The organism is Aquipuribacter nitratireducens, from assembly GCF_037860835.1.
Taxonomy (GTDB): domain Bacteria; phylum Actinomycetota; class Actinomycetes; order Actinomycetales; family JBBAYJ01; genus Aquipuribacter; species Aquipuribacter nitratireducens.
The window spans coordinates 173015-288357 of record NZ_JBBEOG010000005.1 but is presented as its reverse complement, the minus strand read 5'-3'; the positions used below and the strand labels follow the sequence as shown (position 1 = coordinate 288357).

Annotated in this window: 102 protein-coding genes, 5 tRNA genes, 1 other RNA gene and 3 pseudogenes (2 of these 111 running past the window's edge); 54 read left to right on the top strand and 57 right to left on the bottom strand. The window is 74.8% G+C overall.

Annotation, left to right across the window (positions count from 1 at the left end):
* The 4 genes from WAB14_RS11995 to acs form a co-directional block, all read left to right on the top strand.
* Positions 1-1239, top strand: the 3' portion of a protein-coding gene (locus WAB14_RS11995) for a sodium/solute symporter (RefSeq protein ID WP_340270061.1). Its footprint begins 372 nt before the window's first position; only the last 1239 of its 1611 coding nucleotides appear in the window; its start codon lies beyond the left edge, outside the window; its stop codon occupies positions 1237-1239.
* A 93-nt stretch (positions 1240-1332) separates the two neighbouring features.
* Positions 1333-1698, top strand: a complete 366-nt coding sequence (locus WAB14_RS11990) for a DUF485 domain-containing protein (RefSeq protein WP_340270059.1) — start codon at positions 1333-1335, stop codon at positions 1696-1698.
* Between the two features lie 11 nt (positions 1699-1709).
* Complete coding sequence (locus tag WAB14_RS11985; protein WP_340270122.1) at positions 1710-3314, top strand: solute symporter family protein; 1605 nt, start codon at positions 1710-1712, stop codon at positions 3312-3314.
* A gap of 99 nt (positions 3315-3413) precedes the next feature.
* Positions 3414-5393, top strand: a complete 1980-nt coding sequence (gene acs, locus WAB14_RS11980; protein WP_340270057.1) for an acetate--CoA ligase — start codon at positions 3414-3416, stop codon at positions 5391-5393.
* A 287-nt stretch (positions 5394-5680) separates the two neighbouring features.
* Here the strand turns inward: acs and WAB14_RS11975 are convergent, their stop codons facing one another.
* Positions 5681-6595 carry a type IV toxin-antitoxin system AbiEi family antitoxin domain-containing protein gene (locus tag WAB14_RS11975; RefSeq protein ID WP_340270056.1) on the bottom strand — a complete coding sequence of 305 codons (915 nt, stop codon included), beginning with the start codon at positions 6593-6595 and terminating at the stop codon, positions 5681-5683.
* A 386-nt stretch (positions 6596-6981) separates the two neighbouring features.
* Between WAB14_RS11975 and WAB14_RS11970 the strand changes: the two genes are divergently transcribed.
* The 5 genes from WAB14_RS11970 (at position 6982) to WAB14_RS11950 (ending at position 12677) form a co-directional block, all read left to right on the top strand.
* Complete coding sequence (locus tag WAB14_RS11970) at positions 6982-8388, top strand: dihydrolipoyl dehydrogenase family protein (RefSeq protein WP_340270055.1); 1407 nt, start codon at positions 6982-6984, stop codon at positions 8386-8388.
* Between the two features lie 129 nt (positions 8389-8517).
* Entirely contained in the window at positions 8518-9666 is a 1149-nt protein-coding gene (locus WAB14_RS11965) for a baeRF2 domain-containing protein (RefSeq protein WP_340270054.1), read from the top strand.
* Between the two features lie 163 nt (positions 9667-9829).
* Positions 9830-11239, top strand: coding sequence for a Na+/H+ antiporter NhaA (gene nhaA, locus WAB14_RS11960; protein ID WP_340270052.1), 1410 nt, complete (start codon positions 9830-9832; stop codon positions 11237-11239).
* 10 nt (positions 11240-11249) lie between these two features.
* Complete coding sequence (locus tag WAB14_RS11955) at positions 11250-11717, top strand: phage holin family protein (RefSeq protein ID WP_340270050.1); 468 nt, start codon at positions 11250-11252, stop codon at positions 11715-11717.
* Between the two features lie 21 nt (positions 11718-11738).
* Positions 11739-12677 (top strand): alpha/beta fold hydrolase, encoded by a 939-nt coding sequence (locus tag WAB14_RS11950; RefSeq protein WP_340270048.1) that lies wholly within the window; start codon positions 11739-11741, stop codon positions 12675-12677.
* 13 nt (positions 12678-12690) lie between these two features.
* Here WAB14_RS11950 and WAB14_RS11945 read toward each other — a convergent pair whose 3' ends face one another.
* Genes WAB14_RS11945 through nth form a run of 3 tightly spaced genes read right to left on the bottom strand, consistent with a single transcriptional unit; the run spans position 12691 to position 15346 of the window.
* The gene (locus tag WAB14_RS11945) at positions 12691-13905 is read right to left on the bottom strand and encodes a MarP family serine protease (protein WP_340270047.1); all 1215 of its coding nucleotides are present in this window, start codon (positions 13903-13905) and stop codon (positions 12691-12693) included.
* Positions 13902-14621: an NUDIX hydrolase gene (locus tag WAB14_RS11940; protein ID WP_340270046.1), complete on the bottom strand. Its 720-nt coding sequence runs from the start codon at positions 14619-14621 to the stop codon at positions 13902-13904. Before WAB14_RS11940 ends, WAB14_RS11945 begins: the two co-directional genes overlap by 4 nt.
* Positions 14618-15346: an endonuclease III gene (gene nth / locus WAB14_RS11935; RefSeq protein WP_340270120.1), complete on the bottom strand. Its 729-nt coding sequence runs from the start codon at positions 15344-15346 to the stop codon at positions 14618-14620. The genes WAB14_RS11940 and nth overlap by 4 nt, the downstream gene beginning before the upstream one ends.
* Positions 15347-15579: 233 nt before the next feature.
* Here nth and WAB14_RS11930 point away from each other — a divergent pair, with 233 nt between their 5' ends.
* A complete protein-coding gene (locus tag WAB14_RS11930; protein WP_340270045.1) occupies positions 15580-16068 on the top strand; it encodes a hypothetical protein in 489 nt (162 codons plus the stop codon).
* 138 nt (positions 16069-16206) lie between these two features.
* Positions 16207-16881 (top strand): Crp/Fnr family transcriptional regulator, encoded by a 675-nt coding sequence (locus WAB14_RS11925; protein ID WP_340270043.1) that lies wholly within the window; start codon positions 16207-16209, stop codon positions 16879-16881.
* 16 nt (positions 16882-16897) lie between these two features.
* Here WAB14_RS11925 and WAB14_RS11920 read toward each other — a convergent pair whose 3' ends face one another.
* From WAB14_RS11920 to WAB14_RS11900, 5 genes are all read right to left on the bottom strand, one after another.
* The gene (locus tag WAB14_RS11920) at positions 16898-17458 is read right to left on the bottom strand and encodes an NUDIX hydrolase (protein WP_340270041.1); all 561 of its coding nucleotides are present in this window, start codon (positions 17456-17458) and stop codon (positions 16898-16900) included.
* Positions 17455-18249, bottom strand: coding sequence for an MBL fold metallo-hydrolase (locus tag WAB14_RS11915; RefSeq protein WP_340270039.1), 795 nt, complete (start codon positions 18247-18249; stop codon positions 17455-17457). Before WAB14_RS11915 ends, WAB14_RS11920 begins: the two co-directional genes overlap by 4 nt.
* Positions 18246-19013: an NUDIX domain-containing protein gene (locus tag WAB14_RS11910; RefSeq protein WP_340270037.1), complete on the bottom strand. Its 768-nt coding sequence runs from the start codon at positions 19011-19013 to the stop codon at positions 18246-18248. Before WAB14_RS11910 ends, WAB14_RS11915 begins: the two co-directional genes overlap by 4 nt.
* A 15-nt stretch (positions 19014-19028) precedes the next feature.
* A complete protein-coding gene (locus WAB14_RS11905) occupies positions 19029-19571 on the bottom strand; it encodes a RidA family protein (protein WP_377003018.1) in 543 nt (180 codons plus the stop codon).
* Positions 19572-19856: 285 nt separating this feature from the next.
* The gene (locus tag WAB14_RS11900; protein ID WP_340270035.1) at positions 19857-20015 is read right to left on the bottom strand and encodes a Sp36 family protein; all 159 of its coding nucleotides are present in this window, start codon (positions 20013-20015) and stop codon (positions 19857-19859) included.
* Positions 20016-20122: 107 nt separating this feature from the next.
* Between WAB14_RS11900 and bagA the strand changes: the two genes are divergently transcribed.
* Both bagA and bagB read left to right on the top strand, forming a co-directional pair.
* Complete coding sequence (gene bagA, locus WAB14_RS11895) at positions 20123-21184, top strand: ATPase BagA (RefSeq protein WP_340270033.1); 1062 nt, start codon at positions 20123-20125, stop codon at positions 21182-21184.
* Positions 21118-22368, top strand: a complete 1251-nt coding sequence (gene bagB, locus WAB14_RS11890) for an ArsA family ATPase (protein WP_340270031.1) — start codon at positions 21118-21120, stop codon at positions 22366-22368. Before bagA ends, bagB begins: the two co-directional genes overlap by 67 nt.
* Here bagB and WAB14_RS11885 read toward each other — a convergent pair.
* Entirely contained in the window at positions 22355-22657 is a 303-nt protein-coding gene (locus tag WAB14_RS11885) for a WhiB family transcriptional regulator (RefSeq protein ID WP_340270030.1), read from the bottom strand. The genes bagB and WAB14_RS11885 overlap by 14 nt on opposite strands.
* A gap of 252 nt (positions 22658-22909) precedes the next feature.
* Between WAB14_RS11885 and WAB14_RS11880 the strand changes: the two genes are divergently transcribed.
* Both WAB14_RS11880 and WAB14_RS11875 read left to right on the top strand, forming a co-directional pair.
* Complete coding sequence (locus WAB14_RS11880; protein WP_340270029.1) at positions 22910-25495, top strand: penicillin-binding protein; 2586 nt, start codon at positions 22910-22912, stop codon at positions 25493-25495.
* A 63-nt stretch (positions 25496-25558) separates the two neighbouring features.
* A tRNA-Pro gene (locus WAB14_RS11875) sits at positions 25559-25632 on the top strand.
* Positions 25633-25707: 75 nt separating this feature from the next.
* Here WAB14_RS11875 and cuyB read toward each other — a convergent pair.
* The 5 genes from cuyB to WAB14_RS11850 all read right to left on the bottom strand — a co-directional run bounded on the left by cuyB (position 25708) and on the right by WAB14_RS11850 (position 31108).
* A complete protein-coding gene (cuyB, locus tag WAB14_RS11870) occupies positions 25708-26424 on the bottom strand; it encodes a cysteate racemase (protein ID WP_340270028.1) in 717 nt (238 codons plus the stop codon).
* Entirely contained in the window at positions 26421-27707 is a 1287-nt protein-coding gene (locus WAB14_RS11865; protein WP_340270027.1) for a carboxylate--amine ligase, read from the bottom strand. The genes cuyB and WAB14_RS11865 overlap by 4 nt, the downstream gene beginning before the upstream one ends.
* 58 nt (positions 27708-27765) lie before the next feature.
* Positions 27766-28710, bottom strand: coding sequence for a metallophosphoesterase (locus WAB14_RS11860; protein WP_340270025.1), 945 nt, complete (start codon positions 28708-28710; stop codon positions 27766-27768).
* A gap of 2 nt (positions 28711-28712) precedes the next feature.
* Positions 28713-29738: an aspartate-semialdehyde dehydrogenase gene (locus tag WAB14_RS11855; RefSeq protein ID WP_377003020.1), complete on the bottom strand. Its 1026-nt coding sequence runs from the start codon at positions 29736-29738 to the stop codon at positions 28713-28715.
* 92 nt (positions 29739-29830) lie between these two features.
* Positions 29831-31108: an aspartate kinase gene (locus tag WAB14_RS11850; protein WP_340270021.1), complete on the bottom strand. Its 1278-nt coding sequence runs from the start codon at positions 31106-31108 to the stop codon at positions 29831-29833.
* A gap of 137 nt (positions 31109-31245) precedes the next feature.
* Between WAB14_RS11850 and WAB14_RS11845 the strand changes: the two genes are divergently transcribed.
* Together WAB14_RS11845 and WAB14_RS11840 are read left to right on the top strand one after the other, a co-directional pair.
* Entirely contained in the window at positions 31246-32208 is a 963-nt protein-coding gene (locus tag WAB14_RS11845) for an ABC transporter ATP-binding protein (protein WP_340270019.1), read from the top strand.
* A complete protein-coding gene (locus WAB14_RS11840) occupies positions 32205-33308 on the top strand; it encodes an ABC transporter permease (protein ID WP_340270018.1) in 1104 nt (367 codons plus the stop codon). Before WAB14_RS11845 ends, WAB14_RS11840 begins: the two co-directional genes overlap by 4 nt.
* A 182-nt stretch (positions 33309-33490) precedes the next feature.
* Here the strand turns inward: WAB14_RS11840 and WAB14_RS11835 are convergent, their stop codons facing one another.
* The 3 genes from WAB14_RS11835 to WAB14_RS11825 form a co-directional block, all read right to left on the bottom strand.
* Positions 33491-34075, bottom strand: coding sequence for a DUF5063 domain-containing protein (locus WAB14_RS11835; RefSeq protein WP_340270016.1), 585 nt, complete (start codon positions 34073-34075; stop codon positions 33491-33493).
* Positions 34068-34667 (bottom strand): recombination mediator RecR, encoded by a 600-nt coding sequence (recR, locus tag WAB14_RS11830; protein ID WP_340270014.1) that lies wholly within the window; start codon positions 34665-34667, stop codon positions 34068-34070. Before recR ends, WAB14_RS11835 begins: the two co-directional genes overlap by 8 nt.
* A 72-nt stretch (positions 34668-34739) precedes the next feature.
* Positions 34740-36980, bottom strand: a complete 2241-nt coding sequence (locus tag WAB14_RS11825) for a DNA polymerase III subunit gamma and tau (RefSeq protein ID WP_340270013.1) — start codon at positions 36978-36980, stop codon at positions 34740-34742.
* 99 nt (positions 36981-37079) lie between these two features.
* Here WAB14_RS11825 and WAB14_RS11820 point away from each other — a divergent pair, with 99 nt between their 5' ends.
* The gene (locus tag WAB14_RS11820; RefSeq protein ID WP_340270011.1) at positions 37080-37487 is read left to right on the top strand and encodes a pyridoxamine 5'-phosphate oxidase family protein; all 408 of its coding nucleotides are present in this window, start codon (positions 37080-37082) and stop codon (positions 37485-37487) included.
* Between the two features lie 40 nt (positions 37488-37527).
* Here the strand turns inward: WAB14_RS11820 and WAB14_RS11815 are convergent.
* A tRNA-Ser gene (locus WAB14_RS11815) sits at positions 37528-37612 on the bottom strand.
* A 62-nt stretch (positions 37613-37674) separates the two neighbouring features.
* On the opposite strand from WAB14_RS11815, the gene ffs reads away from it, so the two are divergent.
* From ffs to WAB14_RS11800, 3 genes are all read left to right on the top strand, one after another.
* Positions 37675-37771: signal recognition particle sRNA small type (gene ffs / locus WAB14_RS11810), an RNA gene on the top strand.
* Positions 37772-37875: 104 nt separating this feature from the next.
* Positions 37876-38175, top strand: coding sequence for a type II toxin-antitoxin system VapB family antitoxin (locus tag WAB14_RS11805; protein WP_340270010.1), 300 nt, complete (start codon positions 37876-37878; stop codon positions 38173-38175).
* A gap of 8 nt (positions 38176-38183) precedes the next feature.
* The gene (locus WAB14_RS11800) at positions 38184-38930 is read left to right on the top strand and encodes a LytR C-terminal domain-containing protein (RefSeq protein WP_340270008.1); all 747 of its coding nucleotides are present in this window, start codon (positions 38184-38186) and stop codon (positions 38928-38930) included.
* 3 nt (positions 38931-38933) lie between these two features.
* Here WAB14_RS11800 and WAB14_RS11795 read toward each other — a convergent pair whose 3' ends face one another.
* The 3 genes from WAB14_RS11795 to WAB14_RS11785 all read right to left on the bottom strand — a co-directional run bounded on the left by WAB14_RS11795 (position 38934) and on the right by WAB14_RS11785 (position 44785).
* Complete coding sequence (locus WAB14_RS11795) at positions 38934-39401, bottom strand: Lrp/AsnC family transcriptional regulator (protein ID WP_340270006.1); 468 nt, start codon at positions 39399-39401, stop codon at positions 38934-38936.
* 44 nt (positions 39402-39445) lie between these two features.
* Positions 39446-43027 (bottom strand): indolepyruvate ferredoxin oxidoreductase family protein, encoded by a 3582-nt coding sequence (locus WAB14_RS11790; protein ID WP_340270005.1) that lies wholly within the window; start codon positions 43025-43027, stop codon positions 39446-39448.
* 135 nt (positions 43028-43162) lie between these two features.
* Complete coding sequence (locus tag WAB14_RS11785) at positions 43163-44785, bottom strand: RecQ family ATP-dependent DNA helicase (RefSeq protein WP_340270003.1); 1623 nt, start codon at positions 44783-44785, stop codon at positions 43163-43165.
* A 37-nt stretch (positions 44786-44822) separates the two neighbouring features.
* Here WAB14_RS11785 and WAB14_RS11780 point away from each other — a divergent pair, with 37 nt between their 5' ends.
* The gene (locus WAB14_RS11780; RefSeq protein WP_340270002.1) at positions 44823-45755 is read left to right on the top strand and encodes a glycosyltransferase family 2 protein; all 933 of its coding nucleotides are present in this window, start codon (positions 44823-44825) and stop codon (positions 45753-45755) included.
* Here the strand turns inward: WAB14_RS11780 and WAB14_RS11775 are convergent.
* On the bottom strand, positions 45748-47589 hold the full coding sequence (locus tag WAB14_RS11775) for an ATP-dependent metallopeptidase FtsH/Yme1/Tma family protein (RefSeq protein ID WP_340270000.1): 1842 nt from the start codon (positions 47587-47589) through the stop codon (positions 45748-45750). The two genes, WAB14_RS11780 and WAB14_RS11775, sit on opposite strands and share 8 nt — an antisense overlap.
* 95 nt (positions 47590-47684) lie before the next feature.
* Between WAB14_RS11775 and WAB14_RS11770 the strand changes: the two genes are divergently transcribed.
* Entirely contained in the window at positions 47685-48491 is an 807-nt protein-coding gene (locus WAB14_RS11770; RefSeq protein WP_340269999.1) for a glucose 1-dehydrogenase, read from the top strand.
* 10 nt (positions 48492-48501) lie between these two features.
* On the opposite strand, the gene WAB14_RS11765 is transcribed toward WAB14_RS11770, so the two are convergent.
* On the bottom strand, positions 48502-48777 hold the full coding sequence (locus WAB14_RS11765) for a DUF2277 domain-containing protein (protein WP_340269998.1): 276 nt from the start codon (positions 48775-48777) through the stop codon (positions 48502-48504).
* Positions 48778-48831: 54 nt separating this feature from the next.
* Between WAB14_RS11765 and WAB14_RS11760 the strand changes: the two genes are divergently transcribed.
* Positions 48832-49380 (top strand): 2'-5' RNA ligase family protein, encoded by a 549-nt coding sequence (locus WAB14_RS11760; protein ID WP_340269997.1) that lies wholly within the window; start codon positions 48832-48834, stop codon positions 49378-49380.
* A 4-nt stretch (positions 49381-49384) separates the two neighbouring features.
* Here the strand turns inward: WAB14_RS11760 and WAB14_RS11755 are convergent, their stop codons facing one another.
* Both WAB14_RS11755 and WAB14_RS11750 read right to left on the bottom strand, forming a co-directional pair.
* Positions 49385-50119 carry a Type 1 glutamine amidotransferase-like domain-containing protein gene (locus WAB14_RS11755; protein WP_340269996.1) on the bottom strand — a complete coding sequence of 245 codons (735 nt, stop codon included), beginning with the start codon at positions 50117-50119 and terminating at the stop codon, positions 49385-49387.
* Complete coding sequence (locus tag WAB14_RS11750) at positions 50116-51825, bottom strand: helicase HerA-like domain-containing protein (RefSeq protein ID WP_340269995.1); 1710 nt, start codon at positions 51823-51825, stop codon at positions 50116-50118. The genes WAB14_RS11755 and WAB14_RS11750 overlap by 4 nt, the downstream gene beginning before the upstream one ends.
* Before the next feature lie 92 nt (positions 51826-51917).
* Here WAB14_RS11750 and WAB14_RS11745 point away from each other — a divergent pair, with 92 nt between their 5' ends.
* The 4 genes and pseudogenes from WAB14_RS11745 (at position 51918) to WAB14_RS18255 (ending at position 54577) form a co-directional block, all read left to right on the top strand.
* Complete coding sequence (locus WAB14_RS11745; RefSeq protein WP_340269993.1) at positions 51918-52472, top strand: TetR family transcriptional regulator; 555 nt, start codon at positions 51918-51920, stop codon at positions 52470-52472.
* Between the two features lie 66 nt (positions 52473-52538).
* Positions 52539-52997: a hypothetical protein gene (locus WAB14_RS11740; RefSeq protein ID WP_340269991.1), complete on the top strand. Its 459-nt coding sequence runs from the start codon at positions 52539-52541 to the stop codon at positions 52995-52997.
* Positions 52998-53135: 138 nt separating this feature from the next.
* Positions 53136-54311 (top strand): annotated as a pseudogene (locus tag WAB14_RS11735) (PP2C family protein-serine/threonine phosphatase); the annotation flags it as partial.
* Positions 54293-54577: a SpoIIE family protein phosphatase gene (locus WAB14_RS18255; protein WP_377003022.1), complete on the top strand. Its 285-nt coding sequence runs from the start codon at positions 54293-54295 to the stop codon at positions 54575-54577. The pseudogene WAB14_RS11735 and the gene WAB14_RS18255, both read left to right, overlap by 19 nt.
* 90 nt (positions 54578-54667) lie before the next feature.
* On the opposite strand, the gene WAB14_RS11730 is transcribed toward WAB14_RS18255, so the two are convergent.
* From WAB14_RS11730 to WAB14_RS11715, 4 genes are all read right to left on the bottom strand, one after another.
* On the bottom strand, positions 54668-55150 hold the full coding sequence (locus WAB14_RS11730) for a hypothetical protein (protein ID WP_340269987.1): 483 nt from the start codon (positions 55148-55150) through the stop codon (positions 54668-54670).
* Positions 55151-55381: 231 nt separating this feature from the next.
* Positions 55382-55471, bottom strand: a tRNA-Ser gene (locus WAB14_RS11725).
* 305 nt (positions 55472-55776) lie between these two features.
* Positions 55777-56211: a nucleoside deaminase gene (locus tag WAB14_RS11720; protein ID WP_340269985.1), complete on the bottom strand. Its 435-nt coding sequence runs from the start codon at positions 56209-56211 to the stop codon at positions 55777-55779.
* 26 nt (positions 56212-56237) lie between these two features.
* Complete coding sequence (locus tag WAB14_RS11715) at positions 56238-56792, bottom strand: tRNA adenosine deaminase-associated protein (protein WP_340269983.1); 555 nt, start codon at positions 56790-56792, stop codon at positions 56238-56240.
* An 84-nt stretch (positions 56793-56876) separates the two neighbouring features.
* Here WAB14_RS11715 and upp point away from each other — a divergent pair, with 84 nt between their 5' ends.
* From upp to WAB14_RS11690, 5 genes are all read left to right on the top strand, one after another.
* Entirely contained in the window at positions 56877-57512 is a 636-nt protein-coding gene (gene upp, locus WAB14_RS11710; RefSeq protein ID WP_340269981.1) for a uracil phosphoribosyltransferase, read from the top strand.
* A gap of 120 nt (positions 57513-57632) precedes the next feature.
* Positions 57633-57827: a hypothetical protein gene (locus WAB14_RS11705; protein WP_340269979.1), complete on the top strand. Its 195-nt coding sequence runs from the start codon at positions 57633-57635 to the stop codon at positions 57825-57827.
* Between the two features lie 5 nt (positions 57828-57832).
* Positions 57833-58849, top strand: coding sequence for a PH domain-containing protein (locus WAB14_RS11700; protein ID WP_340269977.1), 1017 nt, complete (start codon positions 57833-57835; stop codon positions 58847-58849).
* Positions 58846-60312 (top strand): bifunctional adenosylcobinamide kinase/adenosylcobinamide-phosphate guanylyltransferase, encoded by a 1467-nt coding sequence (locus WAB14_RS11695; RefSeq protein ID WP_340269975.1) that lies wholly within the window; start codon positions 58846-58848, stop codon positions 60310-60312. The genes WAB14_RS11700 and WAB14_RS11695 overlap by 4 nt, the downstream gene beginning before the upstream one ends.
* Before the next feature lie 101 nt (positions 60313-60413).
* Positions 60414-60851 carry an OsmC family peroxiredoxin gene (locus tag WAB14_RS11690; RefSeq protein WP_340269973.1) on the top strand — a complete coding sequence of 146 codons (438 nt, stop codon included), beginning with the start codon at positions 60414-60416 and terminating at the stop codon, positions 60849-60851.
* 26 nt (positions 60852-60877) lie between these two features.
* Here the strand turns inward: WAB14_RS11690 and WAB14_RS11685 are convergent, their stop codons facing one another.
* Positions 60878-62644 (bottom strand): lytic transglycosylase domain-containing protein, encoded by a 1767-nt coding sequence (locus WAB14_RS11685; protein ID WP_340269971.1) that lies wholly within the window; start codon positions 62642-62644, stop codon positions 60878-60880.
* A gap of 157 nt (positions 62645-62801) precedes the next feature.
* Complete coding sequence (locus WAB14_RS11680) at positions 62802-64019, bottom strand: serine/threonine-protein kinase (protein ID WP_340269969.1); 1218 nt, start codon at positions 64017-64019, stop codon at positions 62802-62804.
* 97 nt (positions 64020-64116) lie between these two features.
* On the opposite strand from WAB14_RS11680, the gene WAB14_RS11675 reads away from it, so the two are divergent.
* Both WAB14_RS11675 and WAB14_RS11670 read left to right on the top strand, forming a co-directional pair.
* Positions 64117-64824, top strand: a complete 708-nt coding sequence (locus WAB14_RS11675) for a trimeric intracellular cation channel family protein (protein WP_340269967.1) — start codon at positions 64117-64119, stop codon at positions 64822-64824.
* A gap of 127 nt (positions 64825-64951) precedes the next feature.
* A complete protein-coding gene (locus WAB14_RS11670) occupies positions 64952-67138 on the top strand; it encodes an EAL domain-containing protein (protein WP_340269966.1) in 2187 nt (728 codons plus the stop codon).
* A 16-nt stretch (positions 67139-67154) separates the two neighbouring features.
* Here WAB14_RS11670 and WAB14_RS11665 read toward each other — a convergent pair whose 3' ends face one another.
* Positions 67155-67979: a hypothetical protein gene (locus WAB14_RS11665; RefSeq protein ID WP_340269965.1), complete on the bottom strand. Its 825-nt coding sequence runs from the start codon at positions 67977-67979 to the stop codon at positions 67155-67157.
* A 73-nt stretch (positions 67980-68052) separates the two neighbouring features.
* Positions 68053-68397 (bottom strand): bifunctional 3-phenylpropionate/cinnamic acid dioxygenase ferredoxin subunit, encoded by a 345-nt coding sequence (locus tag WAB14_RS11660; RefSeq protein ID WP_340269963.1) that lies wholly within the window; start codon positions 68395-68397, stop codon positions 68053-68055.
* A 156-nt stretch (positions 68398-68553) separates the two neighbouring features.
* Between WAB14_RS11660 and WAB14_RS11655 the strand changes: the two genes are divergently transcribed.
* The 10 genes from WAB14_RS11655 (at position 68554) to WAB14_RS11610 (ending at position 80327) form a co-directional block, all read left to right on the top strand.
* Complete coding sequence (locus WAB14_RS11655; RefSeq protein ID WP_340269961.1) at positions 68554-70458, top strand: PA domain-containing protein; 1905 nt, start codon at positions 68554-68556, stop codon at positions 70456-70458.
* A gap of 119 nt (positions 70459-70577) precedes the next feature.
* Complete coding sequence (locus WAB14_RS11650) at positions 70578-71324, top strand: hypothetical protein (protein ID WP_340269960.1); 747 nt, start codon at positions 70578-70580, stop codon at positions 71322-71324.
* 36 nt (positions 71325-71360) lie between these two features.
* Positions 71361-72356, top strand: coding sequence for a TIGR03560 family F420-dependent LLM class oxidoreductase (locus WAB14_RS11645; RefSeq protein WP_340270118.1), 996 nt, complete (start codon positions 71361-71363; stop codon positions 72354-72356).
* A 64-nt stretch (positions 72357-72420) separates the two neighbouring features.
* Positions 72421-73272, top strand: coding sequence for a glucose 1-dehydrogenase (locus WAB14_RS11640; RefSeq protein WP_340269959.1), 852 nt, complete (start codon positions 72421-72423; stop codon positions 73270-73272).
* An 81-nt stretch (positions 73273-73353) separates the two neighbouring features.
* Positions 73354-74991, top strand: a complete 1638-nt coding sequence (locus WAB14_RS11635; RefSeq protein WP_340269958.1) for a SpoIIE family protein phosphatase — start codon at positions 73354-73356, stop codon at positions 74989-74991.
* A 103-nt stretch (positions 74992-75094) separates the two neighbouring features.
* Complete coding sequence (locus WAB14_RS11630; RefSeq protein WP_340269957.1) at positions 75095-77221, top strand: ATP-binding SpoIIE family protein phosphatase; 2127 nt, start codon at positions 75095-75097, stop codon at positions 77219-77221.
* Between the two features lie 100 nt (positions 77222-77321).
* Complete coding sequence (locus tag WAB14_RS11625; RefSeq protein WP_340269956.1) at positions 77322-78230, top strand: mechanosensitive ion channel family protein; 909 nt, start codon at positions 77322-77324, stop codon at positions 78228-78230.
* Positions 78231-78256: 26 nt separating this feature from the next.
* Entirely contained in the window at positions 78257-79135 is an 879-nt protein-coding gene (locus WAB14_RS11620) for a potassium channel family protein (RefSeq protein ID WP_340269955.1), read from the top strand.
* Between the two features lie 69 nt (positions 79136-79204).
* Entirely contained in the window at positions 79205-79960 is a 756-nt protein-coding gene (locus tag WAB14_RS11615) for a carboxymuconolactone decarboxylase family protein (protein WP_340269953.1), read from the top strand.
* A 1-nt stretch (position 79961) separates the two neighbouring features.
* The gene (locus WAB14_RS11610; RefSeq protein WP_340269951.1) at positions 79962-80327 is read left to right on the top strand and encodes a DUF2200 domain-containing protein; all 366 of its coding nucleotides are present in this window, start codon (positions 79962-79964) and stop codon (positions 80325-80327) included.
* Here WAB14_RS11610 and WAB14_RS11605 read toward each other — a convergent pair.
* The gene (locus WAB14_RS11605; RefSeq protein ID WP_340269949.1) at positions 80299-80955 is read right to left on the bottom strand and encodes an O-methyltransferase; all 657 of its coding nucleotides are present in this window, start codon (positions 80953-80955) and stop codon (positions 80299-80301) included. The two genes, WAB14_RS11610 and WAB14_RS11605, sit on opposite strands and share 29 nt — an antisense overlap.
* A gap of 152 nt (positions 80956-81107) precedes the next feature.
* Between WAB14_RS11605 and WAB14_RS11600 the strand changes: the two genes are divergently transcribed.
* Complete coding sequence (locus tag WAB14_RS11600; protein ID WP_340269947.1) at positions 81108-81434, top strand: hypothetical protein; 327 nt, start codon at positions 81108-81110, stop codon at positions 81432-81434.
* 190 nt (positions 81435-81624) lie between these two features.
* On the opposite strand, the gene WAB14_RS11595 is transcribed toward WAB14_RS11600, so the two are convergent.
* Positions 81625-81697, bottom strand: a tRNA-Arg gene (locus WAB14_RS11595).
* A 107-nt stretch (positions 81698-81804) separates the two neighbouring features.
* On the opposite strand from WAB14_RS11595, the gene WAB14_RS11590 reads away from it, so the two are divergent.
* Positions 81805-82149 (top strand): DUF8129 domain-containing protein, encoded by a 345-nt coding sequence (locus WAB14_RS11590; RefSeq protein ID WP_340269944.1) that lies wholly within the window; start codon positions 81805-81807, stop codon positions 82147-82149.
* 79 nt (positions 82150-82228) lie between these two features.
* On the opposite strand, the gene WAB14_RS11585 is transcribed toward WAB14_RS11590, so the two are convergent.
* On the bottom strand, positions 82229-83023 hold the full coding sequence (locus WAB14_RS11585; RefSeq protein WP_340269942.1) for an IclR family transcriptional regulator domain-containing protein: 795 nt from the start codon (positions 83021-83023) through the stop codon (positions 82229-82231).
* A gap of 47 nt (positions 83024-83070) precedes the next feature.
* Here WAB14_RS11585 and WAB14_RS11580 point away from each other — a divergent pair, with 47 nt between their 5' ends.
* A complete protein-coding gene (locus WAB14_RS11580; RefSeq protein WP_340269940.1) occupies positions 83071-83466 on the top strand; it encodes a phage holin family protein in 396 nt (131 codons plus the stop codon).
* A gap of 2 nt (positions 83467-83468) precedes the next feature.
* Here the strand turns inward: WAB14_RS11580 and WAB14_RS11575 are convergent, their stop codons facing one another.
* The 7 genes from WAB14_RS11575 to WAB14_RS11545 all read right to left on the bottom strand — a co-directional run bounded on the left by WAB14_RS11575 (position 83469) and on the right by WAB14_RS11545 (position 91231).
* The gene (locus WAB14_RS11575; RefSeq protein ID WP_340269939.1) at positions 83469-84236 is read right to left on the bottom strand and encodes a CoA-transferase subunit beta; all 768 of its coding nucleotides are present in this window, start codon (positions 84234-84236) and stop codon (positions 83469-83471) included.
* Positions 84233-85045, bottom strand: coding sequence for a CoA transferase subunit A (locus WAB14_RS11570; RefSeq protein ID WP_340269937.1), 813 nt, complete (start codon positions 85043-85045; stop codon positions 84233-84235). The genes WAB14_RS11575 and WAB14_RS11570 overlap by 4 nt, the downstream gene beginning before the upstream one ends.
* A gap of 1 nt (position 85046) precedes the next feature.
* The gene (locus WAB14_RS11565) at positions 85047-86831 is read right to left on the bottom strand and encodes an FAD-dependent oxidoreductase (protein ID WP_340269935.1); all 1785 of its coding nucleotides are present in this window, start codon (positions 86829-86831) and stop codon (positions 85047-85049) included.
* A complete protein-coding gene (locus tag WAB14_RS11560; protein WP_340269933.1) occupies positions 86828-87757 on the bottom strand; it encodes a dioxygenase family protein in 930 nt (309 codons plus the stop codon). Before WAB14_RS11560 ends, WAB14_RS11565 begins: the two co-directional genes overlap by 4 nt.
* Positions 87754-88860, bottom strand: coding sequence for a maleylacetate reductase (locus WAB14_RS11555; protein ID WP_340269932.1), 1107 nt, complete (start codon positions 88858-88860; stop codon positions 87754-87756). Before WAB14_RS11555 ends, WAB14_RS11560 begins: the two co-directional genes overlap by 4 nt.
* 161 nt (positions 88861-89021) lie before the next feature.
* Positions 89022-90548, bottom strand: a complete 1527-nt coding sequence (gene cls / locus WAB14_RS11550) for a cardiolipin synthase (RefSeq protein WP_340270116.1) — start codon at positions 90546-90548, stop codon at positions 89022-89024.
* Positions 90548-91231, bottom strand: coding sequence for a haloacid dehalogenase type II (locus tag WAB14_RS11545; RefSeq protein WP_340269930.1), 684 nt, complete (start codon positions 91229-91231; stop codon positions 90548-90550). Before WAB14_RS11545 ends, cls begins: the two co-directional genes overlap by 1 nt.
* A 180-nt stretch (positions 91232-91411) precedes the next feature.
* On the opposite strand from WAB14_RS11545, the gene WAB14_RS11540 reads away from it, so the two are divergent.
* The 3 genes from WAB14_RS11540 (at position 91412) to WAB14_RS11530 (ending at position 96100) form a co-directional block, all read left to right on the top strand.
* On the top strand, positions 91412-93286 hold the full coding sequence (locus tag WAB14_RS11540; RefSeq protein ID WP_340269928.1) for a phosphoenolpyruvate carboxykinase (GTP): 1875 nt from the start codon (positions 91412-91414) through the stop codon (positions 93284-93286).
* Between the two features lie 181 nt (positions 93287-93467).
* A complete protein-coding gene (locus WAB14_RS11535) occupies positions 93468-95456 on the top strand; it encodes a penicillin-binding transpeptidase domain-containing protein (RefSeq protein ID WP_340269926.1) in 1989 nt (662 codons plus the stop codon).
* Positions 95453-96100, top strand: coding sequence for an NUDIX hydrolase N-terminal domain-containing protein (locus WAB14_RS11530; RefSeq protein WP_340269924.1), 648 nt, complete (start codon positions 95453-95455; stop codon positions 96098-96100). The genes WAB14_RS11535 and WAB14_RS11530 overlap by 4 nt, the downstream gene beginning before the upstream one ends.
* A gap of 56 nt (positions 96101-96156) precedes the next feature.
* Here the strand turns inward: WAB14_RS11530 and WAB14_RS11525 are convergent.
* The 4 genes from WAB14_RS11525 to WAB14_RS11510 all read right to left on the bottom strand — a co-directional run bounded on the left by WAB14_RS11525 (position 96157) and on the right by WAB14_RS11510 (position 101685).
* A tRNA-Ser gene (locus tag WAB14_RS11525) sits at positions 96157-96245 on the bottom strand.
* Positions 96246-96517: 272 nt separating this feature from the next.
* The gene (locus WAB14_RS11520; protein WP_340269923.1) at positions 96518-97993 is read right to left on the bottom strand and encodes an LCP family protein; all 1476 of its coding nucleotides are present in this window, start codon (positions 97991-97993) and stop codon (positions 96518-96520) included.
* Between the two features lie 151 nt (positions 97994-98144).
* Positions 98145-100442 carry a PxKF domain-containing protein gene (locus WAB14_RS11515; RefSeq protein WP_340269921.1) on the bottom strand — a complete coding sequence of 766 codons (2298 nt, stop codon included), beginning with the start codon at positions 100440-100442 and terminating at the stop codon, positions 98145-98147.
* Between the two features lie 112 nt (positions 100443-100554).
* Positions 100555-101685: a diguanylate cyclase domain-containing protein gene (locus WAB14_RS11510; protein ID WP_340269919.1), complete on the bottom strand. Its 1131-nt coding sequence runs from the start codon at positions 101683-101685 to the stop codon at positions 100555-100557.
* 194 nt (positions 101686-101879) lie between these two features.
* Between WAB14_RS11510 and WAB14_RS11505 the strand changes: the two genes are divergently transcribed.
* Positions 101880-103181, top strand: a complete 1302-nt coding sequence (locus WAB14_RS11505; protein ID WP_340269917.1) for an ABC transporter substrate-binding protein — start codon at positions 101880-101882, stop codon at positions 103179-103181.
* On the opposite strand, the gene WAB14_RS11500 is transcribed toward WAB14_RS11505, so the two are convergent.
* Positions 103157-103852, bottom strand: coding sequence for a response regulator (locus WAB14_RS11500; protein WP_340269915.1), 696 nt, complete (start codon positions 103850-103852; stop codon positions 103157-103159). The two genes, WAB14_RS11505 and WAB14_RS11500, sit on opposite strands and share 25 nt — an antisense overlap.
* Complete coding sequence (locus WAB14_RS11495) at positions 103849-104994, bottom strand: sensor histidine kinase (protein WP_340269913.1); 1146 nt, start codon at positions 104992-104994, stop codon at positions 103849-103851. The genes WAB14_RS11500 and WAB14_RS11495 overlap by 4 nt, the downstream gene beginning before the upstream one ends.
* A 157-nt stretch (positions 104995-105151) precedes the next feature.
* On the opposite strand from WAB14_RS11495, the gene WAB14_RS11490 reads away from it, so the two are divergent.
* Together WAB14_RS11490 and WAB14_RS11485 are read left to right on the top strand one after the other, a co-directional pair.
* Entirely contained in the window at positions 105152-105595 is a 444-nt protein-coding gene (locus WAB14_RS11490; protein WP_340269911.1) for a DUF6326 family protein, read from the top strand.
* 14 nt (positions 105596-105609) lie between these two features.
* Entirely contained in the window at positions 105610-106377 is a 768-nt protein-coding gene (locus WAB14_RS11485) for a glycoside hydrolase family 16 protein (protein WP_340269909.1), read from the top strand.
* On the opposite strand, the gene WAB14_RS11480 is transcribed toward WAB14_RS11485, so the two are convergent.
* The 7 genes and pseudogenes from WAB14_RS11480 to WAB14_RS11450 all read right to left on the bottom strand — a co-directional run.
* Complete coding sequence (locus tag WAB14_RS11480; protein ID WP_340269908.1) at positions 106378-106572, bottom strand: cold-shock protein; 195 nt, start codon at positions 106570-106572, stop codon at positions 106378-106380.
* 157 nt (positions 106573-106729) lie between these two features.
* Positions 106730-107329, bottom strand: a pseudogene (locus WAB14_RS11475) (cold shock domain-containing protein); the annotation flags it as partial.
* Between the two features lie 270 nt (positions 107330-107599).
* Positions 107600-108346 (bottom strand): respiratory nitrate reductase subunit gamma, encoded by a 747-nt coding sequence (gene narI / locus WAB14_RS11470; RefSeq protein ID WP_340269906.1) that lies wholly within the window; start codon positions 108344-108346, stop codon positions 107600-107602.
* Complete coding sequence (gene narJ, locus WAB14_RS11465; protein ID WP_340269905.1) at positions 108343-108972, bottom strand: nitrate reductase molybdenum cofactor assembly chaperone; 630 nt, start codon at positions 108970-108972, stop codon at positions 108343-108345. Before narJ ends, narI begins: the two co-directional genes overlap by 4 nt.
* Positions 108969-110651 carry a nitrate reductase subunit beta gene (gene narH, locus WAB14_RS11460; RefSeq protein ID WP_340269903.1) on the bottom strand — a complete coding sequence of 561 codons (1683 nt, stop codon included), beginning with the start codon at positions 110649-110651 and terminating at the stop codon, positions 108969-108971. The genes narJ and narH overlap by 4 nt, the downstream gene beginning before the upstream one ends.
* Positions 110651-113957: pseudogene (locus WAB14_RS11455) on the bottom strand (nitrate reductase subunit alpha). The gene narH and the pseudogene WAB14_RS11455 overlap by 1 nt, the downstream one beginning before the upstream one ends.
* A 720-nt stretch (positions 113958-114677) precedes the next feature.
* On the bottom strand, positions 114678-115343 hold the 3' end of the coding sequence (locus WAB14_RS11450; protein WP_340269901.1) for an MFS transporter. 774 nt of this gene lie beyond the right edge of the window; the window shows 666 of its 1440 coding nt (coding positions 775-1440); its start codon lies off the right edge, out of view; it ends in the stop codon at positions 114678-114680.

Here is a 115343-nt window from a genome sequence, read left to right as displayed (position 1 = left end):
TCCGCGCTCGTCGTCGTGGTCGTCGGCTGGCTCTACCTGCTGCCGCAGTTCACCGCCGCCGGTCTCGTGTGGTCGACGGCCACGGGTCTGCCGCGGGAGGTGGGGACGCTCGTCGTCGCGGCCGTCGTCGCAGGCGCGGTCGCGGGCGGCGGCATGCGGTCGATCACGATCGTCCAGGCGGTCCAGTACTGGCTCAAGCTCACCGCGATCGCCGTCCCCGCGTGCGTCCTGCTCGCGCTGTGGGGCCGCCAGGGCGCCCCGGTGCCGCCGGTGCCGGCCGGGTGGGGTGTGCCGAGCGCCGCGCCCGCCGACCTCTACGGCACGTACTCGCTGCTGCTCGCGCTCCTGCTCGGCACCATGGGGCTGCCCCACGTCCTCACCCGCTTCTACACGAACCCCGACGGCACCGACGCACGCCGCACGACGCGCACGGTCATCGGGCTGCTCGGCCTCTTCTACGTGTGGCCGCCGGTCTACGCGCTGCTCGCGTGGCTGTGGGCGCCGGGGCTGGCGGCCCCTGGGCGGGCCGAGACCGTCGTCGTCGACCTGCCGGCGCTCGCGCTGCCGGGTGCTGCCGGGGTCGTCCTCAGCGCCGTCGCCCTCGGGGGCGCCTTCGCCGCGTTCCTCTCCACCGCGAGCGGCCTCACCGTCGCCGTGTCCGGTGTCCTCGCCCGGGACCTGGTGCCGGGGCGGCTCGCCGGCCGCCTGACCGGTCAGGGCAGCGGCGACCCCGCCGCCGGACGCGCCGGGGTCGCCCGGTTCCGGCTCGCGACGCTCGGGGCGCTCGTCGTCCCCGTCGGGGTCGCGCTCGTCGGCGTCGACGTGCCCCTCGCCGCGACGGTCGGGCTCGCGTTCGCCCTCGCGGCCTCGACGTTCGCCCCGCTCCTGCTCCTCGGGATCTGGTGGGACGGGCTGCGCACCGGCCCCGCGCTGCTCGGCATGGGCGCCGGGGGCGCCGCCGCGGCGCTCGCGGCGGTGCTCACGCTGACCGGGGTGAGCGCCCGCGCGCCGGTGTGGCTCGGGGAGGCGCTCGCCCAGCCGGCGGCGTGGACGGTCCCCCTCGCCGCGGCCGTCATGGTCGCGGGCTCCCTCGCCGTCCGCGCCCGCGAACGGCGCCGGGACGCGCCGGCGGAGGAGCGGCCGGGTCTCGCGCCGGCGCTGCTCCACCGCCCCGAGCGAGCCGGGTCGAACGGGTCCGGCGGGGCCGCTCGTCGCGGGGCACCTACCGCTCGTCGCTGAGCCGCCCCGCAGGTCTCCACGCGGTCGGGCGGCGCCCCCCACCCTGGCGCCCGACCGGTCGCACAGCCGCGACCCACGGCACGAGGAGGTCCCGTGAGCACCACGCACGAGCCCCGGCGGCACACCGCCGCCCCCGAGGACGACGTCCTCACGACGTGGCAGGAGGTGCAGGCGAACCCCGAGTTCCAGGCCCTCCGCCGCGCCTTCCGCCGCTTCGTCTTCCCCATGACCGTCGCGTTCCTCGTCTGGTACTTCACGTACGTTCTGCTCGCGGCGTACGCGACGGAGTTCTTCGCGACGCCGGTGTTCGGCAACGTCAACGTCGGGATCCTCTTCGGCCTCGGCCAGTTCGCCTCGACCGCGCTCATCACCGCCGCGTACGTGCGCTGGGCCAACCGCAACTTCGACGCCAAGGCCGAGCACCTCGCCGGCACCGTGCGGCTGGAGGAGCACCGGTGAGCGCCGTGCCCATGGGCGCCGCCGCGGCCACGCAGGTCGGCAGCCCGCTCGTCAACATCGCGATCTTCGTCCTCTTCGTCGCGGTCACCCTCGTGGTGGTCTTCCGGGCCTCGAAGAACACGAAGACGGCGGCCGACTACTACGCCGCCGGCCGCTCGTTCACCGGCACCCAGAACGGCACGGCGATCGCCGGCGACTACCTGTCGGCGGCGAGCTTCCTCGGCATCGCCGGGGCCATCGCCGTCAACGGGTACGACGGCTTCCTCTACTCGATCGGCTTCCTCGTCGCGTGGCTCGTCGCGCTCCTGCTCGTCGCGGAGCTGCTGCGCAACACCGGCAAGTTCACGATGGCCGACGTCCTGTCGTTCCGGCTGCGCCAGCGCCCGGTCCGCATGGCGGCGGCGACCGCGACCCTCGCCGTCAGCTTCTTCTACCTGCTCGCGCAGATGGCGGGCGCGGGTGGGCTGGTCGCGCTCCTGCTCAACGTGGAGTCGCAGGCCGGGCAGTCGCTCGTCATCGCCGTCGTCGGCGCGCTCATGATCGTCTACGTGCTGGTCGGCGGCATGAAGGGCACCACGTGGGTGCAGATCATCAAGGCGACGCTGCTCATCGCCGGCGCCGGGCTCATGACGGTCTGGGTGCTCGCGCTCGCCGGCTTCAACCTGTCGGCGCTGCTCGGCACCGCGGTCGAGGCGGCGGGCAACCCCGACCTCCTCGGGCCCATGCAGCAGTACGGCGCGAGCAACCTCACGAAGCTCAACTTCATCTCGCTCGCCCTCGCGCTCGTGCTCGGCACGGCCGGGTTGCCGCACGTCCTGATGCGCTTCTACACGGTGCCGACGGCGAAGGAGGCCCGCCGCAGCGTCGTGTGGGCCATCACGCTGATCGGGCTGTTCTACCTGTTCACGCTCGTCCTCGGCTTCGGCGCCATGGCGTACGTCGGTCAGGACCGGATCCTCGCCGCCCCCGGCGGCGTGAACTCCGCGGCGCCGCTGCTGGCGTACGAGCTCGGCGGCACGCTGCTGCTCGGTGTCATCGCGGCGGTCGCGTTCGCGACGATCCTCGCGGTCGTCGCCGGCCTCACGATCACCGCCGCCGCGAGCTTCGCACACGACATCTACGCGAGCGTCATCAAGAACGGCGAGGGCAACCCGGACGCGGAGGTGCGGATCGCCCGCTGGACGGTCGTCGTGATCGGCGTCATCTCGATCCTCGGCGGCATCGCCGCGAACGGGCAGAACATCGCGTTCCTCGTGGCGCTGGCGTTCGCCGTGGCGGCGAGCGCGAACCTCCCGACGATCCTGTACTCGCTGTTCTGGCCGCGCTTCAACACCCGCGGGGCGCTGTTCAGCATGTGGGGCGGCCTCATCTCCTGCATCGTCCTCATCAGCCTGTCGCCGACGGTGTCGGGGGCGGAGACGTCGATGATCCCCGGCGCGGACTTCGACATCTTCCCGCTCGCGAACCCGGGCATCGTCTCCATCCCGCTCGCGTTCTTCCTCGGGTGGCTCGGCACCGTCACCGGCCGGCCCTCGCCCGAGCACGACGCGAAGCAGGCCGAGATGGAGGTCCGCTCGCTCACGGGGGCCGGGGCCGAGAAGGCCGTCGCCCACTGAGCCCGCGCGCGGCGGCCGGTGGCGACCCCGCCGGCCGTCGCGCTCGCCCTGCCCAGCCTCACTACCGTTGCCCCCGACCGCCGCGCGAAGGAGCAGAGCATGTCGACCACGTCCACGAAGACCCTCGAGAACCTCTCGGTCGAGAGCCGTCGCTTCCCGCCGCCCGAGGACTTCGCCGCGCAGGCCGTCGCGACGGCCGAGCTGTACGAGGAGGCGGCCGCCGACCGCCTCGCGTTCTGGGCGAAGCAGGCGCGCGAGCGCCTGTCGTGGGAGACCGACTTCACCGAGACCCTCGACTGGTCGGACCCGCCGTTCGCCAAGTGGTTCGTCGGGGGGCGGCTCAACGCGGCGTACAACTGCGTCGACCGCCACGTCGAGGCCGGCAACGGCGACCGGGTCGCCATCCACTGGGAGGGCGAGCCCGGCGACACCCGCACGCTCACGTACGCCGACCTGCAACGGGAGGTGTCGAAGGCTGCCAACGCGTTCGCCGCCCTCGGCGTCGGTCAGGGCGACCGCGTCGCGGTGTACCTGCCGATGATCCCCGAGGCGGCGATCACGATGCTCGCGTGCGCCCGGCTCGGGGCCGCGCACTCCGTCGTCTTCGGCGGCTTCAGCGCCGACGCGCTGCGCAGCCGCATCGAGGACGCGGAGGCGACGCTGGTCGTGACCGCTGACGGCGGCTACCGCCGCGGGGCGCCGTCGGCGCTCAAGCCGGCCGTCGACGCCGCCCTCGAGGCCGGCGGCGCGAGCGTGAAGGACGTCGTCGTCGTCCGCCGGACCGAGCAGGACGTCGAGTGGACCGAGGGCCGCGACCACTGGTGGCACGACGTCGTCGACAGCGCGTCCGAGGAGCACACGGCGGAGGCGTTCGACAGCGAGAACCCGCTCTACATCCTCTACACGTCCGGGACGACGGGGAAGCCGAAGGGCATCCTCCACACGACCGGCGGCTACCTCACTCAGGTCGCCTACACCCACGCCACCGTCTTCGACCTGCGCCCGGAGACCGACGTCTACTGGTGCGCCGCCGACGTCGGCTGGGTGACCGGGCACTCCTACGTCGTCTACGGCCCGCTCGCCAACGGGGCGACGCAGGTGATGTACGAGGGCACGCCCGACACCCCGCACAAGGGGCGCTGGTGGGAGATCTGCGCGAAGTACGGCGTCACGATCCTCTACGCCGCGCCCACCGCGATCCGGACCTTCATGAAGTGGGGCGAGGAGATCCCCGGCGAGCACGACCTGTCGTCCATCCGCCTGCTCGGGTCGGTCGGCGAGCCCATCAACCCCGAGGCGTGGGTCTGGTACCGCCGCGTCATCGGCGGCGACACCGCCCCCATCGTCGACACGTGGTGGCAGACCGAGACGGGCGGGATGATGATCAGCCCGCTGCCGGGCGTCACGACGCTCAAGCCGGGGTCCGCGCAGGTGCCGCTGCCGGGCATCAGCGCCGCGGTCGTCGACGACGAGGGCAACCCGGTCGGTCCGGGCGGCGGCGGGTACCTCGTGCTCACGGAGCCGTGGCCGTCCATGCTGCGGACGATCTGGGGCGACGACCAGCGCTTCAAGGACACGTACTGGTCGCGCTTCCCCGGCCGCTACTTCGCCGGCGACGGCGCGAAGCTCGACGAGGACGGCGACGTGTGGCTGCTCGGCCGCGTCGACGACGTCATGAACGTGTCCGGGCACCGGCTGTCGACGACGGAGATCGAGTCGGCGCTCGTGTCGCACCCGGCGGTGGCCGAGGCCGCGGTGGTCGGCGCGACGGACGACATGACTGGCCAGGCGCCGGTCGCGTTCGTCATCCTCCGCGGCAACGCGGACGCCGTTCTCGGCGACACCGACCCGCAGGAGGCGCTGCGGGCGCACGTGGCCAAGGAGATCGGGGCGATCGCGAAACCCAAGCGGGTGCTCGTCGTCCAGGAGCTGCCGAAGACCCGCTCCGGCAAGATCATGCGGCGGCTGCTGCGGGACGTCGCGGAGAACCGGGAGCTCGGCGACGTCACGACGCTGACGGACGCCGGGGTCATGGGTCTCATCCAGGACGGTCTCAAGGGCGCCAAGTCGGAGGACTGACGGGCGGCGCGGGTGGGGCCTCGGCGCCCCACCTGCGCCCGCGGGTCCGGAACCGGACCGTGGGCGCAGTCACACCCCCACCCGCACCCCAACGTCCGGAAACCGGACCCCCGGGCCGCGCCACACCCCCCACCCGCACCCCAACGTCCGGAAACCGGACCCCCGGGCCGCGCCACACCCCCCACCCGCACCCCAACGTCCGGAAACCGGACCCCCGGCCCGCGCCACACCCCCCACCCGCACCCCAACGTCCGGAAACCGGACGCCGCGACGCCGGCCGCGAGGGTTCACTCAGAGGGCGGCGCGGATGGCGTCCGGGCCGTCGAGGGGTCCAGGGTGTCGAGCCAGGTGAAGCGCAGGACCCGGTGCCCGAGCGCGACGAGCCGGTTCGCGCGCACCCTGTCCCGGTGCAGCGCGTCGGGGTCCCGGTGCACGGCGGCGCCGTCCGCCTCGATGATCAGCAGGCTCCCGTCGCGGCGGCGGAAGGCCATGTCGACCCGGGCGACGAAGGAGCCGTCGCGGATCTCGAGCTGGACGAAGTCCGGCTCCAGCCCGGCTTCGACACACCGGAGCCGCACCCTGCTCTCGAGAGCTGACTCGGCGCGCCCGTCGGCCATGACGAACAGGTCGACCACGTGGCCGCCACCGTGCCGGCCGGCCACCCGTCCGGCGAGGGCCTCCGCGTCGGCAGCGGACAGGAGGCGCTTGCGCAGGGCCTCGTCCAGCAACGAGATCGCGTCGAGGCGGTCGACGCTGAGCGCGACGTCGAGCACACTTCGGGCCGGCGTCGTCACCGGCAGGCGCCCCCAGCGGCTGATGTCGGAGGGCTGCAGCGGCCACTCGTGAGGCACCAGGTCCGGCGCCGGCCGCATGCCGCGGCCGGGCGGGACGACGACCTCGATCGGCCGGACCGGCACGGTGGTCAGCCCCCAGGCCCGCGCGGCTGTGGCGCCGGCCACCACGACGTCGGCGACGGTCAGCGCGACGGCGTTCGCCCGGGCGTACGGGTCGCGGAGCGCCACGTCACTGTCGATGAGGACCACCCCACGGCGGATCGGTCGCCACTCCCCGATGCGGAGCTTGCCGCGGAGCTGGCCGCGGGTGATGCCGGCGTCGCGGACCTGGGCGACTGTGACGACGCCACCTTGACGTCGCGCCAGCGCGTCGAGATCGCACGGCACTGTCGTCGTCGGGATCGTCATGGCCCGAGCCTGCCGCCACCGCGGGTGGCCGGTGTCGCGTCATCCACAGGCCCGGCAGTCGTCCACAACCCGCGACGACACCCCTCCCCACCACCACAACGTCCGGAAGCCGGACACCCGGGCCACCCGACACCCCTCCCCACCACCACAACGTCCGGAAGCCGGACACCCGGGCCACCCGACACCCCTCCCCACCACCACAACGTCCGGAAGCCGGACACCCGGGCCACCCGACACCCCTCCCCACCACCACAACGTCCGGAAACCGGAAACCCGGGCCACCCGACACCCCTCCCCACCACCACGACGTCCGGAAACCGGACGCCCGGGCCACCCGACACCCCCTCCGGGATGCGGCGCGGCGCACGACGACCCACGCTCACGCCATGAGCGACGACGACCGGTCCGACGAGTCCTACGACGTCGTCGTCGTGGGGGCCGGGCCCGCGGGTACGACCGCCGCGGTCCGTGCCGCGGAGCTGGGGGCGCGCACCGCCGTCGTCGAGGCCCGGCGCACCGGTGGGACCTGCGTCAACACCGGGTGCGTCCCCACACGGGTGCTCGCGAAGACCGCCCGGTTCCTCCGGGAGATCCGCGACGCGGACGCGTACGGCATCGACGTCGACGACGTCACGATCAGCTGGCCGCGGACCGTCGCGAAGGTGCGGGCGGTCGTCGACCAGGTCCACGACGCCAAGGGGGACCAGGAGCGACTGCGGCGGTCGGGGGTCGACGTCCTCCTCGAGGGCCGCGCCTCCTTCGTCGACCCCCACACGCTCAAGCTCGCCGACTCCGGACGTCGCATCCGGGCCGACCACGTCGTCCTCTGCGTCGGCGGGCGATCCCGCCGGCTGCCCGTGCCCGGCGCGGAGCTCGCCCGCGTACCGGAGGAGGTGCTCGACCTGCCCGACGTGCCCGGCCGCGTCGCGATCATCGGTGCCGGCAACACCGGCGCCCAGCTCGTCACGGTCTTCAGCGCCTTCGGCTCCCGGGTCACGCTGCTCGACACCGCCCCGCGGATCCTCGCGCCGATGGACGAGGCGATCGCAGAAGTCGTGGCCACGTCCTTCGTCGCCGACGGGGTCGACGTCCGGACGGGGATCACCACCGTCACGGGCCTCGAACGCGTCGCGGGCGACGGGATCCGCCTCACCTGGGAGGACGGTGACGGCCAGGCCCAGCGGGTGGACGTCGACGTCGTCGTCATGGCGACGGGCTGGCCCGCCGCGACGGACGGCCTGGGACTCGAGGCAGCGGGCGTCGAGACCGACGGTCCCGCGATCCGGGTCGACGAGTACCTCCGCACGACCGCCGACCACGTCTACGCCGCGGGCGACGCCAACCAGCAGGCGATGCTCGTGCAGGCCGCGCACGTCGAGGCCGACGCCGCCGCGTGCAACGCCGTGCTCGGCCCGGCTCGACGCGCTCCGCACCACCTGCTGCCGAGCGGGGGCTTCACCGATCCCGACTACGCCGGCGTCGGCCTCACCGAGGCGCAGGCCCGGGAGCGGGACCCGGAGGTCGTCGTCGCGACCGTGCCGTACTCCTCGCTCGAGCGGGCGATCATCGACGGGCGCGAGGAGGGCGTCCTCAAGCTCGTCGCCGACCGCCGTCGTGAGGTGCTCCTCGGCGCCCACGCCGCCGGGGAGGCGGCCGTCGAGGTCATCCAGTCCGTGACCACCGCCATGGCCGCCGGAGCGGACGTCGAGACCCTCACGCGCGTCGAGTTCGCGTACCCCACGTACAGCGCGGTCGTGGGGGAGGCGGCGCGCGCCCTGCTCGGGCGGCGCTGAGCCGGCACCGACCCGCCGGCACCGACCCGCCGGCACCGACGCCGACGTGCCGCGCGTCGTTTCGTCACGGTGCGTCCGGGTACCGCGGAAGGGACACCTACCCACCCGACGCGCCGGAGGAGAACGACCGTGCACCTGGGCTGGCTCAGCGAGACCGTCACGAGCGGAGGGGCGGTGGCAGCGGTCCACGTCGACGTCACCCGCACCGACCCGCAGGGGGAGCACACGACGCAGCTGCACTGGCAGGCGGTGCGCGACCAGCTCGGGGAGCAGGGCGCACCGGACCCTGTCGTCGACGCCGTCGAGCAGCGCGTCACGACCCCGACCGGCGAGGGCGGCGAGCTCGGTCGCCACCTCGTGCTCGACGCCGACCACCCCGACGAGCCGCTGCTCGACCTGCTCGTCGAGCACCGACCGACCGGGGACGCGGCGAGCTTCGGCCCGGTGCCGTCGCTGGTCCCGCTCCTGCGGGCCCTCGACAGCGCCGTCCCGTACCTCCTCGTCGAGGCCGACCGGGCCGGCGCGGACGTCACCGTCGTCGACTTCCTCGGGCGGCACGTGCGCTCCCATGGGGTCGAGGGCGGTCACGAGCTGCTCCACAAGGTCCGCAGCGGCGGCTGGTCGCACCGGCGGATGCAGTCCCGGGTCGAGGACTCGTGGGAGCGCAACGCGGACGCCGTCGTCGCCCACGTCCGCCGGCTCGTCGACGCGCACCACCCGGAGGTGGTCCTGCTGACGGGCGACCCGACCGCGTGCGGTCTCGTCCGCGACGGCCTCGCGGGTACCCCGGTCGCGGACCGGCTGCAGTGGCTGCGGGCGGGCGGACGCGCGGACGGCGTCGACCGGGACGCGCTCGACACGGAGGTCGCCGACGCGCTGCGAAAGGTCCGCCTGGAGCGGATGGGCGACGTCGTCGCCCGCTTCGAGGCGGCCCGCGGTCAGGACTCCCTCGCGTCCACGGGTCTGCCGGGGGTGGTCGGCGCGGTCCAGCGAGCGGCCGTCGACACGCTCCTCGTCGCCGTCGACGCCCTCGACGAGACGACCCTCTTCACCGATCGCAAGAACCCGACGCTCGTCGGCACGAGCGAGTCGGAGGTGCGCGACCTCGGCGGGCAGGACGTCGTCGAGGCGGCAGCCGTCGACGTCCTCGTCCGCGCGTGCGCCGCCCAGGACGCCTCCCTCGAGCTGGTCGACGGCGTCGAGGGCGCCCTCGAGGACGGGGTCGGTGCGCTCCTGCGCTTCGACGTCCGCCCCGCGACGCCCACCGAGGGGGCGTAGCAGCCCGACCGGGACGCACGGTCGCGGCGGGCGGCGCCGGCCGGGGACCCGCTAGCCTGGGACGCAGGTGAGCCGGGAAGCCTGGTCGGCACCGCCCGCGAGGGCGGTCATGGTGTCCTCCGTGGCACCGTCCGAGCGACGTCGAGCCCCTGGAGGTCAGCCCGTGCCGAACGGTCCTGCCCACGACCACGACCAGCCGCCCGCCCACGGCGACCGGAGCCACGAGTCGCACACACCGCGGCTCGTCCTGTTCCGGGCGGGCGAGGGCCGGGACCGGGTGGTCATCGCCGACGCGCTCCGCACGGAGACCGTCGGTGGTGCCGTGCTCCTCGTCGCCGCCGTCGTCGCGGTCGTGTGGGCGAACCTGCCCGTCCGGCAGGTCTACGAGGACCTCCGTGAGTTCGTCCCGTACGCGGGCTCCCTCGTCGTCGGGCCGCTGGAGTTCGGGCTCGACCTCTCCCTCGCGAAGTGGGCCGCCGACGGCCTTCTCGCGATCTTCTTCTTCATCGTCGGCCTCGAGCTGAAGCGCGAGTTCCTCGCGGGGTCGCTGCGCAGGCCGTCACAGGCCGCGGTCCCCATGATCGCCGCAGTCGGCGGCATGGCCGTCCCCGCGCTCTTCTACACCCTCGTCGCGGCGAGGGCCGGCTCCGACGCCCTCGTCGGGTGGGCCATCCCCGCCGCCACCGACATCGCGTTCGCGCTCGCGGTCCTCGCCGTGATCGGCTCGAACCTGCCGGGCGCCCTGCGCGCGTTCCTCCTCACGCTCGCGGTGGTCGACGACCTCCTCGCGATCATCATCATCGCGGTCTTCTACACGTCCGAGCTGCGCATCGAGTACCTCGCCGGGGCGCTCGTCCCGATCCTCGTCTTCGCGCTGCTCGTCCAGCGCCGCATCACGGCGTGGTACCTCCTCATCCCGCTCGCGCTCATCGCGTGGCTGTTCGTCCACGAGTCGGGCGTCCACGCCACGATCGCGGGCGTCCTCCTCGGCTTCACCGTGCCGGTGCTGCGTCCGGAGCAGGACGGCGACTGCCTCGCCTCCCACCTCGAGCACGTGTGGCGGCCCGTGTCCGCCGGCCTGGCGATCCCCCTGTACGCCTTCTTCGCCGCAGGCGTGAACTTCACGGAGGAAGGGCTCGGCCAGGTCTTCGCCGACCCGGTCGCCCAGGGCGTCGTCGTCGGCCTCGTGCTCGGCAAGGTCGTCGGTGTCTTCGGCACGACGTGGCTGCTCGCGAAGTTCACCCGCGCCGAGCTCGACCGCGACCTCGCGTGGCCGGACGTCCTCGGCGTCGCGCTGCTCGCCGGGATCGGCTTCACGGTCTCCCTCCTCATCGGTGAGCTCGCGTTCGGCGCCGAGTCGGAGACAGGCCAGCACGTGACGGCGGGTGTCCTCTTCGGCTCCCTCATCAGCGCGATCCTCGCGTCGCTCGTCCTCGCCCGTCGCAACCGCGGGTACAAGCGGATCGCGGAGCGCGACGACGCCGTGCCGCCGGCGCGCGAGCAGGTGCGTGAGGGCGAGGAGAAGGCACGCGAGAAGATTCACGAAGAGGCCGAGCGCGTCGACCCGCGCTAGCGTGCTGGACGTGCCAGCCACAGCCAGCGACCGATCCATCGGGCAGCTCGTCAGTGACGCGCTGGAGGACGTCCGCGCGATCGTCCGGCACGAGAGGGACCTCGCGAAGGCGGAGATCACCGCCGCCGCGAAGAAGGGCGGGGTCGGCGCGGCCCTGCTCGTGGTGGCGGCGTCCCTGCTGGGGCTGTCCCTCATCTACCTCCTCATCGCCGCGGCCGAGGGGCTTCACGCCGCGGGCATGACCCGGTGGGGCGCGTACCTCGTCGTCGGCGGCTCGCTCGTCGTGCTCGCCGTCGTCCTCGCTCTCGTGGGCCTCGCGATGCTCAAGCGGGTGCGCGGGCCCGAGCGCGCCGTCGAGCAGGGCAAGGGCACCGTCGACGACGTGAAGGACGCCCTCCACGGCCACGAGGACAGCCCGCCGGTCGAGGCGGTGCCGCCCGTGGGCGCCGCGGGGACCCGGGCGAACGCCACCCGCTGAGCCCACCGGCGGACCACGCCCATGGTCCGGCGGCGACCGCTGTTCCCGGCGCACCTCAGCGACGCCGCCGTCGTCGGGGTCCCGGGTCCGTGGGAGCACCGCTTCGTCGGGGCGCACGGCGCCCGCTTCCACGTCGCGGTCCTCGAGCCGGCGCCGGACCCTGCCCGGACCCCGGGGGAGCACGCGCCGCTCGTGCTGCTGCTGCACGGCGGTCTCCAGAACTGGTTCGCGTGGCGTCACGTCGTGCCGGTGCTCGCGGCGGCCGGGTGGCGGGTCGTCGCGGCCGACCTCCGCGGGCACGGCGCGAGCGACGCGACGCCCCGGGGCTACCACCAGGCCGGGCTCGCCGACGACGTCGACGCGCTAGTCCGCTCCCTCGGACACGACCGGGCCGCCGTCGTGGGCCACGACCTCGGCGGCTGGGTGGGGTGGACCCTCGCCCACCGGCACACCGACCGCGTGGCCGGGCTCGCCCTCGTGGCGACGCCGCCGCCCTCCCCCGGCGTCCTCCTCGGTCGCGGTGTCACGAGGCGCTGGCCGGCGCTGCTCGCGGCCGCGCAGGTCCCGGGGCTGCCCGAGCGGCGGCTGCTGCACCACGACGGCGTGCGCCGGTTCCTCGACGCGGGCCGCGCAGGCCGCACCCCCGAGGCGGACGTCGCGTACTACGTCTCGTGCGTGCGCGTGCCGTCGGTGGCGCACACCGTGCTGGAGCCGGCGCGCTGGCTCGCCCGCGCGTCAGTGCGCCCGGACGGCGCACGATGGTGGCGCGCCGTGCGCACTCGGCCCCCGGTGCCCCTCCTCACGGTCGCGGGCGAACGTGACGGTCTGCTCGGCCCGCCGAGCCGGGACGCCGACGTCGTCGTGCCGGGCGTCGGACACCTGCTGCCGGAGGAGGCTCCCGCCGAGGTGTGCGACGCGCTCCTCGCGTGGCTGCCGACGGTGCTGCCGACCGGCGTCTGACGGCCCGGCGCACTCAGCCGGCGACGCACCCGCCGGTGTCGACCTGCTCGCTCGACCCGGCACCGTCGAGCACGGGCCCCGCCTCGGCGAGCGTCACCGCGTAGCCCGTGCCGGCGTCCTGCAGGCTGCGCGCGAACACCACCCCGACGACGGCCCCGGTGGGGTCGAGCACGGGGCCGCCGCTGTTGCCCGGACGCACCTGCGCCGCGAGGGAGTACACCTCGCGCTCGACGCCCGGCTCCCCGTAGATGTCCTCGCCCACGGCGGTCACGACGTCGCGCACCCGTCCTGCACCGATGACGTACGGGCCGTTGAGGGGGAAGCCGGCGACGACGGCGTCGTCGCCGCGGCCGAGCGGCTCACCGACCGGCAGGGGACGCGCCTGCAGGCCCGGGACGGCGAGGACGGCGAGGTCGCGCTCGGGGTCGAACGCGACGACGCTCGCGGGCAGCGCCTCCCCGGTGCCACCGACCTGGACGCGCGGCTCGTCGACGCCCGCGACGACGTGGGCGTTCGTCACGACGCGCTCGCTCGCCCACACGAAACCCGATCCCTCCTGCCCGCGCCGGCACTCGTCGGCGATGCCGGTGATCCGCACCACCCCCGCGGCCGCCCTGGCGACCCCGGGGTCCTGGAGGACCGCGGCGTCCGGCGGGTCCACCGGCAGGAGCGGCTCGACGACCTCACCGGCGAAGACGCGCGGGAACAGCTCGCCGCTGACCTCGTCGTAGTACGCCTCGATCGCCCCGCCGACGCGGTCCGGCACCAGCGCCTCGACGGCCGTGTCGAGGGCGGAGACGACGCGCGACCCGGCGACGGCGCCGGACAGCGTGGGGAACGGGCTCACCCGCACGGCCCCGGCCACCAGCCACACGACCGCGGACGCCGCGACGACGGCCGCGACGAGCCCGGTCGCGGCGTCGACGGCCCGGGCGGGCCGCCACGTCACGGCCCCGCGGAGCAGGCCGGCGAGCGAGGCGAGCAACACCTGGCCGACCACCCCGAGGAGGACCGCGCCCCCGAGCAGGACGAGCGAACGCGTCGCACCGGGGGGCAGGCCGGGCAGCAGGCCGGGCAGGAACCAGGCCCCCAGGAGGACACCGCCGACGAACCCGACGAGCGAGCCGAGCCCCACCACGAGCCCCTGCCGGAACCCGGCCCCCGCGTACCCGACGAGCAGGACGACGAGGAGGACGTCGAGGACGACGGACGGGCTGATGCCGCTCACGGGCCGCCCTCCGGCTCGTCGAGCTGCCCGGAGTCGTCGAGCGGGGAGCCCTCGTGGTCGACGACGGGCGTCGTGTCCCACGGGACGGCGAGACCGGCGAGGTCGAGCAGCCACGACAGCAGCCCGGCGGTGAAGCCCCACACGAAAAGCCCGCCGACGACGAAGCCCGGGCCCTCGCCGCGCCCGGCCGGGTAGCGGACCCCGACGCGGGTGCCCGGGTCGACGAGGTCGGCGACCGGCACGCGCCGCACCGAGGCGACCTCCGCGAGGTCGACGGCGCGCACGGGGCCGGGGTCGTGCCACCAGCCGACGACGGTGACGACCTCGTGGTTCGAGGGCGGCGCCCACAGCGGCGGCAGCGTGCCGAGCACCGTGACGGACGCCGCCTGCACACCCACCTCCTCGTGGGCCTCCCGCAGCGCGGTCGCGACGTCGTCGGCGTCCTCGGGGTCGCGGCGGCCGCCGGGGAAGGCGACCTGGCCGGCGTGGCTGCGCAGCGTGTCCGCGCGACGGGTGAGGAGGACGTCGGGCCCGTCCGGCCCCTCGCCGAGGAGCACGAGGACCGCGGCGCGACGCACCGGCAGCCGTCCCGCGACCGGGGCGGGCGGTCGCGACCGCCAGCCCTCGGGCAGCCGCTGACCCGCCGCCACGGCCCGCCGCCACGGCACGAGCCAGTCCGGCTCGGCTCGCGGCGTGCCCGAGGTCTCGGCGCTCACGCCCGCCCCTGGGTCCGGACCAGCGTGGCGGCCACCGCCGGGTCGGTCTCCCCCTCGCCGTACGACGGGCACCACCGCGCGACGGGGCACGCCCCGCACGCGGGACGCCGGGCGTGGCACGTGCGGCGCCCGTGGAAGATCAGCCGGTGCGACAGCATCGTCCAGTCCCGCCGCGGGAACAGGGCACCGAGCTCGTGCTCGGCCTTGACCGGGTCCTCCGTCGTGATCCAGCCGAGCCGGCGACCCACCCGACCGACGTGGGTGTCGACGGTGATGCCGGGCACGCCGTAGGCGTTGCCGAGGACGACGTTCGCCGTCTTGCGGCCCACCCCGGGAAGGCGGACGAGGTCGTCGAGGCGTCGGGGCACCTCACCCCCGTGGTCGGCGACGAGCGCGGCGGCCAGCCGCAGCAGGGAGTCGGACTTCGCGCGGAAGAAGCCGGTCGGGCGGACCACCTCCTCCAGCTCGGTGCGGTCCGCGGCCGCGAGCGCGGCGGCGTCCGGCCAGCGCGCGAACAGCGCGGGCGTGACGGCGTTGACCCGGCGGTCCGTGCTCTGCGCGGACAGCACCGTGGCGACGAGCAGCTGCAGCGGTGAGGTGAAGTCGAGCTCGCACCGGGCGTCCGGGTAGTGCGCGGCGAGGAGGCGGTGGACCTTGCGCGCCCGGCGCACGAGGGCGAGGTCGGGGGCGCCGGCGGCGCGGGCACCCGCGCGCGGAGCGCTCACCTCCGAGGCCGTCTCGGGTGCGGACGGGGTCGCGGGCGGCACCGCACCAGGGTAGGTGCTGCCGCTGGTCGCCCTCCCGGGTGACGGTCCGGTCGGGAACTCACGTCGACGTGCCCGGGGGCCGACGACAACGGGGCACGGCAGCAGGGGCGGCACGAGCCGCACGTGTGCCGCACGACGGAAGGACCTCCATGCGCATCCCCCGGCAGGCGACCCCTGGCGACCGCTCCGCTGTGCCCGGTTCCCCTGGCACGAGCGGGTCGGGCGTCGACGCGCTGCGGGCGCGCCTGGAGGGTCTCGTCGGGGACGTCCGTGCGGTCGAGTACTGGCAGCGCCTCGTGCAGGCCCGCACCGACCTCGTCGTGGCCGGCCTCCTCTACGGCGCACCCGTGCCCACGACCGCCGAGCGGCTCGTCGGCGGCGCCGTCTCCCACGACGCGACCCCGCCCGGTGGCGAGGTCGTGGGGCTCGACCGCGTCCTCGCGGACCTCGCGCCGCTGGACTGCTCGGAGGACGGCCCCGGCGCGCACCTCGAGAGGCTCCGGCGCACCGCGGCGCGCCTCGCCGAGCGCCGTCACCACCTCGTCGCGGAGGTCGACGCCGTCTCGCTCGCCCTGCGCGACGCCGCGGAGCTCGTCGCCGAGCGTGCCGGACGTGCCGCCGGCGCGAGCGACGAGCGCGCCGACCGCAGGGTGCCCGCGATCGCCACCGGCGACGCCTGAGCGGTCCCGCCCCCCCGGATCTGCCGCGCCGCACCGTGCGGTGCGGCGTCACGACGCCGTGTCGGGCATGATCCGTGACGTGGCGCGACCGCGCCCGCACGGACGGCGTGACGACGACGCGACCCACGGGAGGCGGACATGGCCGAGGAGGTCCTGCGAAGGGCACCGCTGCTCGCCGCCCTCGACGAGGACTCCGCACGGGCCCTCGTCGCGCGCATGCGCCCCGTCGAGCTCGCGCGGGGCGAGCGCCTCTTCCACGAGGGCGACCCCGGTGACGCCCTCTACGTCATCGAGACCGGCAAGATCAAGCTGGGCCGGCGGGCGGCCGACGGGCGCGAGAACCTCCTCGCGATCCTCGGCCCCGGCGAGATGTTCGGCGAGCTCTCCCTCTTCGACCCGGGGCCGCGCGTCGCGACGGCCGTGGCGGTCTCCGCGGGGCGGGTGCACTCGCTGACCCGCGACGACTTCGTCCCGCTCCTGGACCAGCCCCGGGTCGCGCTGTCGCTGCTCGCCGCGCTCGGGCGCCGGCTGCGCCGCACGAACGAGGCGCTCGCCGACCTCGTCTTCTCCGACGTCCCCGGTCGCGTGGCCAAGGCGCTCCTCGACCTCGCCCGCCGGTTCGGCCGCCAGACCGACGACGGGGTCCTCGTCGCCCACGACCTCACCCAGGAGGAGCTCGCCCAGCTCGTCGGGGCGAGCCGGGAGACGGTGAACAAGGCGCTCGCGGACTTCGCCGGCCGGGGCTGGCTGCGGCTGGAGGCTCGCGCGGTCACGATCCTCGACGTCGAGCGGCTGCGCCGCCGGGCGCGCTGAGCGAGCCTGGGCGCCGTCACAGCCCCGCGAGCCACCAGAGCAGGGCGACGAGGCTGAGACCCTCCGGTACCTGTCCCGTCGCGACGAGCTCCCGGGCCCCCGCACGGGACCACCACCGGACCTCGTCGGCCTCGGCCGGGTCGTGCGCGCCGCGGCGCTCGACCGGCACCGCCGTGCACACCTCGAAGCGGTGGTCGCCCACCCCGCCGATGGGGTGGAAGCCGCTGACGTGCCGGACGTCGTCGACGAGCCAGCCGGTCTCCTCGAGGGTCTCGCGGGCCGCGGCGGCCTCGACGCCCTCGCCGGGCTCGAGCCGCCCCGCGGGCACCTCCCACCCGTCCCGGCCCGTGACGACCCGGTGCCGGTGGAGCAGGAGGACCTCCGGATCACCGGCCGCTCCCTGCTCCCGGACGACGAGGCAGCCGACCGCCGGCACGGGCTGACGCAGCGCGTGGTGCTCGTAGCGGTGCCCGTCGGGGTGCTCGACGTCGACCAGGTGCAGCGACACCCACTCGCTGTCGTAGAGACTGCGCTCGCCGTGGACCCGCCACCGGCTGGTGCGGGGTGCCTCGGTCATGCGGTCGCGGGGCGGGCGAGGTGGACGAGCGTCGCCCGGACGGTGCGTCCGGCCGCGTGGACGAGGACCGGGTCGGTGACCTCCGGGTAGACGCGGGCGACCACCGCGTCGACGAGCGCGTCACCGTCGAGGTCGTCGTCGAGGTCGTCACCCAGCGCGGTGAGGGCGGTGCGCACCTGCTCGACGCGGGCGTGCCGGTGCGCGAGCAGGTCCCCGAGGGCGCGGACCAGGTCCGGCAGGACGGGTCCGTGACCGGGCAGCCCCCGCCAGCTGCCGTCGCCCCCGACGCGCGCCCGCAGCGCCGCGAGCGACGTGAGGTAGTCCGTGAGGTCGCCGTCGGGGTGGGCGACGACCGAGGTGCCCCGTCCGAGGACCGTGTCGCCGGTCAGCACCGCCCGGCGGCGCGGCAGGACGAGGGCGACGGAGTCGTCGGTGTGACCGGGCACGGCGAGGAGCTCGACCGGCTCGTCGGTGGCGGCCCCGAGCCGGTCGGCGTCGGGGGCCGACCCGAGGGCCGGGTCGGCGGCGAGCACCGTCCCCCCGGCCGCGGCGAGGGCGTCGCGCAGCAGCGGGTGCCCGAGCGCCTCGGCGTGGTCGGGGTGGCGGTGGGTGAGCAGCACTCCCGCGAGCGCGTCACCGGCGGCCGCGAGCACGGCCGCGACGTGGGCGTCGTCGGCGGGCCCCGGGTCGACGACGAGGACCCGCTCGGCCCCCAGCAGACACGTGTTCGTGCCCTCGAGCGTCATGGGGCCGGGGTTGTCCGCACGCACGAGACGCGGCTCGCCCGTCACGACAGCGCCCCCGCGTGCCGCGGCAGCAGCAGGGCGACGTCCGGCCGGCCGTCCTCCCCCGGCGGGCCGTCGTGCCAGGCGGCGCGGGGCACGACCGGCACGAGCGTGCCGGCGTCGACGAGCCGGTCGGCGACCTCGGTGGCCGCGACCGTCCCGGACGGGTGTGGACCGGTGGCGGCGGACCCGAGGGCGGAGAGGACGGCACGGGTGGGCGGCAGGGCGGCTCGTGCGCCGTCGCGGACGTCCTCGAGCAGCGTCGGGGGCGAGGCCCACCCGAGCTCGTGCACCTCGTCCGGGGTCGCCGGCGCCGCTGCGTCGTCCGGCCCGTCGGGCGCCTCGACGACCGTCACGAGGAAGGTCGTGTCGAAACGACGGGGCTCGTGCTCGGGCGTCACCCACCGTGCGAAGGGCCGCAGCGTGCGCGGGTCCGGCGCGACGCCCGTCTCCTCCGCGCACTCGCGGGCGGCCGTCCGCGCGAGCACGGTGAAGCGGTCGGGAGGTGCTGGGTCGTCGGGGCGGCGACGCCGGTCGGTGTCCTCGACCGCACCGCCGGGGAACGCGAGCAGGCCCGGCCACGTGCGCAGCCGACGCCCGCGGGTGAGCCACAGCACCTCGACCCCGCCGGCCGGCCCGTCCCGCAGGACGCAGACGCTCGCGGCGGGGACCGGCTCCGGTCCCGCGGGGCTGCCGGACTCCAGCCAGCGCCGGGCGTGCTCGTCACCGGCGCGCGGCAGCCGCAGCGCCGTGGCCTCGGGCTCGCTCATGCGCCGGCGCCCGGGTCAGCCGACCTGGACGACGACCTCCACCTCGACCGGCGCGCCGAGGGGCAGGGCCGAGACGCCCACCGCGGAGCGGGCGTGGCGGCCGGAGTCGCCGAAGACCTGGCCGAGGAGCTCCGAGGCGCCGTTGACCACGACGGGCTGGGCGGTGAAGCCCGGCGCGCTCGCGACGAAGCCCGTCACCTTCACGACGCGCACCACCGAGTCGAGGTCGACGACCGACGCGACGGCGGCGAGGGCGTTGAGCGCGCAGCGTCGCGCCAGCGCGGCGGCCTCCTCCGGCGTGACGTCGACGGCCTCGTCGCCGACCACGCCCGTCTTCGGCAGCGCACCGTCGACCATCGGCAGCTGGCCGGAGGTGTAGACGAGGTCGCCGCTGCGCACGGCCGGGACGTACGCGGCCAGCGGCGCGGGTGTCGCCGGCAGCTCGAGACCGAGCTGGGCGAGGCGCTCGGTCGGGGTGCCGCTGAGCTCGACCGGCGCCTCCTCCGAGGGCTCTTCGTCGTGGGCCGCATCGACGGGCGTCGCGTCGTCGTGCGCCACGTCGTCGTGGGCCGCGTCGTCGTGGGCCGACGCACCGTCGGCGTCCGCGCCGTCCGGCTCGGAGTACGGCAGGTCGTCGACCGGCTGCCCGGGCGGGGCGTCGAGGTCACCCCCGCCGTCGGGGGACACCGCAGCGGGCGCGTCGGCGGCGTAGTCCTCCTGCGGCTGGGTCGCCGTCGCCTCGGCCGGCTCGTCCGTCCGCACGGGCGTGTGCTCGTCGCGGGACTCGTGCTCCGTCGTCACCGGGTCTCCAAGGGGTCGGGATGGGCAGGAAGGGACACGCGCTCAGGCCGAGCGCGGACGCTTGAGGTAGGCGACGAGGCCCTGGCCGCCGGGTCCCTCTATGACGTTCACCAGCTCCCAGCCGTCCTCGCCCCACTGGTCGAGGATCTGCTTGGTGGCGTGGACGATCAGCGGCACCGTCGCGTACTCCCACTTCTGCATGTGGCGCAGCGTACAAGTGCCCAGGTCCCGGGGTGGCATGCGCGCGATCACGAGGCCGCGCGGCCCCCGGGCGTGCCGGTCGCCCCGCGCGTCCCTACCGTTGTCCCGTGCCCGACCTCCTCGCCGCCCGGGTGCGACTGCACGTGGTGACCGGCAAGGGGGGCACCGGCAAGACGACGGTCGCGGCCGCCCTCGGCGTCGCCCTCGCCCGACGCGGTCGACGCGTCCTGCTCGTCGAGGTCGAGGAGCGGCAGGGGATCGCGCGCGTGTTCGACACCGCGCCGCTCGGCTACGAGGCGAGGTCGCTCGTCCGCGTCCCCGGGGGCGAGCTCCTCGGTCTGTCCGTCGAGGCCAAGGCCGCGCTGCTGGAGTACCTCGAGGTCTTCTACCGGCTGGGGCGGGCGGGGCGGGCGCTCGACAGGATCGGGGCGGTCGACTTCGCGACGACGATCGCGCCGGGTCTGCGCGACGTGCTCCTCACCGGGAAGGTGTACGACGCCGTGCGCCTCAAGCGCGGCCGCCGCCGCGGCGACGGGCCCTACGCCTACGACCACGTCGTCGTCGACGCCCCGCCCACCGGCCGGATCGGCCGCTTCCTCAACGTCAACGCCGACGTCGCCGAGCTCGCGCGCATGGGGCCGGTCCACAGCCAGGCCGCCGCGATGACCGAGGTGTTCCGCGCGTCCGCCACCGCGGTCCACCTCGTGACGCTCCTGGAGGACATGCCCGTGCAGGAGACCGTCGACGCCGCGACCGAGCTGCGCGGCCTCGGCCTTCCCCTCGGCGGCCTCCTCGTCAACCAGGTGCGCCCCACCCTCGTCGACGCCGACCGGCTCGCTGACGTCGCGGCCGGTCACGTCGACGTCGCGGCGCTCCGCACGGGGCTCCAGGAGGCCGGCGTGCCCGGGCGCCGCCCGAAGGTGCGCGCCGAGGCACTCGCGCAGCAGGCGGTCGAGCACGCCCAGCGGGTCCAGCGCGAGGCGAGCCTGCGTGGCCGGCTCCACGAGGTCGGCCTACCCGTCGTCGAGCTGCCCCAGCTGCACGGGGGTCGCGACGGGCTCCACCACGGCGGGGTCCACGAGCTCGCCGACGCCCTCACGGCGTGGGCGACGACACCCGCGCCGCCGACCACCTCGGGTGCGCCGCAGGCCACGGCGGGCCGGGCGTGAGCGGGGCGACGGCGACGGCGAGGACCGGGACCCGGCTCGACGTCGACGCCCTGCTCGACGACCGCTCCGTCCGGGTCGTCGTGTGCACCGGGTCGGGCGGGGTGGGGAAGACGACGTGCGCCGCGGCGCTCGCGCTGCGGGCCGCGGAGCGCGGCCGGCACGCCGTGGTCCTCACGATCGACCCCGCCCGGCGGCTCGCGCAGTCCATGGGGCTCACCGAGCTCGACAACACCCCGCGACCCGTCGAGGGCGTCGACACGACGGCCGGCGGGACCCTCGACGCGATGATGCTCGACATGAAGCGGACCTTCGACGAGGTCGTCGAAGCGCACGCGAGCCCGGACAAGGCCGCCCAGATCCTCGCCAACCCCTTCTACCAGTCGCTGTCGAGCTCCTTCTCCGGCACGCAGGAGTACATGGCGATGGAGAAGCTCGGGCAGCTGCGGGCCCGCACCGAGCCGGACGGCTCCCCGACGTGGGACCTCATCGTCGTCGACACGCCCCCGAGCCGGTCCGCGCTCGACTTCCTCGACGCGCCCGAGCGGCTCGGGTCGTTCCTCGACGGCCGCCTCCTGCGTCTGCTGCTCGCTCCGGCGAAGGCGGGAGGGCGGGCCTACGTCCGCGTGTTCTCCGCCTTCGCGGGCGGGGTGACCGGGCTCATGAACCGGCTGCTCGGCGCCCAGATCCTCGCCGACCTGCAGACCCTGCTCGGCGCCTTCGACTCGATGTTCGGGGGCTTCCGCGAACGGGCGGAGGCGACGTACTCGCTCCTGCAGGGCCGGGGCACCGCCTTCGTCGTCGTCGCGGCACCGGAGGAGGACGCCGTCCGCGAGGCGTGCTTCTTCGTCGACCGGCTGCAGGCGGAGTCGATGCCGCTCGCGGGCGTCGTCGTCAACCGGACGACGACGACGGCGGACGACTCGCTCGACGCCGACACCGCGCTCGCGGCGGCGGAGCGGGCGAGCGGCGCGGTCCGGGAGGCGCTGCTCGTGCACGCGCGTCGCTCGCGCCGGGCGGTCGCCGAACGGGAGGTGGCGGCGCGGCTCGCGCACCTGCACCCGCCCGTGCCGACGGTCGTCGTGCCCGCCCGCCCGCTCGACGTCACGACGCTCGACGCCCTCCGCGAGGTCGGGGCGGACCTGTCGACGGGCCAGCCGGTGGCTCGGCGCCTCAGCTCGCCGTGACGTGCCGGCGGCCGGCCTCGTGCCGGCGCTGCGCGTGCATGAGCACGGCCCGCCACGACGTGACCTCCGGGTGGTCGCGCAGCAGCTGACGCCGCTCGCGCTCCGTGGCGCCGCCCCACACGCCGAACTCGGTCCGCGTGTCGAGGGCGTGCGCGAGGCACTCGCTGCGCACGGGGCACGCCCGGCACACCTGCTTGGCCTGCTGCTGCGCCGCGCCCTGCACGAACAGCGCGTCCGGGTCCTCGGCGCGGCAGGCGCCCTGACTCGGCCACTCCTCGATCCACGTCATGCGGACCTCCCTCCCGTCCCGCCGGAGTCCCTTGCCCGCGGGGCGTCTCGCCTGGTTCGCCGCCTTCCGACGACGTGATCGACGGTAGGGAGCGGGGGCCTGCGCCCGGAACGTCCCAACGGCCACACCTGCCTCCCCCGATGGACGACCCGGGGTCGACCGAACGGGGGATGGTGCGGCCGCCGGTGGCTCCCGGCGTGGCCGCTGCTCGGTGCGGCCGGGCACGTGGTGTCGGCACGTACCCTGGTGGACATGAGGGGTCGAGACACACGTGTGATACGCGCTGCCGCCGGGGGGCACCGGCCGCGCGTCGCGGCACGGACGGGCGTGCTCCTGCGCCTGCGCCGCGACGACGCCGGCAACGCCGCGACGACCCTCGTCCGCGTGACGACCCTGCTCGCCGGCTTCCTCGCCGTCGCCGTCGTCGCGGGTGTCCTGTCCGCCGGTCTCGTGCTCCCCGCGGCCGGGGCCGCGGGCTACCTCACGCGCTCCGGCGTCGACTACTACGAGGAGCTCCCCACCGACCTCGACATCCCGCCGCTGTCGCAGACCTCGGCGATGTTCGACGCCGACGACCGGCTCATCGCCCGCTTCTACAGCGAGAACCGCGTGAGCACGTCGCTGGCACGGATGGGCGAGTGGGCCCCCAAGGCGATCATCGCGGTCGAGGACGAGCGCTTCTACGAGCACGGCGGCCTCGACACCCGCGGCACGATCCGCGCCCTGGCGAACAACGTCCTCGGCGGCTCCCAGCAGGGCGCCTCGACCCTCACGCAGCAGTACGTCAAGCAGGTGCAGCTCGAGGCCGCCGTCTACTCCGGCGACCCGGAGCAGCTCGAGGCGGTCCAGGCGCAGATCGCGGCGAGCGGGCCGGTCGGCTACGGCCGCAAGCTCCGGGAGGCCAAGCTCGCGATCTCGCTCGAGGAGCAGCTGACGAAGGACGAGATCCTCGAGCGATACCTCAACATCGCGAACTTCGGCAACGCGACGTACGGCATCCAGGCCGCCGCCCAGCGCTACTTCTCCGTCAACGCGAGCGACCTCACGCTCGCCCAGGCGGCGCTGCTCGCGGGCGTCGTGCAGTCCCCGTCGCGCTGGGACCCGCTCGACAACCCCGAGGCCGCGATCAGCCGCCGCAACACCGTCCTGTTCCGCATGCTCGACACCGGCGCCATCACCGAGGAGCAGTACGCGGAGGCGAGCGCGTCGGAGCTGCAGCTCGCCCCCCGCGAGCCGCGGCGTGGCTGCATCACCGCCGGCAACCTCGCGTACTTCTGCGACTACGTCATCCGGATCTTCCTGTCCGACCCGCGCTACGGCGAGACGGTCGAGGAGCGCGAGAACCTCCTCAACCGCGGTGGTCTGCGGATCATGACGACGATCGACCGCGAGGTGCAGGACCTCGCGTGGCAGGCGGTCCGTACCCAGGTGACGGAGACCGACCGCGCCGGTGTCGCGCTCAGCGTCGTGCAGCCCGGCAGCGGCAAGATCCTCGCGATGGCGCAGAACCGCCAGTACGGCGGCGACGGCACCGACCCCGCGTTCACGTTCACCAACTACAACGTCGACCAGCGCTACGGCGGCGGCGTCGGCTTCCAGCCGGGGTCGAACATGAAGCCGATCGTGCTCGCGACGTGGCTCGAGCAGGGCCGGACGCTCAACGAGCGCGTCCCCGCGCCGCAGCGGCGCGAGTTCCGCTTCCGCGACTTCACGCAGTGCGGCAGCCCTGTCCGACGCGACAACCAGACGTTCCCCATCAACAACTCCGGCGGGACGGCGTCGTCGCTCAGCATCGCGGAGGCGACCTTCCGCTCCTCCAACACCGCCTACGTGGAGATCACGAGCCAGCTCGACCTCTGCGACATCCAGGAGATGGCGACGCGGGTCGGGCTGACCCCGGCGACCGACCCCGACGGTCAGGTCGAGATGCAGCCGGTCATGGCGCTCGGCGTCAGCTCGGTGTCGCCGCTCTCGGTCGCCGAGGCGTACGCGACGTTCGCCGCCGAGGGCGTCCACTGCAACAGCTACGCGATCCGCGGCATCACCGACCGGGAGGGCAACAACCTGTCGATCCCGCAGGCGGACTGCCAGCAGGTCGTCGATGCCGACGTCGCACGCGGCGTCAACGAGGCGCTGCAGGAGACCCTCGTCGAGGGCACGGCGCGGCGCTCGGAGTTCACCGGCACCGCCGCGGGCAAGACCGGGACGACGTCGGGTTCGGTCGCGGTGTGGTTCACGGGGTACACGCCCGAGGTCGCGGCGTCGGTGTGGGTCGGTGACCCGGGCGTCGACGGACGGCCCCAGTCGCTGGAGTCGTTCCCCGTCAACGGCCGCCGGATCCCCGAGATCTTCGGCTCGACGCTGTCCCTGCCGACGTGGGACCGGTTCATGATCCCCGCGTCGCAGCAGTTCGGCTGGGGCGACGAGGAGTTCACCGACCCCGACGACGACATCGTCTTCGGCCCGCAGTTCGCCGTGCCGTCCGTGCGGGGCGACTCGGTCGACGCCGCCCGGCAGGAGCTCGAGCGCCTCGGCCTGCGGGTGTCGGTGTCGGGGTCCCGCCAGTTCTCCGACTCCGTGCCCGAGGGCCGGGTCGTCGGCCAGTCCCCCGGCTCCGGGGCGCTGCTGCGCCGCGGCGACTCGGTGACGCTCGTGCTGTCCGCCGGCGAGGAGCCGCCGCCCCCGCCGCCGCCGGCTCCCGAGCCGGAGCCGACGCCGACACCGACGCCCACCCCGCAGCCCTCCCCGCCGAGCGGCGGCAACGGCGGCGGCGGCAACGGCGGCGGTGGCAACGGCGGCGGTGGCAACGGCGGCGGCGGTGGCGGTGACGACGACTGAGGCCGTCAGCCACCGGTCGGCGTCACGGGTGCCCGCTCGCCTCGGCTACACTCGGGCACCGCACGGGCTGTAGCGCAGCTTGGTAGCGCACCTCGTTCGGGACGAGGGGGTCGTGGGTTCAAATCCCGCCAGCCCGACGTGCGTGAGAGGCCGGTTCCCTCCGGGGAGCCGGCCTCTCGGCGTCTCCCGGGCACGGCTGCCGGGGTCTGCCGTCAGGGTGCGGCGACCGGGGCGCCGGCGAGGCGGATCGTCGCGCGGGCGAGCGCCTCGACGGAGTCGACGACGGTCGCCACGGTGAGCGCCGTCGTGCTCGCCGCGACGACGGAGAGCTCCGTGCACCCGAGGACGACGCACTGGGCGCCCCGGGCGGCGAGCCGGTCGGCGACGGCCGCGAGCGCGGCGACGTCGACCTCCCGGCCCGCCTTCACCTGCTCGTAGATGACGCGCATGACGACGGCCTGGTCGGCCGGGTCGGGGACGACCGCCTCCGCGCCCACGCGGGCCAGCTCGTCGTGGTACGTCCGCGCGGCGAGCGTGCCGTCGGTGGCGAGGACACCGACCCGGTCGAGCCCCGGGACGGTCCCGACCGCCTCTGCGACAGTGGCCCGGACGATGCCGACGACCTCGACCCCGGCCTCCGCCTGCACGACCGGCAGGAACGGCTCCGCCGTGTTGCACGGCAGCACGACCGCCTCCGCACCGAGCTGGACGAGCTCGCGCGCGCACGCCGCCATGACCGGCCCCGGGTCGGCGTCGCTACGACCGAGGAGGAACGCGGTCCGGTCGGGGATCGAGGCCCGCTGGTGGACGACGAGGTCGACGTGCTCCTGGTCGGTCGCGGCGTCGGTGAGCCGGACGACCCGGTCGAGGAAGTAGGCGGTCGCGAGGGGGCCCACCCCGCCGACGACGCCGACGAGGCGGCGCGTCACGCGCGCGGCCCGACCGGGGTGGCCGCGCGGGACCGGGCGACGGCGAGCGGGTAGTGCCGGGCGAACTTGCGGTACTGGTTGACGTGGCTGGCGACGAGGTAGGCGGTACGGCGGGGGTCGTGCTCCGCGGCGTACCACAGCGGGTTGTGCACGCGCCCGCCCCGGTAGGCGGCCTTCACCCGGGCACGGGTCGCCTCGTCGAGGTAGCGCAGCAGCAGGTGCTTGGGCAGGACCGTGAACAGGTGCCCCGGTTCCGCGTGAGCGGGGAAGCCGGGCGGGAAGGGGTCCTCGTCGAGCACGTGCTCGCGGACGTACGGTCCGACGGGGTCGAGCTGCCCGGCGGCGACGTAGAAGTTGCTCCGCCCGAGGCGCGGGTTGAGCTCGAAGAAGAGGGTGCGGCCGGTCCGGGGGTCCGCCTTGAGGTCGAAGTTCGCCCAGCCCGTCCACCCGACGTGCTCGAGGAGGCGCGTCGCGTCGGCCACCACCGCCTCGTCGTGGTCGGTGAGGATGGCAGCGGGGTTGCCGATCGCGCTGGGGGCGTGCTCCTCCAGCAGGACCTGGCCGTAGGAGGAGTAGCGGACCCGGCCGGAGCGGTCCGACCAGCACGTGAGGATCCGCATCCCGGCGTCGTCGCCGGCCACGAGCTCCTGCACGAGGAAGGCGTCGGTGTACCCGGCGCGACGGACGCGCGCGAGCAGCTCGAGCAGCTGCGGGCGGTCCGCGACCTCGAACCCCTTGCTCTTGCCCGTGAAGCGCACGGCGGCGTACGCGACCGTGCTCGCGGCCTTCGCGAAGACGGGGAAGGTGAGAGCCGAGGTGTCGACGAGGGCGTCGACGTCGGCGGCCGTCGCGGCCGCCGGCAGCGTGGCGAGGTCGACGACCACGGTCGCCGGGTGGGCGACGCCGAGCTCGTCGCACAGGGCGCTGAACCTCGCCTTGTCCGTCATGCGGCGCAGCAGCGGCTCCTCGACGTACGGCAGGACGGCCGTCGCGGGCAGGCGGTCCCGCAGCGCCACGAGCCGGCTTACGAGCCGGTCGGCGCTCGCGAGCACGAGGGTGGGCCGGTCGGGCGCGACCGCCCGGTGGACGGCGGCGACGAGGACGTCCGGGTCCTCCAGCTCGGGGACCGCGACGTGGTGCATGACCGTGGAGCGGGCCATGAGGCCGCTCGCGGCGGCCGAGACGACGGTCGCCTTCACCCCGTGGTTCTCGTGGAAGTGCCGCGCGAGCGAGTACGCGCCGATGTCCCCCCCGAGCACGACGGCGGCGAAGCGGGGGCTCACGGCGCCCACGGTACCGGCGCCGCGAGGACGAGCAGGTCCCCGCGCGCGCACCCGGCGCTCACGCGCGAGGGACGAGCGTGAGCAGCGACGCCTCGGGGCGGCACGCCAGGCGGACCGGTGCGAACGGGCTGGTGCCGAGCCCGGCGCTGACGTTCACCCAGGCGCTCGGCGGCGACCCGAACCGGTCCGGCGGCAGCGTCGGGGAGGCCCACGTGAACACGCCCTTCGCGTAGCGGCGGGGCAGGTCGCAGTTGGTGACGAGGGCCCCCACGCCCGGCACGCACACCTGCCCCCCGTGCGTGTGCCCCGCGAGCACGAGGTCGGCGCCGTCCTCCGCCATGGCGTCGAGGACGCGTGTGTACGGCGCGTGCGCGACGCCGAGCCGGAGCCCGTCGGCGTGGCGGCCGGCTTCCGGGGGCGGCATCCGGTCCCGGCGCAGGTGCGGGTCGTCGACGCCGACGAGGCGGACGGTCCGCCCGTCGACGACGAGCGAGCCTCGGGCGTTGTCGAGGTCGAGCCACCCGGCGCTCGTGAGGCTGCCGACGAGGTCGTCGGTCGGCAGCGGCGGCGGGGACGGCAGGGTCGAGGACGGCCCCGCGAAGTAGCGGAGCGGGTTGCGCCACTGCGGCGCGTGGTAGTCGTTGGACCCGAGCACGAACGCTCCCGGGCGCTCGAGGAGCCCGTCGAGGGCGTCGAGCACGGCGGGGACGGCGTCGACGTGCGCGAGCATGTCCCCGGTCACGACCGTGATGTCCGGCTCCAGCGCCGCGAGCCCCTGCACCCAGCGACGCTCGGCGAGGCGCCCGGGCGTCAGGTGGAGGTCGGAGAGGTGGAGCAGTCGCAGCGGCCGCTCCCCCGGGCGCAGCACCGGGACCTCGCTGCGCCGCAGGACGAAGCTGCGGGCCTCCGCCAGCGACCACGCGAGCGTGCACGCGCCCACCGCCATGAGGCCGCCGAGGAGCCGGCCGGCCCCCCGGGTGGTGCCGCGGCCCCCTGTCGGCACGCTCAGCCCCCGGTGAGCTCGGCCGCCACGAGCTCGGCGATCTCCGCCGTGTTGAGCGCGGCGCCCTTGCGGAGGTTGTCGCCGCTGACGAAGAGGTCGAGCGTGTCGGGGAAGTCGAGCGCCTGCCGGATGCGTCCCACGTACGTCGGGTCCTCGCCGACGACGTCGGCGGGCGTCGGGTACACGCCCTTCTCCGGCTCGTCGAGCACGACGACCGTCGGCTGCGCGGCGAGCTCCGCGCGCGCCTCGTCCGCGGTGAGCGTCGAGGCGAACGTCGCGTGCACCGCGAGGGAGTGGGTCGTGACGACGGGCACGCGCACGCACGTCGCCGACACCTTGAGGTCCGGGATGCCGAGGATCTTCCGCGACTCGTTGCGGACCTTCAGCTCCTCACTCGTCCAGCCGTCGTCCTTCAGGCTCCCCGCGAAGGGCACGACGTTCATCGCGAGCGGCGCCCCGAACGGGAACCGGTCCTCGGCGCCGTCGTCGAGGGCGGCGGCGACCGCGCGGCGGACGTCCCCCGCGCTGCTGCCGAGGGTCTCGTCGGCGGCGACCACCCCGAGCTCGGCGCGCAGCCGGTCGATGCCCGGCCGGCCCGCGCCGGAGGCGGCCTGGTAGCTCGCGACGACGAGCTGGGTGAGGCGCCAGCGGCGGTGCAGGGCACCGAGCGCGGCCATCATCGTGAGCGTCGTGCAGTTGGGGTTCGCGATGATCCCCTTGGGGCGTTCGCGGACCGCCTCCGGGTTGACCTCGGGCACGACGAGCGGCACGTCGGGGTCCATGCGGAAGGCGCCGGAGTTGTCGACCGCGACGGCGCCGCGGGCGGCCGCGACGGGCGCCCAGTCGGCACTCACCTCGTCGGGCACGTCGAACATCGCGACGTCGACGCCGTCGAACACGCCGGGCGACAGCGCCTTGACCTCGACGTCCTCGCCCCGGACCTGCAGGACCTTGCCGGCGGAGCGCGCGGAGGCGACGAGGCGGATCTCGCCCCACACGTCGGGCCGGCTGCTGAGGATGTCGAGCATGACGGCGCCGACGGCGCCGGTGGCCCCGACGACGGCGAGGGTGGGCTTGCGGATGCTGCGACCCGCGCTGGTCGTGGTGGTCGTGGTCACCGTCACCGCCCCGTCCCGCCGTACACGACGGCCTCGACCTGGTCGGCGTCGAGCTCGAACGCCGTGTGGACCGCGCGGACGGCCGTGTCGACCTTGTCCGCGTGCGTGACGACCGAGATGCGGATCTCGGAGGTGGAGATGACGTCGATGTTGACGCCCGCCTCCGCGAGCGCGCCGAAGAACGTCGCGCTGACGCCGGGGTGGCTCCGCATGCCGGCACCGACGAGCGAGACCTTGCCGATCTGGTCGTCGTACTGCAGGCGGGCGAAGCCGATCGTCGACTGCGCGACCTGCAGGACGTTCATCGCCATCGCGCCGTCCGTCTTGGGCAGGGTGAAGGAGACGTCCGTCAGACCCGTCTGCGCCTGGGAGACGTTCTGGACGATCATGTCGATGTTGACCCCGGCACGGGCGACCTCGTTGAAGATGGCGGCCGCCTTGCCGGGCACGTCGGGCACCCCGACGACGGTGATCTTGGCCTCGCTGCGGTCGTGCGCGACGCCGGCGATGATGGCCTGTTCCATGTCGGCCTCCGGGAGGTCGTCGATGCTGCCGGCGACGGTCGTGCCGGGGCGGTCGGAGAAGGACGAGCGGACGTGGACGGGGATGCCGTAGCGGCGGGCGTACTCGACGCAGCGCAGGTGGAGGATCTTCGCGCCGCTCGCGGCGAGCTCGAGCATCTCCTCGTACGTCACGGCGCCGAGGCGCCGGGCGGAGTGGACGATGCGCGGGTCGGCGGTGAACACGCCGTCGACGTCGGTGTAGATCTCGCAGACGTCGGCGTCGAGCGCGGCGGCGAGGGCGACGGCGGTGGTGTCGGAGCCACCGCGGCCGAGCGTCGTGATGTCCTTCGTGTCCTGGCTGACGCCCTGGAACCCGGCGACGATCGCGATCGCGCCCTCGTCCATCGCCGTGCGGATGCGTCCGGGCGTGACGTCGATGATGCGGGCCCTGCCGTGGCTGGAGTCGGTGATGACGCCGGCCTGGCTGCCGGTGAAGCTGCGCGCCTCGTGGCCGAGGTTGGCGATCGCCATGGCGAGCACCGCCATGCTGATCCGCTCGCCGGCCGTGAGGAGCATGTCGAGCTCCCGGCCGGGCGGGGTGGGGGTGATCTGCTCGGCGAGGTCGAGGAGCTCGTCGGTCGTGTCGCCCATCGCGGACACCACGACGCAGACCTGGTTGCCCGCCTGCACGGTCCGCACGATGCGCTGCGCGACCCGCTTGACGGCGGCGGCGTCGCTCACGCTGGAGCCGCCGTACTTCTGGACGACCACACCCACGTCCTGCTCCACCTCCTCGCCGCGGCTCCACCGGCGGGAGCCCGGCGGAGTCTACCGAGCGGGTCGGGGCAGGGCCGCGGGAGTGAGACCGCACCGGATCCACGCAGTGCACCCCCGGGCTCGGGCATCCTGAGCCGGTGACGGGCCGCGAGGCGGGCGAGGGGATCGAGGTCGTCTCCGTCGCGCGAGCCTTCGGTCGAGTCCGAGCGGTCACCGACATGACGTTCTCGGCGCCGGCCGGACGGGTCACGGCCCTCGTCGGTCCCAACGGCTCGGGCAAGACGACGCTCATGCTCATGGTGGCGGGGCTGCTGGAGCCGGACGCCGGGAGCGTGCGGGTGGGGGGCTTCGACCCGACGCGCGAGGCGGCGGCGGTCCGGGCCCGGCTCGGCTGGATGCCCGACGTCTTCGGGGCGTGGGACGCGCTCACCGTGACCGAGCACCTCGCCGTCTTCGCCGACGCCTACCGTCTGCCACGCGACGTGGCCGCCGCCCGCGTGCCGGAGCTGCTCGCCACCGTCCGCCTCGAGCCCCTCGCCGACGCGCCGGCGCGCGTCCTGTCCCGGGGCCAGAAGCAGCGGCTCGGCCTCGCGCGGGCGCTCGTCCACGACCCCTCCGTGCTCGTGCTCGACGAGCCGGCCTCGGGGCTCGACCCCGGGTCGCGCATCGAGCTGCGGCACGTGCTGCGTGGCCTGGCCGACGAGGGCTGCTGCGTGCTCGTGTCCTCCCACGTGCTGAGCGAGCTCGACGACCTCGCCGACGACGCCGTCTTCGTGCTCGGCGGGCGGACCGTCGCGGCGGACCCGGCGGCCGCTGGAGGTCGGTCCGGCGCGGGCGCCGCGCGGCTCGGGTGGCGGCTGCGCGCGCTCGACCAGGCGGCGCTGCTGGCGGCGCTCGCGGACCGGGGCCTGCTGGCGGCACCCGCCCCGGGCGGCGCGGTCGAGGTCGTGCTCGCCGGCGAGCGCGAGGCCGCCGCCCTGCTCCGGGACCTCGTGGGAGCCGGTGTGCCGCTCACCCACTTCGCGCCCACGGCGGGCCGCATCGAGCAGGCGTACCTCGGGCTCACCGCCTCCCCGGCCGGGCAGGGGGCGGAGCGGTGACGACGACGACCGCCGATCCCGGCTCTCGGCCGCGACCGACCAGCGGCACGCCCACGTGGCGGCTCAGCGGCACCGGGGTGCGGACCGTCGCGTGGCTCGAGCTGCGCCGGCTCATGCGCGCCCGGCGCTGGCTCGTCGCGTGGCTCGCGTGGACGCTCGTCGTGACGGGCCTGTGCGGGCTCGTCGTCCTCGCCGCGACGCGTCTCGGGGCCGAGCTCGGGCCGGAGACGGGCACCATCGTGTTCGGGGTCACCGTCCTCATCGTCCTGTCGTTCGGGCTGCTCGTGGCGCCGGGTCTCGCGGCGACGAGCATCAACGGCGACAGCCGCGACGGCACCCTCGCCACGCTGCAGGCGACGCTGCTGAGCCCGGCGGAGATCGCCGTCGGCAAGCTCCTCGCGGCGTGGTGCGGCACCCTCGCCCTCGTCGCGGGTGCGCTGCCGTCGCTCGGCGTCGCCTTCGCGCTCGGGGGCACCTCGGTGCCGCGGCTGCTCGTCGTCGTCCTGCTCGTCGCGGTGTCCCTCGCCGTGGTGACCGCGCTCGGCCTGGGGCTGTCCGCGCTCCTCGCGAAGCCGGTCGCGAGCATCGTCGTCGCCTACGTCGTCGTGTTCTGCCTCGCCGTCGTGTCGCCGCTCCTCGTGCCGTTGACCGCCTCGATCGCCGTGTCCGACGTCACCGTCACCTACCGCGAGCCGAGGACCTTCGACCCCGAGTCGGGGCGTCCTCTGGACTGCCGCGAGCGGACCGTCACCGTCGAGCGAGCGCGCACCGACGCCGTCTGGTGGCTGCTCGTCCCGAGCCCCTACGTCGTCGTCGCCGACGCCGCCCCGCGCCAGGCCTCACCCGGTGACGCCGACGCCGACATCCTCCGCGGTCTCGGCGACGTGTCCCGGGAGGCCCGGCTCGGCCCGCGTGCCGTCGAGGACTGGTGCAGCGACGTCGACGAGGTCGCGCGCGCGGCGGAACGCGACGACCTGTCGCCGGTGTGGCCGTTCGGGCTGGCCTTCTACCTGCTCGTCGTCGCGGGCGCGACGGCGGTCGCGGTCCGCCGGCTCCGGACGCCCGTGCGGCGGCTGCCGCCGGGGCAGCGGATCGCCTGACCCGCCCGCCCCTCGCGCCACGCTCCCCGCGCTACAACCCCTGTCCCGCAGGGAACATGGACGCCGAACCGCCCGATCCGCAGCTACAACCCCTGTCCCGCAGGGAACGTGGACGCCGAACCGCCCGATCCGCAGCTACAACCCCTGTCCCGCAGGGAACGTGGACGCCGACGTGGAGCGGGTCAGCGGGCGTGGAGGGCGTCGAACTCCGCCTCGGCGGCGACGTCGGGGTCGACGTCGAGCCGGTCGTGCGCCATCAGGGACACGAGCGCGCGCTGGGCGGCGGCGCCGCGCTGTCCCCACGTCGCGAGGTACGCGTACTGCCACCACCACAGGGCCTCGTCGACCCGACCGCCCTCCAGGTGGCGGAGTCCGTGCGCGACGTCGGAGGCGACGCACGCGATGTCGTCGGCGATGCTGCCGAGCGCCACCTCGTCGAGCGCCTGCGGATCGATGGTCTCCGTGTACTCGTCGTGCTCACCGAGCGCCGACACGAGGCCCAGCCGGAGAGGGTCCATGTCGTCGTCGGGGCCGGCGTCCGGCTCGAAGCGGTCGGCGGGCACGACGTCCCGCTGGGCACCGAGCCGCGCCCCCGTCGCGAGGATGCGTGACAGCGCGAGGTGGAGCAGGGAGATCGAGGCCTCGTCGCCGTCGCCCGCGGCGACGTGCGTCACGGTCTCGAGGAACGCGCGGCTCTCCGCGGCCATCTCGACCGCGAGCGGCGCGTCGACCGACTCGCGGCCCCGCTCCTTCGTCGTGTCAGACATCGATGAGTCTCCGTCCTTCGAACGCCCGCCCGAGCGTCACCTCGTCCGCGTACTCCAGGTCGCCCCCCACGGGGAGACCACTGGCCAGCCTCGTCACCCGCAACCCCATCGGCCGCACGAGGCGGGCGAGGTACGTGGCGGTCGCCTCGCCCTCGAGGTTCGGATCGGTGGCGAGGATGAGCTCCGTGACCTCACCCGAGGCCAGTCTGCCCATGAGCTGACGGATGCGCAGGTCGTCGGGACCCACCCCGTCGATGGGGCTGATGGCGCCGCCCAGCACGTGGTAGGTGCCGCGGAACTCACGCGTCCGCTCGATCGCCACGACGTCCCTCGGCTCCTCGACGACGCAGATGACGCTGCCGTCGCGACGCGGGTCGCGGCACACCCGGCACCGCTCCTCCTCCGCGACGTTGCCGCACACGTCGCAGAACCGCACGCGGGCCTTGACCTGGGTGAGGGCGTCGGCGAGGCGCTGCACGTCGTCCGCGTCCGCCTGGAGGAGGTGGAAGGCGATCCGCTGCGCCGACTTCGGCCCGACCCCGGGCAGGCGGCCCAGCTCCTCTATCAGGTCGGCGACCACTCCCTCGTACACGTGGCGAGCCTAGGCGCTGGTCGCGCCGAACGGGGACGTGGCCGACGCCGGATCGGGCGCGCCGCAGCCGGGTCAGCCGGACGAGGGCCGCTCCTCGATGACCCGGGCGCCGAGCAGCCGCGTCAGCACCTCGGCCCCGCCGCCCTGGTCGGCGTCGGCGTCGTCGCGCGACACCGCGTCGTCGTCCGGCGGCGGCTCCGGCGGCAGCGGTTCGAGCCGCGCGCGACCGCGCGGCGGTGACGTCGGCACCGCCTCGGCGTCCGGTCCCGGCCCGTCCGGCTGAGGAGGGGCCGGTCGCGGCGGCGCGGACGCGCGTGCGGCCGGCCCGGTGACGACCGGCCAGCCGTCGGGCCCCAGCGCCGGCCCGGACGTCGCCGGAGGCGCTGCCTCCGGCGCACGATCGCCCACCGTCCCGTGCACGGGCTCGCCGCTGCCACCCTGCTCGGGCTCGGACTCGGGCTCGGGCTCGGTGGCGGCGGACGGACCCGCGGGACCCCCGCCCTGCGCCGCCGCGCGGCCGCCGGTGACCCCCACCACGGTCCGCTCCACGCCCAGCGTGTCGAGCAACGCCTCCTTCACGCAGTCGGAGTGACCGCGCTGGTTGAAGGCGTCGGCGAGACCCTGGGTGGGGAACCCGAGGGTGAGCCGCGCGCCGTCGAGGGCGAGGACCTGCGCGTTCTCGCTCACGAGGGTCCACGTGAGGCGACGGATCGTCCGCAGCCGGTCGACCACCTGGTCCCAGGTGCGCCGAACGACCTCGACCGTGACACCGCCCGTGTCGCCGTGCGCAGGCGTCGGAGCGGCCGGCGCGGCGGCCGCGGCCGGCGCGGCCGGCGCGGCGGGGGACGGCGTCGGAGCGGGCGCTGCGGACGAGGGCGGCGCAGACGCGCCCGCTGCGGGCCGTCGGGGAGCCCCCGGCTCGTCACGCGGCTCCGGACGCGGCTCCGGACGCGGCTCCGGACGCGGCCCGGCGGGCGACCCGGACACGTCGGGCGCGCCGGCCGGGGACGGGGCGACGACCGGAGGCTCCTCGCGTGCGGGAGCGGCCGCGACAGCCGGCGTGGTCGCGGCCGGCGGCGCCGACACCGCTGGTCGGCCTGCCGGTACCGCCCCCCCGTCGACGAGGGCGTGCAGCTGGCGCTCGAGGCGCTCGACGCGCGTGCGGACCCCGCCGTCGCCGTCCGCGCCGACGACGAGCAGGCGCGCGACGAGCAGCTCCAGCAGCAGGCGCGGCGACGTGGCGCCCGCCATCTCCCCGAGGGAGGCGGCGACCACGTCGGCGGCCCGCGACAGCTCGGCGTGGCCGAAGCGGGACGCCTGGTGACGCAGCCGCTCGAACGCGTCGGCCGGGACCTCGGGCAGGACGTCGGCCGCACCGTCACCGACCCGGGACACGATGACGAGGGTCCGCAGCCGCTCGAGGAGGTCGTTGGTGTACCGGCGCGGGTCGTGGCCGGCCTCGACCGCCCGGTGCACCGCCGCGTAGGCGGCCGCCCCGTCGACGGCGGCGAGCGCGTCGACGAGGTCGTCGAGCAGCGACTCCGGCACGTACCCGAGCAGGGCCGTCGCGAGGTCGAGGTCGAGGCCGTCGCCGCTGGCGCCGGCGATGAGCTGGTCGAGCACCGACATCGAGTCACGCACCGACCCCGCGCCCGCGCGGACGACGAGCGACAGCGCAGCGGCGTCGACCGTGACCCCCTCGCGACGGCACACGTCCTCGAGGTGCTCGACGAGGCGCGCGGGCGGCACGAGCCGGAACGGGTAGTGGTGCGTCCGCGAGCGGATGGTGCCGAGCACCTTCTCCGGCTCGGTGGTCGCGAAGACGAAGACGACGTGCTCCGGCGGCTCCTCGACGACCTTGAGCAGGGCGTTGAAGCCCTCCGACGTGATCTGGTGCGCCTCGTCGATGATGACGACCTTGTAGTGGTCGCGCACGGGCGCGAAGGTGACGCGGTCCCGCAGGTCGCGGGCGTCGTCGATGCCGCGGTGGCTCGCGGCGTCGATCTCGATGACGTCGAGGCTGCCCGGCCCGCCGTTCGCGAGGTCGACGCACGACGGGCACTGCCCGCACGGGGTCGCCGTCGGCCCCTCGGCGCAGTTGAGCGACCGCGCGAGCACGCGGGCGCTCGTCGTCTTGCCGCAGCCACGCGGCCCCGAGAAGAGGTACGCGTGGTTGACCCGGCCCCGCGACAGCGCGGTGGTGAGCGGCGTGACGACGTGGTCCTGCCCCACGACCTGATCGAACGTGTCCGGCCGGTACCGGCGGTACAGGGCGAGGAGCGGAGCCTTCTCGACCGCGCCACCGTCTGCCATGCGCCCACACTACGGCGGGGCGGGGACACGTCGGGCCGGCCCTGTGGACCGGGACCTCGGTCCCTGGTCGGCCGCCGTCACCTCATGGAACGTGGGTCCATGACCGACACCCAGAACGCCATGGAGGAGCTGCCCGAGGAGCGCTGCTGGGCGCTGCTGGACGCCGCGGAGGTCGGCCGGCTCGCGGTCGTCGTCGACTCGGCACCGGACATCTTCCCGGTCAACCACGTCGTCGTGGGCCGGAGCGTCGTGTGGCGGACGGCGGCCGGGACGAAGCTCTTCGCCGCGGAGGGCGACGAGGTCGCCTACGAGGTCGACGGCACCGACGACGAGGGCCGCGCGTGGAGCGTCGTCGCCAAGGGCGTCGCGCAGGAGGTCGACGACGAGGTCGTTGCCGAGGCCGCGACCCGCGCCCTCCACCCGTGGCTGGACTCCGAGAAACAGCACGTGCTCGCCGTCGTCCGCCCCTCGGTCACGGGGCGACGCTTCCGGGTGGCCGCCTCGTGAACGACGAGGCCCCCGGTGCGCTGCACCGGGGGCCGTCACGCGGAGGATGGGGGATTTGAACCCCCGAGGGCGTTAACCCAACACGCTTTCCAAGCGTGCGCCATAGGCCGCTAGGCGAATCCTCCGCCGCACAGGGTACTAGCGCTCGGGGCCGGCTCCGGACCGCGCGGCGGTTGCTACCCTCGACGTCGACCCCCCGTGCGGCGGCACCCTGCTGAACCCCCCCAGGGCCGGAAGGCAGCAAGGGTACGTGGGCTCTGCCGGGTGCGCGGGGGGTCCTCTGCTGCCACGGCACGGCCATCTGCCACCCATCTGCCACCCGATTCGTGACCACCCCGTGACGTGCGCCGACGCGTGGTCGCGGCCCGTGACGTCGTATCCTCGCCGCGTGATCTTCAAGCGGGTCGGCAGCCTCCGGCCGTACCCGGACCACGGGCGCTACTCGGCGAAGGACTGGGCGGACATCCCGCCGCGGCCCGTCCGCCTCGAGGAGCTCGTGACGACGAAGCGCACCCTCGACCTCGAGCAGCTGCTCGACGAGGACTCGACGTTCTTCGGCGACCTGTTCCCGCACGTCGTCCAGTGGCAGGGGGAGCTGTACCTCGAGGACGGCCTCCACCGTGCCGTCCGGGCGGCGCTGGGGCAGCGCCCGGTGGTGCACGCACGAGTTCTGGTGCACGAGGGGTAGGTCGCTCGATGGCATGGGGGCGCCGCCGGGACGAACCGGCGGAGCAGCAGGGCTGGGACGACCCGATGTGGGTGCCGCAGCCGGTGGAGCAGTGGGTGACGCCCGAGGTCGTGGCCGAGCGCCTGCGACGCCGGCGCGGTCGCTGGCGGGCCCTGCGGCACGGCGTCGTGCTGCTGCTCGTCATCACGGTCGTCGGCGGGACCGGCGTCATCGCCGCCGGTGCCGTCCTCGGCCGCTGGGCGCTCCCGTTCGCCCCCGAGCCGCAGGCCGCTCCCTCGGTCGCCCCGACCGGCGCCCCGTGCGAGCCGGCGGCCGTGCAGCCGGCGAACGTCCAGGGCACGAGCGTGACGGTCCTCAACGGCACCGACCGGACCGGCCTGGCCGGGGGCACCGCCGACGAGCTCGAGGCGCGCGGCTTCACGATCGCGGAGATCGGCAACGCCCCGCGCGAGGTCGAGGCGGCGGTCGTCCGCTACTCGCCGGTCGCGGAGCCGGCGGCCCTCGTCGTCGCGGCGAACCTCCAGGGCGCCGTCCTCGAGCCCGACGAGCGGGTCGACGTCGTCACCGTCGTGCTCGGCGAGACGTGGGCGGGGCTGGCCGCGCCCGACGTCGCCGCCGAGGCGGCCGCCACGCCGCAGCCGTCGCGGGTGCGGTGCGCGGACGGCAGCCAGGGCGTGCCCGTGCTGCCGGGCGCGAGCCCCGCACCCGGCGACGGGGCGGTCAGCCCCGCGCCGAGCCCGGCGCCGTCCGGCTGAGCCCTACAGCGCGGTGATCGCCGACTTCTCCCGCTGCTCGAGGACGAGCGCGGTGTGCTCGGCGACGACGTTGTCGAACGACGCGATGTCGTGGAGCACCCGCTCCCCCAGGCTCGTGACGTCCTTGGCCGACAGGTGGACGAGCACGTCGTAGGTGCCGGTCGTCAGCGACACCCCGACGGTCTCGTCCAGCTGCCACACGGCGTCGAGGAACGCCGCGACGACCTCGCGGCTCTTCGGCTGCAGGCGCACGCTCACGACGGCGCGGACGGTTCGCCCGACGGCCCGGTGGTCGACGACGGCGTGGTAGCCGCGGATGACCCCGGCCTCCTCGAGCCGGCGCACTCGTGCGAGCATCGTCGAGGGGGCGACGCCGGCCGTCTCGGCGAGCGCACGGTTCGTCTGGCGGGCGTCGCGCTGGAGCTCGGCGAGGATGAGCCGGTCCAGGTCGTCGAGCAGCGGCGTCTGCACGAGCGGGACCGTAGCCCGTGCGACACCTCCGGCGCGGCGGATGGTCAGGCTCCGGGGTACGACGCCATCGCGGCGGCGACCGCCTCCCGGTACTCCCCGACCCGGCGCAGCTTGAGGTCCTCGTAGCCGCGGATGCCGTCGGGCAGCCGCGCGATCTCGACCGCGTGGGCGTGGGAGGTCGCGTCGAGCCCGCGGACGAGCGCGACGACGGTGCCGACGAACTCCCGGACGAGCGACCGCTCGGTCCGTCGCATCTCCGTCGCGCCGAACGGGTCGAGGCGGGTGCCGCGCAGCCGCTTGCCCGCGGCGAGGGCCTGGAACCCCGGCCGGGTCCGCTCGTCGAAGCGGAGCTTCCGCTCGACCCCGAGCGCCTTGAGCATCGGCGGGTGGAGGAGGTACGTCCGAGGACCCGTGCCCGCCTCCTCCGCCGCGGCGTCGGCCTCGGGCAGGAGCATGAGCCGGGCGACCTCGTACTCGTCCTTGTACGCCATCAGCTTGTGCAGCGAGCGCGCGACGGTCTCCGTCAGCTGCTCGTGCGCGGCGGCGGGGACGGCTGTCGCGTCGAGGGCGTGCTCCGCCGCGGCGACCCGCTCGACGGTGTCGAGGAAGCGGCCCGCGTAGCGGGCGTCCTGGTAGCCGACGAGGTCGGCGGCGAGCATCGCGACCGTCCCCGCGACCTCGCTCGTGAGGCCGGCGGCGTCGACGCGGGCCCGCAGCGACGCCGGGAGCTCCGGCACCGTCAGCAGCTCCCCGGCGGTCGTGAGCCGGCTCCGTGCCTCCGCCTCGGTGCCCGCGGGGTCCGCGACCCACGCCCGACCCCACGCGAACGCGGCGAGGTTCCGCTCGACGGCGACGCCGTTGAGCTCGAGCGCGCGCTGGAGCAGGGCGACGTCGACCGGGACGGCGCCGGCCTGGACGGCCATGCCGAGCACGAGGACGTTGGCGTACGCCGCGTCGCCGAGCAGCGCCCGGGACAGCCACGACGCGTCGGCGGCGAGCACCTCGCGAGACCCCGCGCGCAGGCGGGCCTCGACGTCGGCCTCGGCGGGGTACGGGATGGCCGGGTCGGACACCATGCGCCCGGTCGGCGTCCGGGTCGTCGACAGGACGACGCGGGTGTGCGCCGGGTCGCACGCGGCGAGGACGGGGTCCGAGGCGCCCACGAGCCCGTCGAGCGCCAGCAGCACGGAGGTCTGGCCGGCGCCGATGAGGTTCGTCGACGCGCCCTCGCCGCGGGTGAGGACCACGTCGCTGATGACCGGGCCGGCCTTCTGCGACAGACCGGTCTGGTCGAGACCGTGCACGCCCCAGCCGTCGAGCATCGCGGCGGTGCCGAGCACCTGGGCGGTCGTGACGACGCCTGTGCCGCCGATGCCGGCCAGCCGGACGCGCACGACGTCGCTCGCCTCGGGGGTGGCCGGCGCGGGCAGGGCGTGGTCCGGCCCGCCGCGCGTGTCCGGCCGGGGTGCGGGCTCCGCGCCCTCGGACACGTCGACCTCCATGAACGCCGGGCAGTCGCCCTTGACGCACGAGAAGTCGAGGTTGCAGCTGTCCTGGTCGATACGCGTCCGGCGGCCCAGCGGGGTGTCGAGCGGCTGCACGGACAGGCAGTTCGACACCTGCCCGCAGTCGCCGCAGCCCTCGCAGATGCGCGGGTTGATGGCGACGCGCGTCGGCGGGGTCTCGACGGTGCCGCGCTTGCGGCCGCGTCGCAGCTCCGCCGCGCACGGCTGGTGGTGGACGAGGACGGTGACACCGTCGACGGCCGCGAGCTCCTCCTGCACGGCGACGATGTCGTCGCGGTCGCGGACCTCGACCTCGCGCGGGAGGCCGGTGCGGTCGTAGGAGCGCGCGTCCGGCGACGTGACGACGACCCGCTTCACGCCGAGCTGCAGGAGCGTCGTGACGAGCTGCGGGACCCCGACCGCGAACGTCGCGTCCTGCCCTCCCGTCATCGCGACCGTGTCGTTGTAGAGGATCTTGAAGGTGATGCGGCTGCCGGCACCCACCGCGGCCTGCACGGCGAGCTGGCCGGAGTGGAAGTACGTGCCGTCGCCGAAGTTCTGCACGACGTGCTCGGTCTCGACGAACGGGGACATGCCGATCCAGTGGGCACCCTCGTTGCCCATCGCGGTGATGCCGAACGTGTCGCCGACGAGGCCGGGGTCCATGAGCAGGCTCATGCCGTGGCAGCCGGTGCCGGCGCCGACGAGGGTGCCGTCGGGGACCTTGGTGCCCCAGTTGTGGGGGCAGCCGGAGCAGAAGAACGGCGTCCGCTGCGTCGACAGCGGCAGCAGCTGCCCGACCTCGATGCGCTCGCGGGGCGGCGGCGCGAGGCGGTCGGCGAGGCGCTGGGAGAGCCGCGTACGCAGGGCGTCGACCATGGCGTCGGCGTCCATGAGGCCGTACTCGTGGATGAGCTCGGCGCCGTTCTCGTCCTTCTTGCCGACGACGCGGGGCCGGTGCGCGGTGTCGTAGAGGGTCTCCTTGATGAGCCCCTCGAGGGTCGGGTTCTTCTCCTCGACGACGACGATCTCCTCGAGGCCGTCGGCGAAGCGGCGCACCATGTCGCGGTCGAACGGGACGGGCATCCGCAGCTGCAGCAGGCGGATGCCGGCGCCGCGGACGTCGTCGTCGGAGTGCAGGCCGAGCCGGCGCAGCGCCTCCCGGACCTCGTAGTACGTGTAGCCGGTCGACACGATCCCGAGCCACGCGTCGGACGGGTCGACGCTGATCCGGTTGAGGCCGTTGAGGACGCCGTAGCGGTAGGCGAGGTCGGCGCGGACGGTGCGGAACTCCTTCTCCACCGCGATCATCCGGGCGGAGCCGAGGAACACTGCGGACGGGTGCCGCTCGACGGCGTCCCAGCCCTCCGGCATGACGGGGTCCGCGTCGAGGGCCGGGAGGTCGACGGTGCCGACCGCGTCGGCGACCGGCGTCACGACCTTCATCGCCGCCCACAGGCCGCACGCCCGGCTGATCGCGACGGCGTGGAGGCCGAGCTCGAGGCACTCCGCCGGGGTGCCGGGGTAGAGGATCGGCATGTGGAGGTCGACGAGCGCGGCGTCGGAGCTCGACGGCATCGTGCTCGACTTCGCCGCCGGGTCGTCGCCGACGAGCGCGACGACACCGCTGTGCTGCGAGGTGCCCGCGAAGACGCCGTGACGGATGGCGTCGGTCGCACGGTCGAGCCCCGGTGCCTTGCCGTACCAGATGCCGACGACGCCGTCGTATCGCGCGTCCGGTCGAGAGGCGGCGAGCTGGGACCCCATGACGGCGGAGGCACCGAGCTCCTCGTTGACCGCGGGCTTGTGGACGACGGGCAGGTCGGCGTCGGCGCCGCCGGAGTGCGCGCGGAGCATGCGGGCGACCTCGAGGTCGTAGCCGCCGAGCGGCGAGCCGGGGTACCCGGAGAGGAAGGCGGCCGTGCGGAGGCCGGCGGCGCGGTCGCGTCGCAGCTGCTCGACGGGCAGGCGGGCGAGCGCCTGGATGCTGCTCATGAGCACCCGACCGGACTCCTGCGTGTAGCGGTGCTCGAGCCGGTAGTCCTCGGCGGCGGGCACGACCGGCCGGGGCGGGTCGACCCGGGCGCCCGCGGTCTCGCGGGTGTCGGCGGTGTCCGTCATGGCGACCTCCTCGTCACGTGGCGAGCAGGGTCGCACTCCTTCGGTGTGCCGAACAAACACCGCACCGGAGTGTGCGGCTGCACACCCTCCTATGCACCGGTCGTTCGGCATTCGGCGCGACAGTGCGCCGGACGTTCAGGCGCTCCGCAGCGGGCTCTCATCGCCCTCGAGCAGGGCGGTCGCGAGCGTCGTGAAGCCGTGCTCGGGGAACAGCACGGTGATCCGGTCGGGCTCGACGACCTGGACGGTGCCGACGCCGAACGTCTCGTGCTCCAGGTCCTGCCCGATGTGCCACGCCCCGTCGGTGACGTCCTCGCTGCGCCCGGCGTCGCACGAGTCGCACCTCCCGCACGGTTCCCGGTGCTCCTCCCCCAGCAGCCCGAGCAGCACCCGGCGCCGGCAGTCGAGGGTGTCGGCGTACGAGCGGACGAGGTCCGCACGGGACAGCTCTGTCGTGCGCCGCCGCTCCCGAGCCGCGTCGACGTCGTCGAGGACCGCGGCGACCGCGCGGTCCGCGACCCAGCGCAGCGTGCCGTCGGGCTGCTCGTCCACCGCCCCGACGTCGGCGAGCGCGCCCACGGCCCGCGCGACGGTCCGCTGCGCGAGGTCCGCGGCCTCGGCCAGGCCGGTACGGTCGACGGGCTCACCGGCCGCGAGCGCGCGGGCGACCGCCCGGAGCGTGCTCCGACGCGGGCCGCCGCCGGCGCCTAGGTGCCGCGCGACGGCGAAGTCCTCCTGCCGGTGGACGAGGACCGCGGTCGACGCCTCGCCGTCCCGCCCCGCCCGGCCGACCTCCTGGTAGTACGCGTCGAGCGACGGCGGCGGGCCTGCGTGGACGACGGCGCGGACGTCGGGTCGGTCGATGCCCATGCCGAACGCGCTGGTGGCGACCACGGTGTCGAGGTCGCCGGCGACGAACGCGTCCTGCACCGCCGCCCGCTCACGGGCGCGGAGGCCCGCGTGGTAGCCGCGGACGTCCGGTCGGACGTCGCGGAGCCGGTCCACGAGGCGCTCGACGTCGGGCCGGGTCTGGGCGTACACGAGAGCGGCTCCGTCGACGGCGGCGACGGCCTCGACGACGGCGTCGTCCGCGCTCCGCTCGTCGGCGACCTCCCGGCCGCCGAGCCAGATCTCCGGCCGGTCGACGTCGCCCACCACGACGGCGGCGCCCTCGATGCCGAGCGCCGCGACGACCTCGTCGCGCACGTGCGGCGAGGCGGTCGCCGTCATCGCCAGGGTGCGGGGGCTGCCGACCCGCTCACGGGCTGCGGCGACCGCGAGGTAGTCGGGTCGGAAGTCGTGACCCCACTCGCTCACGCAGTGCGCCTCGTCGACGACGAGCAGCCCGACGCTCGCGTCGCGCAGGGCGTCGACCACCTCGTCGCGGCCGAGCTGCTCGGGGGCGAGGAGGAGGACGTCGAGGTCCCCGGTGGCGGCGGCCTCGAGCGCCCGGCACCGCTGAACGGCGGTGCGCGCGGAGCTGACGGCGTCGGCGCGGTTGCCCGTCGCGCGCAGGGCGTCGAGCTGGTCCCGCTGCAGCGACAGGGTCGGGCTCACGACGAGGGTGAGCCCGTCGACGAGGCGGCCGGCGACGTCGTAGACGGCGGTCTTGCCGAGCCCCGACCGCGCGACGAGGAGGGCGTCGCCGTCGCGGAGGGCGTCGAGCGCCTCCTCCTGCTCGGGACGGAGGTCGGCGTCCCCGAGGACGGCCCGGACGGCGTCGCGGCGGGCGACGCCCTGGCGCAGCGGTGGGGTCACCGCATCGGCATACCCGCTCCGCGCCCTGGGTATGTCCGTGCCCGTGACCCACCGCCCGAGCACCACGCCTGCACCCCGGGTCGGCGTGGTGTGCATCACGTGGAACCGGCGGGAGGAGGCCCTGGCCGCCACCGCCCGGCTGCTCGCCCTGCCCGATCGCCCGCCCGTGGTCGTCGTCGACAACGGTTCGGACGACGGCACCGTCTCCGCCCTCCGGGCCGCCCACGGCGACGACCCGCGGCTCACGGTCGTCGCGCTCGACCACAACGCCGGCGCCGTGGCCCGCACGAGGGGGGTCGAGCGGCTCACCACGCCCTACGTCGCCTTCTGCGACGACGACACCTGGTGGGAGCCGGGCTCGCTGGCGTGCGCGGCGGACGTGCTCGACTCCCACCCGGGGGTCGCCGTCGTCAACGCCCGGATCGTCGTCGAGCCGGCCGGGACGGAGGACCCGGTCGTCGCCGAGCTTCGCGAGTCCCCCGTGGCGGGGGCACCGGGGCTGCCTGGCCCCGCCCTCGGGTCGTTCCTCGCGGGGGCCTCGGTCGTGCGACGGGACGCGTACCTCGCCGCCGGCGGGTTCAGCGAGCGCCTGTGGCTCGGCGGGGAGGAGGAGCTCCTGGCCGCCGACCTCGCGGCCGCGGGCTGGGAGCTGTGCTTCGTCGAGGACCTCGTGGTGCACCACCGCGCGTCGACGGCGCGCGACCCGCACACCCGACGTCGCGTCGGGCTGCGGAACACGCTGTGGTTCACGTGGCTGCGACGCCCGCTGCCCGCCGTCGCGCGGCGGACGGTCGCGCTCGCACGCACGGTGCCGCGGGACCGGGTGACGGCGGGCGCGGTCCTCGACGCTGTCCGCGGCCTGCCGTGGGTCGTGCGGGAGCGCCGTGTCCTGCCCCCGTCCGTCGAGGCGCGGTTCGAGGCGCTGGAGGTGTCCCAGGCCGGGTCCCGCGCGCGCCGCTACGTCAGCTGACGGCGCGGGCCTCCTCACGGGAGGCGCGCGGCGCGGGCACCACGGCGGCGCGAGACGGGCCGGCCACCCGCGACTCGATGCGCCGGAGGTCGGTGAGGGTGAGGTCCTCGTGCTCGAGCAGCGCCTCGGCGACCGCCTCGAGGAGCGCGCGGTTGCCGGAGAGCAGGCCGTAGGCGTCCTGGTGGGCCTCGCGGAGGAGCTCCTCGGCGACCTCCCGGACCCGGGTCGCGACCTCGCCGCCCATCCGGACGGTGTCGTCGTCGACGAGCAGGTAGCCGTGGCGGCTCATGCCGTACTTCGTCACCATCGCGAGCGCCCGCCGGCTCGCGGCGTCGAGGTCGCCGTGCGCGCCCTGCGTGTACTCCCCGTCGAGCAGCAGCTCCTCGGCGGCGCGACCCGCGAGGCTCACCCGCAGGTCGGCGAGCGCCTTCGCGCGCAGGAGGAACACGTCGTCGTTGCCGCTCATCCACGTGACCCCGCCCGCGGGGCCGCGCGGGACGATCGACACCTGGACGGGGTCGTCGGCGTCGTCGAGCAGCAGCGCGGCGACGGTGTGCCCGGCCTCGTGCCAGGCCGTGACCCGGCGGTCGAAGTCGGTGACGAGCGCGGACGTGCGCGCCCGGCCGAGCGCGACCGTCGCGATCGCGGCGTCGACGCACGCGCCGTCGACGACGTCGCGGCCACGGCGCGCGGCCTCCATGCACGCCTCGTTGACCACCTGCGCCAGCTCGGCACCGCTCATGCCGGGGGTGCGGCGGGCGACGGAGACGAGGTCGACGTCGGCGGCGAACGGCTTCCCGGCGGTGTGGACCCGCAGCACGGCTGTCCGTCCCGCACGGTCCGGCGCCGGCACCTGGATCTGCCGGTCGAGCCGACCCGGGCGGGTGAGGGCGGGATCGAGGACGTCGGCGCGGTTGGTGGCGGCGAGCACGATGATGCGGTGGTCGGCGTCGAAGCCGTCCATCTCGTTGAGCATCGAGATGAGCGTGTTCTCGCGTTCGGTGTCGGCGCCGGAGTGGCCCGGGCCGCCGTCGCCGCGGGTGCGACCGATGGCGTCGATCTCGTCGATGAAGATGATGGCGCCCTCCGCGCCGCGCGCCTTGTCGAACAGGTCCCTCACCCGCCGCGCACCGACACCGGCGAACGTCTCGACGAAGTCGGACCCGGCGAGCGGGAAGAACGGGACCCCCGCCTCCCCGGCGACGGCCCGGGCGAGCAGCGTCTTCCCGGTGCCGGGCGGACCGACGAGCAGCGCCCCGCGCGGCGGCGTGGCCCCCACCCGGGTGAACCGCTCGCCGTCGCGGAGGAAGTCGACGAGCTCACGCATCTCGACCACGGCCTCGTCGCAGCCGGCGACGTCGGCGAAGCGCGTGGCAGGCACCTCGTCGACGGCGCTGCCCCGCCCCCGCCGCATGGCCCCGAGCCCGCTGCCGAGCCACCCACGGCGGACGGCCACGACGAGCAGCACGACGAGGGCGACGACGACGAGGACCGGCAGGACCTGCAGGAACGTGTCGTTCGACCGCGTGATCGGCGTGGTCCGCACCTCGACGCCCCCGTCGACGAGCTGCCCGGTGAGCGCGGCCGCGTACGCGGCCGGGTACGACGCGGTGAGCTCCGTGCCGTCGGTGAGGACGAGGGTGACCGTCGCCGCCGCCTCCCCCAGGTGTGCGCTGGCGACGTCGCCGGCGTCGACGGCGGCGAGGACCTCGGACAGCGGGACGCGGTCGGCGGCCGGCTCGCGCTGCGAGAGGGTCGCGGCGGTCGCGACGCCGACGCTCAGCAGGACCGCCGCACCGGCGGCGAGGAGACGGTGACGGGTGCGCGGCGACATGCGTGGTGCATCGGGTGACGGACGGTCACGCTTGAGCCGGTCGGGCCGCCCGCGCGGAGTAGCGGCCGCGCGCCCGCGGCGGCAGTCTCGCCCGCATGAGCGACGGCGTGCTGGCGGGCTACCGGACCCTCGTCACGGGGGCGAGCAGCGGGATCGGGCAGGGCACGGCGATCGCGTTCGGCCGGTCGGGCGCGAAGGTCGCGGTCAACTACCGCTCCGACCGTGACGGCGCCGAGGAGGCGGTCCGCGCGGTCGAGGAGGCCGGCGGCGAGGCGTACGCGGTCGAGGCCGACGTCAGCGACGCCGACGCGGTCACCGCCATGGTCGAGGAGGTGTGCGAGCGCTTCGGCGGCATCGACGTCCTCGTGGCGAACGCCGGTATGCAGAAGGACGCGGCGACCCTCGAGATGTCCGTCGAGGACTGGCGCCGGGTGCTCGACGTCAACCTCACCGGCCAGTTCCTCTGCGCCCAGGCCGCCGCCCGCCGGATGGTCGCGCAGGGCCCCGGCGCCGGCCCGGCCCGCTCCGCCGGGTCGATCATCACGATGTCGAGCGTCCACGACGTCATCCCGTGGGCCGGACACGTGAACTACGCCGCCTCCAAGGGCGGGGTCGACATGCTGATGCGGACGATGGCGCAGGAGCTCGCACCGAGGGGCGTGCGGGTGAACTCGATCTCGCCCGGGGCCATCAAGACGGCCATCAACGAGGAGGCGTGGTCGACGCCCGAGGCGGAGCAGGAGCTGCTGCAGCTCATCCCCTACGGCCGGGTCGGTGTCGTCGACGACGTCGCCGCCGCGGCGGTGTGGCTCGCGAGCGACGCGTCCGACTACGTCACCGGCACCGTGCTGTACGTGGACGGCGGCATGACGACGTACCCGTCCTTCCGCGAGGGCGGCTGAGGCGCTGCGCTCAGGGGGTGAGCCCGAGCCTCGCCCGCACCTCCGGGCGGCGCAGCGGGGGCACGGTCGCCGGCGGCTGCCGCCGCTCGGGCAGCGCCGCGAGCAGGTCGCGCGTCACGGCGGCGACCTGAGCCACCGCCGCCTCGTACGCGGCCGCCGCGCGAGCGTCGACGGGCGGGCGCGTCAGCCCGCTCACCTTCCGCACGTACTGCCGCGCCGCCGCGGCCACCTCGTCGTCGGTCGCGGGCGGCTCGAGGCCCCGCAGCTCGGTGATGTTCCGGCACACGACGGCCATGCTGCTGCGTGGGCGGCGCCGGGTCGAGGGGGCGAGGATCGGATCGTGGTCCAGTCGGTCGAGCTCCTGCCGTCGCCCACCGTCGAGGCGTGGGTGCGCGACCAGTGGCGCGCGCTCGTCGAGGCCGGGCTGTCGAGCCTCGCGAACCACCAGGGCGAGACCAACCGCCCGCACGTCACGCTCGCCGTCGCGCAGTCGGTCGACGCCGACGCCGAGGCACGTCTCGACGACGCCCTCGCCCTCTGGCCGCAGGCCGTCGTGCGGCTCGGCGGGCTCGTCGTCTTCGGGCCGCAGGGCCGGGACGGGCGCTGCGTCCTCGCCCGGCTCGTCGTGCCGTCCCAGTCCCTGCTCGCGCTGCAGGAGCGCGTCGCGGCCGCGTGGCGGCACGCGGAGGGCGTGCCGTGGACGACCCGGACGGGGGCGTGGACACCGCACGTCACCCTCGCGATGCGCCTCACGCCGGAGCAGGTCGGCCAGGCTGTCGCCGTGGTCGGCCGGTGGCGGCCCCTCGACGAGCCCGGCCCCCCGACCGGGGTGCGGCGCTGGGACGGGGACGCCCGGCGGGAGTGGTGGCTCGCACGGTCGCCCGGGTAGTCGCTCAGGCGCGCAGCCCGTGGACCTCGACGGACGTCCCGACGAGGTGCTCCTGCCGGCCGTGGTCGAGCAGCAGCCAGGCGGCGGCGCGTCCGACGACGTCCCACCGGGACGGCCCCCCGACGAGGGCGGTGTCCTCGTCGATGCCGACGACGACGGCGCCGGGGTCGCGCTGGTGGCCGACGACGGAGCCGAGCAGCCGCGCCCCGAAACGGTCGAAGTGCGGCACGACCGCGAGGCCAGGCAGGACCCCGAGTCCCTCGACGTGGCCGGACAGGGGGTGGCGGACGTCGGGCACGCTGCCACAGAGCGCCATCGCGCCGGCGCTGCAGCCGGCGAGGGCCGCGCCCGCGCGCCACTCCCGCTCGATCGCCGCCCAGACGGCGGTGCCGCGGAGGGTCTCGGCGAGGAACTTCGGGTTGCCCCCGGACAGGTACACGAGGCCCGCGCCCTCGACGAGCGCGGCGAGACCCGGGTCGTCGGCGCTCACCCGGTCGACGACGGGAACCACGACCTGCTCGACGCCGAGCCGCTCGGCCGCGCGCCGTCCCAGCTCGTGCCAGCGGGCCAGGGACCGCTGCCCCTCGGGGGCCGCGGCCGTCGCGAGCTGCACGTAGCGCGGCGCGCGCCCGTCGAGCAGCCGCGCCTCCACCTCGTGCATCGCGGGCAGGTACTCCCCGGACCCGACGAGGGCGACGGGCCCTGGAGCGCCCGGACCGCCCCAGGGCGCCCCGCTCACCGTCGTCGCCGCCGGGCCGTGCCGAGGACCGTCCGCATGATCTCCCGGCCGAGGACGGTCCCGGCGGAACGGAGGAAGCTCCGCACGGCCGGGGAGCCCATGACGTCGCCCAGCGGCCCACCCGGGTCCGGCGCCGGCGGGGTCGGTCGCCGGCGCGCCGGACGCGTCGGCGTCCGCGCCGGCTCCCGGTCGGGGACGTCGTCCCAGCCCTGCCCGGGTCCGGGCAGGTCGACCGACGGTTGGGGGGTCGGTTCCGGTTGCGGCTCCAGCGGCGTCGCGGCGGGCTCCGCGGCGGCGAGGCGACCGGTGAGCCGCTCGTAGGCGGACTCCCGGTCGACGGCCGTGCCGTACTCCGCCTGCAGCGGGGAGGCGGCGATGGTGGCGGCGACGACGTCGTCGGGGGCGGGCGACATCGAGCCCTCGGGCGCCCGGAGCATCGTCCACGCGACCGGCGTCGGTGCGCCGCGCTCGGACAGCACCGTGACGACGGCCTCACCCGTCCCGAGCGTCGTGAGGAGCTCCTCGAGGTCGTAGTCGCTGCGCGGGAACGTCGACACCGTCGCACGAAGGGCCTTCGCGTCGTCCGGGGTGTAGGCGCGCAGCCCGTGCTGCACCCGGTTGCCGAGTTGCGCGAGCACGTCACCCGGCACGTCCTTCGGGGTCTGCGTGACGAAGACGATCCCGACACCCTTCGAGCGGATGAGGCGCACCGTCTGCACGACCTGCGTGAGGAAGGCCTTCGGCGCGTCGGTGAACAGCAGGTGCGCCTCGTCGAAGAAGAACACGAGCTTCGGCTCGTCGAGGTCGCCGACCTCCGGCAGCTCCTGGAACAGCTCGGCGAGCAGCCACAGGAGGAACGTGCTGAACAGCGCCGGCCGGTCCTGCACGGCCGCGAGCTCCAGGCACGTGACGACGCCACGGCCGTCGTCGCCCGTCCGCATGAGGTCGGCGACGTCGAGCTCGGGCTCGCCGAAGAACGCCTCCGCCCCGGCGGCCGCGAACGTCACGAGCTCGCGCAGGATGACGCCCGCGGTCGCCGGGCTGAGCCCACCGAGCCCCTCGAGGTCCGCCTTCCCCTCGTCGGAGACGAGGTGCTGGACGACGGCCCGCAGGTCGGCGAGGTCGAGCAGCGGCAGCCCGGCGGTGTCGGCGTAGTGGAAGACGAGAGCGAGGCTCGAGGTCTGCGTCTCGTTGAGGTCGAGGACCTTCGCGAGCAGCTGCGGGCCGAAGCTCGTCACGGTGGCGCGGACCGGCACTCCGGCGCCGATCCCGCCGAGGGCGAGGAACTCGGTCGGTCGGCCGCGGGGCTGCCAGTCCTGCCCGAGGGCCTCGGTGCGGGCCGTGAGCCGGTCGCTGCTCGTGCCCGGCACGGCGATGCCGGACAGGTCGCCCTTGATGTCGGCGAGGAACACCGGCACGCCGTGGTCGCTCAGCTGCTCGGCCATGACCTGCAGCGTCTTCGTCTTGCCGGTGCCCGTGGCGCCCGCGACGAGGCCGTGACGGTTGAGGGTCGCGAGCGGCAGCCGGACGGCGGCCTCGGGTCGGGGCGCGGGGGGCGCGCCCGGCTGCCCGCCGGGCACGAGGAGGGCACCGAGCTCGATCGCCGGGCCGGCAGTGGCGTACCCGGCGCGGACGAGCTCGACGTGCGGGTCCGGGTCGGTCGTGGAGGCGTCGGTGGAGGCGTCGGGTGCGGCGGCGTCGCTCACTCGCTGATGGTGCCCCACTCACCGCGCCGACGGCACGGCTCGAGGCCCCGTCACGTCGTCCTGAGCCGCACCGCTGCGCCTAGCATCAGCCGGTGGGACACCGGCTTACACGCGAGGACGTCGTCGACGCCGCCGTGCGCGCCGCGGTCTCCGGCGGGCTCAGCAGCCTGTCCTTCCGAACGGTCGCCGCGGAAGCCGGCACGAGCGACCGCATGGTCGTCTACTACCTGCCCGACAAGGCGACCCTGCTGACGGCGGTGCTCACCCACGTCGGGGAGCGGCTCCGAGGCGTCCTCGCGGCGTCCCTGCCCGAGGACGCCGGACGGGGTCTGCGGCCGCACGACGTCCTGCGCGCCTCCCGGCCGGTCTTCACCGACCCCGCGAACGGTCCCGTGCTGCGGCTCTTCCTCGAGGCGGTCGGGCTCGGCGCCGCCCGCGTCGCGCCCTTCGACGTCGTGGTCCCGCAGCTGCTCGCGGGGTGGGTGGCGTGGCTGGAGCCGCACATGGGCCCGACCGCGGCGCCGGGCAGCGCGGCCGCGACGGTCGCCACCGTCGACGGGCTCCTCATCGTGTCCGCGCTGCTGGGGGAGGACGCCGGACGCGCGGCGTGGGACGCCGTCCTCGACGGGGCGACGACACGACGCTGATCCCTTGCCGCCGCACGGGCTCGCCCCTATTTTGTAGTGGCCACTACACAATGCGGGAGAGAACAAATGCGGACGTACGGGGCACACAGGGCGTGGCTGCTCGTCTCGGCGGTGCTGATCGGCGGCTTCGGCCCCGTCTTCGCCCTGGGCGCGACCGAGTCGACCGCCGCGGCGGCGCGGTGGACCCTCGACCTGCTCGACTGGCCCGTCGACGGCGCCGCGAGCTACGACGCCGCGACGACCCGTTTCCTCTCGGCGCTCACCGGCGGGTTCCTCCTCGGCTGGGGCGTCATGGTGCTGTGCCTGCGCCAGTGGGTGTTCGACGTCGCGCCCGAGGGCGTCCGTCGCTCGCTCGTCGTGGGCGCCTCGTCGTGGTTCGTGCTCGACAGCGCCGGCTCCCTCGCAGCCGGCGCTGCGAGCAACGTGCTGTTCAACGTCGCCGTCCTCCTGCTCGTGGTCGGTCCCATGTGGCTGCCCGCGAGGGACGGCGCGCACCTGCCGACGCCGAGCACCACCCGATCGTGATCGACCGCCACGTCTCGGCGACGGGGTTCCCGCCCGACCACGAGTTCGACGTGATCGTCCGGTCGTCGATGCGGGAGAACGCGACGTAGCAGACGTCGTCGGCCTGCACGGCGGGCGCCGCGGACCGTACCGTGGGGCATGGCGTGGGACCGCCGGGTCGCGTGGGCAGCGCTGTGGATCACGGCTCTGCTCGTCCTCACCGTCCTCACGATCACCACCGACGCCGTGCTCGTGTCCTCGCTCGGGATCGTCGTCGTGGTCGCGGGTCTGGTGAGTCCACCCCGGGTGGTGCTCGCCACGGCGGTCGTCGCCGTGGCGTGCGCGGTGCTGCTCGTGCTGGCAGGGGCGGTTCCCGGGCAGGGGTGGTGGCGCGTCGGGAACGTCGCGATCGGCTCGGGGCTTGGGATCGCGGCAGCGGGCTCCCGGCACCTCATGCTCCGCCGCATCCGCCGCCTGCAGGAGCGGGACGCCGCCCTCCTGGCGGCGCTCCCCGACGCGGTGCTCCTCGTGGACGACGGCGGTCGCGTCAGCTACGCCAACGACGCGAGCCAGGCACTGCTCGCCCCCGGCGGCGGACTCGTCGGGCACCTGCTGCACGACGTCGTCGTCCACGACGGCACGACCGGCGGCCCCTGCGACGGCCACTGCGCCCTCACCGGCTCGGCGGAGCGGACCGAGGCCCGGGCCCGGCTCGGCGACCGTCTCACCGTCGCCGACGGCCGCACCGTCGTCGTCGACTGGGAGGTGGAGCCGCTCGACGACGCGGTCTCGGGCGGAGCCGTCGTCGTGCTCCGGGACGCCGAGGAGCGGCTCGCACAGGAACGGCGCGTCGGTGAGCTCGCCGCCGCACGGCAGGAGTCGGCGCTCCGGCAGCACTACCTCGACGTCCTGGGGCGCGCCCTGCGGCCACCCCCACCGACGGTGCCGGGCCTCGAGATCGCCGTCGCGTACCGCGCGGCGGAGGACGGCGCCCCGACCGGGGGCGACCTCCACGAGGGTCTCGTCCTCGCCGACGGGCGTCTGTTCCTCCTCGTCGTCGACGCCGCCGGGCACGGCGTCGGCTCCACGCGGGCGGCGCTGCAGGTCGCGCACGCGGCCCGGACGCTCGTCGGGCGTGGCGTCGCGCTCGTCGACCTCGCCCGGGCGGTCGACGACGCCGCACCCGAGGAGGCCGGGCAGTCACCGCCGACCGCGTCCTTCGTCGCGGCGACCGTCGACCCGGTGACCGGCGACGTCGAGGTGGCCGGTGCCGGGCACCCGCCGGCGCTCGTCCTCCGCGGCGACGGCCGTACCGAGTGGCTGGAGTCCGACGGGCGTCCCGTCGGGTACCCGTTCGCCGGGACGGAGTCCGTCGCCCGGACCGGCCGGAGCGCGGTGACACGCTGCTGCTCTACACCGACGGCCTCATCGAGGGCACGGGTGACCTGGAGGCCGGTCTCGCCGCACTCGGCTCGCACGCCCGGACCCTCCGCTCCCGCACGACGGAGGTGCTCGCGGAGCGACTCGTCGAGCTGCTCCGCGCGGACGCCCGCCACCTCGACGACACCCTCGTCCTCGCCGCGCGCCGCGTGGGGGACTGACCGGCGGCTCGGACGTCAGGATCCGTGAGAGGTCACCTGTGTGCACGACACGCCGGCGTGTCGTCGTACCGGTGACCTCTCACGGCGCGATCAGTCGCCGTCGGCGGGGCGATCCGGTGGCAGGCGGGTCCGGAGTGCCTCGCGTCGGTAGTGCTCGAGCAGCGCGACGACACGCCACGCCGGTATGCCGGCCACCCAGGCGGGGACGTCCACGGTCTCCCGCTTCCAGGCCCCGACCTCCTGCCAGTACTCCTGGTCCGGTGTGGTCGGCAGGAGGTACGTCGTCGCCGCGGGGAGCCCTACCGCATCGTGGAGGCGGAACGAGGCGACGTCGACCCACGCGAGCCGACGGCCCCGTCCCCACCGCACGCCCTCCGCGTCGAGGCGCAGCCGACCCGGGACGAGCCCGAGCCAGGCACTCGCGAGCAGTGCCGCACCGGCGCCCGCGAGACACGCGAGCGCGAGCGCCCGCTCACCGACGACGTCGAAGTGGAGAGCGGCGCTGCCGGAGATCACCGCGATGTACACCAGCCGCACGCCGCGCCCCCGCCACCACGAGAGCCGCCACACCACCGGGAGCGGCTCCGGCGGGGGCGGTCCGCGGAAGGTCGACCGCGCCGTCGACGCGGCGCCTCGCCCCGTCGCCCGCGAGCTCCCCGTCACACGCGGAGCTTGTCGCACCCGGGCCGTGCTGCGCCGGGGATCGCAGTCGCCCCCACCCAGGCGGCGGACACCGCGTCACAGCGACGCCGCGAGACATGGACGCCGGGCCCCGTAGGACCCGGCGTCGGCCGGCTGGCCGGCTGGCGGTGACGGTGGGATTTGAACCCACGGAGGAGTTGCCCCCTCACACGCTTTCGAGGCGTGCTCCTTAGGCCGCTCGGACACGTCACCGCCGACGAGGGTACCGGGCGCCGTGCAGTGCCTCGACCCTCCCCGAGCTCCGACGTCTCGACATCACCACACGACGAGACGTCCGTCGAAGCGAGGGACCGCGTTCCTCGTACCGGAGGACGTGTACCGGTCGCTGATCGAGACCGCCTGCCTGCAGGCGTCGCCCGCCAACGCCGACCACCTCCGGAGGAGCATCTCCGACTACCGCGCCGGGCGGGCCGCCCATCCGCTTCACACCGGACGGTTGGCGGGACCACACGCCCTGGGTGGGCGACCGCAAGACGCTGCTTACGCCTGGTCCCGGCTCACCGTCGGGACGCGAAGAACCCTCGCAGCAGCTCCCCCGACTCCGCCGCCCGCACGCCGCCGACGACCTCCACCCGGTGCAGCGACAGCGGGTCCCTGGCGAGGTCCCACACCGACCCGCACGCGCCCGCCTTGTCGTCCCAGGCAGCGAAGACCACCCGCGCGACGCGCGCCGCCACCAGCGCCCCCGTGCACATGACGCACGGTTCGAGCGTCACGACGACGGTCGCCCCGCCGAGGCGCCAGCCGTCACCGAGGGCCCCGGCGGCCGATCGGAGCGCCTCGACCTCGGCGTGCGCGGTGGCGTCGCCGAGCTCCTCCCGCCGGTTACGACCGGATCCGACGACGTCGCCGGACGGGCCGAGCACGACCGCGCCCACCGGCACGTCGCCGTGCCCGACGCACTCCCGTGCGAGCGCGAGGGCCCGCTCCATCGCCTCGTCGAGGCCGGGACCCAGGTTCAGCGCAGCGTCTCCAGCAGGTCGAGGAACCCGACCCGCTCCCCGATCTCCGTGAGCGCCCGGGCGGGGTCGTCGGCGTCGTCCTCGACGACCTGCTTGAGGGCCTCGCCACCGATGCCCATGTCCTCGAGCACCGACAGGTCACCCGCCCACGGCACCTCGGTGACCTTGGGCGCGTCCTCCTCCGAGACGGGCGCGGCGGGCTCGTCCTCGTCGTAGCCGCCGCCGAAGCCGTCGTCGTCGGGCACGAGGCCCGCGGCGCGCAGCGAGCCGGCGTCGGACCACACGTCCGGGTCCGCGAACACCCCGGAGAACGTCGAGGCCCGCGCCGCCGGCAGGTCGGAGACGAAGACGCGCGCGTCGTCGTCCCCGTCGACGCGCACGAGGGCGAACCACTCGTCCTCGCGTTCCAGCACGACGAGACCCGTTCCGCCGTCCACCTGCTCCCGCACCGTGTCGACGAGCTCCTCGAGCGAGTCGACCTCCATCAGGTCGGCGTCACGAGAGGACCACGACCGGCCACCGGGCACGAGGAGAGCGGTGAAGTACGACACCCGATCATCCTGGCACTGCCCCTGTGCACCGGGGCAAGTACGTGACGTCACCAACTCGCGGGTCGGGGTCGGTAGCGTTCGGCCATGCGCGTCCACGTCGCCGACCACCCCCTCGTCGCCCACAAGCTGTCGACGCTGCGGGACGAGCAGACGGACTCCCCCACGTTCCGTCGCCTCGTCGAGGAGCTCGTCACCCTCCTCGCGTACGAGGCGACCCGCGACGTCGCCATCGCGCCGGTCGAGGTGACGACCCCGCTCACGACCACGACGGGGGTGCGGCTCGCGAGCCCGAAGCCGATCGTCGTGCCGATCCTGCGAGCGGGCCTCGGGATGCTCGACGGCATGGTGCGGCTGCTGCCGACGGCCGAGGTGGGCTTCCTCGGCATGCTTCGGGACGAGGAGACCCTGCAGCCGCGGACGTACGCCAACCGGCTGCCCGACGACCTGTCCGGACGGCAGTGCTTCGTCCTCGACCCGATGCTCGCGACCGGCGGCACGCTGGCCATGGCCGTCGACTACCTCCACCACAAGGGCGCGCGCACCGTGACCGCGATCTGCCTCCTCGCCGCACCCGAGGGCCTCGAGGCCCTCGAGGCGCACACGGGCGACGACGTCGACCTCACGGTCGTGCTCGCCGGGCTCGACGACCGGCTCGACGAGCGCGGGTTCATCGTCCCCGGGCTCGGGGACGCGGGCGACCGCCTCTACGGCGTCGTCTGACCGCCGTCAGCCGGACGCCCTGCGCGGCGTGGCGGGTGGACTCGGGCCCACGGACGTGAGGATGCTGGGCCCTGCGGCACGGCCGACCGGTCGCCGTGCCCGGACGAAGGGAGGCTCCGCATGCTGAGGCGCGTCCTCAAGTGGGCCTTCTGGATCTTCCTCGTCTTCCTGGTCTACGCGATCTTCAACAGCCCGGCCCAGGCCGCGGCGATCGTCGTCAACGCCTTCGAGGGCATCGGCGCCGCCGGCGGTGCGGTCTTCGCGTTCTTCGACGAGGTCCTCCGGCAGAGCTCCGGCGCCCCCGCCGGCACCTGAGGCGCGTGGCGTTCGGACGCCGCCGACGCGACCGGGACGGTCCGCTCGAGCGGCACACCGGCCCCGATACCGTCATGCAGTCGGGCAGCCCGACCGTGCGCCTGCCCCGGGTGCGCGCCCCGCGGGTCCCCGAGCTCGCACCTCCCCCGGACGGCGCCGACGTCTCCGAGGAGTGGCCGGGCCGGGCCCCGGGCCCGTTCACCCCGCCGCCGGTGCCCCGCGAGTTCGACCTCGTCCGCCGCCGGCTCGGCACGGGACTCGTACCGGGTGAGAAGGTGCTCGTCGCGCAGCACCGGCACCCGGTCGTCCTGCTCGAACCCGTGCTCACGAGCATCGCCGTGCTGCTGCTCATCGGGTGGCTGAGCCCCTACCTGGGCTCTCTCGACGTCGCCCGGGGGGCCCTGCTCGTCGGCTGGCTCGTGCTCGTCGCGCGGGCCGCCTGGCTGTTCGCCGAGTGGGGCCGCGACTGGTTCGTCGTCACCGACCGCCGCCTGCTCCGCCTCCACGGGATCGTCACGACGGAGCGGGACATGATGCCCCTGCAGAAGGTGACGGACATGGCCTTCGAGCGGCCCCTCGTCGGCCGCATCATCGGCTACGGCACCTTCGTGCTCGAGTCGGCCGGACGCGACCAGGCCCTCCGCGAGATCCGCTTCGTCCGGGAGCCGGAGCGCACGTACGAGACGATCTGCGTCCAGATCTTCACCCGACCCGCCCGCCACTACGGACCGGGCGGCGGTCAGGGGTACGGCGCGCAGGGGTACGGGACCCAGGCGTACGGCGGGTCCGGCGAACCGGAGAGGGAGGAGCCGCGCTCGCGCCCGGTGCGCGAGGCGGAGCCCGCGACGGCGCGACGCGGCGACAGCGGGAGCCGGTCCGACGACTCCGAGCGGTCCGAGCGGTCCGAGCGGTCCGAGCGGTCCGAGCGGTCCGAACGGTCCGAGGGGTCCGGGCGGTCCGCGCGGTCCGGTCGGCGCTGGTCCCGCGGACGCGAGGACGCCGGGCCCGGCCGCGGCCGATGAGCCGCCTCGTCCTGCTCGGGACCGGCTCCGCCGACGGGTGGCCCAACGCCTTCTGCACGTGCGCGTCGTGCCAGGACGCCCGCACCCGGGACGCCGTACGCGGCCAGAGCAGCGCCCTGCTCGACGGGACCGTCCTGCTCGACTGCGGACCCGAGACGCCCCGCGCGGCCGTCCGGGCCGGGGTCGACCTCGGCGGTGTCCGCGCCGTGCTCCTCACCCACGAGCACCCGGACCACTCCTCACCGGCGGCGCTGCTGTGGCGCGCGTGGACCGGCACCGCCGCGGAGCTCGTGGTCGCCGGCCCGGCCGGTGCCGTGCGGGGGTGGGAGCCCTGGCGGGGACCGGAGGACCCGGTCCGGCTCGTCGAGCTCGACGACGGCGACCACCTGCAGGTGGCGGGACGCGGCGGCTCCTACACGGTGCGGGCGGTCGCCGCCGCGCACGAGGTGGCGACCCTGCACTACGACGTCACGTGCCCCGACGGCACCCGCCTGCTCTACGCGACCGACACCGGCCCCGTGCACGGCGACGCGACGGCGACGCTGACCGGGCGGGCCTACGACCTCGTCGTGCTCGAGGAGACCTTCGGCGACCGGCACGACCACGGCACGCAGCACCTCGACCTGCGCACCTTCCCCCGCGCGCTCGCGGCCCTCCGTGCGATCGGTGCCGTCACGCCCACGACGCGGATCGTCGCGACGCACCTGTCGCACCACAACCCGCCGCTGCCCGAGCTGCGGGAGCGGCTGGCGGCCTGGGGCGCGGAGGTCCACGACGACGGCTCGGTCCTCGACACCGGCGGGCGCGACGACACCAGCCCGCGCGACGACACCAGCCCGCGCGACGACGCCCGCCTGCCCGACGACGCCCGCCTGCGCGACGACACCACCCCCGCGCCCTCGCCGCACCGCACGCTCGTCCTCGGGGGCGCCCGGTCCGGCAAGAGCACGCGCGCCGAGCAGCTCCTCGCCGACCGCGACGACGTCGTGTACGTCGCGACCGCCGGCGCCACGCGGTCGGAGCAGCCCGACGCCGAGTGGGACGCCCGGGTGGCGGCGCACCGGGCCAGGCGCCCCGACTCGTGGCAGACGGTCGAGACCACGGACCTCGTGCCGCTCCTCCGCGCCTCCGGCCCCCCCGTGCTCGTCGACTGCCTCGCCCTGTGGACCACCGCGACCCTCACCCGCTGCGGCGCGTGGGAGGAGACGGCGTGGCGGGCGGGCGACGCGCAGCAGCGGTGGCGGAGCGAGGTCGACTCGCTGCTCGCGGCGTGGCGGACGACTCCACGCACCGTGGTGGCGGTGTCGAACGAGGTCGGCGCGGGCGTCGTGCCCGCCACCTGGTCGGGCCGGCTGTTCCGCGACGAGCTCGGTCGGCTCAACGCCGCCCTGGCGGCAGCGAGCGAGCGGGTGGAGCTCGTCGTCGCGGGACAGGTCGTGCCCCTGCGCGGTCGCGCCGTCTAGTCCGAGGTGCGGGACAGGCCGACGTGACGCACGGTGTCGCTGTCCGACAGGCACCACCGACCGCCACGGCGACCGGCCGCGGCCCGCACCCGAGGAGACCCATGACGAGTCGAGACGCCACCACCCGCTGGTCCGGTGACCTGAAGACCGGGAGCGGGCAGACCAGCCTCGACTCCTCGAACCTCGGGCCCTTCACCGTCTCGTGGCCGGCGCGGGCCGAGGAGCCGGACGGGCTCACGAGCCCGGAGGAGCTCATCGCGGCCGCGCACTCGGCGTGCCTCGCGATGAACCTCACCGGCGTCCTCACGAAGGAGGGCCTCACGGCGGAGCACGTCGAGGTCAGCGCCGAGGTGACCCTCGAGCAGGACCCGGAGGGCGGGTTCCGCATCTCGCGCAGCGCGGTCACCCTGCGCGCGAAGGTGCCGGACGTCGACGCCGACCGCTTCGCGGAGCTCGCCCGCACGGCGGAGCGGACCTGCCCCGTGAGCAAGGCGCTCGCAGGCACCACCATCACGCTCGACGCCGCTCTCGAGGACTGAGACCCCGGGGGCCGGCGTCGTCGGGTCTACGGCTCCCGGGCGGGGTCGAGGACGGCGCCGGTCCGCGGGTCCACCGGTCGGCCGTCGACGACGAGGCACGGCTCGAGGCCCTCGGCGGCGCCGGGCTCGGCGCCCTCGACGGCCACGACGCCGTCGGGGCACGGCGGATAGCACGTGCCGGTCGCCGGGTCCGTCGCCTCGGGCGAACACGCGGCGGGGGCGGTGACGTCACCGCTCGGCGCGGTCGTCGCCTCGCCCGACGCCGGGGCGGCGGACGGCTCGGACGACACCGGGGCGGACGCCTCGGACGACGGCGGCACCGACGGGGTCGCGGACGGCTCCGACGACGGCTCCGGCGACGGCTCCGGCGACGGCGTCGGCGTCGGCGTCGAGGACGGCTCCGTCGTGGGCTCCGCCGACGGCGTCACGACGACCTTGGGTCGCCCGGTCGTCCCGGTGGTCGGCTCGCCGCTCGGCTCCGCGGGCGTCCACCCCTCGTCGGGCGCACCGGTGGACGGCGGGGTCGTCGGCTCACCGGGCGCGCCGACGACCGGCGGGCGCGGCGTCTGCGTCGACGGCGGCACCGGGCGCGGGGAGGTCGTGGGCCGGACCGAGGGTGTCGGCGTCGACGCGGGCACCGAGGGCACCGTGGTGGGGACGCCCGGGGTGGGGACGCCTCCCACCGGTCCGCCGGGTCGGAGCACCGGCGGGGTCCAGCCCGGCGGCAGCGGCGGCAGCGGCGAGACCGGTCCCCCCGCGGGCAGCGGCGAGACGCCACCGGAGCGGTAGCCGCTCGCCGTCGCGAGGACGAGGCTCACGTACTCGGCGGAGTTGTTGTACCTCCGGATGGCCTGCGAGACGTCGGGCCCGCGGAGGTCGACGCCGACCGCGCACAGGTACCGCGCCGCCGCGAGCGCGGCGTCGTCGATGTCCTGCGGGTTGCGCACCCCGTCCCGGTCGCCGTCGCTGCCCCAGCGCGCCCACGTGCCGGGCAGGAACTGCATGGGCCCGAGCGCACGGTCGTAGGCGGTGTCCCCGTCGAGCGCACCGCCGTCGGTGTCCCGGATGACCATGGTGTTGGCGAGGCTGCCGTCGAGGCGCACACCGAGGATGCGGGGGACGGACACACCGTCGGTCGTCACGACGGCGCCGCCGAAGCGACCGTGGTTGGACTCGACCCGTCCGATACCGGCGAGCAGCGCCCAGTCGACGCCGCAGCCGGGTCGTTCACGGCGCAGCACCTCCGCGGCGGCGCGGTACGCGCGCAGCGTGGGCTCGGGGATGCCGCTGGCCGCGAGGCCGCCGGGCACCGCAGACCCCCGGACCTCCTCGCCGCCGGGGATCTCGAAGGGGGCTCCGAACGCGTCGGCGCCCGCGACGACGCCGTCGGGCCAGGTGTCCCAGTCGTACCAGCCGTCCTCGCCGGCGACGCCGGCGGCCGCACCGCCGGGGACGGCGCCGGGCGCCCGCGACTGCCCCGCGGCGGTGTCCCAGCCGGGCGCGGACGCGTCGTGGCGCCAGCCCTCGAGGTCCATGTCGGGTAGTCCGCCGACCCCGGCGGCGAGGACGTCCTGCGGCTGCTCGACGGCCGGGACGGCGCCTCCGGCGGTGGCGGCGCCGAGCGCGACGCTCGCGACCGCGACCAGCGCGACGGCGACCCGACGGACCCGGGGGGCGCCGCTGCCGCGGTGCGCCGCCCGCGCACGGGCCTGGGCGGCAGATGCAGGCGGGGCGGACGACGCGGCGGCGGTCGACGCCTGTCCCGCGGCGTCGCCCGTGCGTCCCCTGGTCATCCGGTCCTCCTCGAACGCCTCCCGTCACGGGAGCGGCGCCGCGAGAAGGATAGGCGAGCGGCGGTGGCTGGTGAACCCTGTTCGAGGGGACCGGGACCCGTACGGCGCACATCCGTGACGTCGCACTGGCGCGTCGTGACGTCTCGTCGGCGCCCGGTCACGTGAGGTGGGCGGGCTCCGCTTCTTCTCGGGCGGGGAGAGCGCCCGCGTCGCCGTCGGGAGACGCGGACACGGTGGCGTCGACGAGCGCGGCCCCGAGCACGAGGCCGATCGCGCACAGCACGACGACCACGGCCACCATGACGGGGCTCGGCCGCTGGGTCGGGCCCACGGCCGTGGCCGTCCGGGCCGACGTCGTCACGGGTGCCGCGTGGACCGCCGTCCTGGATGCCGACGTCCGGGCCGGACGCGGCAGGGGTGGCGTCACCCTCGGCCCGGGGGTGACGGGTGTCGCGGACGTCGAGAGCGCGCTCGACGCGCGCGCGTCGAGGCCCGAGGGCGTGGGCGGCAGCGGGGGCAGAGGAGGCAGGCGCCGGAGCGCCGGGAGCACCCGGCGCAGCGACTGCTCGACCGACTCCGCTCGCGGTCGGCGCTCAGGGTCGCGGTGCGTCATGCGCCGCAGGAGGTCGGCGAAGGCGGCCGGGACCCCCCGCGGCAGGGGTGGCGGCTGCTGCAGCCGTGCGAGCGCCGCCTGCGCGGGCGGTCCCGTGTACACGCGCCGGCCACCGAGCGCCTCCACGACGACGAGCCCGAGGGCGTAGACGTCGGCCGCCGGCGTCACGTCGGAACCCACGACCTGCTCCGGCGCGAAGTACGACGCCGTCCCGATCGTGAAGCCGCTGGCGGTGTGGCCGTGGTCGACGTCGCGCAGCCGCGCGATGCCGAAGTCCGACAGCACGACCCGACCGTTCTCCCCGAGGAGGACGTTCGCGGGCTTGACGTCGCGGTGCACCACGCCCTGCGCGTGGACGTACGCCAGCGCAGCGGCGACCTCGGCCGCGATCGTCGCCACGCGTCCCGGCGGCAGCGGCCGGTCGACGAGCCCGCCGAGCGTCGTGCCCTCGACGAGCTCCATGACGAGGAACGGGCGGCCGCGGTCCGCCCCTGCGTCGAGCACCGTGACGAGGTTGGGGTGCGACAGCGACGCGTGCATGCGCATCTCGGCGGTGAATCGGTCGAGAGCCGCGGGGTCCGGGCTGTCGTCCCGGACGATCTTCAGGGCGACGTCGCGACCGAGCACGGTGTCGTGCGCGCGGTGCACGTCGGCGACGCCGCCCCGACCGATGAGCGCCTCGAGCCGGTACCGCCCCGCGAGCACACGAGCCTCACCCCGGTCGGCCTGCGGCACGGACCGGGTGGTCCTGTCGCTGTCCACCGCCACCTCCTGTACGCAAGGCTGGTACCACTCGCCCCCCGCAGGCAAACGGCCCGGCGGGTCCGTGCCGGGCGGGGGAGCTGAGGAGGCCACGACGGTGACGGTCGGTCTGCCGGGCCTGGGCGGCTCCGGGGAGGTCGTCGGAGTGGTCGCCGAGCTGGTGGGCGTCACGGTCTTCGCCCTGTCCGGTGGTCTGGTGGCGGCGCGCCGCGGCATGGACCTGTTCGGTGCCGTCGTGCTCGCGCTCGTCGCGGGTCTCGGCGGCGGCACCATCCGCGACGTCCTCCTCGGCGCCGTGCCCCCGACCAACCTGAGCAACGCCTGGGCGCTCGGCTGCGCGGCGGCCGCCGGCGTCGTCGCCTTCTACGCCGACCTCGGCCTCGCTCGTTTCCGGCGCGCGGTCCTCGTGCTCGACGCAGGGGGGCTCGGCCTGTTCACCGTGAGCGGCGCGGTCACCGCGCTCGCCCTGGGCGCACCGGCGCTCGCCGCCGTGCTGCTCGGTCTCGTGACCGGCATCGGGGGCGGTGTGCTGCGGGACCTGCTGTCGGGCCAGGTGCCCGTCGTGCTGCAGGACGACATCTACGCCCTGCCCTCCCTCGCCGGCAGCGTCGCCGTCGTCGTCCTGTGGCAGGTCGGGGCGTTCTCGGCCACCGCAGGCGTCGTCGTGGCAGGGGCCGTGTTCACCGTCCGCCTCCTCGCCCGGCGGCGGCGCTGGCACCTGCGGCGCACCGCCACCGCGCCACCGGCGTGGCCGGAGCGCCCGCGGCGGACCCGGGACCCGGGCGAGCGCACCGAGCCTGACTGAGCCGGACCGAGCCGGACCGAGCCGGACGGGCAGACGTCACCCGTCCGGCTCAGGGAGACTGGCCGCGCTGCCGATACCCGTCGTGTCGGCGGACGTGGTGGAGCCGTCGCCGCGAGAGGAGGTCGCCGTGCCGAACCGCCGCTGGTCCGTCGCGCGTCGCGGCGTCCCCGCACCGGCGGGCTCGGCGCTCGTCTCCGCACGGTCCCTGCTCGCGGCGACGCTCGCGTCCACCTCCGACGGCATCCTCGTCGTCGACACCGACGGTGCCGTGGTCGCCTGCAGCGCCGCGTTCGCCCGGCTGTGGCACGTCGAGCCCGGCCCCGACGCGTGCGACGGACGGGCGCTGCTCGAGCACGCGGCCGGGCTCACGACCGACCCCGACGCGTTCCGCACCACCGTGCGGGCCGTCCACGCCGATCCCGACCGGCTCCTCGAGGACGAGGTGGAGCTCGCCGACGGACGGGTCCTCAAGCGCTGGTCCGGTCCGCAGCACGCGGACGGGGTCGTCGTCGGCCGCGTCTGGGGCTTCCGCGACCGCACGGCGGAGCGCCGGCTGGAGGCCGAGCTTCGACGCATGGCCTTCTACGACGAGCTGACCGGCCTCGCCAACCGGGCGCTGTTCATGCAGCGGGGCCGGGCGATGGCCGACCAGTCCGCCGCCACCGGTCGCCCGCTCGCGGTCGCGGTCCTCGACCTCGACACGCTGAAGGTCGTCAACGACGACCTCGGCCACCAGGCGGGCGACGAGCTCCTGCGCACGACCGCGACCCGGCTGGTGGGCGCCGTCCGACCCGGCGACCTCGTCGCACGGCTCGGCGGAGACGAGTTCGGCGTCCTCCTGCCGGAGACCGGGCCCGCGGGCGCGGCGGCCCTCCTGCAGCGGATGTGCGACGCGATGGGCGCGCCCGTGCTGCTGTGCGGGCGACCCGTGGCGACGTCGATCAGCGGGGGCAGCAGCGCCTCCGGGGGGACGCCGGAGGTGGACCTCGAGCGGCTCCTCCACGAGGCGGACCTCGCGATAAACCGGGCGAAGGCGGACGGACGCGCCCGGGTCCGTGCCTACGACGAGGACGTCGCGCGCGCCGACCCCCGCCGTGTCGCGGCCGAGGTCACCTCGCTCCTCACCTCTCCCGGTGCCCTCCGGACGGTGTTCCAGCCGATCTGCGACCTCGGCACCGGGGTCCTGGTCGGCCACGAGGCGCTCACCCGGTTCCCCGGTCACGCCCACCGCGAGGTCGGCGAGTGGTTCGGCCTCGCCCGCGCCACCGGGCACGGCGCCGCGCTCGAGGCCGCCGCCATCCTCCGCGCCCGTGCGGGCCACCGCCCGGACGACGGGGAGTACCTCACCGTCAACGTCTCCCCCGCCGTGCTCGGCAGCCCCGAGGTGCGCCGCTCGCTCGCCGGCGACCTGCACGGCCTCGTCGTCGAGGTCACGGAGGACTCCAGGCTCGACCTCGCCGAGCTCGCGCGCCTCCTCGACGACCTCCGGTCCCGCGGTGCGCGGGTCGCGATGGACGACACCGGCGCCGGCTACGACGGGCTGCGCAGGCTCGTGGTGCTCCGCCCCGAGGTCGTCAAGCTCGACCGCGAGCTCGTCCACCAGGTGCACGTCCACCCGGAGAAGCGCGCGATGGTCGAGGCGATGGTGTCGTTCTGCCGCCAGACGGGTGCCTCGCTGTGCGCGGAGGGCATCGAGACCGCCCAGGAGCTGAGGACGCTCGCCGACCTCGGGGTGCACCTCGGCCAGGGCTGGTACGTCGGGCGTCCCGCAGCGCCGCCACCCCCGGTGAACCCGTCCGCCACCACCGCCTGCGGCATGCTGCCGGTCGTCACGACCGGGGACCTCGGCCCGCTCCGGGCGATGCTCGACCGGGCCCGCACACCGTTCGACGTCGCACAGGCCGCACGCGCCGCCGTCGGCCCGCTGGGCGCGGACGACGCCGTCCTGTCCGCGCTCGACGTCGACACCCTCGTGGTCGTCCGCAGTACGGGCTGGACGAGCCAGGAGCTGCGGTACCACCTCGCCGACTACCCGGCGACGGCCGAGTGCCTGCGCACCGGACAGCCGCTGACCGTCCGCACGGACGACCCCGCCGCGGACCCGGGCGAGGTGCGGGTGCTGCGCGAGCTGGGCTACGGCTCGGTCGTCGTGATGCCGCTGCGGCACGACGACAACCCCATCGGGCTGCTCGAGGTGTTCTCCCGCGCCCACCGGTCGTGGTCGGACCGCGAGCTCCGGCTGTGCGCCTACCTCGCCGAGGAGCTCGCCGACGCCCTCGACCGCGTCGAGCGGACGGGGTCCCCGGCGGTCTGACCCGCCGAGCGCGTCGTCAGGCCCGGCTCGCCGGAGGGTCGAGCAGGCCGACCCGGTCGACCTTGCGGTGGTAGCGCGCACCCAGCAGCCCCCCGACGACGGCGCCCGCGAGGGCGACGAGCGCGGCGACGACGGCGGCCACGATCCCCGTGGTCGTGAGGTCGCCCTCGTTGAGCGGGATCCGCGGGAACGCGTCGACCTGGGCGAGGACGTCGAAGCGGTCCCCCGCGACGACGCCGAGCACGGCGACCACGACGGCGACCACGAGGGCCCACAGCCACACCGCGACCCCCTGCTTCGCCCCGTCGAATCGGGCCATGCGACCGGCGACGTAGCCACCGGCGAGGTAGGCGAGGAAGAGGACGAGGGCGAGCACCACGAGGCTCACGACGCCGATCGTGGCGGCGTCGACCGCGACGGAGCCGACGGCCTCCTCGACCGCTCCCGGCTCGGCGAGCCCGAACGCGGCGCCGGCCCCGCTCAGCAGCCCGAGCAGGAGCGCGAGCAGCCCGACGGCGCTCAGCCACCCGAAGAACGCGGAGCCGACCTTCACCCCGCCGTAGGCGTCCCGCTCACGGGCGAGGACGTCGTCGGGGTGGTTGGTGAAGAACGTCGTGCCCGGGCCGTGCGGGTCGGTGGTGGGGCGCTCGGACGGCCGGTGCGCGCCCTCCGCCCCGTCGTGGTCCCGGTCGTGGTCCCCGTGGTGGTCCCCGTGGTCGTCGTAGCGCTCGCGGGGCTCCGGTCCGGTGGGGCCGGGGGCCGGGCGCGGCTGTTCCCGGGTGTCGTCGAGGTCGGCGCGGTGCTGCGGGTGGTCGTGGGGCCGCGGCTCGCTCGTGCTCATGGCTCGCCTCCTGGGGGCTCAGGTGGCGAGGGGGTACCCCGTGACGGGCACCCCCAACCCCCGCGCGCCCGCGTCAGGCCTGCGCCGGGCAGGGCTCGCCCGGCAGCAGCCACACCTCGCCGTCGCGCACCTCGACCCGGTGGCAGCGGGCCCCCCGCACGGCGGGCAGCGAGAGCGCCTCGCCCGTGCGCAGGGAGAAGCGCGCCGCGTGGAGCGGGCACTCGACCTCGCCGTCCTCCACCCACCCCTCGGCGAGGGAGGCCTCCTGGTGGGTGCACGTGTCGTCGAGGGCGAAGAACTCGCCCTCGTCGTGGAACACGGCGACGTCGTCGCCCGTGCCCGCGACGGACCTGTCGACGACCACGGCCCCGCCCTCCGGCACGTCCTCGACCCTGCCCACGCGGATGCCCTCTGTCACCCCCCCATCACAGCAAAGGCCCGTCGTGTCCGCCGACCCGGGTCAGGCCCTTGACGTGCAGCCCCTGGAGGAGTGCGATCCGCACTACCGGTGACGAGGGGGTTCCGTCTCGGTCCAGCCCACCCGCGCACCGCGGGCCCAGCGACAGGAGCGATGATGAGAACCAGAAGCGCAGCACTCGTCGGGGGGACCGCGGCCGTCATGGCCGTCGCCCTCGGCGCCGGAGCCGCGTCCGCCCACACCGTCTTCGACCTCGTGAGCGACGGCGCGTACACGAACGCGAAGGACACCCACTCCCACGAGGCGCAGCACGGCCACGAGGAGGGCCACCTCGAGCCGCGGCAGAGCGACGACCTCGAGGTCGTGAGCACGCTGGCGATGAGCCGGGTGACGGAGGGCGGCATCGCCGACGTCGCGGTGCACGGCGACTTCGCCTACCTCAACTCGTGGGGCGGTGCGGGCAACTGCGGGCGCAACGGCACCCACGTCGTCGACATCTCGGACGTGGCGAACCCCGTCGAGGTCGCCTTCATCAACTCCAAGGAGGGCAGCTACCCCGGCGAGGGCGCGCAGGTGCTGTCGATGAGCACGCCGTTCTTCACCGGCGACGTCCTCCTCACCAACAACGAGCTGTGCAAGGTCGGCGTCGGCTTCGGCGGGATCAACCTCTACGACGTCACCGACCCGTACGCGCCCGCCAACCTCTCCCTCGGCTTCGGCGACTACACGACGAACGGCATCGCGGGGAAGAACCGGAAGAAGACGGCCAACCAGGTGCACAGCGTCTTCGGCTGGACCGCGGGCGCCAAGGCGTACGCCGTCATGGTCGACAACGAGGAGTTCACCGACGTCGACATCGTCGACATCACGAACCCCCGCAAGCCGGCGCTCATCGCCGAGTACGACCTCGTGGAGGAGGGCATCGCCACCGAGGCCGGTCTCGACGAGGTGTTCCTCCACGACATGGTCGTCAAGGAGATCGACGGCAGGCAGATCATGCTCGCCTCGTACTGGGACGGCGGGTACGTGCGCCTCGACGTGACGGACCCCCGCGACGTCGAGGTGCTCGCCGACAGCCAGTTCGGCGCCGTCGACAGCCAGCCCGTGTACCCGACGCTGGCCGACGCCCTCGCGGGGACGGACCCGACGGCCGTGGCGCCCGAGGGCAACGCCCACCAGGCCGAGTTCACGCTCGACGACGAGTTCGTCATCGCGGCGGACGAGGACTTCTCGCCGTTCGCGCTCGACGCGACGAACGTCACGGACGGCACGGAGATCACCGCGTCGCCCGGGAGCGACACCCGGCAGCTCGAGGGCGAGGAGACCGTGACGGGGCAGGCCGTGTTCGCCGGCCGCGCGTGCACCCCAGCGGAGACGGCCGCGGCGCCGTCGACCGGCGGGCCGTACGTCGCCGTCGTCGAGCGGGGCCTCTGCGACTTCACCGTGAAGGTGGCGAACGTCATCCAGGCCGGCGGCTACGACGCCGTCCTCATCTTCAACCGGACCGCGCTCGACGGCTGCAACACGACGCTCGGCATGTCCGTCGAGGGCGACATCCCGACGTTCGGGGTCGCACCGCGCCAGCAGGGCTACGCGATCTTCGGGCTCGAGGCGCAGTACGACGACGCCGCCTGCCGGGCCGGCGACGGCACCCAGCTGTCGCCGATGGTCCTCGGCCAGCTGGGGGACACGCTGACGTTCTCGCAGTACTTCGACGGCTGGGGCTTCGTGCGGCTGCTCGACGCCGACACGATGACGGAGATCGACTCCTACGCCATCCCCGAGGCGCGCACCGCCGAGCTCGCCGACGGCTTCGGGGACCTGTCCGTCCACGAGGTCGCCGTCTCCCAGCAGGACGCGAGCCTCGCCTACCTGTCGTACTACGCGGGCGGCCTGCGGGTCGTCGAGGTCGGCCCCGGCGGGATCAGCGAGGTCGGTCAGTTCATCGACGAGGGCGGCAACAACTTCTGGGGCGTCGAGGTCTTCGAGCAGGACGGCACCGAGTACGTCGCCCTGTCCGACCGCGACCTCGGCCTCTACATCCTCCGGTACACCCCCTAGCACCCGGGGAGGGGTCCTCCCGGCCGCCGCCGCGTCACCGCGAGGTGTCACGCGGCGGCGGCCCGGGTACCCCAGCGACGCCGCCGGACCCCCGGCGCAGTCGCCGACCGGAGGCCACCGTGACCGTCGTCCTCGCCGTCATCTGCAAGGACGGCGTCGTCATCGGCGCCGACTCGCAGATCACCGAGAGCAGCCGCGGCATGTCGTTCCCCGCGCAGAAGCTCCACGAGCTGGGCGAGTGCGCCGCGTGGGGCGGCAGCGGCGCGCGCGGTGTGCTCAACGACCTCAAGCCGGTCCTGTCCGACGCGGCCGCCGCGATCCTCGAGTCCCCCGACATCGGTGACGAGATCCAGGAGCGCGTGCTCCCGATCATGCGCAAGCACTACGACAACTACATCGCCGACGTGCCCGGCGAGGGCGACGGAGGCGGCGTCAGCGCCTACGTCCTCGCGGCGGGGGTGAGCCAGGGCCAGCGGTGGATCGTCGAGATCAACCCGAACGGCCTCATCGGCCGCTACGACGACGTCGGCTTCCACGCCATCGGCTCCGGGGCCCCGATGGCCCAGCAGGCCGGGGCGCTCCTGTCGCACTTCCGGATGACGGAGCGGTCGGTCGAGTACGGCGTCGTCGCGCTGGTGCGGGTCCTCGACGCGCTGTCCCTCACCTCGCCCAGCGTCGGCGGACCGCTCAGCGTCGCCCGGATCCGGGAGGAGGGCGCCCACCACCTCGACGACGACGAGATCGAGGAGGCACGCTCGCACGCCCGGCGCTGGCAGGATCTGGAGCAGGAGGCGCTCGATCACCTCTTCGAGAAGCCGGCGGCGGGCCGGGGCTCCGGCAGGCAGCGCTCGGGGAGCCGGGGCTAGGGTCGCCCCGTGGCAGACGACTCGCCGGACGACGGGGTGCGCTTCGGTCTCTTCGTCCCCCAGGGCTGGCGGCTCGACCTCGTCGGCGTCGACCCGGCGGACCAGTGGGCCACGGTGCTCTCGGTCGCCCGGCGCGCCGAGGCGGGCCCGTGGGAGTCGGTGTGGGTGTACGACCACTTCCACACGGTCCCGGAGCCGACGCAGGAGGCCACGCACGAGGCGTGGACGCTGATGGCGGCCCTCGCCGCCGCCACCGAGCGGGTGCGGCTGGGCCAGATGTGCACGTGCGTGGCGTACCGCAACCCCGCGTACCTCGCGAAGGTGGCAGCGACCGTCGACATCGTGTCCGGCGGCCGGGTCGAGATGGGCATCGGCGCCGGCTGGTACGAGCACGAGTGGCGCGCGTACGGCTACGGCTTCCCCTCGGCGGGGGACCGGCTGCGCGCGCTCGACGAGGGCGTGCGGATCATGACCGAGCTGTGGCGGACCGGGACCTCGACGTTCTCCGGGACGCACTACGACACCGCCGGCGCCCTCTGCCGTCCCCTGCCGCTGCAGGAGGGCGGCATCCCGCTGTGGGTCGCGGGCGGAGGCGAGCGCAAGACGCTGCGGATCGCCGCCGAGCTCGCGCAGTACACGAACTTCGACGGCACGCTCGAGGGGTTCACCCACAAGTCGCAGGTGCTCGAGCAGCACTGCCGCGACCTCGGGCGCGACTACGGCGAGATCGTCCGCAGCGCGAACTACAACATCGTCCTCGGTCGTGACGAGGCCGAGGTCCGCGACCGGATCGCCGCGCGACGCGCGCGTCTCGAGGGCCTCGTGAGCCCGGCGGCGCTCGAGCGCGAGGTCGCCTCCGCCGCCCCGCACCTGCCCGGGGTGGGGACGCCGGAGCAGGTCGTCGAGAAGCTGCGTCCGCTCGTCGCCGCGGGCATGACGTACGCCATCACGTACTTCCCGGAGGCGGCGTACGACACGTCCGGCATCGAGCTCTTCGAGCGGGAGGTCGTGCCAGCGCTGCGGTCGCTCTGACCGAGGGTCGACCACAGCCCGGCCGGACGTGCGTGAGGACGCCCCGACGGGGTACCCGGGCCGCATGAGCGACAACGCCCAGCAGCCCGCACAGCAGCAGACCCCACCCGGCACGCAGTCGGAGATGACGCCCGTCCCCGACTGCGGGGAGGACAGCTACGTCGGCCACGGCCGCCTCGAGGGTCGCCGGGCGCTCGTCACCGGCGCGGACAGCGGCATCGGCCGCGCCGTCGCCATCGCATTCGCTCGGGAGGGCGCCGACGTCGTCCTGTCGTACCTGTCGGAGGACGGCGACGCGGAGGACACCGCCCGCCTCGTCGAGGACGCCGGCCGGAAGGCGGTCCTCGTCAAGGGCGACATCTCGCAGCGCGAGGTGTGCCGCGACCTCGTCAGGCGGACGGTCGACGAGCTCGGCGGGATCGACGTCCTCGTCAACAACGCCGCCTTCCAGATGAACCACGACTCGCTGGAGGAGGTCGACGACGAGGAGTGGGAGCGCACGTGGGCGACGAACGTCCACGCGATGTTCTGGATCACGAAGGACGCCCTGCCCCACATGGGCGAAGGTGCCTCGATCATCAACAGCTCCTCGGTCAACTCCGACATGCCCTCGCCCGGCCTCGCGCCGTACGCGGCGACGAAGGCGGCCATCGCGAACTTCTCCGCGAGCCTCGCCCAGCTCCTCGGCGAGCGGGGCATCCGGGTCAACAGCGTCGCGCCCGGACCGGTGTGGACCCCGCTCATCCCGTCGACGATGCCGGAGGAGAAGGTGGCGTCGTTCGGGGGCAACACCCCGCTCGGTCGGGCGGGGCAGCCCAGGGAGCTGGCGCCCGTGTACGTGCTGCTCGCGAGCGACGACGGCAGCTACGTGTCGGGCGCGCGCGTGGCGGTCACCGGGGGTCGCCCGGTGCTCTGACCGGGGCGACGGACGCGGCGGTCGGGGGACGAGCCGGTCGTCCGTTACGCGTCGGGGGCGACGGGCAAGTACCGTCCGATCGTGCGCGGACCCCTGCTCGAGGCCACAGGTGCGCTGCGGCCTGCCTACGAGCAGGTCGACTGGGCGGCCTCGCCCCTCGGACCCCCGCGCGACTGGGCACCGGAGCTGCGCAGCACCCTCTACGTCGCGCTCACCACCCGCTTCGCGGCGACCCTCCTGTGGGGCCCGGAGTACGTGCTCGTGTACAACGAGGCGTACGCGGAGCTCATCGGGGAGAAGCACCCGGCCGCGCTCGGGCGCCCCGCCCAGGAGGTGTTCCCCGAGATCTGGGACGACATCGAGCCGCTCCTCGACGGGGTCATGGAGACCGGGGTCGCGACCTTCCCCCTCGACATGCGCCTCGACATGGTGCGCAACGGCGCCCTCGACGAGGGCTACTTCACCTACTGCTACTCCCCCGTGGCCGCGCCGGACGGCACGGTGCTCGGCATCCTCGACATCGCCCTCGAGACGACCGGGCACGTCGTCGACCGGCGCCGCCTCGACGTGCTCGGCCGACTCGGCATCGCCCTCGCCGACGTCGACGACGCCGGCGAGCTCGTCGCCGTGACGAGCGACCTCCTCGGCAAGGCGGTCGACGACCTGCCGAAGGTCGACGTCGTCCTCGGGGGTGCCGCCGAGGTCGCCGCCACCTCGTGGCACGGCGCCACCCCGCCGGCGCACGTGGGCCTGGAGGACGTGGTCGTCGCCGACGGCCCCGAAGGCAGGGTCGCGTGGCTCGCGCTGCCCGTGCAGGGCCCGCGGGCCCGGCGGCCGCTGCTCGCCGTGCTGCTCAACCCCCTCGCCGCGGAGGACGAGGCGTACCGCGACTTCCTCGTCCTCGTCGCGCGAGCCATCGGCGCCGCGGTCGACCGCGTGAACGCCCACGAGCAGGAGCGGTCCGAGGCCGCCGCGACGCGGGCGATGTCGGAGGCCCTGCAGCGCAGCATGCTCACCGACCCGCCGGACCTCGCCCCGCTCGACGTCGCGGTGCGGTACCTGCCTGCGCGCAACGACAGCCGCGTCGGCGGCGACTGGTACGACGCCTTCCGGCTGCCCGACGACGACGCGTGCCTCGTCATCGGGGACGTCGCCGGTCACGACCAGCGGGCGGCCGCCGTCATGGGGCAGGTGCGCAACGTGCTGCGCGGGGTCGCGCAGAGCGTCGGCACCCCGCCGTCGCGCGTGCTCGGGGCGCTCGACCGGGCCATGGACCAGCTCGGCGTCGCCGCCATGTCGAGCGCGCTCGTCCTCGTCGCCGGCCGCGGCGGCGAGCACAGCTCCCTCGGGCCGCTCGACGGCTCGACCCCCGTCGTCTTCTCCAGCGCCGGCCACCTGCCGCCGCTGCTGCTGTCGCCCGACGGCACGGCCCGTCTGCTGTGGACCGACGCCGACCTCATGCTCGGCGTCGACCCGCGGGCCGAGCGGCACGACACCCGTGTCGACCTCGCTCCCGGCGCGACGCTGCTGCTGTTCACCGACGGGCTGGTCGAGCGACGCGACGTCGGCCTCGAGCAGGGGCTCGAGCGGTTGCGCGAGGCGGCGGCCGACCTCCACCACCTCGGCCTCGAGGCGCTGTGCGACGCGGTGCTCACCCAGGTCGGCGGGGCGCCGGAGGACGACCTCGCGCTCCTCGCCGTGCGGCGTCGCACCGGGTGAGGTCCGCAGCGCCCCGGCGGGTCGCGCGTGTGAGCGGGCGCCGGACCGGGTAGGACTGCCCAGAGGGGCACCCTTCCTGCCCGGGGCCTCGAGGAGCCGCCGCATGACCCCGACCAGCAGCGACGCCCGGCTGCCCGCCGAGGTCCCTGCTGCCGCCGTGCGCGCCGCGCTGGGCCGCGACGCCGACGACCCCGTCCTCCGGGGCGCCGTCGACCTCCTCCTCGCCTCCCCCTTGCCGATGGTGTACGCCCACGGTCCCGAGCACCGCCTCCTGTACAACCGGGCCTACGCCGAGCTGCTCGGCCCCGCCCACCCCGCGGCGTTCGGGGCCCCCGCGCGGGAGGCCCTGCCGCACAGCGACTGGGACGTCGTGGGGGACCCCACCATCGTGCGGACCGTCGTCGGCGCGGGCGAGGGCGTCCTTCGCGCCGACGACCGGGAGAACCGTGACGACGGGGGGCTCGTGCCGGACGGCGACGCGGTGCCGCGGACGTGGACGCGAGGGCACTCCCCCGTCCGCGCGTCGGACGGGCGGACGACCGGGATGCTGACGGTCGCCGTCGAGACCACGCACGCGCTGACCGGCCTCGACCGGCTCAGCCGGCTCGCGGCCGTCCTCACGGGCGCGCTGTCGAGCGACGACGTCGTCCGCGCGGCGCTGCGCCACGCCGTCACGGAGCTCGACGTCGACTACGCGCGACTGTGGCTGGAGGACAAGGCCCGGGGCGGCTGGACCAGCGTGCGGCGGCTCGCCGACGACGTCTCGGACCCCGCGACCGAGCGGCTCCCGCTGGTGTGGACGGGCGTCACGCCGAACCCGGACCCGCGCGTCAGCGGCGTCGCGGAGCGTGGCGAGGCGGTGTGGCTCGACGAGCTGCGCCCCGGCGACGTCGCCCCCGCCGACGTCCCCACCGTCGACGGCGTCGTCGAGCTCGACGACGCCGACCGCGCCCTGCGCAGCGTCGCGCTCGTGCCACTGGAGGGCACGGTCGGCCTGCTCACACTCGGGCGCTTCGTGCCCCGCGCGTTCCGGCACGACGAGCGTGCTCTCCTCGTGTCCTCGACCCGCCTCGTCGGACGCGCCCTCGCCCGGGCCCGGGCGTTCGAGGAGGAGCGGGGCAGCGGCCGACTGCTCCAGGGCAGCCTGCTCCCGGACCGGCTCCCCGTGCGGGAGGACCTCGTCGTCGCCGCCCGCCACGAGGCGCCCGGGGCCCGGGGCCGGACCGGTGGCGACTTCTACGACGCCTTCGTCGTCGACGACGGCCAGGTCGCGCTCGTGGTCGGCGACGCCATGAGCCACGGCGCGGTCGCGGCGGCGGTGACGGGGCAGGTGCGCGCCGCCCTCCGCGCCCTCGCGCTCGCCGACCCCAGCCCGGCTGCCGTGCTGAGCGCGGGCGACCGGGTGTTCCGCTCGATCGCGGAGACCAACGACGCCGCACCCGAGGGCGGCTTCCTCACCGTCGCCTACGTGCTCCTCGACCCGCGGACGGGCCACGCCTGCGCGGCGAGCGCCGGGCACCCCGCGCCGGCCGTCCGCCGCGCCGACGGCAGCCGGCTCCTCGACCTGGAGGCAGGTCCGCCGCTGGGTATGCCCGGTACCCACCCGGTCGTCGAGCTCGACCTGGCGCCCGGCGACCTCCTCCTCCTCTACACCGACGGGCTCGTCGAGCGCAGGGGACGCCCGCTCGCCGCGGGTCTCGAGGCCCTCGTCGGCCGCCTCGACGACCTCGCCGACGCCGACCCCTACGAGGTGTCCGCGCGGCTGCTCGACGAGCACCGCGCCGGCAGCGACGACGACGTCGCCGTCCTCGCGGTGCAGCGCACGGGCGCCCCGCACCGCACCGCCGAGACGGTGCTCCCGGCCGACACGACGGCGCCGCGGCTGGCCCGCCGGTGGGTGGCCGCGCAGCTCGAGGCCGGCGGCGGCCACCCGCGGAGCGACGACGTCGAGGCCGCGGTCACCGAGGTCGTGACGAACACCGTGCTCCATGCGCGGACCCCGTCGCGCCTGTCGCTGCGTCACGGGGAGGGCAGGGTCGTCGTCGAGGTCGTCGACCAGGGCCGTGGCGGCCCGGTCGAGGTGCAGGTCGTCGAGGCCGACGCGACGCGCGGCCGGGGGCTCGCGCTCGTCGCGGAGGTCACGGACGCGTGGGGCAGCCAGCGCACGACGACGGGGCAGCGGGTGTGGTTCGAGGTGCACGACGAGCAGCCGGTCGGCCGCGGACAGTGATGGGACGGTGACCAGGCACGTGTAGTCCACGGTCACACGGGTACCGCTCCTGCGACAGCGCGCACGCGTCCCTGCCCACGTGCCCCCGGAGGACACCGCCATGAGAGAGGCCCTCACCTCGGCCTACGTCACCGTCGTGGACTTCGTGCCGCGGCTCCTGCTCTTCCTCGTCATCCTCCTCGTGGGCTGGCTGCTCGCGAGGCTGCTGGCCAAGGCGCTCGCCCGGGTCCTCGAGCGGGTCGGCTTCGACCGCGCCGTCGAGCGGGGCGGGATCGGTCGGATGCTCGAGCACAGCAGGTACGACGCCTCCGGTCTCGTGTCGCGCCTGGTGTTCTACGGGCTGCTGCTGCTCGTGCTCCAGCTCGCCTTCGGCGTCTTCGGGCCGAACCCGGTGAGCGAGCTCCTCACGGCCGTCATCGCGTTCCTGCCGCGGCTCGTCGTCGCGATCGTCATCGTCGTCGTGGCCGCCGCCATCGCCGCCGCCGTCAAGGACCTCGTCGCCTCCGCCCTCGGCGGGCTGTCGTACGGGCGGGGCCTCGCCACGGCGTCGAGCGTGCTGATCCTCGGGATCGGCGTCATCGCCGCCCTCAACCAGGTCGGGATCGCCACGACCGTCACCACCCCGATCCTCGTCACCGTCCTCGCGACGATCGGCGGCATCCTCGTGGTCGGCGTCGGTGGCGGCCTGATCCGGCCGATGCAGTCGCGCTGGGAGGGCTACCTGCAGACCGCGAGCCGCGAGAGCGACAACGTGAAGCGCGAGGTCAGGCGGGAGCGCGAGCGCCGGGAGTCGGCCGCGGTGGAGCGCGAGGCCGCCGAACGCGAGGCCGCCGAGCGTGAGGACGACGCGTACGCCGCGGCACCGTCGTACGGCACCGACCCGGCGTACGAGGCGTACGGCGGCGGCACCTACGAGGACCTCGAGCAGCCGCGCGGGCGTCCCCCCGAGGTCGACCTCACCGACGACGCGACGCGTCAGCACGACGAGCAGCCCGAGCGCCGCTGGTGACGGCCGCCGGCACCACGGTGCTGACCGTGGTCGGTCTCGCCCTGGTGCTGGTGGCGCTCACCGACCTGTTCCGCACGTTGTGGCGTCCCAGCGGCGTCGGGCACGTCACCCGCCCGGTCATGCGGGCCACCTGGCGGGTGACGCGGCGCCTCGCGCGCCGTCGCTCGTCCCTCGACGTCGCCGGGCCCCTCGGCCTCGCGCTCGTCCTCCTGTCGTGGGCTCTGCTGACGGTGGCCGGGTTCACGCTCGTGTACTGGCCGCACGTCCCCGGCGGTGTGGTCCTGTCGGACGGGCTCGCGGCCGCGGAACGCTCGAACGCCCTCGACGCGCTCTACCTGTCGCTCGTCACCGAGGTGACCCTCGGCTACGGCGACGTCGTGCCCCAGAACACGTGGCTGCGGGTCGCCGCGCCGCTCCAGGCCTTCGTCGGCTTCGTCATCCTCACGGGCGCGGTCACGTGGACGCTGCAGGTGTACCCCGCGCTGGGCCGGCGCCGGATGCTCGCGCTCCGGCTGAGCCGGCTCGCGGACGTGGGCGCGACGGCCCGGCTCGCGGCGATGGACGACTCGACGGCGGTCGCGGTCCTCGAGCCGGTCGTCGACGACCTCACCCGGGTCCGTGTCGACGTCGACCAGTACAACGTCAGCTACTGGTTCTCCGACGCCGACCGCGACGCCAGCCTCGCCGTGCGCTCGTCCGTGCTCCTCGACCTCGCGGAGGCGGCGACGGCGTGCCCGGGGGCAGGGACCCGCACGCTCGGTGACTCGCTGCGGCGCGAGAGCGACGACCTGGCGAGCGCCCTGCAGGACCACGACCTCGTCCGCGACGTGCCGGGCGCCCCGCACGCGAGCAGCCGCGCGGTCTTCGCCGCCTGGGCCGCCGACCACTCCGGCCGAGGGGCGTGACACTGCTCGCCGCGGTCCGGGCCGAGCCCGCTCGTTGACAGCGGTCCGGCGGGCGACGACGGTGGCCGCATGACGTCGTCCGCCCGCCAGGAGTGGGCCGAGGAGACGTACGCGTGTCTCTTCGGCCCGCGTGACCGCGATGCCCCCGAGACCCACCCCGAGCTCATGGCGATCCTGCGGGGCGTCGTCTTCGGCGACGTGTTCCGCACCGGCGAGCTCGACGACGCGACCCGGGAGCTCGTCACCGTCACGGTCCTCTCGGTGCTGGGCACCGGGCGCCAGCTCGGCGCCCACACCCACGCCGCGCTGAACGTGGGGGTGCCGCCCGTGTCGCTCCGCGAGGCGGTGTACCAGCTCGCGCCCTTCGTCGGGTTCCCACGCACCCTCACCGCCCTCGTCACCGTCGACGACGTGCTCACGGCGCGAGGCGTCGAGCTCCCGCTGCCCGACCAGGGCACCGTCGGAGAGGACGAGCGGTACGAGCGCGGCCTCGAGATCCAGGCCCCGCTGTACGGCACGGAGATCCGCGACAACCTCGCCGACCTGCCCGCGCCGTTCGACGAGGCGTTGCCCCGGTTCCTCACCGAGTGGTGCTTCGGCGACTTCTACACGCGCGAGGGGCTCACGCTCGCCCAGCGGGAGCTGCTCGTCCTGTGCGCCCTCACGGCCCTGGGCGACACGGGGCCGCAGCTGACGCCGCACGCCCGCGCGTGCCTGGAGGTCGGCAACAGCCGCGAGACGGTCCTCGCCGCGATCGTCCACTGCCTGCCGTACGTCGGCTTCCCCCGCACCCTCGCCGCCGTCCGCGCCGTGAAAGGACTCTGACGTGCCCGGTCACCGCATCTTCGCGACGCCGTTCGCGAGCATCTACCCGCACTACGTCGCGAAGGCCGAGCGGAAGGGCCGGACGAAGGCGGAGGTGGACGAGGTGATCGAGTGGCTCACGGGCTACGACGACGCCGGGCTGCAGGAGACGCTCACCGACCAGCGCGACCTCGAGACGTTCTTCGCCCGGGCGCCGGCGATGAACCCGAACGCGTCGCTCATCACCGGCGTGATCTGCGGGGTGCGCGTGGAGGACATCGACGACCCGCTCATGCAGCGGATCCGCTGGATGGACAAGGTCGTCGACGAGGTCGCGCGCGGCAAGAAGATGGCATCGATCAAGCGGGGCGACGCCGCGCCACGGTGACACCGTCACGGACCGGCAGCATGACGGAGTCGACCCTCGTGTCGGCGACGACCGCGTCGTTGACGCGGCGGATCGCGGCGTCGGCGGGGCCCTGCTGCGCCGGGTCGACGACACGGCCCTCCCGCAGGACGTTGTCGAGCACGACGAGCCCGCCCGGCCGCAGCCGGCGGACGACCTCCTCGTAGTACGTCGGGTAGCCCTCCTTGTCGGCGTCGACGAACGCGAAGTCGAGGACGGGTTCGTCCGGCAGCGCACGGAGCGCGTCGGCGGCCGGCCCGAGTCGCAGCTCGATGCGGTCCACGACACCGGCCCGTTCCCAGTACCGGCGCGCCAGCGACGTCCACTCGTCGCTCACGTCGAGCGCGAGCAGGCGCCCGTCCCCGGGCAGTGCCCGCGCGACCCACAGGGACGAGTAGCCGGTGAAGACGCCGACCTCCACGGCGTCCCGCGCACCGCACAACCGGACGAGCATCGCGAGCAGCGCGCCCTCGTCGGCGGTGATCTGCATGCCGGCGGAGTCGGGGTAGCGCTCGCGGGTCTCGGCCGCGAGCTCGGCCAGGAGATCGTCCTCGCCCGGCGAGCAGTGGTCGAGGACGTAGCGGGCGACGGTCGGGTCGACGATGTCCATGAGGTCAGGGTGGCGCGCCGCCAGGAGTGGGGGAAGCACGGTAGGCGCGTTCGCGACGGGCTCCTGGCGTCCTGTCACCCGGGGTCGGAGGGCGACCCCCGGACGGAGGGAACCCCATGAGAGCACCAACGGCCGGACGAGCCTGCGCCGCGGTGGCGGTCGGCGCCCTGGCCCTGACACCCGTCGCGGCGCAGGCGGCCGAACCGCCGCGGCCGCACGAGCGGACCCTGACTTGGACCTGCACCGACGGGACGACGTTCACGACCGCCCGGCCGAGCTTCGCCGCGAACGGCAGCCCGGTGGTGGGCAGCACGCAGGTCTGGCTGCAGGTCGAGACGACGATCACCCGGGCGGACGGGACGACGACGGTCGACCCGAAGGGCGGGGGCCGGCTCGACGCGCTCGCGGGCGAGCTCCTCGACTGCTCGACCACGTCGGGCACGAACACCGTCCGGGTGCTCGGCCTCCTCACGGGCTGAGCCAGGCCGCCGACGGCGTGAAAGGGGGATCTGTCCCGCCCCGACCGGCGTGCCCTGGGACGCATCCCCCACTCACGACGCAGATGCGTCGCGGGGGGCGTCACCGGGTCACGCCGGTGGGCCGAGGTGGACAGCAGAGGGCCCGGCCACCGCATCCGGTGGCCGGGCCCTCTCCTGTCTCAACCTGACGCGCGCCCGGAGGGACTCGAACCCCCAACCTTCTGATCCGTAGTCAGATGCTCTATCCGTTGAGCTACGGGCGCATGCCGCCCACGTCGGGGTGACGCGACGACCGGACGAGCGTACCGGACCCGGCGCGGTGCTCTCGACCGCGCGGCATGCCGTCGGATCACGCGGGTACGGCCGGGACATGCCCGATCTCGCCATCCCTGACATCGACCAGCTCGGCCCGCAGCAGCTCGAGCACCGCGTGCGCAGCCTGGAGCCCGAGGAGATCGACGCACTCGTCGAGCACGAGGAGGCGCACGGCAACCGGCTGCCGGTCCTCACGGTGCTGCGAGGCCGGCTCCAGCAGCTGGCCGACGGCGCGGAGCCGACGGACCCCGACCCGACGAGCCGGACCGCTCCGGCCGACACGCCTCGGCCGGAGGCGGCCGGCAGCCCCGTGAGCGACGACACGCAGGCCGAGCCGAGCCCGCCGGACCCGCACGGTGGCCCCGGTCGTCGCCAGCCCGCCACCCGCCGGACCACCTGAGCCGCCTGACCGCCCTCGCGGCCGGCGAGTCTGCAGTGGTGACCGGGACGCGCGGCGTGTCGCGGTCACCGATGCAGACTCACACCGCGAGCAGGTCCGCCTCGCACTCCCGGGCGGCGGCGAGCAGTGGGGGCAGGAGCTCGGCGCGGATCTCCTCGAGGGAGCCGCGCTCGAGCGGTGCGGCGACGTTCATCGCCGCCACCACCTCCCCGCCCCGGGCGTGCAGCGGCACGGCGACGGACCGCAGCCCGAGCTCCAGCTCCTGGTCGACGACGGCGAACCCGTCGGCGCGGACCCGGTCGAGCACCTCCGCGAGGGCGGCGGCGTCGGTCACGGTGTGCGGGGTGCGCGCCACGAGGTCGACACGGGCGAGGTAGTCGGACAGCCGGTCGGCGGGGGCGTGGGCGAGGAGCACGCGGCCCATCGACGTGCAGTAGGCCGGCAGCCGGCTGCCGACGTCGAGGGCCACCGTCATGATCTTGCGGGCGTGGACGCGGCCGACGTACACGAGGTCGTCGCCGTCGAGGACCGACACCGACACCGACTCGTGGACCGCGTCCGACAGCGACTGCATGTGCGGGTGCGCGACGTCGACGAGCCGCAGCCCGGACAGGTACGCGAAGCCGAGCTCGAGCACCCGCGGCCGCAGGGAGAACACCCCGTCGGAGGCGTGGACGTAGCCGAGCTCGACGAGGGTGAGGAGGAACCGCCGCGCGGCCGCACGGGTGAGCCCGGTCCGGCGCGCGACCTCCGACAGCGACAGCCGCGGGTGCTCGGCGTCGAAGGCGCGGATGACGGCGAGGCCCCGCTCGAGCGAGCGGACGAACGTCTCGCTGCTCACGTGCACCTCCGCCCGCCCGACGACGGTGGTCACCGGCGCGCTCCTATCGTGCCGCAGCGCGGTCGTCTAGCCTCGCCCCCGTGAGGCTGCTGCTCGGTGTGCTCGCCACCGCGCTCGCGGTGTGGGTCGCCGTGCTCCTCGTGCCGGGCATCCGGCTCGACTCCGGCACCCTGACGGAGCGGGTCTGGACGCTCGTCGTCGTGGCGGCGGTGATCGGCGTCGTCAACGCCGTCCTGCAGCCCATCGCGAAGACCGTCGGATGCCTCCTCTACGTCCTCACCCTCGGTCTGTTCGGGCTCGTGGTGAACGGCCTGCTGTTCTGGCTGTCGAGCTGGATCACGGGACGGCTCGGGCTGCCGTTCGAGGTCGACGGCTTCTGGGCGGCGTTCTGGGGCGCCCTCGTCGTCAGCGTCGTCGGCGGGATCGCCAACCTCGTCCTCGTCCGACCCCTGACGCGGGGCGACCGCGACCGCTGAGGTCACGGCGCCGCGCCGCCGGAGGTGGCCGTCGCCTCGATGGCCCGCAGCACCCGCAGCTCGTGCTCGCTCGGCTCCGGCGTCACGGACAGGTCGGCGGCGACGCGCAGGTCCCAGCCCGTGGCCTCGCGCGCCTGCTCGACCGTGGCCCCCGGGTGCAGCTCGGTGAGCACGAGCTCGCACGTCACCGGGTCCGGGCGCAGCACGCCGAGGTCGGTGATGACCTGCGTCGGGCCCCGGCCCCGCAGGCCGTGCCGCTCCCGGTACCCGGGACCGTCGCCGAACCCCACGGAGGTGACGAAGTCGACGCGCTCGACGAACGTGCGCCGCGACTGCGCGACGACGACCACCACCTCCCGGCACGAGGCCGCGATCTCCGGCGCGCCGCCCGCTCCGGGCAGGCGCACCGTCGGGTCGTCGTACGGGCCGATGACGGTGGTGTTGATGTTGGCGAGGCGGTCGAGCTGGGCGGCGCCGAGGAACCCGACGTCGATGCGCCCCGGCTGGAGCCAGTAGTTGAAGATCTCCGGCACGCTCACCACCGTCGTCGCCGTCTCCGCGAGCACCCCGTCCCCGATCGACAGTGGCAGCCGGTCCGGCTTCGCGCCGATCGTCCCGGACTCGTAGATCAGGACGAGGCCCGGCGCGTGCGTCGCGCGGGCGAGGTTCGCGGCGGTCGACGGCTTACCGATGCCGACGAAGCAGGTCGCGCCGTCGCGCAGCGCCCGCGACGCCGCGACGGTCATCATCTCCGACGTCGTCCAGCTCACGCCGGCACCGCCCCCACCTCGTCGGCCAGCCACCGGCCGAAGGTCTCCCGGTCGCGGCTCACGGCGTCCCACGCGCGGTACGCGGCGTTGTCGCGCTCGGAGTAGCCGTGCGCGTACGACGGCTGCGCGCCGCCCGGCACGTGGGCGACGGCGTCGACGACCCACGACGGCAGCACCACCGCGCCGGGTCGGGGTTCGAGCGCGTCGACGACCTCCTCGACCGTGAACAGCACGCGTCGCGAGGCGAGCGCGACCTCCTTGTTGACGCCCGTGATGCCCCACATCTGCACGTTGCCCTCGCGGTCGGCCTGCTGGGCGTGGAGCAGTGCGACATCGGGTGTGAGCGCCGGGACGGCCGTCAGCTCCTCACCGGTGAACGGGCACGTGACGGTCGCGATCGTCGTGGTGTGCGCGGGCAGGTCGGTGCCGCGGTAGCCGCGCAGCACGGCGAACGGCAGGCCGCTCGCCCCGGCGACGTACCGGTTGGCCATCCCGGCGTGGGAGTGCTCCTCGATCTCCAGCGGTCGGGGCCAGCCGTTCTGGACGGCGTCCCGGAACCGGTGGAGCGACCCGACGCCCGGGTTGCCGCCCCAGCTGAACACGAGCCGGGACGCGCACCCCGCGCCGATCATCTGGTCGTAGACGACGTCGGGCGTCATCCGGACGAGGGTGAGGTCGCGCCGGCCCTGCCGGATCACCTCGTGCCCCGCGGCGACGGGGATGAGGTGGGTGAAGCCCTCGACCGCGACCGTGTCGCCGTCGCGGACGAGCTCCGCCACCGCCTCGGCGAGGCCGAGGAGCCGGGCCACGTCAGCCGCCCGCCGCTGCGTCGACGGGCCGGTCGAGGACCTGCCGGAGCACCCCGCCGAGCACCGCGCGCGCGTCGTCGACGGGATGCAGCGAGCGCCACGCGACGTGGTTGTCGGGCCGGACGAGCACGCACCCGTCCTCGTCGACCTCCCGCAGCCGCGCCCAGTCGTCGTACAGGTCGGTGTACGGCTGCCCGGGCCCGACGACGACGGCACGCACCTCGACGCCGAGCTCGCGCGACAGCGTGTCCGCCGCGTCGGCCCACGCCTGCCCGCCGATGCCGGTGAAGAGGGTGAATCGGCCCTGCCCGGCGACGTCGTGGGTGCTGACCTTCCGGTAGCCGGACCCCTCGCGGTGCCCGAGCCAGCAGTGCGGCAGGCGGGCGCCGGGCCACGTCGTCGGGTGGTAGTACAGCTCGGGATCGCGCTCGTACTCCGGTTCCGGGGTCCCGTCGGGGACGACGGCGCCGCTGGCGTACCGCTGGCCGAGCTCGACGCCGTGGGCGTTGAACTCGTAGTCCTTCAGCTCGAGCGCCTTCTTCAGCGCCTCCCGCTTGGCGCGACCCTCGGCGGTGTCGTCGGCGCGGTCGGCGATACGGGCGTTCATGACGGCGGGGTCGGACGTGTCGGTGAGCCCCAGCGCCTCGAGGATCGGCCCGAACTCCTCGATCGACTTGTTGGCGCGCAGCACGATCTGCTCGGCGACCGGGGCGCGCTCCGGCTCGTAGGAGTCGAGCAGCCCCGTGCCGGCCTGCCCGCGCAGGACGTGGGCGAGCTTCCACGCGAGGTTGTACGCGTCCTGGATCGACGTGTTGGAGCCCAGCCCGTTGCTCGGCGGGTGCCGGTGGACGGCGTCGCCCATCGCGAACACCCGCCCCCGGCGCAGCTCGGTGGCGTACCACTTGTTGTTGCCCCACAGGCTCGTCGACTGCAGCTGCACGTCGATGGTGTCGTCGCCGACGAGGTCGTGGACGACCTTGGTCGCGAACGCCTCGTCGACGACGGGCGGCTCGGCGGAGATGTCGTAGCCCCACACGATGAGCCACTCGTCCCACGGGCGCACGCACCGCACGAGGCCGAGGCCGATGCCGCCGACGTCGCTGCCGGGCTGCAGGACCCAGTAGAGGATCGAGGGCCGCTCGGCGACGTACCTCGACAGGTCGGCCTTGAACACGATGTTCATCGACCCGGCGACGTCCATCTGCCCCTCGTGGGCGAGCCCGAGGTCCTTGACGACCTGGGAGCGCCCGCCGTCGGCGCCGATGACGTACTGGGCGCGGATCGGGTACTCGTGGCCGGTCAGGCGGTCCCGGACCGTGACGGTGACGCCGTCGTCGTCCTGCTCCATCGCGACGTACTCGGTGTCGAAGCGGACGTGGGCGCCGCGCTCGGCGGCGTTGCGGACGAGGATCGGCTCCATGTAGTTCTGCGGGATGTCGCAGATGCTGCTGGGGCTCGCGAGCGTGTAGTCGGCCTGGCGGCGCGGGTGCGTGCCCCACGTGCGGACCCGGCCCAGCTCGTCCCCGGCGAGGCTCGTGCAGAACACGGTGTCGCCCATGAGGTGCTGCGGGACGGCGAGCGCCTCGACCTGCTCCTCGACGCCGAGGTCGCGGAGGATCTCCATCGTCCGCTGGTTGGTGATGTGCGCCCGGGGCGTGTTGGCCGTCCACCGGTACTTCGTGATGACCATGTGGTCGACGCCGTACGTCGCGAGCGCGAGGGACGCCGCGGACCCGGCGGGGCCGGTGCCGACGACGAGGACGTCGGTCTTCAGGGGCTCGGTCATGTGTCTCCTCCGCTGGTGGTGGGAGCCAGGACGATGTCGAAGCGGGTGCGCACCCACGGTGAGTCGACGTGCCGGCCGTGCGCCTCCCCCGGCGGCTGCTCCGTGAAGTCGAGGACGAGGGAGTCCTTGACGCCGAACACCGCGTCGGTGGCGAGGTGCTCGTCGCCGGCGACGAACACGTGGGTGACGAGACGGCGCATCCCGGGCGCCGTCACCATGAAGTGGATGTGGGCGGGGCGGTAGTTGCTGCGTCCGGCGGCGGCGAGGAGGTCGCCGACAGGGCCGTCGTCGGGGATGCCGTAGCTGGCGGGCAGCACCGACCAGAACGCGTACGAGCCGTCGTCGGTGCTGAACAGGTGCCCGCGTCCGGCCATCGAGCCCGGCCCGTCGAAACCGTCGAGCTGGACGTCGTAGAACCCGTCCTCGTCGGCCTCCCACACCTCCAGGCGCGCCCCGGGCACCGGCCGGCCGAAGGTGTCGGTGACGCGGCCCTCGACGAGGCACGGGGTGCCCTTGGCGCCGAAGGTGACGTCGCCCCCGCTCGGCACCTCGGTCGTGCCGTCGACGAAGAACGGCCCGAACACCGTCGCCTCGGTCGGGGTGAGGTCGCCCGGGACCTCCGCGCCCACGGGGTTGTTGACGGCGATCGTCTGCATCGAGACCCCGAGCACGTCGGACAGCAGGATGAACTCCTGCCGCGTTCCCGTCGTGGTGTCGCCGCAGCCGCGGAGGAACTCCACGGCGGTCGTCCACTCCTCCTCGGTGAGCCTGACGTCGCGGACGAACGCGTGCAGGTGCTCGACGAGGCTCGTCATCACCTCCCGGTACCGCGGCGAGGCGGCACCGGCGAAGCTCGCGACGACCCGGTCGGTGACGTCGCGCTCGACCGCGACCTGCGCGGGGTCCTGGCCGTACGTCTGGCTCATTCGGGTCCTCCTCGGCGGGGGCGCCCCGCCCACGCGGCCCGGACGAGGGCGTCGACGTCGGCGCGGCTGATGGGTCGGGGGTTCGGTATGGCGCCGTCGGCGACGACGTCCGCGACGAGCGTCGCCGCCTCCGGCAGGTCCTCCTCGCGCAGGCCGACGTCGCGCAGCCCGGCGGGGATGCCGAGGGCGTCGTCGAGGTCGGCGAGCAGCTCGGCGGGCCGCTCGGCGCCCGGGCCCTGCAGGGCCCGGGAGAGCCGGTCGACGGTCGCCGGGTGCAGGGCCGGGGTCTGGAAGGCGAGGACGTGCGGCAGGACGACCGCGTGCATCTCCGCGTGCGGGAGGGCGAAGGCGCCGCCGAGGACGTGGCACGTCTTGTGGTGCAGCCCCGACCCGGCCGTCGCGAACGCGGTGCCCGCGAGCCACGCGCCGTACAGCACGTCCGAGCGGGCGGTGAGGTCCTCGCCGTCGGCGAGGACGCCGGGCAGACCGCGCGTGAGACCGGCGACGGCCTCCACGGCGAGCAGCGTCGTGACCGGGTTGGCACCGGGCGCCCACAGCGCCTCGACGCAGTGCGCCATCGCGTTGAGCCCGCTGGCCGCGGACAGCCCCGGGGGCAGCCCGACGGTGAGGGCGGGGTCGTAGACGACGGTGCGGGGGGCGACGACGTCGTCGACGCCCGTCGTCTTGCGGGCGCCCTCGGTGAGGCCCCACACGTTCGTCATCTCGCTGCCGGCGTACGTCGTCGGGACCGCGAGGACCGGCAGCCGGTCGGTGAGGGCGACGGCCTTGGCGGTGCCGGTCGTCGAGCCCCCGCCGACGCTCAGCAGCAGGTCGGCGCTCGTGTCGCGCGCCAGGGCGCGGGCGGCCTCCGCGCACTCGACCGGGACGTGCTGGCGGACGTCGTCGAACCAGCCGACGACGCGGTCGGCGAAGGGTTCGGCGAGCTCGCGCGCCAGCGGCATCTCCGCGGCCCCGGCGACGACGAGGACGCGCTGCCCGCCGAGGGCGTCGACCTCGGCGGCGAGCCGCTCGCGCGAGGCGTCGACGCCGAAGACGACGCGGCTGCGGGTCGAGGTGTAGGTGAAGCCCTCCGAGCGGGTCACGAAGTCCTCCACGCCGGACGACGGGCGGGCCCGGCGCTGGGGTGAGGACGCATGGTTGCCTCCGTTGGCAACGGTTCGCATAGCGAACGAGTGTGCGGCTGTAGAACAGGGTGACCGCACGTCGTTCACCTGTCAACCAGAACGCCGGCGGGTGCCGGGCGTCACTGCACGGCGGAGGTGAGCCGCGCGAGGTTGTCGAGCACGCGCTGGTGGCGCGGACGGTGGACCCACTCGGCGAGGGTGAGCTCGCGGCTGCGCGCCCGGTAGGAGTCCTCGACCTCGCGGAGGGCGTCGACGAAGGCCCGGTCGTGACACAGCAGCGAGGACTCGAGGTCGAGGGCGAACGAGCGGATGTCGAGGTCGCTCGAGCCGATGACGGCGACGTCGTCGTCGATGCTCACGTGCTTGGCGTGGAGGACGTACGGCGCCGGGTAGAGGAAGATCCTGACGCCCGCCCGCAGCAGCTCCTCGTAGTACGAGCGCTGCGCGTGGTGGACGAGCGCCTGGTCGGCGCGCGCCGGGACGAAGAGCTCGACGTCGCAGCCGCGCAGGGCCGCGGCCACGACCGCGGCCAGGAGGGACTCGTCCGGCACGAAGTACGGGCTCGTGATGCTGACGCGCGTGCGCGCGGCGAACAGCAGCGCGTCGAACATCAGGAGGTTGTTGTCCGTCTCGAAGCCGGGCCCGCTCGGGAGCACCTGCACCGCGACCGGCCCCTCGGACGCCGCCCCGCGCGCGTCCCGGGGGCGCAGCGGCGCTCGGACGCCGAGCAGCTCGTCGGTCTCGCTGTACCAGTCGGTGACGAAGACGGCGTCGAGCGCCTGGACAGCAGGACCCCGAAGCCGGACCATGAGGTCCTGCCACTGCAGGCCGCGGCGGACGTTCGCGGGCTTGTCGTAGGAGCGGTCGATGAGGTTCTGCGACCCCGCCCAGCCGACTGCACCGTCGACCACCACGAGCTTGCGGTGGTTGCGCAGGTCGGGGCGCTGGTAGCGGCCGCGCCACGGCTGCACCGGCAGCATGAGGGCCCACCGCACCCCGGCCCTCGTGAGCCGCTCCCGGGTGGCCCGGTAGCCGGGGTAGCCAGCCGAGCCGATGTGGTCGAAGAGCACGCGCACGTCGGCGCCGTTGGCGACGGCCTGCTCGAGGGCGGCGAAGAACGGCTCTGTCGTGTCGTCGAGGGACAGGATGTAGAACTCGACGTGCACGTGCTCACGAGCCGACGCGATGTCGTCGGCCATGGCGAGGATCGCCGCGTCGTAGTCCCCGTGGAGCGTCGCGGCGTTGCCCCGGAGCATGGGGAGCCGGCCGACGCGCGTGTTCTGCCGGACGACGCCGTCGAGCCACGCAGGGCCGGGCGTCGGGTCGTGGGCGCGGCCCTCGCGCTCGACGCGCGCCTCGATCCGCCGGTCCATCTCGCGCTGCCGGTCGCGCCGCGACACCGGCAGCTTCGGGCTGCCGATGAGCGCGAACGCGAGCAGGCCGGCGAGCGGCAGGAGGTAGATGAGGAGCATCCACGCCAGCGCCGAGGACGGGCGCCGGTCACGTGGTACGACGACGAGCCCCACCCACAGCGCGCTGACGACGAGCGCGACGAGGAGCACGAGCGTGACGACGCCGCCCGCGACCTCCCCGGGGGTCTCGAGCGTCCGGTCCGCTCCGGTCGCGAGCACGGCGGCAGCGCGCATCACGACCCGATCATGGCCTCCGCGAGGGCCCCGATGTCGTCCGCCTCGACATCTGGTGCCGGGAAGTAGGCGGGCCAGCTCGTCCCGCGCCGCACCCACGCGGTCGCGCAGCCGGCCCTGGCGGCACCCATGAGGTCCCACGGGTGGACGGCGACGAGCGTGCAGTCCGCCGTCGTGACGCCGAGCCGCTCCGCCGCCCCGCGGTAGGCGTCCCCGGCGGGCTTCCACACCCCGGCGTCGAGCACCGAGAGCCGCGTCTCGAAGAGGTCGGTGACGCCGGCCCGCTCGAACGCGCCGTCGCTCACGGCCGTCGCGCCGTTGGTGAACGGCACGAGCCGGGCCCCGCTCCCCGCGAGACGACGGAGCCCGGGCGCCGCGTCCGGGTACAGGTCGAGACCGGCGATGCCCCCGAGCACGTGCTGCGCCGCGGTCGCCGGGTCGTCGTGCCCGAGCGAGGCGAGGACCTGCTCCGCCTGCACCCGCGCGAGGTCGGCGAACGCGACGGAGGACCCCGCGGCCGTCGCCGCGAAGCCGTCGCGCAGGAGCCGCGCGAACCACAGGCCGCGCACGACCGGCGGCGCCGGGGCGCCCGGCACGTCGGTCAGCACGTCGGCGAAGCCGGCGTCGAGCCCGGACATGTCGGTGAGGGTCTCGTTGACGTCGAGGAGGACGACGGGAGTCATTGACAGGTGCCCCTTTCGTTGGGCCGCCTGCGTGATCGGGCTCACCGTGACGGCGGTCTCACCAGCGTCTTCTCACAGTGCGGACGGCCCTAGCGTCACCACACACTCGGTGGGCCCGGGCGCGCCCGGAGCACCGCTGCGCCGTGACAGCCGCGGGGACCGACGACTGGGAGGACAGGCATGAGCATCACAGCCGACAGGACGACCGGCACGACGACCGGCACGACGACCGGCACGGGGCGGGCGTCGGCCGCCCCCCGGTGGACGACGCACGAGGCCCTGCAGCAGTGGATCGAGGAGGTCGTCGCGCTCACGACGCCGGACCGGGTGCACGTCTGCGACGGCAGCGACGCCGAGTGGACCCGGCTCACCGACGAGCTCGTCGCGACCGGCACCCTCCTGCGGCTCGACGCCGCTCCCACGAGCTTCCTCGCCCGCTCCGACCCCGACGACGTCGCCCGCGTCGAGGACCGGACGTTCATCTGCAGCCGCGACCCGCGTGACGCCGGCCCGACGAACAACTGGCTCGACCCCGACGAGATGAAGGGGATCCTCACCGAGCTGTACGACGGGTCGATGCGGGGCCGCACGCTCTACGTCGTGCCGTTCGTCATGGGCCGCCTGGATGCCGAGCACCCGATGTTCGGCGTCGAGCTCACCGACTCCGCCTACGTCGCCGCGTCGATGCGGATCATGACGCGGATGGGGGCGACGGTGCTCCGGGAGCTCGAGCGGGCGCAGGCGTCCTTCGTGCCGTGCCTGCACTCCGTCGGCATGCCGCTCGCGGACGGGCAGAGCGACGTCGCGTGGCCGAGCAACGAGACGAAGTACATCGTCCAGTTCCCCGAGGAGCGGATGATCTGGTCGTACGGGTCCGGCTACGGGGGCAACGCGCTGCTCGGCAAGAAGTGCTACGCCCTGCGGATCGCCTCGGTCATGGCGCGCGACGAGGGCTGGCTCGCCGAGCACATGCTCATCCTCAAGCTCACCTCGCCGCAGCAGGAGGTCCACTACGTCGCGGCCGCCTTCCCGTCGGCGTGCGGCAAGACGAACCTCGCGATGCTCGAGCCGACGATCCCCGGCTGGACGGTCGAGACCCTCGGCGACGACATCGCGTGGCTGCGCTTCGGCGAGGACGGCCGGCTGTGGGCCTCCAACCCCGAGTTCGGGCTGTTCGGCGTCGCGCCCGGCACGGGCTGGGACACCAACCCGAACGCCATGCGGACGATCGCGAAGGGCAACTCGCTCTTCACCAACGTCGCGCTCACCGACGACGGCGACGTGTGGTGGGAGGGCATGACCGAGGAGCCGCCGGCGCACCTCGTCGACTGGCGCGGGGAGGACTGGACGCCCGACGCCGACCGGCCCTCGTCGCACCCCAACAGCCGCTTCTGCACGCCGATCTCGCAGTGCCCGGTGCTGGCGCCCGAGTACGACGACCCGCGCGGCGTGCCGATCTCGGCGATCCTCTTCGGGGGCCGCCGCCGCACGACGATCCCGCTCGTCACCGAGGCCCGGGACTGGGCGCACGGGGTCTTCATGGGCGCGACGCTGTCGAGCGAGACGACGGCCGCCGCGACGGGGCGGACCGGCGTCGTCCGCCGCGACCCCATGGCGATGCTGCCGTTCATCGGCTACGACGCCGGCGACTACTTCGGCCACTGGCTCGACGTCGGCAAGCAGGCGGACGCCGACCGGCTGCCGAAGGTCTTCTACGTCAACTGGTTCCGGCGCGAGGGCGCCGCGGGCGACGGCGGGTTCCTCTGGCCCGGGTTCGGCGAGAACATCCGCGTGCTCAAGTGGGTCGTCGACCGGCTCGAGGGTCGCGCCGCGGCGAAGGACACCCCCGTCGGCCGGGTCCCGACGTACGGGGCGATCGACACGACCGGGCTCGACGTGCCGGAGGAGCGGATGGCGGCCGCCCTGCGGGTCGACCGCGACGAGTGGGCCCGCGAGCTGCCGCAGATCCAGCGGTGGTTCGACACGTTCGGCGACACCCTGCCGTCGATGCTGCGCGACGAGCTGGAGACGCTGCGCGCGCGGCTGACGGGCTGAGCGTCAGGGCACCGAGTCGAGGAGGTCCACCTTGATCGGTCGGCTCACGTGCGCGGTGCGGTGGCACCGCTACGTCACGCGGCACGAGCGGGACATCGGCCACACGATCGTCCACTGATCCCCGCCGGTCCTCCTCGACGCGGGGCCTGACGCGTCCACCCCCTCTGGCAGCATCGCCCGGGTGAGCGGTGCGCGGGGGTGGCTGTGGTGGGTGCTCGGTCTGCTGGTGGTGCTGGGGGTCGGCGGGGTCGCGGCGTACGCGGTCGTCGTCGTGCCGCAGCAGCGCGAGGCGAACGCGGACGAGGCGGCACAGCAGGCCCTCGCCAGCGTCGTCGAGCGCTGGGGCGCCCGTGACCTCGGGCTGTTCCCGGACGAGGTCCCGTACGCGGCCATCACGGACGGGCTCGCCGGTGTCTCACCCGCGGAGCTCGTCGGGGAACCGGTGCCCGGCGAGGGCGACGACGAGCTGACGCCCGTGTGGCCGGAGAGCATCGCCCTGGGCCCCGTGCAGCGCGTCGGCGACTCCGCCTCCGGCTCGCTGACGGTGACGTGGCCGTTCGGGGCCGACGGCTGGACCTACGACGTCACCGTCGTCGCCACCCGCTCCGCCGACGAGGGGTCCGGCGGGGTCCTCGGCGCCTTCGACACGAGCGGCGGCACGTGGCAGGCGGACGTCACCACGAGCACGGTCCACCCGGACCTCACCGAGGGCGCGGTCCTGGCGTCGGAGCGGGAGGTGCCCGAGCGCGGCGACGTGCTGGGCCGGGACGGCGAGCCCGTCGTCGAGCCCCGCAACGTCGTGGAGATCGGCGTGCAGCCCTCCCGCGTCGAGGACCTCGACGCGCTCACGAGCGCCCTCGCCGGGGCCGTCGGCATCGACGGTGCAGGTCTGGCCGAGCGGGTGGAGGCCGCGGGGCCCGACGAGTTCGTGCCCGTCATCACGCTGCGGCGCGAGGACTACGACCCCGTCCGCGACGTCGTCCGCGCCCAGACCGGGGTCGTCTTCCGCGAGGGGCAGCAGCCCCTCGCGCCCACCCGGGCCTTCGCCCGCGCCACCCTCGGACGGGTCGGTCCTGCGACGGCCGAGCTCGTCGAGGAGTCGGGCGGGCGCATCCAGCCGGGCGACGTCACCGGCCTGTCCGGTCTGCTGCGGCAGTACGACGAGCGGCTCGCGGGGACGGCCGGCTTCAGCGTCGTCGCCGCGGCGGGTGAGCAGCGGACCGGCCTCTTCACCCAGGACGCGGTCCCCGGGGACGACGTGCGGCTCACGCTCGACGTCGACGTCCAGAACGCCGCCGACCAGGCGGCGGCGAGCGCCGCCGAGGGCAACGGCAACGTCGCCGTCGTCGCGATCGACGTCCCGACCGGTGACGTGCTCGCGGTCGCGAACACCCCCGTCACCGGCACCGACCGGGCACTCACCGGCACCTACCCGCCGGGGTCCACGTTCAAGGCGGTGAGCACGGCGACGTTCCTCGAGCAGGGTCTCGTGACGCCGGAGCAGACCGTGCCGTGCCCGCGGACGGCGACCGTCGACGGCCGCGCCTTCGGCAACGTCGAGGACTCCGAGCTCGGGGACGTGCCGTTCCGCACCGACTTCGCCCGCTCGTGCAACACCGCGTTCGTCGGGCTGGCGGACCAGCTGGAGGCCGGCGCGCTCGCCGACGTCGCCGCCGGGTTCGGCCTGGGCGGGGAGTGGGGCGCCGGTGTGCCGACCGCGACCGGCTCGGTCCCCGTGGAGGAGTCCGACGTGGAGAAGGCCGCCGCAAGCATCGGGCAGGGTCGGGTGCTCGCGAGCCCGCTCGCCATGGCACAGGTGGCCGCGACGGTCGCCGCCGGCGAGTGGCGGCAGCCCCGCCTCGTCCTCGACCCCGCACCCGAGGCGGTCGAGGCCCCGCAGCCGGACGCGGCGGTCCTCGCCACCGTCCGCGACCTCATGCGCGACGTCGTCACGGACGGCACCGCCACCGCCCTCGCGGACGTGCCCGGCGACCCCGTCCACGCGAAGACCGGCACCGCCGAGTACGGCACCGAGCAGCCGCCGCGCACCCACGCGTGGACGATCGGCTTCCAGGGCGACGTCGCCTTCGCGGTGCTCGTGGAGGACGGCGGCAGCGGCAGCCGGGTCGCGGTGCCCGTCGCCGAGACCTTCCTCCGGCTGCTCGGATGAGCCCGCTCGACCCCGACCACCCGGGCGAGCGCGTGCGCCGCGCGGCTGTGCGGCTCGCGGCGCTCGCCCAGGACGGGCTGACGTACGCGGAGAACGACTACGACACCGACCGCTACCAGGCGGTGGCCGCGCTCGCGGTCGACCTCCTCTCGACGGTGTCGGGGGCCGACTCGGTCGAGCTCGCGGTCGAGCTCGGCCGCGACAGCGGGTACGCCACCCCCAAGGTCGACGTCCGCGGCGCGTGCTTCGACGAGCACGAGCGGGTGCTGCTCATGCGGGAGCGCATCGACGGCCTGTGGTCCCTGCCCGGCGGCTGGGCCGACCCGGGCGACACCCCCGTCCAGGCGGTCGTCCGCGAGGTCCGCGAGGAGGCGGGCGCCGAGGTCGACGTCGTGAAGCTCGTCGGCTGCTGGGACCGGGACGCACGCGGGCACACCCCGCCCCTGCCGGTCGCGGTCGTCAAGCTGTTCTTCCTCTGCAGGGTCGTGTCGCTCGGCGCCCCGGACGCCCTCGAGACCCTCGAGACCGGCTGGTTCGGCCTCGACGAGCTGCCGCCGCTGTCCGAGGGCCGCGTCACCGCCTACGAGCTCCATCGCTGCCTCGCCCACCACCGGGACCCGTCGCTGCCGACCGAGCTCGACTGAGCGGGATCGGGGACGCGTCGGGGCCCGGCCCCTGTCCGGGACCGGGCCCCACGGTGCGGAGGCGGCGGGATTTGAACCCGCGAGGGGGTTACAACCCCCAACCCGCTTAGCAGGCGGGCGCCATAGGCCACTAGGCGACGCCTCCATGCGACGTCGGACAGCCTAACGGGTGCGCGGCGCGCTGCCGGACGCGCACGGACCGGGTCGTGGCGCCCGGCGCGCCCGGCCCCGCGTCCAGAAGCACTGCGCCGCGGGGTCGTGGCGCCCGGCGCGCCCGGCCCCGCGTCCAGAAGCACTGCGCCGCAGGGAGTAGAGCGCCGAAACGCCCCGTTCCACGTCTACCCCCCCTGCGCCACAGGGGTCGTGGCACAGGGGTCGTGGCGCAGGGGTCGTGGCGCAGGGGTCGTGGCGCGAGGGTCAGGCGCAGATGTCGTCGGTGGCGGCGCGCACCGACAGCGAGGGGCTGGCACCCGGGTCCGGCGGCAGGGTGCGCTGCGGCAGCGGCTCGTCGCCGAGGCGGTTGGGGACCTCCTGGACGAACGGCGCGCCGGAGCCCAGCTCGACCCGGATGCGCTCGCCGTCCGTGGCGGCCACGAGCTCGGCGTCCGGGAACGCCTCGAGCACGGTCCGCGCCGCCTCCTCCTGGCCGGGTGGCACGACGAGCCGGACGCCGTCGACCTCCTCGTCGCCGTTGAGGATCGCGCCGACGGTGAAGCCCTGGATCCGCAGGTCGGTCGCGGCGTCGCCCGCGGCGCCGCCCCGGGCGCCCGCGTTGACGACGTCGACGGTGATCTCGGCCGGCGACACCGTGAGCGGATCGGGGGCCTGCGTCGGGCTCGGCTCGGGGCTCGGCGGCGCGCTCGGCTCGCTGCCGGGCAGCGGCGCGTCCTCCCGGATCGACGCCCACAGCTCGTCGGCGGCCGGGGTCCACACGACCCGGTTCTCGTCCTGCGGCCACGGCTCGGTGGGCACGGTGACGAAGCGCACCCGGTCCGCCGGCAGCGCCTGGACCGAGCGCGCGACGCTCGCGAGCGCCGTCACGCTGGCCAGCCCGGGGTCGGTGGTGAGCGAGCGCGTCCCGGCGTCGAGCACGCTGATGAGGCGGTTCGGTCGGGCGAGGAGCCCCGTGCTCGTCGCCTGCTGGACCATCGAGGCGATGAACGCCTGCTGGCGCTCGATGCGGCCGAGGTCGGACCCGTCACCGATCTTGCGGGCGCGGACGTAGGCGAGGGCCTGGTCGCCGCGGACCGTCTGCTCGCCCGCGGGGAGGTCGAGACCGGAGAAGCTGTCGTCGACCGCTTCCGGGAGGCAGACCCGCACCCCGCCGAGCGCGTCGACGATGTCGAGGAACCCGTCGTAGTCGACGACGACGTAGTGGTCGATGAAGACGCCCGTCGTCTCCTCCACGGTGTTGATCGTGCAGGCGACGCCGCCGTGCTCGAAGGCGGCGTTGAACTGGATGAGTCCGGCGTCGGTGCGCGTGCCGTCCTCGAGGAGGCACGCCGGGCCCTGGACCATGGAGTCGCGGGGGATGCTGACGAGGGTGGCGCTGTCCCGGTCCGCGGCGAGGTGGACGAGGATCGTCGTGTCCGCGCGCCGGCTCTGCTCGACCGAGCTGCCGAGGTCGACGGCCTCCCCCTCGGCCCGGTCCGCGCCGAGCACGAGGATGTTGAGCGCCTCGGTCGCCTCCGGCTCCGGCGTCGGACGGTCCTCGAGGAGCGCCTCGACGTCGGCGGCGACGATGTTGCCGTCGAGCTGGCGGACGAGGACCGCGGCGGCACTGAGCGAGACGACCACGACGACGGCCACAGCCGTGAGCGCCCCCCGCACCAGCAGGGACGCGACGGGGTGGCGCGGGTCGCGGACGTGGCGGCCGCGCGCGATCGTGCTCATGTCCGTCCTGCTCGTCGAGGGTGCGCCGGAGGATCTCCGGCGAGAGAGGGCCGCTGCTCACGGTACAACCGGGATCGGCACCCGCCGTGCACAACGTGAGCGCGCGGCGGTGCGTTCCGCGGCGGCCCTCCCCGACGGCCCTCCGGTACGGCTACCGGGTCCGGAACCGCGCGACGGCGGTCGTGGTGCCGTCGCGGGCGGTCATGGTCAGGGTGTAGCAGGCAGCGCCGGTCGGGGTCTTCCAGTTGTACTGGAAGTGCCCGGCCGTGGCGTCGTACCGGAGCGAGGTGCTGCCGCTCGCGAGCAGCTCGACCTCGTCGAGGATCGCGCCGGCGAGGCAGGAGCCCTTGGTGGCGCCGAGCGTGACGTCCTGCACCGAGGTGAGCTCCGTGGGCCCGGCGAAGAGCTCGAACTTGACCGGGACGGTGCTACCGCCCTTGACGGTGTTGACGACACCGCTCGAGGTGTCGACGGGCGCGTAGAAGCCGTTCGTCCGCCACGGCAGCACGTCGTAGCGCACGACCGCCGTGCTCGTGAGTCCGGCGTGGTCGGTGGCGGTCGCCGTCCAGGTGTGGCTGCCGACCGTCGTGCCCCCGCCCGTGACGACGCAGGCGGCGAGGCCGGACCCGCTGTCCGTCGAGGTGCACGTGGGCGCAGCCGGAACCTGCCCGAAGTAGTGGCTGCCCGACGGCCCGCCGACGAAGACGGGTGTCGCCGGCGGCGTGCTGTCGACCTTGACGGTCGTCGCCACGGCACCGGCGGGGACGGTGTTGCCCGCGCGGTCGGTGAACGCCGGGCTCGCGACCTCCACGGCGGCTCCCTCGCCCGTGCTCCGCACGCGGGCGGTGGCGGCGACCAGTCCGGACAGGGCGTCGGTCGCCGTGAAGTCGACGTCGACGTCGCTCGTGTGCCAGCCGTTCGCCCCCGTCGGGGCGGACGCGACCACGGCCTGCGTGACGACGGGCGCGCCTCGGTCCAGCCGGACGGTCACGTGCGTCGTCGCACTGACGTGACCGGCACGGTCGGTGCACGTGCCGGACACGGTCCGGCCGGCCGTGTCGACGTCGACGGTGACGGCGGGGGTGCACGACGCGACTCCGCTGCCGACGTCCCCGGCGGCGTCGAAGGTCACGGTGACGGGGGCGTCGTGCCAGCCCGCGCTGTTCGCGGCGGTGCTGAGGGACGCCGTCGGGGCCGCCGGCGGGGTCGTGTCGACCTTGACGGTGCGGGTGACGGCGCCGACGGCCGAGGAGTTCCCGGCACGGTCGGTGAAGGCCGGGCTCGGCACGACGACCTGGCCGTCGCCGCTGCTCGTCACGGTCCGCGAGGCCGTGAGGACCGCGCGCTCGTCGACGAGGAACCGCGACGTCTCGTCCGTCGCCGTGAACGTGACGTCGACGGGGGCGGTGTACCAGCCGTCGACGAGCGTGCCTCCCCCGGTGACGGTGGTCGTCGGGCTCACGACCGGCGCCGTGGCGTCGCGCCGGATGTTCGTGACGACGGTCCTGGTCCCGCCGGCGCTCGTCGCCTCGCACGTGAACGTCGTGAGCGCGGTGTCCGCGGTCACCGTGACGGGCTCGCACCCCACCGGGGGCTGCAGCGAGCTCGGGGACTGGTTCTCGACGACCGTGTACGACAGGGAGACGTCGCCGCGGTACCAGCCGGTCTCCTCGCGCTCCGGGTCGATGGTCCGCTGGATGACGGGCGCGGAGTCGTCGATGATCGCGTAGCCCGTGCGGGCGAGGACCTGCACGCCGAAGGAGTCGACGTAGGAGCACATCGCGTAGCGCACGCCGATGCCGTCGGCCGCCCACGGGCCGGTGACGGCGGTGAGGGGCGCGTTCCACGTCGAGGTGTGGGGCGGCTCGGGGAAGTCGTCCACGTCCGTCGCCACGCACTGCGGCCGCTCGAGCGAGCCCTTGGGGTACTGCCCGCCCTCCTCGACGCCGACGACCGCGACCGTGGGGGGCGTGTTCGGCACCTCGGACACCTTCGCCCGGAAGCGGGCGTTCGCGATGCTGAAGCTCCCGCCGGTCCTGTTCGTCCCCGCGGCGACCGTCGTCGTGACGAGGGCCGTGCCCACTCCGACCGGGGTGACGGTCACGGTCTGCGCGCCCGCCGAGCCGCACGCGGACAGGACCAGGCTGCTCGGGGAGACGGTGGCGACCGCCGGGTCGTCGACGGCGAGGTTGACCGTGACCGTCTCGCTCGGGCCGTCGAAGTTGCAGCCGGGGTCGTTGTCGTCGTCGGCGGGGACGACGTAGATCGTCGTCGTCTCCGCCCCGGTACCGAGGCTCAGGGCCATCTGCTCGATCGTCGTGTCGATGGAGTCGTCGACGCCGTTCACGACGAGGTCGGCAGAGGCGGGCGCGGCGCCCGCGGCGACGAGCAGCCCAGCGGTCACGGCGACGGTCAGGGTCCGCGTGGGGCGGTGGGAGGCGAAGTGCACGGGAGCTCCTCGATGGCACGGTCGGCGGCGGGGCCGACCGTAGGAAGGGCGCGTGAAGCGACCGTGAAACCGGGTGGCCGACCGCCTGCGGTCCCTCCGGCGGGCGGGGGCGTCAGCGGGTCGGGGTCGATCCCGTCAGCGACGTGGTGGGCGCCACGCAGTAGGTGCCGCGGCCCCGCCGCTTCGCCTCGTACAGGGCCGTGTCGGCGTCCTGCACCGCGCGCGACAGCTCCTGCCACGACCGCGTCGTGATGCCGATGCTGACGGACGGGACGAGGACGACCTCGCCGACGGCCAGCGGCTGCGTCACGGCCTGCTGCACCCGGACCGCGGTGGCGTCCGCGTCCGTGCACTCGACGAGGAGGACGGCGAACTCGTCGCCGCCGAGGCGCACGACCACGTCGCGGGGTCGCAGCACACGACGCAGCCGGCGGGCCACCTCGACGAGGACGGCGTCGCCCACGGTGTGGCCGTGCGTGTCGTTCACCTGCTTGAAGTGGTCGACGTCGAGCAGCAGGACGGCCACTGCGTCTCCCGTGGCCAGGTGCGTCGCCCAGGCACGCTCGAACGCCCGGCGGTTGCCGATGCCCGTGAGGGCGTCGACCTGAGCGCGGCGCTCCGCGTCGGAGGCGACGTCGTGGAGCCGGTGGACCCGCGCCCGGTTCGCCCGGGCGCCGAGCGCGAGGCTGACGGCCGCGACGCACAGCACGGCGGGCAGGAGGACGGCGAGGGACTGCACCAGACGACGCTGCCGGTCCACGGCCCGGGCGACGTCGTCCTGGGCGGCCACGATCGCGGCCTGCACGAGGTCCTCGACGGCATCCAGTGCCGGTCCGGCCACGCGGTCGCCCACCGCGCCGTCGACGGGGGCGTCGAGGGTCCGGCGCGCCTCGTCGACGTAGCGGTCGTTGAGGACGAGCAGGTACGACAGCATCGCCCCGTCGCCGCGGTCGGCGTCCGTGCTCAGCCGGGCCGCGCTCGCGGCCACGTCGGCGACAGCGGCGTCGAGGCGGAGCCGCGCAGCCGGGGAGGGTGCTCGCCGGTAGCCGGCCTCGGCGAAGGCCTGCGCGGCGACAGCGTCCTGCAGATGCTGGTACGCCGCGACCCGCGTCGTCGTCTCCGCCACGCCCGCGGTCGTCACCCACAGCGCCTGGACCGCCCACGCCGCGAAGACGCCGAGGACGACGACGACGAGCGCCGTCGACGCGGTCACCGCGTCGACCCGGCGTCCAGCGCCCGTCACCGCGGCCATGGAGTGGGGATCGGCCGGCGGGCGGACTCGCTGACCGGTCGTCACCCGGACGGCCCACGCAGCGTCTCAGGAGACGGCGGACCGCGCCGATCACGCACCGCGTGAGGACTGCTGCCCAGACGCACGCCGGCGCTCGGCGCCCCCCCACGCAGCGCCGGTCGCGAGGCGCCGTGCGGTCGGTGGTCGTGGGAGCCGTCGTGGCGGCCTCGTTGCTGGCCGGCGCGTGCGGCGGCGTCGGGCCGGACGCGGCGGACGCCGGCCCGGTCGTGCTCACCCTGTGGACGCACGACGGCACGGACGCGGAGACGCAGGCGCTCGACACGCTCGTCGAGGAGTGGAACACGACGTCGACCACGTCGACCGTCGAGGTCGTCGACGTGCCGGAGGGCGACTACGGCCACGTCGTCCAGACCGCGATCATCGCCGGCACCCTGCCCGACCTCGTCGAGGTCGACGGCCCGCTCGTCGCCTCGTACGTCTACCAGGACGCCCTCGCCCCTCTCGACGGCCTCGTCGACGACGAGGCCGTGGCGGGCCTGCTGCCGTCGCTGCGCGCCCAGGGGACGGTCGACGACTCGCTGTACGCCGTCGGGATGTTCGAGTCGGGCCTCGGCATCTGGGCATCGCGGTCCCGGCTGGAGGAGGCGGGCGTCCGGGTGCCCACGGGCCGGGCCGATGCGTGGGACGCGGATGAGACGACGGCGGCGTTGCGGGCCCTCGCCACAGGCGACGACGACGGCCTCGTGCTCGACGTGAAGCGCGCCTACGGCGTCGGTGAGTGGTTGACGTACGGCTTCGCCCCGCTCCTGTGGTCCGCCGGGGCGGATCTCGTCGACCGCGAGACGGGCACCGCCCACGACGTCCTCGACTCGCCCGTGGCGGTTGCGGCCATGCGGACGCTCGGCGACTGGTCCGACTTCGTCGACCCCGACCCCGCCGACACGGCCTTCGTCGACGGCGACGTCGCGCTGTCATGGGTCGGGCACTGGGAGTACGGCCGCTACCGCCAGGCGCTCGGCGACGACCTCGTCCTCCTGCCGCTCCCGGACCTGGGCCGCGGCTCGCACAGCTCGCACGGCTCGTGGGCCTGGGGCGTGAGCAGCGCGAGCCCCCACCAGCAGGAGGCCGCTCGCTTCCTCGGCCACCTCCTGAGCGACGCCTCGGTGACGGCGATGAGCGAGGCGAACGGCGCCGTGCCGGGCACGTGGTCCGCCCTCGCCGCCGACCCGCGCTTCGCCGCCGGCGGACCGCTCGCCCTGTACGCGGAACACCTCTCGCACGCGTGCGGTCCGGACCAGCAGCCCGGTTGCCTCGTGGCGACCCGGCCGTCGACGCCCGGCTACCCCGCGACGACGTACGCCTTCGCGGCTGCCGTCGACGCCGTCCTGTCCGGCAGCGACCCCGCGACGGCGCTCGACGAGGCCGCCCGGGCGATCGACGCCGACGTCGCCCGCAACGCGGGCTACGTCCGCGAGGCGGCGCCGTAGCCCGGTCCGCTCTCGTGCACCCAGAGCGCGATCTCCACGCGGTTGCGGGCGGGCAGCTTCTGCAGGAGCGACTGCAGGTGGAACTTGACGGTGCCGAGGCTCAGGTGGAGCTCGGCCGCGATCTCCTGGTTCGTGAGTCCGCGCGCGACGACGGCGGCGACGTCCTTCTCCCGCGGGGTCAGCGGCACCAGCGGCGGCCTCGCCGCAGGCGCCCCGGGTGCCGTGGCGACGAGACGCGGCAGCAGCCGCGCCGTCACACGGGGCGCGACGAGCGCGTCCCCGCTCGCGGCGGCCCGCACCGCCTCGTGGAGCAGGTCGGGACCGGCGTCCTTCAGGAGGAAGCCGCGCGCGCCCGCACGCAGCGCCGCGAGCACGGTGTCGTCGCTGTCGAACGTCGTGATGACGACGACGGCGATCGGGTCCGTCACACCCGGACCGGCCAGACGACGGGTCGCCTCGACCCCGTCGATGCCCGGCATCCGGATGTCGAGGAGGCAGACGTCCGGGCGCAGCTCGCGCGCGAGCCGGACCGCCTCGAGGCCGTCGGCGGCCTCGCCGACGATCGTGACGCCGCGTCGTCCGTCGAGGATCGTGACGAGGCCCGCCCGGACGATGTCCTGGTCGTCGGCGACGAGGACCCGCAGCCCGGCCGCCTCCTGCTCGGGGCTCACCTGGACCGCCGGGGCAGCCGCGCCTCGACCCGCCAGCCTGCGGCCCCGCCGGTCTCCCCGACGGGACCCGCGGCGAGGCTGCCGCCGAGGAGCCGCACCCGCTCCGCCATGCCGACCAGACCGTGCCCGGGCGGGTGCGCGAGCAGACGGGCGGGGTCGCCGTCGTCGGTGACCGTCACGACGAGCTCGTCGCGGCCCGCGTCGACGGTCACACGGACCCCCGTGGCGTGCCGCGCGTGCCGGCGCGTGTTCGTCAGCGCCTCCTGCACGACCCTGTAGGCCGCCCAGCGCTGCGCCTCGCCGAACCCGTCGAGGTCGCCCTCGACGTCGACCACGACGGGCACGCCCGAGGTCGCGGTGGGGACGGCGAGCGCGCGGATGGCCGCGGCGTCCACCGCCCGCGCGAGGGTGGGACCGTCGACCGTGCGCAGCGTCGCCACGAGGTCCCGCATGTCGGTGAGGCACCGTGCCGCCTCGCGCTCGACGAGCCGGAGACCGGTGGCGAGGCGCCGTCGCGCGTCCGCGTCGTCGTCCTCCAGGAGCACGAGGCCCGCCTGCGCCTGCACGGCGATCGCGGTGACGGCGTGGGCGACGCTGTCGTGGAGCTCCCTGGCGAGCAGCTCCCGCTCCTGCAGCCGCGCGGCGTCCATCGCCTGCTCGCGCACCGTCGCGCGGTAGCGGACGGTCGCACCGAGCAGGGCCGACCCGACGAGCACCGCGACGCCCGCGACGGCCTCGTCGGGAGAGGCCGCCGACGCCCATACGCCCGCGACGGCGAGCAGGACCAGGCCGGCAGCGCCCGTGACGGCGTCGCGGCGCGTCCCCCACCTGCCCCACGCGACGACGAGCACGAGCACGGCGACGGCGCTGAGGAAGGTACGCGGCAGCCCGGTGAATCCCACGGAGACCGCGTCGACGCCGGCGACCACGACGGCCGCGGCGAGCAGCACCCCGCCGGGCCGACGGCGTCGGAGCAGGACGCCGGCAGCCATCACGACCCCGACGGCGGCGGCGAGGAGAGCGGCCGGGGGCGTCGCCTGCCGCACGACGTCGACCACGGTGGCGACCCCGACCGCCGTGACGAGGGCGGCGTCGCCGACACGGGGCCGCGACAGCCACTCGGGGGTCCCCTGCCACAGCACGTCAGGAGGCTACGGCTGCCCGCTCCCCCGCGGACCGTCCTTCCGGCCAGGTCGCGCCCGGCCGGAGGACCGGGAGGACTCCGGCCGTGAGGCCGGTCCGGCCGGGCGGGCGCGGCGCCACGCTGGCACCCGTCCAGCCCACCACGAAGGAGGCCCCGTGTCCGCCACCACTCCCGACCTCGCCGCCGCACCCGGTCGCGGCACCGCTCCCCACCCGCACCCGGGCCTCGTCCTCAGCGCGCTGTGGACGACGACGATGCTCGTCTTCGCCTACGTCGACATCTTCGGGTTCTTCCGCGCCGACGTGCTGTCGGCCGCCCTCGACGGCGAGGTGGCCGGCGTCGGGTTCACCGTCGACCAGCGGTTCCTGCTCCTCACCCTCGCGTACGTCGCCGTGCCGTCCCTCATGGTCGTGCTGTCGCTCGTGCTGCCCCAACGGGTCGTGCGACCTCTCACCGTCGTCGTCGCGAGCCTGTACGCGGTGTCGATCGCGGTCTCGTGCATCGGCGAGACGTGGGCGTACTACGTCGTCGGCAGCGCCATGGAGGTCGTCCTGCTCGGGGCTGCGGTCGTCGTCGCGGTCCGCTGGCGGCGGGTGTGAGGCATGCTGCGGCCGTGACGCGCCTCGTCCTCGACGACCGCTTCGACGCCCCGGCGCTCGACCTCGACCGGTGGGTGCCCCACTACCTGCCGCAGTGGTCGACACCGGAGCTGACCGCGGCCCGCTACGACCTCGGGCCCGACGGTCTGCGCCTGCGCGTCGACGCCGACCAGCGCGCGTGGCACCCCGACGAGCCGGGCGTGCGGGTGTCGAGCCTGCAGACCGCGACGTTCTCCGGTCCCGCCGGCTCCGAGCGCGGCAGCCACCGGCACCGGCCCGGCCTGCGGGTGGTGACGCCGGAGCCGACCCGGCTGCTGTGCACGCCGACCGGCGGGCGTGCGGAGGCGACGCTGCGGATGCGGCCGGACCCCACGGCGATGCTCGCGTTCTGGCTCGCCGGCACCGAGGTCGACGACCCGACCGACGCCGGAGTCCTCTGCGCGGTCGAGCTGTTCGGTCACGCGATCCGGCCCGGGGAGAGCGACGTCAACGTCGGTGTGGAGGCGCACCACGACCCCCGGCTGCAGGACGACATGGCGACCCTCACCCTGCCGCTCGATGCGACGCAGTGGCACACGTACGGCGTCGAGTGGTCGGCGCGTGCGCCGGGGATCCGGTTCACGGTCGACGACCGGGTCGTCCGGGTCGTCGACCAGCAGGTCGCCTACCCGCTGCTGCTGTTCGTCGACCTCTTCGACCTCACCGACGGCGGGCCGCTCGACCCGTCGCTCTACCCGAAGACCGGCGACGTCCGTCGCGTCCGGGTGTGGTCGGAGCGCTGATCAGATCTGCTCGACGCGATCGGCCTGCGGACCCCTGTCGCTCTGCCGGACCGAGAAGCGGACGCGGTCCCCCTCCTCCAGCGGCTCCCCGCCCGTCACCACGGAGACGTGGACGAACAGGTCGGCATTGCCGGAGTCGGGCGTGATGAAGCCGAAACCGCGCTCGGCGTCGAAGCGCGCGACCGTCCCCCTCACCCCCGCGCGACGGCGGGTCCCCCGCCGCTCGGCGGGGCTGACGGGCCGCCGTGGTCCCGGCGCGGCCGCGCTGGGCGCGGACGGCCCGCCCGCCCACGACCCGGACGTCGCGCGCCTGCGGCCCCCGGTCACCGCCGACGACGTCGTACGTGACGCGGTCCCCCTCCTCGAGCACGGTCGCCCCACCGGACAGCGACCGCACGTGGACGAAGACGTCCTCCGCGCCGTCGTCCGGGGTGAGGAACCCGAAGCCCCGCTCCTCGTCGAACCACGACACGGTGCCGTCGGCGCCGTCGGGCGCGGGAGGGCTGCCGGTGCCTGCACCGGGGGCGAGCGGCAGCAGGTGCTCCGCCTGCGGCCCCTTCTCACCCTCACCGACGAGGAACGCGACCCGCTGCCCGTCGGACAGGACGCCGCCGCCGACGACGGCCGAGCTGTGGACGAAGACCTCCGCGCCCCCACCGTCGGGCGCGACGAAGCCGTACCCCTTGGCCGGCTCGTACCAGGACACGGTCCCGAGCACTCCGAGCACCGCACCCGGCGCCGAGTCCGCGGTGACGCGCACCCGCACCGCCTGCGGGCCGCGTGCGTTGTGGCCGAGCTCGAACTCGACCGCCTGGCCCTCCCGTAGCACGCGCGGACCGTCGCCGGCGACGATGTCGGTGGCGTGGACGAACAGGTCCTCGCTGCCGTCGTCGGGGCCGACGAAGCCGAAGCCCCGTTCGGTGTCGAACCATCGGACTGTTCCCTCGGGCACGTGCGGCTCCACATCGTCGGTGCGGTACGGGACCTCCAGTGTCGCGGACGCGGACAGGCACCCGTGTGCCTCACCGTCCGACGTGACCGACCCGCCACTCGTCGGCGATCCCGGCGTGGACGTGCTCGTCGGTGCACGTCGTGGTGACCGGAGAGCGAGGACAGGACCGCACGCACCGCCTCGCTCGTGCGCAGGCGACCGTCGGACGTCCTCGACCGGAGGTCGCCGTCCGGTCGAGGAACGCGAGACGGCTGCCGCGACGCCTGGGCGTCAGCGACGGCCGGAGCCGACCCGCTCCCAGCCGGGGCGCTGGGTGCGGGAGCCCATGCGGTCGTCGCGGCTGCGGTAGACCACATAGGGGCGCCACAGGTAGCCGACCGGCGCGCTGAAGACGTGGACCAGCCGGGTGAACGGCCACAGCGCGAACAGCAGGAACGCCGTGAGCGCGTGCAGCTGGAACCCGATCGGCGCACCGGCGATGAGGTCGGGCTGCAGGTCGCCGCCGAAGATTCCGCGGAACCACACCGACACGGTCTCCCGGTAGTCGTAGTGGTCGAAGATGTTGGCGACGACGGTGTTGCCGAGTCCGAGCACCATGACGAGGCCGAGCGCCAGCCACATCACCTTGTCCATCACCGTCGTGGCCGCGAAGACCGGGCCGGTCGTGCGGCGGCGGTAGATGAGGATCGCGGCCCCGACCACCGAGCAGACCCCCGCGACCGTGCCGATGCTCACCGCCATGAAGTGGTAGATCGGCTCGGAGACGCCCACGGCCTCCGTCCACGACTTGGGGATGCCGAGCCCGAGGACGTGACCGAGGAAGACCGCGAGGATGCCGAAGTGGAACAGCGGGCTGCCGATGCGCAGCAGCCGGCTCTCGTACATCTGCGAGGACCGGGTGGTCCAGCCGAACTTGTCGTAGCGGTAGCGCCAGACGTGCCCGAGCACGAACACCGCGAGGCAGAGGTACGGCACGACGACCCACAGCAGGATGTCGAGGGCTCCGGCGTCGCTCATCGGCGTGCTCCCATGTAGTCCGGTGGTGCGAACGGTTCGAGTCCGACCTCCTCCTCGGGCGGCCCCTCGGCGGCGAGACGGCGCACCGCCTCGCGCTCGTCGCCGCGCAGCGGGGGCAGCGTGCCGGTGACGGCGGCGAGCGCGCCGGCCCACGGCGAGGCGGCGTCGGCCAGGGACAGCCGCATGAGCTCCAGTCCCGCGCGGTGGTCCAGCAGCAGCCGGCGCCCGACGTCGAGGTCGGCGGTGGCGGCGAACTCCAGCACGACGCACAGGTGGTCGGGCAGCTCGTCGGGGTGCATGACGAGCCCGGCCGCCTTGTACGCGTGCGTGAACGCGAGCAGCGCGACGCCGCGTTTCCGCGTGTCGCCGTAGGCGTAGTACGTGAGGTACGGGCAGCAGCGCCGCCGCAGGTCGAACGTGCCGACGTACTCCGCGCCCAGCGCCGTGGGCTCGGACCCGGCAAGGTGCTCCAGCAGCGAGCCGAGCTGCGTGCGCGCCGGCTGGGGCAGCTGGTCGACGGCGTCGCGCAGCAGCGGCAGCTGGGCGAGCAGCTGCTCGTCGGGGTAGCCGAGCAGCCGCGAGGCGACCTGGTACACCAGCGCGGTCCGTCGGTCGGCCGCGCTCACGAGCCCGGCCCCCGCCGTGCCGGGTCCTCGCGCTCCTCCTTGGGGAACAGCCCCTGCGGCGTGCCCTTGCCGTCCCAGTTGAGGAGGTTGACCCGGCGGGACTTGTCGGCGGGGTCGGTGGCGAAGTCCGTGCGCTGCCGCACCGCGAGGGCGTAGAGGTTCTCCTCCGCGATGCGGGCCTGCGCACCGGAGCCCTCGCCGAACGGCCCGTGCCCACCCATGCCCGGGCCGCCCTCGTAGTCGAGGCTGCACTCCGTCGCGAGCTCCTCGAGCCCGTGGGCCTGCTCGGCGTGCGACGGCGGGATCACGTAGCGCTCGTCGTACTTGGCCAGCGCGAGGAGGCGGAACATGTCGTACATCTCCTCCTCGGTCATGCCGACCGAGGCGGGGATCGACGCGTCCGGGTCGCGGCCGAGGTTGATGTCGCGCATGTACGACCGCATCGCCGCGAGACGCTGCAGCACCGCGGTGACCGGTGCGGTGTCGCCCGCGGTGAACAGCTCGGCGAGGTACTCCACCGGGATGCGGAGGGTGTCGATGGCGGCGAACAGGTTCCGGGGGTCCTCGGCGTCGACGCCCGTGCTCGAGACGGCGTCGACGACCGGCGACAGCGGCGGGATGTACCAGACCATCGGCATGGTCCGGTACTCCGGGTGCAGGGGCAGAGCGACCCGGAATCGGTTGATGAGGGCGTGGATCGGTGAGCGCTGCGCGGCCTCCACCCAGTCCCGCGGGATCCCCGCGCGCTCGGCCTCGCGGACCACCTCGGGGTCGTTCGGGTCGAGGAACACCTGCCGCTGCGCCTCGAGCAGGTCGTGCTCGTCCTCCACCGACGCCGCGTCGAGCACGCGGTCGGCGTCGTACAGCACGAGCCCGATGTAGCGCAGCCGGCCCACGCACGTCTCCGAGCACACGGTCGGCAGCCCCACCTCGATCCGGGGGAAGCAGAACGTGCACTTCTCGGCCTTGCCGGTGCGGTGGTTGAAGTAGATCTTCTTGTACGGGCAGCCGGTCACGCACTTGCGCCAGCCCTTGCAGCCGTCCTGGTCGACGAGCACGATCCCGTCCTCCGCGCGCTTGTACACCGCACCGGAGGGGCACGAGGCGGCACACGACGGGTTGAGGCAGTGCTCGCAGATGCGCGGCAGGTAGAACATGAAGGTGCTCTCGAAGGACAGCAGCACGTCCTTCTCCAGCTTGGCGAGGATCGGGTCGTCGGCCACGAGCCTCGGACCGCCGCCGAGGTCGTCGTCCCAGTTCGCCGACCACGAGATCCGCATGTCCTTGCCGCTGATGAGCGACTTCGGCCGCGCGACGGGCGTGTCCTGCTGCGCGGGCGCGCTGGTCAGCGTCTCGTAGTCGTAGGTCCACGGCTCGTAGTACTGCTGGAGCGACGGCATCTTCGGGCTGGAGAAGATCGTCAGGAGGTTCTTGAGCCGGTTGCCCGCGCGCAGCCGCAGCCGCCCGCGACGGGTGCGCACCCACCCGCCCTGCCACTTCTCCTGGTCCTGGTAGGTACGCGGGTAGCCCTGTCCGGGCCGGGTCTCGACGTTGTTGAACCACACGTACTCCACGCCCGTGCGGTTGGTCCACGCCTGCTTGCACGTCACCGAGCAGGTGTGGCAGCCGATGCACTTGTCGAGGTTCATCACCATCGACATCTGGGCCATGACGCGCATCAGTACTGCACCTCCTGCGAACGGCGACGGATGACGGTCACCTCGTCGCGCTGGTTGCCGGTCGGCCCCAGGTAGTTGAACGCGTACGACAGCTGCGCGTACCCGCCGATGAGGTGGCTGGGCTTCACCAGCAGCCGTGTCAGCGAGTTGTGGATGCCGCCCCGTCGGCCCGACGTCTCCGCCTTCGGGACGTCGATGAGGCGGTCCTGCGCGTGGTGCATGTACACCGTCCCCTCCGGCATGCGGTGGGAGACGACGGCGCGGGCCACGACCACGCCGTTGCGGTTGACCGCCTCGATCCAGTCGTTGTCCTCGACGCCGATCTTCGCGGCGTCCTCCACGCTCAGCCAGATCGTCGGCCCACCGCGGGACAGGCTCAGCATGAGGAGGTTGTCCTGGTACTCGGAGTGGATCGACCACTTGTTGTGCGGCGTGAGGTACCGCACGGTGATGCCGAGCTCGCCCTGGTCTCCGACCTCGGGCTCACCGAACAGGCCGTGCATGGACAGCGGCGGCCGGAACACCGGCAGGTTCTCCCCCAGCTCGGTCAGCCAGTCGTGCTCGACGAAGAAGTGCTGCCGCCCCGTGAGGGTGTGCCACGGCTTGAGGCGCTCGACGTTGACGGTGAACGGTGAGTACCGCCGTCCGCCGTGCTCGGTGCCCGACCACTCCGGTGAGGTGATGACAGTGACGGGCGCCGCCTGGGTGTCGGCGAACGTCACGTGCTTGCCCTCGTGCTCGGCGGCGAGGTCCGCGAGGCGCGTCCCGGTACGGGCCTCCAGTGTGTGGAAGCCCTGGACCGCGAGGCGCCCGTTGGTGGTGCCGGACAGGGCGAGGATCGCCTCGCAGACGTGCTTGTCGCGGGCCAGCGACGGCCGCCCGTCGGCCGCGCCGCCGCGCACGGTCCCGTTCTGCCGGGCGAGTCGGGCCACCTCCTCGCGCACGTCGTACGTGATGCCCTTCGTCGTCGTGCCGAGGGTGTCGAGCAGCGGCCCGAGGGCTGCCATCTTGTCGGCGACCGCGGCGTAGTCGCGCTCGACGGTGACGAGCCTCGGCATCGTGCGACCCGGCTCCGGCTCGCAGTCGCCGGCCTTCCAGTCGCGCACGACGCCGTGCGGGTTCGCGAGCTCGTCGGGGGTGTCGTGGGTGAGCGGCACGGCGACGACGTCGCGCCGGGTGCCGAGGTGCTCGGCGGCGAGCCGGCTGAACGCCGTCGCGATCGTGGCGAACGCGTCGAAGTCCGTCCGGGTCTGCCACGGCGGCGGGATGGCCGGGGTGAAGGAGTTGACGAAGGGGTGCATGTCCGTCGTGTTGAGGTCGTGCTTCTCGTACCACGTGGCCGCGGGCAGGACGACGTCGGAGAACACCGTCGTGCTCGTCATGCGGAAGTCGAGGCTCAGCAGCAGGTCGAGCTTTCCGGTCGGTGCCTCGTCACGCCACACCACCTCCGACGGCCGCAGGTGCTCCGGTGTCTCGGTCGCCCGCAGCGCGGAGTCGGTGCCGAGCAGGTGGTGGAGGAAGTACTCGTTGCCCTTGCTCGAGGAGCCGAGCAGGTTCGCCCGCCACACCGTGAGCACGCGCGGGAAGTTCTCCGGCGCGTCCGGGTCGTCCGCGGCGAAGCGCAGCCGCCCGGCCCTCAGCTCGCGCGGCACGTACTCCCCGACCGGCAGGCCGGCGGCGTCGGCGTCGTCGGCGATGCGCAGCGGGTTGCGGTCGAACGTCGGGTACGACGGCATCCAGCCCATGCGCGCCGACTGCGCCACGACGTCGGCCGTGCTGCGCCCGGCGAAGCGGCCACCCCGCGGTGCCGGCGGCGAGCGTGGCGGCGGAGAACTGGTCGTAGCGGAACTGGTCGGTGTTGAGGTACCAGTACGCGGTCTGGATCATGGTGCGCGGGGGACGCGACCAGTCGAGCGCGTTCGCGATGTGCTGGTGCCCGGTGACCGGGCGCACCTTCTCCTGCCCGACGTAGTGCGCCCAGCCGCCGCCGTTGACCCCCTGGCAGCCGGTGAGCACCAGCAGCGTGAGGAACGACCGGTAGATCGTGTCGGAGTGGAACCAGTGGTTCGTGCCGGCCCCCATGAGGATCATGGACCGGCCACGGGAGTCCTCGGCGTTCCGCGCGAGCTCCCGCCCGATGCGGGCCGCCTGTGCGGCCGGCACCCCGGTGATCGTCTCCTGCCACGCGGGCGTGCACGGTGACGAGGCGTCGTCGTAGCCGCTCGGCCACTGCCCCGGCAGGCCGTCGCGGCCGACGCCGTACTGGGCGAGGAGCAGGTCGAGCACCGTCGTGACGAGGTGCCCGCCGACGCGGCGCACGGGCACCCCGCGCCGGACGACGCCCGCGGCGCCGTCGGGGGCGTCGAAGCGGGGCAGGTCGACGGGCGCGGTCTCCGCCGAGCCCACGCCGACGCCGTCACCGCCGCCCGCGCTCAGCATCGGCTCGATGCCGTCGAGATCGAGGTTCCACCGGCCCGCTCCCGCCTCGCCGTAGCGGAACCCGAGCGAGCCGTTCGGCACCACCGGCTCGCCGGCGGCGTCGAGCAGCACGGTCTTGAAGTGCGCGCCCTCGTCGTCGTCGCCGAGGTCGGCGGCGGTGAGGAACTTGCCCGGCACGTACGCGCCGTCCCGCTCGTCGAGGCGGACGAGGAACGGCAGGTCGGTGTACGTCCTCACGTAGTCGGTGAAGTACGGCACCTGCCGGTCGACGAAGAACTCCTTGAGCACGACGTGGCCCATCGCCATCGCGAGCGCGCCGTCGGTGCCGGGGTGGGGCGCGAGCCACTCGTCGGCGAACTTCGTGTTGTCGGCGAAGTCGGGCGACACGACGACGACCTTCTGCCCGCGGTAGCGCGCCTCGGCCATCCAGTGCGCGTCCGGGGTGCGGGTGACCGGCACGTTGGAGCCCCACATCACGAGGTAGCCGGCGTCCCACCAGTCACCCGACTCCGGCACGTCGGTCTGGTCGCCGAAGACCTGCGGCGAGGCGACGGGCAGGTCGGCGTACCAGTCGTAGAACGACAGCATCGACGCGCCGATGAGGGAGTGGAACCGCGCGCCGGCCGCGTGGGAGACCATCGACATCGCGGGGATGGGCGAGAACCCGGCGACACGGTCGGGGCCGTGCTCCTCGACCGTGTGGACGTACGCCGCGGCCACCATCTCCACGGCCTCGTCCCAGCTCGCACGCACGAGCCCGCCCTTGCCGCGGGCGGCCTTGTACCGCCGCGCCCGCTCGGGGTCGCCCACGACGTCGGCCCAGGCGAGGACCGGGTCGCCGAGGCGGGCGCGCGCCTCGCGGAACATGTCGAGGAGCACCCCGCGCACGTACGGGTAGCGGACCCGGGTCGGCGAGTACGTGTACCAGGAGAACGCCGCACCACGCGGGCAGCCGCGGGGCTCGTACTCGGGGCTGTCGGGGCCGACGGAGGGGTAGTCGGTCTGCTGCGACTCCCACGTGATGATGCCGTCCTTGACGTACACCTTCCACGAGCAGCCGCCCGTGCAGTTGACGCCGTGGGTGGAGCGCACGACCTTGTCGTGCGCCCAGCGGTCCCGGTAGAAGGCGTCGGCGTCGCGTCCGCCGGTGCGGTGCAGCGCCCGCAGGTCCAGCGACACCGAGTCCTTGCGGAAGAACCGGCGCGCCTTGAGCAGGGCCTCCGTCAGCTCGTCGTCGAGCCCGGCGCTCCTCGGCGGCGCGTGCTCGTGCCGGGCTCCCTGTGCCGTCCGGTCCTGTTGTGCGGTCACGCGGGCACCTTCCTCGGTGACGAGGACCGGGCGCCGACGGTGGCCACACGCTCACCCCTCGTGGTCTCCACCCCGACCCTCCCGCCCTCCATGATCGTCGTCAAGGTCCTGCGCGGACCGGCCTGCCGCCGCCCTCGACGGACCGCGTCGGACCGGGCCGCAACTACGCCACGACGGCGGCCAGTCTTCGCGCCCCCGGGCACGCTCCACCCGGGACGGAGGTCCCGGGTCCGACGCGGGAGCGGGGGTACGGCTTCTCGACGCCGGCGCACACCGACCTCAGGACCGCTTGGGTGCGCCCGGTCGTGCGTAGCGCCACCAGGTGAGGGCGATGCACATCGCGGCGAAGGCGACGCCGATGTAGAAGAACGTCTCGGGGGCGAACATCGCGAGCCCGATGCCGAAGAAGAACGGGCCGAAGGCGGCGATGCCGGCGGTCCACCCGATGACGCCGCCGGCCTGCCGGCGCTCGAAGATCATCGGCATCTGCTTGAACGTCGAGGCGTTGCCGATGCCGGTGAAGAGGAAGATCGTGAGCATGCCCAGCAGGAAGCGCACGAACTCGGCGCGGACCTCACCGGCCCCGGCGGCCACGTCCGGGGACAGCTGCTGGCTGGTCCAGGCGACGGACAGCAGGATGCCGACGCCGCTGACGAGGGTCCACGGGGCACCGCCGAGCCGGTCCGTGAGCGGGCTGAACAGCACGCGGGCACCCGCACCGACGAGCGGCCCGAGGAACGCGTAGGCCACGGGGTCGGGGATGGTGTAGCCGGCGACGAGCACCTCGGTGGTGCCGTCGGCGAGCACGCGGGCGATCTCGGGGTTGCCGCCACCGAACAGGTTCTTGATGAGCAGGCCGAACTGGCCCGAGAGCCCGGCGAAGGTGCCGAAGGTCATGATGTAGAGCAGCGTCATCCACCAGGTGTCCTGGTTGCGGAAGATGTC

What these genes read in the sequence shown, in the direction of transcription:
- WAB14_RS11970 (WP_340270055.1), top strand. Translation starts at nt 6,982, where the DNA reads ATGAGCGACGACGACCGGTCCGACGAGTCCTACGACGTCGTCGTCGTG.
- WAB14_RS11885 (WP_340270030.1), bottom strand. Translation starts at nt 22,657, where the DNA reads ATGACGTGGATCGAGGAGTGGCCGAGTCAGGGCGCCTGCCGCGCCGAG.
- WAB14_RS11705 (WP_340269979.1), top strand. Translation starts at nt 57,633, where the DNA reads ATGCTGAGGCGCGTCCTCAAGTGGGCCTTCTGGATCTTCCTCGTCTTC.
- WAB14_RS11530 (WP_340269924.1), top strand. Translation starts at nt 95,453, where the DNA reads ATGAGCCCGCTCGACCCCGACCACCCGGGCGAGCGCGTGCGCCGCGCG.
- WAB14_RS11540 (WP_340269928.1), top strand. Translation starts at nt 91,412, where the DNA reads ATGAGCATCACAGCCGACAGGACGACCGGCACGACGACCGGCACGACG.
- WAB14_RS11695 (WP_340269975.1), top strand. Translation starts at nt 58,846, where the DNA reads ATGAGCCGCCTCGTCCTGCTCGGGACCGGCTCCGCCGACGGGTGGCCC.
- upp (WP_340269981.1), top strand. Translation starts at nt 56,877, where the DNA reads ATGCGCGTCCACGTCGCCGACCACCCCCTCGTCGCCCACAAGCTGTCG.
- WAB14_RS11975 (WP_340270056.1), bottom strand. Translation starts at nt 6,595, where the DNA reads ATGACGATCCCGACGACGACAGTGCCGTGCGATCTCGACGCGCTGGCG.
- WAB14_RS11925 (WP_340270043.1), top strand. Translation starts at nt 16,207, where the DNA reads ATGGCCGAGGAGGTCCTGCGAAGGGCACCGCTGCTCGCCGCCCTCGAC.
- WAB14_RS11740 (WP_340269991.1), top strand. Translation starts at nt 52,539, where the DNA reads ATGCGGACGTACGGGGCACACAGGGCGTGGCTGCTCGTCTCGGCGGTG.
- WAB14_RS11950 (WP_340270048.1), top strand. Translation starts at nt 11,739, where the DNA reads ATGGTCCGGCGGCGACCGCTGTTCCCGGCGCACCTCAGCGACGCCGCC.
- WAB14_RS11690 (WP_340269973.1), top strand. Translation starts at nt 60,414, where the DNA reads ATGACGAGTCGAGACGCCACCACCCGCTGGTCCGGTGACCTGAAGACC.
- WAB14_RS11685 (WP_340269971.1), bottom strand. Translation starts at nt 62,644, where the DNA reads ATGACCAGGGGACGCACGGGCGACGCCGCGGGACAGGCGTCGACCGCC.
- WAB14_RS11900 (WP_340270035.1), bottom strand. Translation starts at nt 20,015, where the DNA reads ATGCAGAAGTGGGAGTACGCGACGGTGCCGCTGATCGTCCACGCCACC.
- WAB14_RS11800 (WP_340270008.1), top strand. Translation starts at nt 38,184, where the DNA reads ATGGCATGGGGGCGCCGCCGGGACGAACCGGCGGAGCAGCAGGGCTGG.
- narI (WP_340269906.1), bottom strand. Translation starts at nt 108,346, where the DNA reads ATGAGCGACGCCGGAGCCCTCGACATCCTGCTGTGGGTCGTCGTGCCG.
- WAB14_RS11630 (WP_340269957.1), top strand. Translation starts at nt 75,095, where the DNA reads ATGACCCCGACCAGCAGCGACGCCCGGCTGCCCGCCGAGGTCCCTGCT.
- WAB14_RS11820 (WP_340270011.1), top strand. Translation starts at nt 37,080, where the DNA reads ATGACCGACACCCAGAACGCCATGGAGGAGCTGCCCGAGGAGCGCTGC.
- WAB14_RS11640 (WP_340269959.1), top strand. Translation starts at nt 72,421, where the DNA reads ATGAGCGACAACGCCCAGCAGCCCGCACAGCAGCAGACCCCACCCGGC.
- cls (WP_340270116.1), bottom strand. Translation starts at nt 90,548, where the DNA reads ATGCGCGCTGCCGCCGTGCTCGCGACCGGAGCGGACCGGACGCTCGAG.
- narH (WP_340269903.1), bottom strand. Translation starts at nt 110,651, where the DNA reads ATGCGCGTCATGGCCCAGATGTCGATGGTGATGAACCTCGACAAGTGC.
- WAB14_RS11770 (WP_340269999.1), top strand. Translation starts at nt 47,685, where the DNA reads ATGAGCGACGGCGTGCTGGCGGGCTACCGGACCCTCGTCACGGGGGCG.
- acs (WP_340270057.1), top strand. Translation starts at nt 3,414, where the DNA reads ATGTCGACCACGTCCACGAAGACCCTCGAGAACCTCTCGGTCGAGAGC.
- WAB14_RS11590 (WP_340269944.1), top strand. Translation starts at nt 81,805, where the DNA reads ATGCCCGATCTCGCCATCCCTGACATCGACCAGCTCGGCCCGCAGCAG.
- WAB14_RS11985 (WP_340270122.1), top strand. Translation starts at nt 1,710, where the DNA reads ATGGGCGCCGCCGCGGCCACGCAGGTCGGCAGCCCGCTCGTCAACATC.
- WAB14_RS11720 (WP_340269985.1), bottom strand. Translation starts at nt 56,211, where the DNA reads ATGGAGCGGGCCCTCGCGCTCGCACGGGAGTGCGTCGGGCACGGCGAC.
- WAB14_RS11565 (WP_340269935.1), bottom strand. Translation starts at nt 86,831, where the DNA reads ATGACCGAGCCCCTGAAGACCGACGTCCTCGTCGTCGGCACCGGCCCC.
- WAB14_RS11790 (WP_340270005.1), bottom strand. Translation starts at nt 43,027, where the DNA reads ATGACGGACACCGCCGACACCCGCGAGACCGCGGGCGCCCGGGTCGAC.
- WAB14_RS11520 (WP_340269923.1), bottom strand. Translation starts at nt 97,993, where the DNA reads ATGAGCACGATCGCGCGCGGCCGCCACGTCCGCGACCCGCGCCACCCC.
- WAB14_RS11545 (WP_340269930.1), bottom strand. Translation starts at nt 91,231, where the DNA reads ATGACTCCCGTCGTCCTCCTCGACGTCAACGAGACCCTCACCGACATG.
- WAB14_RS11880 (WP_340270029.1), top strand. Translation starts at nt 22,910, where the DNA reads ATGAGGGGTCGAGACACACGTGTGATACGCGCTGCCGCCGGGGGGCAC.
- WAB14_RS11605 (WP_340269949.1), bottom strand. Translation starts at nt 80,955, where the DNA reads ATGGACATCGTCGACCCGACCGTCGCCCGCTACGTCCTCGACCACTGC.
- WAB14_RS11625 (WP_340269956.1), top strand. Translation starts at nt 77,322, where the DNA reads ATGAGAGAGGCCCTCACCTCGGCCTACGTCACCGTCGTGGACTTCGTG.
- WAB14_RS11655 (WP_340269961.1), top strand. Translation starts at nt 68,554, where the DNA reads ATGAGAACCAGAAGCGCAGCACTCGTCGGGGGGACCGCGGCCGTCATG.
- WAB14_RS11920 (WP_340270041.1), bottom strand. Translation starts at nt 17,458, where the DNA reads ATGACCGAGGCACCCCGCACCAGCCGGTGGCGGGTCCACGGCGAGCGC.
- WAB14_RS11775 (WP_340270000.1), bottom strand. Translation starts at nt 47,589, where the DNA reads ATGTCGCCGCGCACCCGTCACCGTCTCCTCGCCGCCGGTGCGGCGGTC.
- WAB14_RS11855 (WP_377003020.1), bottom strand. Translation starts at nt 29,738, where the DNA reads ATGCTCGACATCCTCAGCAGCCGGCCCGACGTGTGGGGCGAGATCCGC.
- WAB14_RS11615 (WP_340269953.1), top strand. Translation starts at nt 79,205, where the DNA reads ATGACGTCGTCCGCCCGCCAGGAGTGGGCCGAGGAGACGTACGCGTGT.
- WAB14_RS11825 (WP_340270013.1), bottom strand. Translation starts at nt 36,980, where the DNA reads ATGGCAGACGGTGGCGCGGTCGAGAAGGCTCCGCTCCTCGCCCTGTAC.
- WAB14_RS11560 (WP_340269933.1), bottom strand. Translation starts at nt 87,757, where the DNA reads ATGAGCCAGACGTACGGCCAGGACCCCGCGCAGGTCGCGGTCGAGCGC.
- WAB14_RS11910 (WP_340270037.1), bottom strand. Translation starts at nt 19,013, where the DNA reads ATGAGCGAGCCCGAGGCCACGGCGCTGCGGCTGCCGCGCGCCGGTGAC.
- WAB14_RS11665 (WP_340269965.1), bottom strand. Translation starts at nt 67,979, where the DNA reads ATGAGCACGAGCGAGCCGCGGCCCCACGACCACCCGCAGCACCGCGCC.
- WAB14_RS11835 (WP_340270016.1), bottom strand. Translation starts at nt 34,075, where the DNA reads ATGTCTGACACGACGAAGGAGCGGGGCCGCGAGTCGGTCGACGCGCCG.